Origin of the sequence: Specibacter cremeus, assembly GCF_003946885.1 — a bacterium.
Classification (GTDB): domain Bacteria; phylum Actinomycetota; class Actinomycetes; order Actinomycetales; family Micrococcaceae; genus Specibacter; species Specibacter cremeus.
Genome location: NZ_RWKQ01000012.1, coordinates 1 through 95,212 on the forward strand (window position 1 = coordinate 1; position 95,212 = coordinate 95,212).

Below are 95,212 nucleotides of genomic sequence, written 5' to 3' on the forward strand. Positions count from 1 at the left end.
CAGGCGGTGGCCGCCGCCTGTGCAAGCACGCCGGCACCGACACCCGGCAAGCACCAGCAACACAGGTTAAATCTCAAGCTCAGCTGGCCTCTAAATTTTGTTGTGGGGTCTTTTGATGGCCGGATAGCAGGTTCCCGCCCCCCCGTCCATCGTGTGGACATGGACGGGGGCGAGCCGTGCGGCACCGTTGGGATGCCCAGGCACCGGCATGGGCCGCTGTTTGGGCATCCCAGGGGCCTGGGGTCAGTCGTCGCCGTCGTTGTCGTTGTCACCGCTGGTGTTGATAGTCCCATTCACGCCGGCGGGGAAGAAGCCGCCGGAGCGGACCTGCTCGGCGTTGAGGTAGGCGATGTTGAGCACTTGGGCGGCGCTGCGGCTGAAGGCGATGCCGTTGGCGTCCGCCGGCACGATGTTGGCCGTCGTGCTGTTGCCGATGCCCTGGTCGTCGTCGGTGGGCCCATCCAGGCTGTCGCGCGCGTCCGAGATCTTCTGCACGGTGGGGTAGATGAGCTTCGGGACCGCGACGCCAAAGGTGTAGAGGGTGCTGCGGATGGTGGCCGCGTGGTAGGCCTCGACGGCCAGGATGCCCGCCGCCGCCTCCAGGTAGGTCTTGTTGCTGATCAGCGGTGCGGCCCCCTTGTAGGCGGTGACGCCGACGTCCTCGAAGATGAAGGCGGCGAACAGGAAGTTCAGCTCGTTCGCGTAGGGGTCGAACGTCTGGTGCTTGCCGATGATGCCGGCAGCCCGGGCGGCGGCGGTGAAGCTCGCGTCCAGGCTGATGGCCGGGCGGGACACGGCCGCCGATCCCAGGGCGCCGCGCAGGAACGCCACGTGGGCCTTCTCGTCGGCGGCGATCTCCTCGGCGAACCTGCGGACGTAGGGCGTTTCGAACCGGGCGGCCCGGCCACCGGAGACAGGCCCGCGCGTGCCGGTGCCGGTGGTCAGGCTGTCCGGCAACCCCATGCCCGTGACCGCGCGCAGGTAGAACTCGGCCTCCAAGTACTCGAGGTTGAGGGCGAAGTTCAGGATCGCGCCATCGCTGGGGGCGCCGGCGGCGGCCGGCGTCGTGCTGGCCGCGGCGGCTGCGGCGGAGACGAGCATCGCTGCGCCGGCACCGGCGCCCACCATGCCCGCGGCCCGGAAAAAGCGGCGACGGTCCACCGGGTTTTCCGCGCTTCTGTCGATTGCGTGGGTAATGAAGGATTGGTCGAACATCGAAGGTTCTCCTGCCAAGTTTTCACTATGGCGGGGGCAGGACTCCTCTTCTCACACCCAGCCCTGTGACTGCCCTCGTCGCCACCGTCCTGTTGACGCTGACGAGTCATAGGGTAATTGGTGGCGGCCAGGGTTGGGAAGGGAAATGAACCAGAAACCCGCACCGTGCCCTCAAACTCGCCGGTATCACCAGCGGCCAACGACTTGGCAGAAGCCCTGGGCAGGGATCACGGAGCGCCCACAGGCCACCTTCCCCGCTCGAGCCCTTGTGCGGGATTCGTGTCCTTTGTAGGCTTATTTTGTCGAGCAGTCGGCCATGAAACGCCCCATACGGAGTTCTCATGAAATTGGAATCTGCGTCCGCGTTGCCTGCGCCTCCATCGGAAGCGAATGCCACCGCTTGCTCTTGGGCAAGACCCCCGATCGCATTTGCGCATAATCAATTGCTGTCCCAATTTGAGATCTATCATTCCGGTCTACTGGCCGGATACGTCAGGTACAGAATGTGGGGCCCGGATATGTGGCTTCTCTACACGCAGATGACCAGATCGACCGGTATTCGACTAACCGATGCGCTCATTCGCGACGTCCTCGAGGATGCGAGCAGGCGGCGGGTAGCCGTCCACCCGTATTGCACCCTCGTTCGGAAGTTCATTTGTGAACATCCTGTCTATATCGAGTTGGTCCCCAGGGAAGTTCGCGGCCGGTTCAGGCTGCCCGACTCATCTGCAGTGGCCCAACGCCGGCAGAAGGCGGCTTTGTCGACATACGCTGACGGCAACGAAAACACTCCCATCGTGGAGCACTCGTAAGACGGCGCGCAAAGGGGCGTCCAAGGGAAGGAACTGCATCACCATGCAATGGATCTGGATTGTCATTGGCATCATCGTCGTGCTGATCATCATCGGCATTCTGGTCACGGTTGCGCGCCGGCAGGGCCGGGCCCGCGTGGAACGACGGGACGAAGAAGATCGACGACGGGCAGCCACGATGCGTGACGCCGCAAAATCGGTGGAACTTGACGGACTCGAATCCAAGGCGGACGCCGCCGAGACCGATGCAGCGGCAGATCGTGCCGCCATCGACGCCGAGCGACTTCGGTTGAAGGCCGAGGAACAGCGCCAGGCCGCCACCGAGCAGGGTGCGGACTCCGCCGAACGCCGGCGCCAGGCTGACGCCCTCGACCCGGACGTCAGCGGGCGAGACGAACACCGAGGAAGCATGGACGGGGCGGCCGCAGGTGGGCTGGACGTGGAAGGCAGCGAAACCGACCGGCGAGGCACCCACCGGCGGGACCCGGACGACACATAGTTGCCGCCATGGTCACCGAGGCGCCGAACACGGGCGGATTGCCGCCTCTTGCGGAAAACAGCCCCGGCCCCTCGTGGACATTGATTCTCCGACGGGCCGTGCGGGAATTCGGTCGGGACGGGTGCACGGATCTGGCCGCGGCACTGACCTACTTCGGCGTCTTGTCGTTGTTCCCGGCAATTCTTGCCTTGGTCTCGATCCTGGGCCTCATCGGAAACGCCAAGCAAACGACCGAGGCACTGATGGGCGTCCTTGGCGCCGTGATGCAGGGCCCGGCCCTGGACGTGGTCAGGGGCGCCGTGTCCAATGTGACAACGTCACCGGCCGCCGGATGGACGTTCTTCCTGGGTATTGTGGCCGCATTGTGGTCTGCTGGCGGGTACGTTGGGGCTTTCGGCCGCGCGATGAACAAGGTCTACGGTGTCGAGGAGGGCCGGTCCGGATGGAAACTTCGGCTATCCACATTGGCACTCACGGTGCTTGTCGTGGTCCTGGTCGCCATGATGGCCGTCCTGCTGGTCGTCTCAGGACCTGTGGCCCGTGCACTGGGCGATGCGATCGGGGCCGGGAGCGCCGTCGTCGTGCTGTGGCAGGCGGGCAAATGGCCCGTTTTGGGGATTGCCGCCGTCGTGCTTGTCGCGATTCTCTACCAGGCGACGCCGAACTTCCACCCGCCGCGCTGGCGCTGGTTGGGTTGGGGCGCGGCATGCGCGCTGCTGCTGCTTATTGCCACGTCCATCGGCTTCGGATTCTACGTGGTGAACTTCAGCAGTTACGAGAAGACCTTCGGGACCATTGCCGGGGCGATCATCCTGCTCCTGTGGTTGTGGATTTGCAACTTGGCCCTGCTATTCGGCGCCGAACTCGACGCGGAGATTGAGCGCGGCCGTGAGCTACGCGCCGGGCTCGACGCACATGAGTCCCTGGTTCTCGAGCCGCGGTCCACGACGACAATTGCCACAAGCCGCCGGCGGCAGCGCGATGAGGTGGCTGCCGGAGAACCTGGCGCGCGGCGCTGGGGCAACGGCCAGACCGTGGGCGTTGTGCTCGGCGCATCATCCATGGTGGCTCTTTGGGGTTACCTGCAGCACCGGTGGGAGAAACAGGAGAATCGCTGACGAACGGGTCAAGGGTGGCACCGAGACTCGCCAGTACCGGCGGGACCATCAACCAATCAAGGAACGAGGACAGACAATGCCCCGCAAGGCGAACTCACGATTGAAGGATCCGGAGCTTTACGAAGAGCTGCGCGATGACGGTGCCTCCAAGCAAAAGGCCGCACGAATCTCCAACGCCGCTGCCAAGGAAGGACGAAGTGCCATTGGTCGAAGGGGAGGCAAGGCGGCCAACTATGAAGAATGGACCGTGGCCAAGCTGCGGGCACGGGCCAAGGAGATCGGTCTCACCGGGTACTCCCACCAGCGCAAGAGCGAGCTCATCGACTCGTTGCGCAACTCGTAGTTGTGAACTAGACGATATGAAGGTGCGTGAGCCATGACCACAGGGGGCGGCGAGACTGAACCGCCGGCGACCGACGGCGACCGACGGAACGAGACCCGCGCCGAGCAACTGGACCGCAACTGGCTCGAACTGCTCCAGGAGTTGAGGGTTATGCAGACGGGAGTCCAGGTCATGGCCGGGTTCCTGCTCACCCTTCCGTTCCAGCAGCGCTTCAGCAAGCTCGATGCCGGTCAGGTGGCCCTTTATCTGGCGTTGGTCATCGTCGCCGCGGCGGCCACCGGGCTCATGATGGTCCCGGTGGCCCTGCACCGGCGCCTGTTCCGGCACAAGGTCAAGGCGAAGCTGGTCGAAGCCGGCAACCGCATCCTCAAGGTCGCCGTGGGCCTGGTGGCCGCGCTCGTGACGGGCGCGACAGCCCTGACCTTCTATGTTGTGACAAATGGTGTCATCAGCGCCATCGCGGCCGTAGCAGTCGGCCTCGCCCTCGCGGCCGGGCTGCTGCTCTACCCCATGCTCGTCTGGCATCCGTCCCACCACGAGCTACGCTCGACCGAGCCACGCGATGCCACCCACGAAGACTGACAACCCGTTGACCCCGGGTTGGACGGCCAAGAAATCGCAGACCACGTCCAATCCATGGGCCGGATCGCTCCGAACCACAGTACAGGCCCGCCCTTTCGCGGACGGGCCACTGTTACCAGGAGGATCCTTCCGATGAACAAGAAATCTGCATTCCTGATGGTGCCGGCGCTGGCGGCGGGGGCACTGATGCTCTCCGTCAGTCCCGCTTCGGCTGCCGGCGACGCTTCGTACCAGGCCACCTTGGGGCCCATCAACGGCACTGGCGCCAGCGGCACCGTGATGATCAGCCTCAACGGCTCGCAGGCGACCGTGACCGAGGATGTCACGGGACTGGCCGCAACGTTTGGCGGCAAGCCCTACCCGCATGTCCAGCACATCCACATCGGCGCGAAGGGCATGTGCCCGACTACCGCCGCCGACACGAACAAGGATGGGGTCATCAGCACCACGGAGGGCGCACCCGCTTACGGTGCCATCGGCACGACGCTGTCCACCTCCGGGGACACGAGCCCGGCGGCCGGCACCGATCTGGCCGTGGCGGGGATGGGGCCCACCTACCACTACGAGCGCACGTTCACGATGAACGCGAAGACCATAGCCGCGCTGCAGGCCGGCACCGCCGTGGTCGTGGTTCACGGTTTGGATCCGGCGACGCTGTCCGCCACGGCGCAGAAGGAGAAGAGCGATCTGGTGCCATCCCTGCCGCTGGCGGCCACGTCGCCTGCCCTGTGCGGACCGGTGGTTGCCTCCCAGATGGCTGAAATGCCGGGCGGCGCACCCGGGACGGGCATCACCCACACCGCGGCCACCGGCACCGCGAACGGCTCCGAAGCCGGCCTGATCGCCGGGGGCGGCGCACTTCTCCTGGCCGCCGGGGGAGCGCTGGCCTGGCGTCGCCGGCTCGCGGCCAAGGACTAGAAACGCGTCTGAATCCATGGGCACCCGTGATCGCAGTCGCCGCGGACGCCGCATCGCGTCCGCGGCGGCCGCCCTGCTGTTCGCCGGGGGCGCCACCGTCATCGGCATCGGCGTCGCGGACGGTTCCGGCTTGGCCGCCTCATCGGGAGCCGCCGGCCGGACCGCGTCGCCGACGACGGCGGCCCCCACACACCCGGCCACCGGTGGTGGCACTCCGACCGCCGCCACCGGTGCCCCGTACATTCCGGTCCTCCCGAAACCGGCCACCCCGACGGGACCGATCCTGCCCGCGGCCATACCGGTGACACTGGATGTGCCCGACATCGGCGTGCATGCCGATCTGATGCAACTGGGCCGGGCCACGAACGGCGCTGCCGAAACTCCGCCGGGACAGTCGGGCACGTTGGCCGGGTGGTACAAGTTCTCTCCGGCGCCAGGCCAACTGGGACCCGCGGTCATCCTGGGTCACATCAATACCGACTACAGCAATATCGGCGTCTTCTACCGGCTGCACGAACTTCGATCCGGCGATGAATTCACCGTGCACCGGTCCGACGGGTTGGCCGCCGTGTTCCGGGTCTACAAGTTGGCCGAGTTCCCCAAGAGCGGGTTCCCGACGTTCGGCGTGTATGGAAACACGGATCGCGCTGAAATCAGGCTCATCACCTGCGGCGGCTTCAATGCCGCATCCGGGCAATACACGGAGAACACGGTGGCCTATGCCTACCTTGTCGGAAGCCGCCGGGAGTGACGTGTGGCGCCGAACGCCGCACCTGAAAGGAAGTTCAAAATGCCTACACGCATAATGAAGATGGTGGCCGGGTGCGCCGCGGTGTCTGCCCTGGTGCTGACCGGCTGTGCGCCGGTCGCCGTCACCCGCGCTCCCTCCACAAGCCCTCGGAGTTTGACCCCTCCGAGCTCGATGGGAATGTCCATGGCACCCGGCCAGACCATGGCCCCCGGTGACACCATGCCGGGGATGGGCGCCGCCACGCCGTCGCCCGCCCAGCCGTCGGATGCGGCCAGGATGATTTGTGCCAACGAGACGATCCTGAACATCAAGAAAATCCTGGGTCTGGCCGCCACACCGGTGCCCGACAGCGCATGGAATGACCAGCTGTACACCTGCACGTACCGGCTGCCTTACGGCTCCCTGGTCTTGTCCGTCAAGCAATCCGCCGGCGACGCCTTGGCAAGGTCGTATTTCGAACGTTTGCGAGCCGCTGCGACAACCGGGCAAGCGATCGAAGGCATGGCCAACCTCGGCTTGCCGGCCTTCAAGACAGGTACAAGCGTGTCCTTCGTGAAGGACAACATGACACTGCTGGTCGACGCCGGACACCTCCCCGCATCGGTGGGGCCACATGAGGTGTCCCGCAGCGCGCTGGCGTATGAAGTCGCCACCGCTGTGCTGGCCTGCTGGCAGGGTGGCTGACCGGCTTTGGCGGCACCAACGGCCGACGGCGGCACTCACCCGCGTGCGCCGCCGTCGGCCACGCCCAATGGAGCCCCGGGTTCACTTGAGCCCACGGGCGGCCAGCCGTGGTTGGGTCCACTCGTCCTCCCGAGCATCGTCAGGGGCCCCGTGGGTGTCGACCACCGCGGCCGCAACGACGTCGGAAAATCGCTGGCGAACGGCATAGGCCTGGCGCTGCCGGTGCGCGCAGCTCCCGTGGCTGAGACGACGTTTGATCAGGTAGCGGATCCGTTCGCTGTCACCGAACCCGGCAAGGGCCGTGCGCACATGATCCACCAGAGCGGCGACGGCCTGGTACGCCGGCGCCGGCCGCGACGTCCGTGGATCCAGCAGATCGCCCTCGAGTCCGCCGCGTGCGGCTTGCCACATGCCGGCCCTCAGGAGACTGGACGGGACCGGCGCGGGCGGTATGCCCAGACGCCACTGGCGCGCAGCCGTTTCGACCAGTGCGCGCGACAAGCCGGCAACCAGTTCCGCGGCCCCGAGGTCAAGGCAGACGTCGGGCACGCGGATTTCAACCGTCGGGAACGTCCTGGACAGACGGGCATCAAAATAGACCATCCCTTTGTCCAGGAGGACACCCGTGGCCAGGAGGTCCCCGACCAACCGGTCATATGCGGCGACCGACCCGAAGATCGGGGTCGGGCCCGAGGTCGGCCAGCGGTTCCACACCCGCGACCGGAAGCTGGCGTAACTGGTATCGTGCCCGTTCCAGAACGGGGAATTGGCACTCAACGCCAATAGCACCGGCAGCCAGCTCCGGATCCCGTCCAGGACGCCCACCCCCTCCTCAGCAGAGGAGACCTCGACGTGCACGTGCATGCCGCAGGTCAATTGCTCAGCGGCGACAATGCCGTGCATCCGCGCCATCTCCGCGTACCGTCGGTTGGGACGCAAATGCGGAGTGGCGGGCATCGGGGACGTGGCCAGGGCGACTATCCGTGCGCCGCTCGCCTGTGCCGCCGTGTCAGCGGCAACCCTACCGGCGGCGATTTGGCCGGCGAGTGTGGCGAGAGTTTCACACGGTTTCGTGGAAACCTCGAGCTGTTCCAGCTGAAATTCCCCCGATAACCGGGATCCTGCGTCGCCCGGGAGACGTTTCGGATCGTCGGCAGCGGCGTCGAGTGCGCGTGAGGCAACCGGCAACGGACAGCCAGTCCGGGGATCTACGAGAAGGAATTCCTCCTCGACGCCCAAAGTGCGCATTTGGATGCACCCTCCTTTGCGACGCTGGCCGACCTTCACGGTGGCGGGGCCGGTGGATCCGGGGATTGCGACCGCCGGCAGCTCAGTGGGCGGGCTGTGGGGGATCGGAGGCGCCGTCGTCGGGCGGAACCGCGCAGACAATCCTGTCGGGGTCCCGGGTCCGGGCCACGGCGTTGAAGTGGGCACGGCGGCCTTGGACGGCGAGCCGGATCAAGGTGGCGAGTTCGCGACGTTGGGCCGGTGTCATTGGGGTCGGGGCTTCCATGAGAATTCCTTGAAAATGCTCATACTGTTGAAGGATCTCGGCCCTGCTTGCCGTTGCCAATCGTGACCTCCGGCCGTGTCGCGTGGCCCGAGGGACGTCCTGGTCGATGAACCGATGGATCGTCGTCCTTTGACATTAGGCCCCCAGCCGCCGGATGTCCACAACGCGCGCGGCGCCGGATCAGGCTCCCGGCCGGGTGGGCCATTGCCGGGCTCACCGCTGGCGGGCACAATGAAATCATGTCGGCCGGGGTCCAGGTCCGGCTTCGCCGACATTCACTCAGTAGCCGTCCGGGCCTGGAAACCGGTACGGCCATGACCACACACGCGCACGGTGGAGCATTCCCCAACGACGATCCCGTTCCACACGATCCCACACCGCACGGCACCGCGGCCCGGTCAGCGCACCGCAGGGTTTACGCCGCCACGACGGCTGCCGCCCTGGGCGGTCTGCTGTTCGGGTTCGACACCTCCGTCATCAACGGGGCCGTGAATTCGATCCAGTCCACGTTCACGCTGGACCCGGCAGTGCTCGGGTTCACGGTCGCCATCACGCTCCTTGGCTGTGCAGTGGGCGCCTGGTTCGCCGGCCAGCTGGCGGACGTGTGGGGCCGCCGGCCGGTCATGGTGTTGGGCGCCTGCCTGTTCGTGGCCAGCTCCATCGGCTCCGGCGTCGCGTTCGCAGTATGGGACCTCATGGCGTGGCGGGTCATTGGCGGGTTGGCCATCGGCATCGCGTCGGTCATCGCCCCGGCGTATATCGGCGAGATTGCCCCGGCCCGGCTGCGCGGCGGGCTGAGCTCGCTGCAGCAGCTGGCCATCACGCTGGGCATCTTCCTGGCCCTGTTGTCCGATGCGGCCCTGGCCAGGACGGCGGGCGGTGCCGGCAACGAGCTGTGGTGGGGGTTGCCGGCCTGGCGGTGGATGCTGCTGGTCGGCGTCATCCCCGCCGTCGTCTACGGGGTCCTGTCCCTGCGCATCCCCGAATCCCCGCAATTCCTGATCCGCGCCGGCCGGAACGAGGAAGCCTTGGCCGTGATCCGCAACGTCACCGGCGCTGCGGACCCGGACCAACGGTTCAAGGACATCGAGGAGAGTATTGAGCATGAGCGCAGATCCACGTACCGTGACCTGCGCGGCCACGCCCTCGGGCTGGCGCCCATCCTGTGGATTGGCATCGGCATGGCCGCCTTCCAGCAACTGGTCGGCATCAACGCGATCTTCTACTACTCAACGACGCTGTGGCAGTCCGTCGGCTTCAGCCAGCAGGATTCGTTCACGACGTCGGTCATCACGGCCAGCATCAACGTGGCCCTGACGTTCGTGGCCATCTTCTTCGTCGACCGGGTCGGGCGGAAAAAGCTGCTGCTGGCCGGGTCGATCGGCATGTTCGCCGGCTTGGTGGCGGCGGCCGTGTCGTTCGCGCAGGCCAGCGGCTCCGGCAATTCCATCACCCTGCCGGCGCCCTGGGGCGCCATCGCCCTGGTGGGCGCGAACCTGTTCGTGGTCTCCTTCGCCGCCACCTGGGGCCCGGTCATGTGGGTGGTCCTCGGCGAGGTGTTCCCGAACAAGATGCGCGGGCTCGCCCTCGGCGTGGCCACCGCCTTCAACTGGATCTTCAACTTCCTGGTCACCCTGCTGTTCCCCGTCATGAGCGCCGCCGTCGGGCTGGGCTTCGTCTACGCCGGGTTCGCGTTCTTCGCCGCCCTGTCCTTCTGGTTCGTCAAGGCACTGCTGCCGGAGGTGAGCCGGCTCGAACTGGAAGACAAAACCAAACTGTCCCGCCGTTAATCTGTGGGACGTGCGGCGTTGCACGCCCATTGCATCCTTCGCCAAACGGGCCTAGCGTAGGAAAAGAAGCGCATAATTCGCCAATCGTCCGTTGAGGCGGTTCGTCCGTTGAGCCAGCGGCCCCCGGAATCGGATGGGGAATTGTGAAAGCCCGGGAAAGCAGGTCCCGGCGGATGGTTACCAACCTGTACACAGCGATGCGCCGCCGCTGCGCACGTGGCTACCGGGATTTCCAATGTAGGGATTCTTCAGGCGGCGGACAAAATGCCTATTGGAAATGAAAGTGAGGGATCGTCATGGGATTGGGTGACAAGATCAAGAATGAGGCCCGGAAGGTGACGGGCAGGGCCAAGGAGAAGACCGGGGAGGCCACAGGCGACAAGGGCCTGGAAGCCGAAGGCAAGGCCGAGCACGCCAAGGGCCTGGAAGCCGAAGGCAAGGCCGAGCATGCCAAGGGCTCCCTGAAGCACGCCGGCGAAAACATCAAGAATGTCTTCAAGAAGCACTAGCAACAACGTCTTCGCACGGAAACCGCAAACCGAGTCGAGGTGGGAATCCTGATCGGACTTATAGTCATTTTGCTCGTCGTCTGGGCCATCCTGGCCATTTTGGGCTTCACGCTCAAGGGCCTGTTCTGGCTCGCCGTCATCGGCATTGTCCTGTTCGCCGCAACGGGCGCCATCGGGTGGACCCGCAGGAATGCGATCCACCGTTAGGAAACACGGTCGGAGGAGGTCCGGGAGAGGCCGGCGTGAAAGACGAGTTGCGCGATGCGGCGAATACCGCCCAGCAGGTCAAACGGTCAGCGCCTTTCACGGTCGCGGCCCGTAGCGGCTTCGTGGTCAGCGGGCTGCTGCATATCCTGATCGGTATCATTGCCATCAGGCTCGCCTTCGGAAAATCCGGGAGCGCCGACCTCAGTGGCGCGGTGGCCCAGGTCGCCTCCGACCCGGGTGGCCTGGTGCTACTGTGGATCGGCGGCGCCAGTTGCTCGATCCTGTGCCTGTGGCATATTGGCAACGCCGTCCTTGACCATGGCCACGGACAGGGTTCCGGTGTGGGCCGGACCATGTCGTCAGCGGCCCAGGGCATCGCGTTCGGCATCCTCGCGGTGACGTTCGTGTCATTTGCGCTCGGACGCGCAACCAACAGCGGGAAGTCGACCAGCGACTGGACGGCAAGGGTGCTCACGCTGCCGCTGGGGCGGGTGGCATTGATAGCCCTCGGGGCCGTCGTCGCAGCAGTCGGCGTCGGCTTCGCCATCCGGGGCCTGGGCCGGATGTTCCGCAAGAAGTTGAACCTTCCCCCGGCCGGACCAACCCGAACGGCCGTCACCGTCCTGGGCGTGGTCGGATATATCGCCAAGGGCGTCATCCTGGTGCTGGTGGGCGTGTTGTTCATCATGGCCACGTTGCAGGCGCGACCCCAGCAATCGACGGGGCTGGACGGGGCGTTGAAAGGCCTTCGAGCCCAGCCTTACGGGGCGTATGTCCTGACGCTCGTGGGGGCCGGGCTGATTTGCTATGGCCTGTACTTGATCGTGAAGGCTCGTTTCGCATCCATGGAGGGCTGACCCGGCGGGTCAGATCACCGGCGGGACGGGTGGCATGAACGGATCAGGTGGATAGGGGGTCGGACGGTGCGGGTCCGGCGGACGGCTGGGGTCTGGTGGCTCGGTCGGATCCGGCGGACGGCTGGGGTCTGGTGGCTCGGTCGGGTCCGGCGGACGATGGGGGCCGGGTGGGAACGGGTCGGGTGCCGGAGGCTGCGTGGGGTCCGGCGGCAGCGGCGGCTGGCCCGGGAGGGTTGGTTGGTCGTTCATGGCGTCGGCGCCTTTCTCGTGGGGCGACGGTTGGCGGGCGGCTAGTTTGGCACGGCGAGCCGGAAGCCGCAGCGGCAGCGCAGGATGCGTGTAGGCACGGTGACGTCCGGCAGGCCGCGGTAGATGTCCCGGCCGGCATCCTGCATGGGTTCCCCGCAGTGGATGTAGTCGTGGCCGAAGCGCAGCACGGATGGTGCCGTGCCGTCGTCACCGAGGATCTTGGCCACTTGGCAGACGGCGGCGGGGTGGGCATAGTAGCCGTCGCATTCCGAGCAGGTGTATTCAACGTCTACGAGATCACGTTGCGACGGTGACAAGGGCCCGATGGATTCGACGACCAGATGCTCGTCCGTGTGACAGTACTCGCACCAAGGCCGTCGCCCTGAAGGTGCGGAAACCGAAGTGGGCGCTATTGCTAGGGGTGTGGTCGACATGACAATCCTTTCGACGGCGAACGGTAAGTGCCGCTGCGCTCCCTTGCGCAAATTCTGTCGTGGATGAGGACCCGGGCGAATTCGCCGTCAACGCGGACTGCCCAGGACAGTCATGGCGTCTTGCCAAGCGATTGAAGGGGAACCCGGGGGTCCTGATCCCTGCCATTTGCTTAGGCAGTCAGCACCGGTGCTGATAGTCATATGTTACCCACGTCACCAAATGGAGTCCATGCGGGGCTGCTCCCTGGACCGTGCAGCAAGCATTGGCAGGCGCACTCGGACCGTGGATATCGTGGGGCCACACGGTCCGAGATGAACGGAGCGAGGGCCATGGCAGCTGTGGTCGAAGTCGCTTGTGGTGGGCCGTTGGTGTCATTTTCTGGGTCCTGACGGTGTCGACCGTGGGTCCCGCCGAATTGTCCTCGCGCTCTCGGTTGCCATGGTCGTCTCTGCCACGCCGTGAACGTGTGGATGGTCGGCGTCGTGGTGTTGCTTGTCGCCGGCCTGGGGCCGGCGCTGTACCTTGTCTCGCGCGGCAGCAGCGTGAACCGCCTGGTCGGGCTGCAACTCGCGGGCGTGGTCGGGGTGCTCGTGCTGATCGCACTACCCGAGGCCGTCGGGCAGCCGATCTATCTCATGGTGCCGCTGGTGCTGGCGGTCTTGACGGCCACCGGGACGCTCGTGTTCACGCGGATGCTGCGGCGGGATCGCGATGTCGGCGGCCCGACCGGGGGCGAACATGACTGATGCCGTCATCGTCGTCGTCCTCGCCCTGGCCGGCGTCCTGTTCCTGGTCGCGGTCGGTGCCTGGTCGTGGCGACGGGCCTGATCGTCACCGCGTCCGGACCGGTGCTATCCATGGCCGTCGGCCGGGTCATCGAGCAGGAACTGCGCGCCGATGCGGGGGAGGGTCCCGAATGAGCATCCTGATAGCGGTGGCGCTCACGCTCGTGCTGGCGGGCGCCGTCGTCGTCGTCTTCACCCCCACCCCTCACGGCAAGCCGTCGTCCCGCTGATCGTGATGCTCACGGTCAGGAAGATTGACAGCCATCGTGAGGCGAAGCGGAGGCGGCGTTGACCCGGCGGGCCCGGTATGTGGTGCTCGCCCTGGGCATCGTCTTCGTGGGCGCGGCCATGGGATGGGCGTCCGTACTCATGCCGGGCTTCGGCGGCTCGCGGCATCCATACCGCGACTTGGCGGCCGCCGCCGCACTGAAGCACGGCGGCCATGCTCGACACCACCCGGATGCTGGTGGTCGTCGCGGTTCCGCTCACCCTGGTGCTCGGCGTCGATGTGGTGGCGCACGGGGCCATCACCCCCGGCGGCGGATTCCAAGGCGGCGTCGTCTTGGCCACGGCGTTGCACCTGCTGTACGTCGGCGGCCACTACCAGGATTTTTCGCGGCTGCGACCGTTGGGCCTCTTCGAGCAGGCGGAGGCCATCGGGGTGTTCTCCTACGCGGTCGTCGGCGCGGTCGGGCTTGCGCTCGGCGGCGCCTGGCTGGCGAACGTGGTGCCGCAGGGGACGCTCACCCAGCTCGTGTCCGCCGGCACGGTCGTGCTGCTCAACGGGGCCGTCGGGCTGGCCGTGGCCGGCAGCGTGGTGGTCCTGCTCTCCCATTTCCTGGAGCAACGATTCCTCAGCCTGCCCGCTCCACTGCAAAAGCACGACGACGGGGAGTCGCCATGACGCTCTACCCTTACCTGGTCGCCGGTGCGGTCTTGCTGCTGGGGATCATCGGAATCGCCCGCAGCCGCAACCTGGTGCACGCGGTCGTCTGCCTGGCCGTCGCGCAATCGGCCACGTACGTGCTGCTCCTGGCCGTCGGCTACCAGCGCGGCGCCACCGCGCCGATCTTCCAGTCGCCAACGGCGCGGGCGGCAACGATGGTCGACCCCGTCGTCCAGGCCCTGACGTTGACGGACATCGTGGTGTCGGCGACCGTGACGTCGATGCTGCTGGCACTGGCGATCCAGATCGCCAAGCGGCACGCCTCGGTGGATCCGGACGAGTTGCGTTCCTTGCGGGGTTGAGGTGACCACCGCCGGTCTCGCCGCCGTGCTGCTGCCGGCCGTCGTCGTCGTACCCATCATGGCGGCCTGCCTGCTCCTGAGCCTGGGTCGCTGGCTGGACCGCCCGACGGTGGACGTCATCGCCGTGGCCACCGCCGTTGCGGTGAGCGCCGCCGACGGCGTGCTGCTGGCCGCCTCCGCGAACCAGCGCCTGGTCGCGTGGCTGGGCGGTTGGACACCGCACCGGGGGACCGGCGTCGGCATCGTGCTGGTGGGCGACCAGGTCGGCATCGGCGCTGCCCTGGTGGCCGGGGTGCTGATGAGTTGCGCACTGACGTTCTCATGGCGCTACTTCGAGGACATCCACACACATTTCCATGCGCTCATGATGCTGTTTCTGGCCGGTATGACCGGATTCGCGCTCAGCGGCGACGTGTTCAACATGTTCGTCTTCTTCGAACTCATGGGTGTCGCGGCCTACGCGCTCACGGCCACGAAGATCGAGGACCCGACCGCCGTCCACGGCGCACTGACCTTCGGCGTCATCAACTCCCTGGGCGCCTACGTCTCCCTCATGGGCATCGGGATGCTGTACGCCGCCACCGGGCAGCTGAACCTGGCGATGCTCTCGCAGGCGCTCACCGCGCACGGACAGGACCCCCTGGCGGTGATCGGGTTCGCCCTGACCGCCACCGGATTCCTCGTCAAGGGTGCCGTGGCACCGTTCCACTTTTGGCTCGACGATGCACACGCCGTCGCACCGACCCCCGTCTGCGTCTTGTTCTCCGGCATCATGGTCGAATTGGGCATCTACGGCGTGGCCCGGCTGTATTGGGTCGGATTCAGCGGCACACTCGAGGCAGGGAGCATACAACGGCTGTTCCTGGTCCTGGGCGTCGGCACCGCTGCCGTCGGCGGGGTCATGTGCCTGCTGCAACGCCATCTCAAGCGCCTGCTGGCGTACTCGACGATCGCGCACACGGGACTGTTCCTTGTGGCGCTCGGATCCCTGGACCCGGTCGCCACCGGCGGGATCGTCGTCTACGTTCTCGGGCACGCGGCGGTGAAGTCCACGCTGTTCCTCTCCGCCGGGATCATCCTCAACAGATACGGCAGCGTCGACGAATTCTCACTGCGCGGCAAGGGACGGGACGCCCGACTGGTCGGCGCGGTCTTCCTGCTGGCCGGACTCGCCCTCGCGGGGCTTCCCCCCTTCGCCGTGGGACTGGGCAAGGTGGTCGGGGAGGAAGGGCTGGTCCAGTCAGGCATCGGCTGGGGGCCGATCCTGTTCTTGGTGGTCTCGGCCGTCACGGGCGGGGCGGTGCTGCGGGCAGGGGCCCGGATCTTCCTTGGATTAGGCGGGGGGCCGGGTACGGAAGAATCGGAGGCCATGAGCGGGGACAAGGAAATGCGGGAGTTGGCCACCGGGACGACGCGTCTGCCGGCCATGATGGGGGTCCCGTTGGTCGGGCTCCTCGCGGCCGGTGCGGCCGTTGGCCTGATGCCGGGAATTGGGTCGCAGGCCGTTTTCGCCGCAGAGCGGTTCGTCGACCGCGGCGGTTATGTGGCCGCGGTCCTGGGCGACTCCACTGGGTATGCGTCCGTTTCGATGCGGAATGCAGGGTGGAGTACCGAGGGCGTGGTGCTGTGTCTCGCGTCGGTGGCCGGCGCACTGGTGGTGGCCGGGATCGGGCTCTACGCAACCGCTCTTGCGCAGCCTGTGAAAACCGTGGTGCGCCCGCTGCGACCCGTGCTGCATGGCTTGCGCGGCCTCCATTCGGGTCACATCGGCGACTATGCCGCCTGGCTGTTGCTCGGCGTCGGCGGTGTGATCGCTCTGGTGATTATTCCGGTCTGATGGCGGGGTGTGGCTTGTGGTTTGGTCGGCGCGTAGTCTGGCCTCAGCGCGGTGTGGGGGTGGCGGAGGAAATCTCGGTGGAGGTTGCGGCTGTGGAGTTGGAAGACTTGTATGAGGCGGTGCTTCAGGGGTCGGACATTCGCGCCTTCCTTGATGAGTTGGTGGCGCGGACGGCCACGGATCTGACCGGGGAGGCGGTGCTGTGCGGGATCACGTTGTTGAGGCCCAAGCGGGCCGTGACCGTGGCGTGCAGTGAGGCCCGGGTCCGGGATCTGGATGAGCGCCAGTATGGCGCCGGGGAGGGTCCGTGCCTGACCTCGGCCGAGTCGGGGCAGGTGGAGTATATTCGCGATGTGCGCTCCGAGCGGCGCTGGCCGGCGTACATTGGCGCCATTTCCTCCACGGCGACCCGCTCCGTTCTGGCCGTGCCGTTCCCGTTGGAGGGGGAGTCGTCGGCGGCATTGAACCTGTATGCCGATGTGCCCGAGGCGTTCGATGACGCAGCGGTCGAATCGGCCCGCTTTCATGCGGTGAGCACGTCGCGGGCGCTGCGGTTGGCGTTGCGGATCGCCTCGCTCACCGATGCCCGGGATGACCTGGCCGCGGCCCTGATGGGGCGGACGTCGATCGACATCGCGGTGGGGATCATCATGGGGGAGAACAGGTGCGATCAGGATGCGGCGGTGGAGATCATGCGGCGGGCGTCCAATGCCCGGCAAATGAAGTTGCGCGACGTTGCCGCGGCGGTCATCGCTACGGTGTCCACCGCCGGGACCCGGACCCACTTCGAGCCCTGAGTCGGTGACACGGGGCCCGTCGGATCCCACCGCACGAGGCACCCGAGGCCGCATCCGACCGGGCACCGGCCCCACGGGTGGGGTCTAGGCGGCGATTTTCAGGTCGCGGCGCAGCTTCGCCACGTGGCCGGTGGCGCGCACGTTGTACTGGGCGGCCTCGATCCGCCCGTCCGCGCCGACGACGATCGTGGACCGGATGAGCCCCTCATAGGTGCGGCCGTAGTTCTTCTTCTCGCCCCACGCCGCGTACGCCGCCGCGACCGCGTGGTCCGCGTCGGAGAGCAGCGGGTAGGTCAGACCCTGGTCGGCGGCGAACTTCTCGAGCTTGGCGACGGGGTCGGGGGAGAGCCCCACCACGGCGTAGCCGGCAGCTTGCAGCGGGGACAGGCTGTCGCGGAAGTCGCAGGCCTCCTTCGTGCAGCCCGGCGTGGCCGCGGCCGGGTAGAAGAACAGGATGACCTTGCGCCCGGCGTAGTCGGACAACGACGTCGTGCCGCCGGCCGCGTCCGGCAGGGTGAAGGCGGGCGCTGCGTCTCCAGCGGCCAGGGGTGATGACATGGTGGATGCTCCTTTGATGAATTTTCACTCTACCGTCAGGCCCGGGGCCGGCTGAAAACCCGCGTCGTTTTCCTGTGACGCTCCCTCGGGGGTCGCATGTGGTTGGATGCGCATACAAAAGAAGCCGATTCCGGTCAGCGCGTTGACGCGCTGACCGGAATCGGCTTCCGTGGTGCACCCCCCGGGACTTGAACCCGGAACCCATTGATTAAGAGTCAATTGCTCTGCCAATTGAGCTAGAGGTGCATTCGCACTGCTTCGAACCCCGTGGACCGTGCCCCGGCGTTCTCCGCAACGACATGAAACACTACATGATTTTCCCGCCGGTGTGAAATCGGAGTGGGCCGTCGCGGCGCCGATCACTACTCCGGCGTGCCACTGTCCGCATAGTGACCCGTCGGGGCGCGTGCTGGCAGGTCTGGCGACGCTGGACTTAGACTTAGCGACCATGAGCGTGGAGACCAATTCAGAAAGCACCGTCCCCAGGACTGCCGACGGCCAACCAGACATCAAGCCCCGCAGCCGCGTCGTCACGGACGGCATCCATGCCGCCCCGGCCCGCGGCATGTTCCGTGCCGTCGGCATGGGCGACGACGACTTCGCCAAACCGCAGATCGGCGTGGCGAGCTCGTGGAACGAGATCACCCCCTGCAACCTGTCCCTGAACCGGCTGGCCCAGGGCGCCAAGGAAGGCGTCTTCGCCGGCGGCGGCTTCCCCATGCAGTTCGGCACGATCTCCGTCTCCGACGGCATCTCCATGGGCCACGAGGGCATGCACTTCTCCCTGGTCTCCCGCGAGGTCATCGCCGACTCGGTCGAGACCGTCATGATGGCCGAACGCCTGGACGGCTCCGTGCTGCTGGCCGGCTGTGACAAGTCGCTGCCCGGCATGCTGATGGCCGCCGCCCGGCTCAACCTCGCCAGCGTGTTCCTGTACGCCGGCTCGATCATGCCCGGCTTCGCGAAGCTGGAGGACGGCTCCGAGAAGGAGGTCACGCTGATCGACGCCTTCGAGGCCGTCGGCGCGTGCGCGGCCGGCAAGATGAGCATGAAGGACCTGGACGCCATCGAACGGGCCATCTGCCCCGGCGAGGGCGCCTGCGGCGGCATGTACACCGCCAACACCATGGCGTGCATCGGGGAGGCCCTGGGCATGTCCCTGCCCGGCTCCGCCGCCCCGCCCAGCGCCGACCGCCGCCGCGACATGTTCGCCCGCCAGTCCGGCGAGGCGGTCGTGAACCTGCTGCGCAAGGGCATCCGCGCCCGCGACATCATGACGAAGAAGGCGTTCGAGAACGCCATCGCCGTCACCATGGCGTTCGGCGGTTCCACGAACGCCGTCCTGCACCTGCTCGCGATCGCCCGCGAGGCCGGTGTGGACCTGACCCTGGCCGACTTCAACCGCATCGGCGACAAGATCCCGCACCTGGGCGACCTGAAGCCGTTCGGCCGCTACGTCATGTTCGACGTCGACAAGATCGGCGGCGTGCCGGTCATCATGAAGGCACTGCTCGACGCCGGCCTCATCCACGGCGACTGCCTCACCGTCACCGGCAAGACCGTCGCGGAGAACCTGGCCGCCATCAACCCGCCGGACCCGGACGGCAAGGTGCTGCGGGCCCTTGACAACCCGATCCACAAGACCGGCGGCATCACCGTGCTGCACGGCTCGCTCGCCCCGGAAGGCGCCGTCGTCAAGAGCGCCGGCTTCGACCTGGACGTCTTCGAGGGCACGGCCCGCGTGTTCGAGCGCGAGCAGGGCGCCCTGGACGCGCTCGACAACGGGCGGATCCACGCCGGCGACGTCGTCGTCATCCGCTACGAGGGCCCGAAGGGTGGTCCCGGCATGCGCGAGATGCTCGCCATCACCGGCGCCATCAAGGGCGCCGGGCTCGGGAAGGACGTGCTGCTGCTCACCGACGGCCGCTTCTCCGGCGGCACCACGGGCCTGTGCATCGGCCACGTGGCGCCGGAAGCGGTCGACGGCGGCCCCATCGCCTTCGTGCGCGACGGCGACACCATCCGCGTGGACATCGCGGCCCGCACGTTCGACCTGCTGGTCGACCCGGCCGAGCTCGAGGCCCGCAAGGTCGGCTGGGAGCCGCTCCCCGGCAAGTTCACCTCCGGCGTCCTGTCCAAGTACGCCAAGCTCGTCAACAGCGCCAGCACCGGCGCCTACTGCGGGTAGGGACGAATCTTCGGTGGTCGAGCTTGTCGAGACTTCGGTGGTCGAGCTTGTCGAGACCTTTGGTCTTGTCGAGACCCAGGTCTCGACAAGCTCGACCACCGGGTCGGCTCGACCGGCGTGACCACAGAGTGGACACCCATGTCCGGGATGTGAGACGGGATGGTGGCCGTTTGACACGCGGGAGAGGCGACGGCAAAACTACAGGTATGCAACCGAAACTCGTAGTCGTCATTAGCTAGCGCGTGACGAGGTGGCCCCAGAACGGGTCACGGTCCTTTTGACACAACAGAAGCGAACTGCGAGTCACGCGCAACCCCCTCTCAGGAGCCATACCGGCTGAGGGGTTTTTTTGTTTCCACCACCAGCGGCAACTCAGAACCGGCGTGAAGTTCAAGCCAGGCACGGCGCGGGCCAGTCCAGGCACGTACCCGAGACGGCAAGTAAATATTGAGAGCATGAGTTCCCCTAAGGATGAACCGATGAGTAAAGGATCGCCCGCCAGTCCGGCATTGCTGGCTGCCAAGTCCCCGGGCCCTGCCGGCCACGCTGGAACCGGTGCCGCACCCGCCCACCCGGCCACCGCCGTCGTGGGTCCCAACCGCGTTGTCGAGCCGATCGAGATGACCGGCTCGGAGGCCATCGTCCGGTCGCTGGAGGAGCTGGGTGTCACTGACGTCTTCGGCCTTCCCGGTGGCGCGATCCTTCCCACCTACGATCCGCTGATGGCCTCAAGCCTGAACCACATCCTGGTCCGGCACGAGCAGGGCGCCGGCCACGCCGCGCAGGGCTACGCCATGGTCACCGGGCAGGTCGGCGTGTGCATCGCCACCTCCGGTCCGGGCGCGACCAACCTGGTCACCCCGATCATGGACGCGCACATGGACTCGGTGCCGCTCGTGGCGATCACCGGCCAGGTGTCCAGCGGCGTCATCGGCACGGACGCGTTCCAGGAGGCCGACATCGTGGGCATCACCATGCCCGTGACGAAGCACTCCTACCTCGTAACCCACGCGCAGGACATCCCGCGCGTCCTGGCCGAGGCCTTCCACCTGGCCTCCACCGGCCGGCCCGGCCCCGTGCTGGTGGACGTGTCCAAGGACGCCCAGCAGGGAACCATGACGTTCTCCTGGCCGCCGGCGATAGAACTGCCCGGCTACCGCCCGGTGTTCCGTGGCCACAACAAGCAGTTGCGTGAGGCGGCCCGGCTGATCCGCGAGGCCGCCAAGCCCGTGCTGTACGTGGGCGGCGGAGTCGTGAAGGCGCACGCCTCGGCCGAACTGCTGGAGCTGGCCGAGCTGACCGGCGCCCCCGTGGTCACCACGCTGATGGCGCGCGGCGCGTTCCCGGACTCGCACAAGCAGCACGTGGGCATGCCCGGCATGCACGGTTCGGTGTCCGCCGTGACCGCGCTGCAGCAGGCCGACCTGCTCATCACCCTCGGCGCCCGCTTCGACGACCGTGTGACGGGTATTCTGAGCACGTTCGCCCCGCATGCAAAGGTGATCCACGCCGACATCGACCCAGCGGAAATCTCCAAGAACCGCACGGCGGACGTGCCGATCGTGGGCTCGGTCAAGGAGATCATCCCGGACCTGACCGCCGCCGTGCGCGCCGAGTTCGACGCCGAGGGCACCCCGGACCTGGGCGACTGGTGGTCGTTCCTGGACAACCTGCGCCAGACCTACCCGCTGGGATGGACCGAACCCGAGGACGGGCTCATGTCCCCGCAACGGGTCATCTCGCGCATCGGGGAGCTCACCGGCCCCGAGGGCGTGTACGTGGCCGGTGTGGGCCAGCACCAGATGTGGGCCGCGCAGTTCATCAAGTACGAACGCCCGCAGGCCTGGCTGAACTCCGGCGGAGCCGGCACCATGGGGTATTCGGTCCCCGCGGCCATGGGGGCCAAGGTCGGCAACCCCGACCGCGTGGTGTGGGCGATCGACGGCGACGGCTGCTTCCAGATGACCAACCAGGAACTGGCCACCTGCGTGATCAACCAGATCCCGATCAAGGTCGCCATCATCAACAACTCCTCGCTGGGCATGGTCCGCCAGTGGCAGACGCTGTTCTACGACAGCCGCTACTCCAACACGGACCTGAACACCGGCCACAACACGGCCCGGGTGCCGGACTTCGTGAAGCTGGCCGACGCGTACGGTTGTGCCGGGCTCCGCTGCGAACGGGCCGAGGACATCGACTCGACCATCCAGGCGGCGCTGGCCATCAACGACCGCCCGGTCGTCATCGACTTCGTGGTCAGCCCCGACTCCATGGTGTGGCCGATGGTCCCGTCCGGAGTGAGCAACGACCAGATCCAGGTTGCCCGCAACCTGACCCCGGCATGGGAAGAGGAGGACTAGGGATGACACGGCACACACTGTCCGTTTTAGTTGAAGACAAGCCCGGCGTGCTGACCCGTGTGGCCAGCCTTTTTGCCCGCCGCGCCTTCAACATCAACTCGCTGGCCGTCGGGCCGACCGAAATCGCCGGGATCTCCCGGATGACGGTCGTGGTCGACGCCCAGGGCGATCTGATTGAACAGGTCACCAAGCAACTCAATAAACTGGTCAACGTCATCAAGATCGTTGAACTGGTGAGTGAGAATTCCGTGCAACGGGACCACATCCTGGTCAAGGTACGTGCGGACGCCGCGACAAGGCTGCAGGTCACCCAAGCCGCAGACCTCTTCCGCGCCTCGGTGGTTGACGTGTCCACAGACTCGTTGACCATAGAGGCCACCGGCCACCCGGACAAGCTTTCGGCACTGTTGAATGTGCTGGAGCCGTTCGGCGTCCGTGAAATCGTGCAATCCGGCACCTTGGCCATTGGACGGGGAACCCGTTCCATGAGCGACCGGGCACTTCGCGCCTCCTAGGCGCACCACTTTTCGCATCTTTGCAGCACCCCAACAAATATTTAGGAGTTACACAGTGACCGACATGTTCTATGACGACGACGCCGACCTGTCCATCATCCAGGGACGCAAGGTCGCCGTCATCGGCTACGGCAGCCAGGGCCACGCGCACGCGCTCAGCCTGCGCGATTCCGGCGTCGATGTCCGCGTCGGACTGAAGGAAGGCTCCAAGTCCCGCGCCAAGGCCGAGGCGGAGGGCCTGCGCGTCCTCAGCGTCGCCGACGCCGTGAAGGAAGCGGACCTGATCATGGTCCTGACCCCGGACCAGGTCCAGCGCTTCGTCTACGCCGAGGACATCGCCCCGAACCTGCAGGCCGGTGACGCCCTGTTCTTCGGCCACGGCTTCAACATCCGCTACGGCTACATCCAGCCGCCGGCCGACGTCGACGTCGCCCTGGTCGCCCCGAAGGGCCCGGGCCACATCGTGCGCCGCGAGTTCGAGGCCGGCCGCGGCGTGCCGGACCTGATCGCCGTCGAGCAGAACGCGTCCGGCAAGGCCAAGGAACTCGCCCTGTCCTACGCGAAGGGCATCGGCGGCACGCGCGCCGGCGTCATCGAGACCACGTTCACCGAGGAGACCGAAACGGACCTGTTCGGCGAGCAGGCCGTCCTGTGCGGCGGCGCGTCGCAGCTGATCCAGTACGGCTTCGAGACGCTGACCGAGGCCGGCTACAAGCCGGAGGTCGCGTACTTCGAGGTGCTGCACGAGCTGAAGCTGATCGTCGACCTGATGGTCGAAGGTGGCATCGCCAAGCAGCGCTGGAGCGTGTCCGACACGGCCGAGTACGGCGACTACGTCTCGGGCCCGCGGGTCATCGACGCCCACGTGAAGGAAAACATGAAGGCCGTGCTGGCCGACATCCAGAACGGCGCGTTCGCCAAGCGGTTCATCGACGACCAGGATGCCGGCGCCCCCGAGTTCGCCGCGCTGCGCAAGAAGGGTGAGGACCACCCGATCGAGGCCACCGGCCGCGAACTGCGCAAGCTGTTCTCCTGGATCAAGACCAGCGACGACTACACCGAAGGTTCCGTCGCCCGCTGATCCCCGGTGGTCGAGCCTGTCGAGACCGGGATCTCGACAGGCTCGATCACCGCAACCGGTGGTCGAGCTCGTCGAGACCAGGGCGCTCGTCGAGACCCGGGGATCTCGACAGGCTCGATCACCGCAACGGCGCCCGTCCGGCCATCTGGCCGGGCGGGCGCCGTCGTCGTTAACGACAAGGCGCGACGGCGGGTGCCCACCAGACGTCCGATCTCTCGGCCCGATTTGGGCCGGCATTGGCGGTTGCGGTCAGTGGCCGGCGGGACGCGACTGGCCGAGAATCTGGTCCAGCACGAGCCGCGCGGCGCCGTGCAACCCGGCGTCGGGTCCGGTCCGGGCCGCCTCGATGCGCAGGTTCTGGGTCACCAGAGGATGGCACCCCTCATAGACCCGGCTGCGCACGGCGGCGATGAACAATTCGCTGGACGCCATGCCGCCGGTCAGGAACAGGCAATCCGGGTTGAAGAAGTTGACCACGCTGGAGAGCACCTCGCCCAGATAGGTTCCGGCCGTGCGAAGCATCGTGGTGGCAATCGGGTCGGCCTTGTGCACCAGATCCAGCACGTCCGCGGTCGACTCTACCGCGACGCCCTGGCGGGCTAGCTGGCGGACCAGGCCGGCGCCGCTGGCGATCGTTTCCAGGCACCCGGTGTTCCCGCAGCTGCACGGTTCGTCCCCCGCCGCGGCCACGCGCGTGTGCGTGACGTCCCCGGCGGCCCCCGTGGCCCCGCGATACAGTTCGCCGCGAACGATGATGCCGCTGCCGATGGCCGTGCCGGCCTTGACGGTGATGCTGTGCTGGTCCGGACCCAGCTGGGCGTGGTGCTCACCGAGGGCGCTGAGATTCGCGTCGTTGTCCACGACGGCCACCGCGCCGAACTCGCGTTCCAGCCAGGCACGCACCCCGAAACCGGGCCAGTCGGGCATCCGGGATGGCAGCTTCACATCGCCGGTGGCGACGTCCACCGGCCCCGGCAGCGCCAGCCCGACGCCCTTGATCCCCGCCGGTCCTCCGGACGCGGCGGCCATCGCCTTCATGGCGTCCGCGATGGTGCGCAGGGTGGGCTCGGGTCCCTCCTCGACCCGCACGGGCAGGCTGCGCGTCTCGACCAGGCTGCCGGTCAGGGTGAATCGCCCGATGCGCGCGTGGTGCCCGCCCAGGTCGGCCACCATGATGTGCCCGCCGTCCTCGCGCAACCGCAGCACGCGCGGCTTGCGCCCGCCCCGCGACACGCCCGTCCCGTCCTCGACGACGACGCCGAGTTCGGTGAGCTCGTTGATCCGCAGCGCGACGGTCGACGGCGCCACGCCCAGGACGCGTGCCAACTCGCTGCGGGAGGTGGCGGTGCCATGGGCGATGTGCTCGATGATCGCCTGGGTCTGCCGACCCGGCGGTGGGGTTGGTAGTGGCATGGGCATGAACTTTTCCTTGCTGTCGAAGTAAGTCGATTCTAGGCTCTGGCGACTGGATCGGCGGCCGACATGTCCCCAGGCTGGCAAGATTCGCGCGGTGTTCACTAAACATCGGATGAAAGTCTTGGTATTGGAGCGATGATCTGCCATGATTACTTTACGCAGTCGGCATCAGAAGTTAGTTCGAGAATCGAAATAACTTGGGAATCTTCACCTCTGCACGAGCCACTGCACCCGATCCATCGAACCTATTCGTGGGGACACCCGGTCCCGAAGCGTGAGGAGAAACCATTCCATGAAGAAGAAACTTGCGGGCGCGGTCGCGGTGGCCGCGACGGCGGCGCTGCTGCTGACCGGTTGCGGCGCCGGCAACGAAGCCAAGGCCTCGTCCAACAGCGTTGTCATTGACATGTGGGCCGGGAGCGCGGACGACACCGCCGCCCTGAACGCCCAGCTGAAGATCGCCAAGGAGGCGAACCCCGGCCTGGACATCTCGCTGCGCTCCGCCCCGTGGGGCGACTACTTCACCAAGATGACCACGAACATGGCCTCCGGCAACATGGCCTGCATCTCCGGCATGAACAGCGGCATGCTCTCCAGCTACACCGCCGGCTTCGACGAACTCACCCCGGCCGATTTGAAGACGGCCGGGCTGTCCGAATCCGACTTCGCGCCCGGATCGCTGGACATCCTCAAGAACAAGGGGAAGTTGTACGGTGTTCCGTTCGACATCGCCACCATGCTGGTCTACTACAACGCCGACCTACTCAAGAAGGCCGGGGCGCCCACACCGAAGGACGGGTGGTCGTTCGACGACTTCGAGAATACGGCCAAGGCCGCCACCAAGAACGGGAAGTTCGGCTTCGCCATGGGCATGGGGGACTTCCAGTGGCAGGCACTGCCGATCGCCAAGTCCGGCACGCAGCCGGCAAAGGCGGACGGCACCCTCGACCTGACCAACCCGGCCTTCGCGGACGCCGCAAGCTGGTACGCGTCCCTGGTGACGGAGAAGAAGGTCGCCGCCCCCGTGGCCAGCGCCTCCGACACCGGCTGGGGAGAGACCCAGTACTCGGGCGGCAACGCGGCCATGGCCGTGGACGGCACGTGGAACGCCGTCAGCTACCTGAAGAACGACGCCGGATTCACCGCCGGCATGGCCGCGCTGCCCACCGGCGCCAAGGGGTCCCTGGGCCTGATCCTGGGCTCGGGCTTCGGCATTGCCAAGGGCTGTGCCAACAAGGAGGCCGCGCTGAAGGTGCTCGGATCCCTGCTGGGCAAGAAGGCGCAGGACTACATCGCCTCCTCCGGCCGCAGCTATCCGGCACGTGTGGAGTCGCAGCCTCTGTACTTCGAGTCGATCGACGCCAAGTACCGGGCCCAGGTCAAGTCCGTCTTCACCGACGCGTTCAAGCAGGTTGAGGGCCAGCACGTCAGCGACAACTGGTCCAAGGTCGGCACGTACATCCAGCCGAACCTGGTGAGCGTCTACAACGGGCAGGACTCCATGTCCAAGGTGCTTCAGAGCGCCCAGCAGCAGTTCGGCAAGTAAACGACCAGGAGCACACCCCATGACCACCACCGTGCACGACCGTCGTCGTGGTGCGCTGGCCAGGGCCGAATCCCGCCACGCGCTGGGCTTTGTCAGCCCAGCGCTGGCCGGATTGGCCTTGTTCACCATAGTTCCCGTCGTCCTGTCCATCGTGATGGCGTTCTTCGACTGGCCCACCTTTGGCGACAGGAAGTTCGTCGGCTTCGACAACTACATCAAGCTTTTCACCGGCAGCCCCGACTTTTGGCCCGCGTTGCGCAACACCGCGGTCTTCACCGTGCTCTACGTGCCGCTGAGCGTCATCCTGTCGCTGCTGCTGGCATTGAGCCTGCATTCGCGCATCCGCGGCCGTGCCGTCCTGCGCATCCTGTTCTTCATTCCCGTGGTCACGCCGATGGTCGCCAACGTGCTGGTCTGGAAGATGATGCTGCAGCCGCAGGGGCTGTTCAACGGACTGTCCACGTCCTGGTTCGGCGTCGAGCTGCCGAACTTCCTGGCCGACCCGCAGTGGGCCATGATGATGGTGGTCATCATGTCCGTGTGGCAGGGCCTTGGCTACAACATGCTCATCTTCTCCGCCGCGCTCGAGCAGCTGCCGGAGTCGGTCCTCGAGGCCGCCAAGATCGACGGCGCCCGCGGGTTGCGCATGTTGTGGAGCGTGACGCTGCCGCTGGCGTCGCCGTCGATCTTCTTCGCCAGCATCATGACCATGATCAGCTCGCTGCAGGTGTTCGCCCAGCCCCAGCTGCTCACCGGCGGCGGTCCCGGCAATGCCACCCAGCCGCTGGTGCAGTTCATCTACAACCAGGGCTTCAAGTTCCAGGATATGGGCCTTGCCGCGGCCGCCGCCTGGATCCTGTTCGCCATCATCATCATCCTGACGGCACTCCAGTTCGGCGTGCAGAAGAAGTGGGTGCACTATGAGCACTGAGCTCCTCGATTCCCCCGCCAGGCCGCGCCCGGCGGGTGGCGCCACGCCGCGCAAGGCCAAGGCGCCCAGATCCGTCCGCACACCCCGCGAACGTCTCCGGCTGGTGGTCGCGCACGTGTTCATCTACCTGGCGGCCGCGATCTTCATGGCACCGCTGGTCTATGCGTTCTTCTCCGCGCTCAAGCCCAATTCGGAGATGTTCTCGATGCCGCCCCGGCTCATCGGCTCCGAAATCCGGTGGAGCAACTTCGCCGACGTCTTCGCCTACGGGCCGTTCCTGCGTTACATCCTGAACTCGTTCTTCGTCGCCATCGCCGGGACCCTGGTGGTGCTGGTCGTCTCGACCACGGCCGGCTATGCGTTCGGCCGGCTGCGCTGGAAGGGTCGTGACGCCGTGTTCGTGCTGTTCCTGGCAACACTGATGGTGCCGCAGGAGGTCACCGTCATCCCGATGTTCATCGTCATGCAGTGGCTTGGCTGGGTGGACACCTACCAGGCGCTGATCCTGCCGTTCGCGTTCACCGCATTCGGCACGTTCCTGATGCGCCAGTTCTTCCGCGGCATCCCGTTCGAGCTGGAGGAGGCCGCCCGCGTCGACGGGGCCGGGCCGCTGCGCTCCTTCTTGCAGATCATCCTGCCGCTGGCGAAGCCGGCCGTCGCCGTGCTCGCCGTGTTCACGTTCATGTCGTTCTGGAACAGCTACCTGTGGCCGTTGATCGTGACGGTCGACTACGACAAGCTGGGCACGCTGCCCGTGGGCCTGGCGACCTTCTCGGGCCTGACCGGGACCCGGTGGGACCTGCAGATGGCGGCGGCCATCATCTCGATGATTCCCACCACCGTGCTGGTCATCGCGCTGCAAAAACATCTGGTCAAGGGCATTTCGATGGCCGGTCTGGGCGGTCGCTAGCGTGTCATCGAATCCCACCCCACCCCCCATTGCGGCCGGCATCGACATCGGCGGCACCAAGACCTCGGCGATCCTGTCCACCCGCGGCGGGTCCATCCTGGCCCACGCGGCGGTGCCAACCCCGGCCGGTGAGGGCGGCCCCGCCATGAGCGCGGCCGCGGCCGGCCTGATCCGGCGCCTCGAGGAGACCAGCGGGTTCCGGGCCGTGGCCGCCGGGGTCGGCGCTGCCGGCGTCATCGACCAGCTGGCCGGCGTCGTCACCGCAGCCTCGGCCTCGTTCGCCGGCTGGGCGGGCTTTCCGCTGGCGGCCGATCTCGGCGAGCGCACCGGCCTGCCCGTCGTCATCGACAACGACGTGAACGCGTTCCTGCGCGGCGAAATGTCCTATGGGTCGCTGCAGGGCGTCACCGACGCCCTGGGCATCATGCTCGGCACCGGCGTTGGCGGGGCCATCGCCTGGGACGGCATGGTCTTTTCCGGACCGCGCGGCGCGGCCGGGGAGATCGGCCACACGCCCGGCTACGGGGACATCAGGTGCACGTGCGGGCAGTACGGGCACCTGGAGACCCTGGCCTCGGGCCGGTCCATCAGCGAACGCTTCGCCGAGGCCGTCGGCAGTGCCGAGCGTCTGGGCGCCGCCCACATCGCCGGGCTGGCCCGCGAGGGGGATCGCCGTGCCGTGGCCACCTTTGACGCCGCCGGCCGGGCCCTGGCGCTGGCCATGTCCACCGCCGCGAACCTGCTCGATGTGCGGGACGTGGTGGTCGGTGGTGGTGTGCGCGGCGCCTGGGACCTGCTGGAGCCGGCCCTGCACGCCACGCTGGCGGACAACATGCCCGTTTCCGGCTATCCGCTGCTGGTGCACGCCGGCGTCCTGGGCAGCCACTCCGCCGCGCTCGGCGCCGCCGCCGCCGCCTGGCAGCTGATTGATACGGCCACACTCGAGAACAACAAGAAAGCAGGTGTCACGTCGTGAACCACCCCGAACCGGTTGACGCGTCAAACGTTTGGTCGGGTCCGCTTCCGCCGGTGGCCGACGGCGGGCTCGCCAGCCCGCGCATCGGCGTCGGCGGCATATCCATCGAATCCAGCACGTTCAGTCCGCACATCAGCGGCGACGACGCCTTCACCGAACGCCGCGGCGAGGACCTGCTGGGCTACTACGGCTTCCTGGACACCGGCGCCGAACTCCGCGAAGCGGCTGACTGGGTTCCCCTGGTCCAGGCCCGCTCGCTGCCCGGCGGAGCCGTCGCCGCGGCCACCTATGAACGCCTCAAGACGGAGATTCTCGACGGCATCCGTGCCCAGGGCCCGTTCGACGGTTTCTACTTCGACATCCACGGCGCCATGAGTGTTGTCGGGATGGTCGACGCCGAGGGAGACCTGGCGGGTGCCGTGCGCGACGCCCTGGGCCCGGACACGCTGGTGTCCACCTCGATGGACCTGCACGGGAACGTCTCCCGGAACCTGCTGGACGCCACGGACCTGATCACGTGCTACCGGATGGCCCCGCACGAGGACGCCTGGAACACGAAGGAACGCGCCGTGCACAACCTGTTGCGGCGGTTGCGTGCGGCCACCGGGGCCGACGTCGACGCCCGGCGCCCCCACAAGGCGTGGCTGCAGGTGCCGGTGTTGTTGCCGGGGGAGAAGACGAGCACGCGGATTGAACCGGCGCGCAGCCTCTACGCCGAGGTCCCCGCGGTCGCGGCGGAAGCCGGCGTCCTCGACGCGGCAATCTGGGTGGGATACGCGTGGGCCGACGAACCGCGCTGCCAGGCCGCCGTCGTCGTCACCGGCGACGACGCGCGGGCGGTGCGCGCCGGCGCGGAACGGCTGGGCCGCGCCTACTGGGCGGCCCGCCGCGATTTCGAGTTCGTCGCCGACGCCCTGCCGCTGGACCAGAGCCTCGATGCCGCCCTGGCCGCCGGGGCGCCGCGTCCGTACGTCGTCTCCGACTCGGGCGACAACCCGACCGCCGGTGGTGCCGGGGACGTGTCCTGGACGCTGGGACGGCTGCTGGCCCGGGAAGAGTTCGCCGACGGTTCCACCACCGTGGTGCACGCGTCCATCTTCGACGCCGAGGCCGTTGCCGCCTGCGTGCGGGCCGGGGTGGGCGCGCGGGTCGACCTGCGCGTCGGCGCCATCGTGGACGCGGGCCCGAGCGGACCCGTCGCGCTGTCCGGCACCGTGTACTCGATCACCGACGGCGACAAGGATGCGGGCACCCAGGTCGTGGTGCGCAGCGGCGGCGTGCACGCCATCGTCACCGAACGGCGCAAGCCGTTCCACCACCTGGCCGACTTCACCATGCTGGGCATCGACCCGCACGCCATGGACGTGGTGGTCGTGAAGATCGGCTACTTGGAGCCGGAGTTGTACGAGCTGGCGGCCGGCTGGAAACTGGGCCTGACCCCGGGCGGCGTCGACCAGGACCTGCTGCGCCTGGGCCACCACCGGCTGGCGCCGGGGGTGTTCCCGTTCGAGGACACCAGCCTCGAGCCGGACCTGGCCGCCGTCGTCACGAGAGTCCAGGGTGGAACCGTTGTGGAGGAACCCGCATGCTGAACTTCGAGACCCGCGTCGGCCCCGACCTCGGCGCCGACGCCCCCACCTACCCGGCCCGGGACGTACCCCAGTGGTACCGGGACGCGAAACTCGGCTTCTTCATCCACTGGGGCCTGTACTCGGTGCCGGCCTGGGCCACGGCGCACGGGGCGGGCGGCGTCCCGGCCGAGGACGCCTACGCCCACCACCAGTACGCCGAGTGGTACGGCAACACGGTGCGCATCCCCGGCAGCCCGACGTGGCGGCGCCACCAGGACCTATACGGCACGGGGACCGGTTACGAGGACCTGGCCGACCTGTGGGACGCGGATGCCTTCAATGCGTCGGCGTTCGTCGGCAAGCTTGTCGGCGCCGGCGCGCGCTACATCATCCCGACCACCAAGCACCATGAGGGCTTCTGCCTGTGGGACACGGACACCACGGCCTTCAACGCCGCCCGCCGCGGCCCCCGGCGCGACCTGATCGGCGAGATCGGTGCGGCGACCCGGGAGCACGGGGCCCGCTTTGGCGTGTACTTCTCCGGCGCCCTGGACTGGCACGTGAGCGATTTCCCGCCCATCGAATCCGACACCGACCTGTTCCGCTTCCGCCGCAACGATGAACGGTTCGCCCGCTACAGCGCCGCACAGCTGGAAGAACTCGTCCACCGGTTTGCCCCGGACATCCTGTGGAATGACATCGACTGGCCGGACGGTGGCAAGGGCCGCGACGACTTCGCCGTGGCCGCCCTGCTGCGCCGCTACTTCGAGGCCGTGCCCGACGGCGTGGTCAACGACCGCTGGGGCGTGCCGTACCACGGCTTCCTCACCCGCGAGTACCGGCACGTCGAAGACATCGTCGACCAACCGTGGGAGTCCACCCGGGGCCTGGGCTATTCGTTCGGCTACAACCAGGCCGAGGGGCCGGAACATTCCCTCTCCGGGGAGGCCCTCATCCGGCTCCTTGTGGACGTGGTGTCCAAGAACGGCAACCTGCTGATCAACGTGGGCCCGCGGGCCGACGGCAGCATCCCGGACCTGCAGGAGGCGGCCATGGCCGCCATGGGGGTCTGGCTGGGCGCCCACGGCGAGGCGATCTACGGCACCCGGCCGTGGCGGCGTGCCACGGACCGCAACGGCGGCTCCCCGGTGGCTTACACGCGCAAGGGCGGCTCCGTGTTCGTCCACGCCCTGGATCCGGCCGCGGGCCGGTTTGTGCTGCCGCCGGAGTTGGCGTCGGCGCCGGCCGTGCACTGGCTGGCGGACGACGGCGGTGCGCCGGGTGCCGCCGTCGGCCGCGGTGGCGAGGTGGTCATCCCGGCCGCGCTGCGCGCCGACGCCGTGGCCGTGGCGCGCGTGCAGGCGGGGGAGTAACCGATGGTGGCGCTCGCACCGTCCCGGTGGCGCACCCTGGAGATCGCCGTCCAGGACCCGGCAGGGGCGCACCTCGCCCTGGCCGCGGGGGCGGACCGCGTCGAGCTGTGCTGTGCGTTGTCCGTCGGCGGGTTGAGCCCGTCGATCGGGCTCGTGGCGGCGGTCGTGGACGCCGTCGACGCGGCGCCCGGGTTCGTGCACGTGCTGGTGCGGCCACGCCAGGGTGGGTTCGTCTATGACGCCGGCGAGGTCGAGACCACCGTGCGGGACATTGCGGCCCTGCGTGGTACGGGGGTGGGCGGGGTGGTGGTCGGAGCGCTGACCCCGGCCGGCGCCGTCGACCGGGGCGCCATGGAACGCTTTGTGGAGGCCGCCGGCGGCCTGGAGGTGACATTCCACCGGGCCATCGACGTGTGCCCGGACCCGGTGGCGGCCGTTGGCGTGCTGGCGGAGATGGGCGCCACACGCGTGCTGACCTCCGGCGGCGCCCTGCGGAGCATCGACGGGGTGGACACCATCGCGGCGCTGGCGGTGCGCGCCGCCGGCCGGCTGCAGGTCATGGCCGGTGGTGGTGTGGGCGTCGCGGACATCGGCCGGTTGCTGGCCGCCGGCGCCGACTCCGTGCACCTGTCCGCCCGCATGGCGGCACCGTTCGCCGGACCGTGCGGTCCCGGCGGCGGGGACGACGGGCACGATGCGACGGACGCGGCCGTGGTGGCCCGGGCCGTCGCCGCGATTCGACGGTTCACGGCAGAAAATCCGGCACACGGCGATTCCGCCGATGGCCCCCTTCCTTGTGAGATGCTTCACAACCGGACCGCGATGGGCGTAATATCCGGCCCACGCGGCGGGATCGGCGCGCCGGGACGATATTCTGGGCAGGACCGGGCGCAGCGCGCCGGTCACGCATCCACCGCCGGTCCAAAGTAAGGTGCCAATCCGTGTCAGCCACGAAGCCCGTCGTTCTCCTCGCCGAGGAACTTTCGCCCGCCACGATCGAGGCGCTGGGCCCCGATTTCGAAATCCGCCAGATCGACGGGTCCGACAGGTCAGCACTGCTCCCGGCCATCGCCGACGTCGACGCCATCCTGATCCGCTCCGCCACCCAGGTCGACGCCGAGGCCATCGCCGCCGCGAAGAACTTGAAGGTCATCGCCCGTGCCGGCGTCGGGCTGGACAACGTGGATATCAAGGCCGCCACCCGGGCCGGCGTCATGGTCGTGAACGCGCCGACGTCGAACATCGTCTCCGCCGCGGAGCTGACCATCGGGCACATCCTGTCCCTGGCGCGGCACATCCCGGCCGCCAGTACGGCGCTCAAGGGCGGGGAATGGAAGCGCTCGAAGTACTCGGGCACCGAGTTGCTCGAGAAGAAGCTGGGCATCATAGGCCTGGGCCGCATCGGCGCACTCATCACCGAGCGTGCCAAGGCGTTCGGCATGGAGGTCCTCGCGTACGACCCGTATGTCACCTCGGCCCGCGCCGCCCAGCTCGGCGTCCAGCTGCTGAGCCTGGACGAGCTGCTGGCGCAGAGCGACTTCATCACCATCCACATGCCCAAGACGCCGGAAACCGTCGGCATGATCGGCGCCGACGCGTTCGCCAAGATGAAGGAAACGGCCTACATCATCAACGTGGCTCGTGGCGGCCTGATCGACGAGGATGCGCTCCACACCGCGCTCGTCGAGGGACAGATCGCCGGCGCCGGCATCGACGTGTACGTCAAGGAACCGGCCACCGACGTCGACTTCCTCAAGCTCGACAACGTGATCGGCACCCCGCACCTGGGCGCCTCCACGGCCGAGGCGCAGGAGAAGGCCGGCGTGTCCGTGGCCAAGTCCGTGCGCCTGGCGCTGGCCGGAGAGCTGGTCCCGGACGCCGTCAACGTCGCCGGCGGCATCATCGCCCCGGACGTGCGTCCCGGCATCCCGCTGATCGAGAAGCTCGGCCGCATCTTCACCGCCCTCACGCACGACTCGGTCACCCAGATCGACGTCGAGGTGGCCGGCGAGATCGCGTCGCTGGATGTCAAGGCGCTGGAACTGGCCGCGCTCAAGGGCGTGTTCAAGGACGTCGTCTCCGAGCAGGTCTCCTACGTCAACGCCCCGGTCCTGGCCGAACAGCGCGGCATCAACACCCGCCTGATCACCACCTCCGAGTCCGCCGACTACCGCAACGTGCTGACCATCCGCGGCGCCCTCTCCGACGGCGCGCAGATCTCCGTCGCCGGCACGCTGACGGGGCCGAAGCAGATCCAGAAGATCGTCGCCGTCAACGGCTACGACCTGGAGATCCCGATGAGCGACCACCTGCTGGTCATCACGTATGCCGATCGCCCGGGCGTCATCGGCACGCTGGGCCGCCTGCTTGGCGAGAACGGCGTTAATATCGCCGGCATGCAGGTCGCCCGCCACAGCGAGGGCGGCCAGGCGCTGGCGCTGCTCACCGTCGACAGCTCCGTCCCGCAGTCGGTGCTCGATGCGATCCGCACCGAGATCGGCGCCGCCATGACCCGCGAGGTCGACCTGGAGGACTGACCTTGCCGCGGTGGTCGGGCCTGTCGGTGGTCGAGCTTGTCGGTGGTCGAGCCTGTCGAGACCCGGTGATTTCGGCAGGCTCGATCACCGCAATCCGGCGACGACGATCTCGTCATCGCCGCCGTGGTTCGTCAGTATCCACAGGTCCCGGCCGTGACCGGTTGCCTGCGGCGCGGCGACCACGTCCCGCAGCCTGCCGAACTGGCCGCGGAAGAACTCCCGGGGCTGCGCCGGTTTGGTCCCGTCCAGCGCCACCGCCCACAGCCGCTCGCCGCGCAGCGCGGCCAGGTACGCCACGCCGTCGACGATGACCAGCCCGCTCGGTGAGGCATCGGCCGTCGACGGCCAGACCACCAACGCGTCGATCAAGCCCGGGCGCCCCGGTGCTCCCGTGACGATCGGCCAGCCGTAGTTGCCGCCGGGTTGGATCAGGTTCAGTTCGTCATTGACGTCCGGACCGAACTCACTGGCCCAGAGCCGGCCGGCCGCATCCCAGGCCAGACCCTGGACGTTGCGGTGGCCGTAGCTGTAGACGGCGGTGCCGAACGGGTTGCCCGGCGCCGGTTTTCCCTCGGCGGTGATGCGCAGGATCTTGCCGTTGAGGGACCGCCGGTCCTGGGCGCTTTCCGGGTGCAGGGCATCGCCGGTGCCCACGTACAGGTACCCGTCCGGACCGAACTTGATCCGGCCGCCGTCGTGGTTGCCGGCCTTTGCAATGCCTGTCAGCAGGACCTGTTGCGGACCCAGGCGGCCGTCCCGGTAGGTCATCCGGACCACCCGGTTGTCGTTGGCGCCGGTGTAATACGCGTACAGGTAGTGGTCCCTGGCGAAGGTGGGCGCCACGGCCAGGCCGAGCAGTCCGCCCTCGCCGCCGGGCACGACGCCGGACACCTTGCCCACGGCGGTCGCCTGCCCGTCCCGGATCAGCTGCACCGTGGCCGTTGCCCGTTCGGAGACCAGGGCCGTACCGTCCGGCAGCGTTGCGATGGACCAGGGCTGTTGCAGGCCGGGGGCGAGTGTGGCCGTCACCGTCAACCGGACCGCCGTCGTCGGGGCCGGCGGGGCCGGCGCCGGCTCCGAGGGCGTGCACCCGCCGGCCAGCACGCCGCCGGCCAGGACCGCGGCCAGCACGCCGCCGGCTACCCGGGTCGTCAGGATTCCGTGGCCCCAGCGTTTGGTTCCCATCGCGCCCACCTAGGTTTCGCCGTCGTCCGCCATTCGTTCACGGTGCGGCGTTTTGACGTGGTTCAGGGTAATTTCTTAGTGTGACATCATCTGCTGGCAAGACGCCTTACTACATCACCACCGCCATCACTTACCCCAACGGTGTGCCGCACATCGGGCATGCCTACGAGTACGTCGCCACCGACGCCATGGCGCGGTTCAAGCGGCTCGACGGCTTTGACGTGATGTTCCTGACCGGCACCGATGAGCATGGCATGAAGATCGCGCACACTGCCGCGAAGGAGGGCATCACGCCCAAGGAGCTGGTGGATCGCAACACGGCCGCCTACAAGTCCGCGCACGCCGTCCTGGACATTTCCTACGACCGCTTCATCCGGACGACCGACGCCGACCACTACGCGGCGTCGCAGGCCATCTGGAAGAAGATGGAGGAGGCCGGCGACATCTACCTCGGCAAATACGAGGGCTGGTACTCGGTGCGCGACGAGGCGTTTTACGGCGAGGATGAGATCGAACTGCGCGCCGACGGCATCCGCTACTCCAAGGCCACCGACACGGAGCTGACCTGGACGGAGGAGGAGAGCTACTTTTTCCGGCTCTCCAGCTACCAGGACAAGCTGCTGGCCCTGTACGCCGACCGGCCGGATTTCGGCGCGCCGCGCACGCGCTTCAACGAGGTCATCAGCTTCGTCAAGGGCGGCCTGGAGGATCTCTCCATCAGCCGCACCACGTTCGACTGGGGCGTCCCGGTGCCCGGCAACGACAAGCACGTCATGTACGTCTGGGTGGACGCGCTGACCAACTACCTCACCGGCGTCGGCTACCCGGACACCCAGTCGGAGAGCTTCAGGAAGTTCTGGCCGGCCGATGTGCACGTGATCGGCAAGGACATCTCCCGCTTCCACGCCGTGTACTGGCCCGCGTTCCTGATGTCCGCCGGGCTGGAACTGCCCAAACGCGTCATGATCCACGGCTTCCTGAACAACAACGGCGTGAAGATGTCCAAGTCGCTGGGCAACGTGGTGGCCCCGGCCGACTGGGTGGCGCAGTACGGGCTGGACCAGGTGCGTTTCTTCCTGCTCCGCGAGGTGCCGTTCGGCGCCGACGGCTCGTACAGCCATGACGCCGTGGTGGGCCGCATGAACGCGGACCTGGCCAACAACCTGGGCAACCTGGCGCAGCGGTCGCTGTCCATGGTGGCGAAGAACTGTTCCGCGGCGGTGCCCGCACCGGGGGACTTCACGGTGGAGGACAAGACGATCCTGGAGGCGGCCGGCGCGCTGCTGCCCTCCACGCGGGACGCGTTCGAGGTGCAGGACTTCCACCGGGCGCTGGAGCACATCTGGACCGTGCTGGGCGACACGAACGCGTACTTCGCCGAGCAGGCGCCGTGGGTGCTGCGCAAGACGGACCCGGCCCGGATGGAAACCGTGCTGTACGTGACGCTGGAGGTGTTGCGGATCGTGGCCATCCTCATCCAGCCGGTGGTGCCCGGGTCGGCCGCGAAACTGCTGACCGTGCTGGGCCAGGGCGCCTCCGACGACGACGCGTCCCGGCGGTTCAGCGCCATCGGGACGCCGCTGCGTCCCGGGACCGTGCTCCCGGCCCCGACGCCCATCTTCCCGCGCTACGAGGAGCCCGCCGAGGCGTAGCCCCGCTCGGTGGCCGAGCTTGTCGAGACCTGCGCCCGTTTCCGCTTTCTGCCACCGCTCTGCCGGGCGCGGAAAGCGGGAGCGGGCGCATTTTTCGCCGCCCGGCCTATTTCTGGGGGAGCCCAGCCTGGCGCAGCAGTTGCTCGAACCGGTTGCGGTTCATCATTTCCTGCCACGTCCATCGCACGAATCCGACCCCTTGGGCGCGGATCTGGTCCTCGCGGTCCTTTTCTGCCAGCACCCGCTGTTGCGTGTCCACCCCGCCCGCCCAGTCAGCTCGCAGGTATTTGTCCCGGCCGTCGAATTCCCCCACGGTTTTCTGTTCCCGAAAGTAGAAGTCCACGAAGGCAAAGCTGCCGTCACGCAACACGAATGGCCGCTGGAGCTGCGGGGCCGGGAAACCGAGCACATGCAATTGGGAACGACTCAGCGATTCCCCGGCGGATCCGGACAACGGCGAACTGAAATTGATGACAGTGAGTGCCCGGGCGCGGGCGGCCCTGGTCGGCAGCGCCTCGGCTGCGGCCACCAGATCCCCTACAGTCAGCGCCGGTCCCTGTGGAGAGACGTTGTTCCAGACGGGTTCCTCGAAAGGCGTGGCTTCCAGGCCCACGGCGTCGAACCGGTTGCCGCCGGCCGTCCGTTTGGGATTGCGCAGGCTGGAATCGCAGATGGCCACCGCATACGGGAAGGGCAAGGTGTTGATGAGCTGGACGGTGGTGGTCAACTTGTCGGTCAGCAAGAACGGACCGCATCCGACCAGTCCCTCCGTCAGGGAGCCGATATGCCGCGTCACGCCATTTCGACTGCGGCCGCCCGTGGTCACGTTCGTGATGACGTGCAGGTTCTTGGGCGTGCCCACCACCCACAGCCCCCACAAGAGAGCCGCGCTGGCGTGGCAGAAAACCGGTCGGGCGGGTGCCAACTGCGCAAACGCCGCCGCCCGCAAGCCGTATTGGGCCCGGGGAGCCAGTGCCTGCCACTCCGCGGCCTTGACGTAGACCCCTCGACGCACCCGCGCCAGGGCTCCGTTGTTGCTGAGTTTGGCGAGCTGGCGCGGGTCGTTGCCGACCCTGAGGAGATCGGCGGGCCGGATCAGGCGCGGAGTGTTCATGACGGAAGCGTTCCAGCATCCCCACGGTCGTGAAAGTGGGACCCCCAAGGCTGTGGATAACCCGCGTGGCGGATCGGCGCGGACATCTGCCACCGCTTCCGCTTTCCGCGCCCGGCAGACCGGTGGCAGAAAGCGGAAACGGTGGCAGAAGCCCACACGAAGGGCTATTCCATCGCCAGGCCGGCCACGGGGGACAGCCGCGCCGCGCGCCGGGCCGGGATCACGGAGGCCAGCAGGCCCGCGGCGGCCGCCACCAGGATGACCAGCACCACCTGGCCCCACGGGATCACGGCCGTCACGGCCGTGAACGACCCCAGCGCCGACTGTGCACCCAGCCATCCGTAGACCACGCCGAGCACCGAGCCGATGATCGCGGAGACGCCCGCGATCAGCACGGCCTCCAGGGCCAGCATGCCGCGCAGCTGTCCGCGGGTCAGGCCGAGCGCCCGCAGCAGCGAGTTCTCCCGGGTCCGCTCGAGCACGGACAGCGACAACGTGTTCGCCACGCCGATCAGCGCGATCAGCACGGCCACCGCCAGCATGCCCGTGACGACCAGCAGCAGCATGTCGACGACCTGCCCGAACTGGGCCTTCTCAATGGCCGTCCCCGCCACCTGGAAGTCCTGCACGCCGAGGTCCTTCGCAAGCGGGGCCCGCAACGCCATGAGCGCCGAGGCGTCCAGCGACGGGTCCACGGAGATCCAAACCTGCTGTCCGGCACCCGCGCCGGACGCCGCGATGGTGGACGCCGAGACCAGCGGGGGCAGGCCGGACCCGGTCCCCACATGCACGGGCAGTACGGTGTTGGCGCCGCCGTGGTTGACTGTCACGGAGGCCGCCGTCGTGCCCTTGGGCATGACCACGGTTCCGCGGGCCGGCCGGTTGGCCGGGTTCTTCAGCACGGCGGCCGCGCCGGCGTCGGAAATGGAGTAGACCGGGAGGTCGCCCGCGGCGGTCGTGGCCGAGCCCACCGGGGAGAGGACGGCCAGCGCCTTCACGCCCCGCTGCTTCGCGGCGGCGGCCAGTTGGGCGTCCGTGAATGACGCGCCATGGACGCTCACATCCACCGGGAAGTGGTTGTCCAGCGAGCTGTTCAGCGCGGTGCGGGCGGTGGCGGCGCCGGCCATCATCATGGTGACCAGCGTGACGCCGATGATCAGCGCCGACGCCGTGGCCGTGGTCCGGCGCGGGTTGCGCACGGCGTTCACGGCGGCCATCTTGCCCGGCACGCCGGCGGGCGCGGCCAGGCGCCCGGCCGCGCCGACCAGCCGCGGCACGAACAGTGTCGCGGCCAGGATGAGGCCGACGAAGGACATGGCCCCGGACGGCACGGCCACCACCAGGTTGGCGGCCAGCCCGGCGTACACCAGGCCGGCGCCGCCCAGCAGGAGCAGGGCGATGCCCAGCGCGAGCCGGGCCCGTCCGCGCTTGCTGCGCACGGACAGTTCGTCGGCCGGACGCAGCGCCGCCAACGGGGCGACGGCGGTCGCGGCCCGGGCCGGCACCAGCGCGGCGACGAGCGTCAGCAGGGTGCCGACCACCAGCCCGCCGATGACGGACGACGGCGGCACCGCCAAGGTGGCGAAGCGGAAGTCGGGATTCTGGCCCAGTGCCCCGAGCACCACGGCCATGACACCGATCGCGAACGCCACCCCCAGCACGGAGGCGAGGAACCCGGTGATGAGGGCCTCCAGCAGCACGGAATTGCGGATCTGTCGCCGGCTGGCGCCCACGCACCGCAGCAGCGCCAGTTCGCGCGTGCGCTGGGCCACCAGGACGGAGAACGTGTTGGACACGACCAGGGCCGAGACGAGCAGGGCCACGGCCGCGAAGGCGAGCAGCACGATCGTGAGCCGGTCGGACCCGCCGGTGAACGACTGGACCGTCTCGGTCGTCTTCTGCTCCGGGGTGAGCACGCTGGACACCGGCTGCTTCACGGCGGCGGCGAGCGCCGCCGTCGTGCTTGCCACATCGGCGCCGGGTTTCAGGGCAACGGTGATCGTGCCGTAGGTCGGCGCCGGGCCCTCGAAGGCGGCCACCGTGGTGTTGGTGGCGGCGAACTGGGCCAGGCCGGATTCGTGCGGGTCGGCGGACGCCGCCATGATGCCGGTGACGGTGGCCGTGATGGCCGGCGTGGCCGCACGCGGCGCGTCGGCGGCCCCCGATGCCGGGCCGTACGTGCTCAGTGCCAGGGTGCTGCCGATCACCAGGTGCTGGGCCTCGGCGGTCTTGACGTCGACGGCCACCTGGCCGATGGCGGCGGGCCAGGCGCCGGAGGTCAGCGCCACAGGTTCCAGCGTCGCCGATGCCGGCAGGTTGCGCAGCGACGCAGCGATGGACGAACCCCCGGCCGTCGCCTGCAGGCCGAGTTGCCGGAGCGGGTACGACGCCGCGACGCCCGGCGTGGCCGCCACGGCGGCGGCCGACGCCGCGGTCAACGAAGATCCTGCCGTGGGGGAGATGACCAGGTCGGCCTTGACGTAGCTTTGCCCGAGGCTGGCGTTCAGTGACGCCTTCGTCGAGGCGTTGACCATGAGTGTGGCGGACAGGAACGCGACGGCCAGCAGCACGGCGATGGCGATGGCGATGAACCGCCGCGAGTGGGTCCTCAGTTGGCTGAGCGCAACGTTGAGCATCGGTCAGGCCCCCAGCTTGGCGAGCGCGGCGAGCACGGAGTCAACCGTCGGCGCCTCCAGGGAGCCGACCAGTTCGCCGTCGGCAATCAGCACGACGCGGTCGGCGTAGGAGGCGGCCACGGGATCGTGGGTGACCATGATGATGCTCTGGCCCATCTCTCGGCTGCTGCGCCGCAGCATGCCGAGCACCTCGGCGCCGGAGCGGGAGTCCAGGTTGCCGGTCGGTTCGTCGGCGAACACGACGTCGGGCCGGGTGAGCAGGGCCCGGGCGACGGCGACGCGCTGCTGCTGCCCGCCGGAGAGCTCGTGCGGCTTGTGCCCGAGCCGGCCGGTGAGCCCGAGCGTGGTGGTGATGAACTCGTACCATTCGGGGTCGAGCGTGCCGCCGGAGAGGGCCACGGGCAGCTTGATATTGGCCTCGGCGCTCAGCGTGGGTACCAGGTTGAACGCCTGGAACACGAAGCCGATCCGGTCGCGGCGCAGTTTCGTGAGCAGTTTGTCGTTCAGCCCGGTCAGTTCGGTGTCGCCGATGTGGATGGTGCCGGCGTCGGTCGTGTCCAGGCCGGCCAGGCAGTGCATGAGCGTGGACTTGCCGGAGCCCGACGGGCCCATGATGGCCGTGAACTGCCCGGCCGGGAAGTCCAGGTCGATGCCCTGCAGGGCCGGCACGGACGCCTCGCCGCTGCCGTACGTCTTGCGCAGCCCCCGCGCCCGGACGGCGTGCGTCGTGGTGGTTGATGGGTCGGTGATGATCGTCATGCCTCCACGCTATGGGTGGCTTGGCCGGCTGTGGATCGGAGCCAAGGTGGAAAAGCGGTGACGGGCGACGCCGGTCCCTCCTACCGCGGGATGACCCGCCGTCCGCCGGTGGCCGCCGGCTTGGACGGGCACGATGTTGACACGCAGCGTTCGGTCTGCTTCGAACGGTGGCCAGGTGTGTTGCCGGCCATCTGCCGTAAGGTCGGGGTACAGGTTTCACTGATGACACGATTGGGAGGGCCAGCCATGACCGGCACCACGCCAGACGGCTACACGACCGCGGCTCCGTGGATCGTCACCGACGACACGGGCGCCCTGCTCGATTTCATCACGGCCGCGTTCGAGGGCATCGAACTCGCCCGGGTCGCCGTCGAGGACGGCAGCATCGGGCACGCCGAAATCCGGGTGGGCGACACCGTATTGCTGGCGTTCGACCGACGCGCGGACTGGCCCGTGATGCCGTCCCTGTTACGGATCTTCGTCCCCGACGCCGACGCCGCCTTCGCGAGGGCGACGGCCTCGGGCGCGCGCATCGTCACGGAACTGTCGAACAGCGCCTGGGGCGACCGCGGCGGACGCGTGCGCGACCCGTTCGGCAATATCTGGTGGGTCATGTCCCACGTCGAGGATGTCCCGCAGGCCCAAATTTGGGCGTGAATGAACGAACCCGCCTACGCCGCGTCGATGCGGGACGCGCAGCAGAGCCTGGACGCCGAGCTCAGCGGCCGGGAGACGGGCATTGCCAGCACCCCGATGGCGCCGGGCTGAAGGGTGGGGGCGTTGCTACGGCGAGACGACGCCCGTCTCGTAGGCGATCACGACGACCTGGACGCGGTCCCGGGCGCCCAGCTTCGCCAGGATGTGGCCCACATGCGTCTTGACCGTGGCCTCGGACACGAACAGCGTGGACGCGATCTCCGGGTTCGAGAGCCCCTGGGCGATCAGCGTGAACACCTCGTGCTCCCGTGCGGTGAGCGTCGCCACGGCCGCCGCATTCGCGTCGTTGGAGGCGCTCGGCGCGGACAGCAGCGGCGCCACATGGTCCAGCAGCCGCCGGGTCGTGGACGGGGCGATCACGGCGTCGCCCTGGTACACGGTCCGGATGGCGCCGAGCAGTTCCTCGGGCGGCGCGTCCTTGAGCAGGAACCCGCTGGCGCCGGCCTGGATGGCGGCCAGCGCGTACTCGTCCAGGTCGAACGTCGTCAAGACCATGATCTTCAGGCTCGACAACCATGACCCGGCCGGCGCGGACCGGATCCGCTCCATGAGCCGGCGCGTCGTCTCGATGCCGTCCATGGCGGGCATGCGCACGTCCATGAGTACCACGTCGGTGGCGGTGGCCTGCAGGGCGGCGAGCGCCTCGACGCCGTTGCCGGCCTGGACCACCACCTCCAGGTCGGGCTGGGAATTGATGAGCATGCCGAACCCGGAACGGACCAGCTGCTGGTCGTCGACCAGGGCGACGCGGATGGGATGGGTGGTCATTTACGTCTCCGTGTAGGGGATGAAGGCCAAGACGACGAACCCGCCGCCTGCCCGCGGCTTGGCGTCCAGCGTTCCATCATAGAGTTTCACGCGCTCGGCCATGCCGCGCAGCCCGTTGCCGCCGCCGCTGGGCAGGGTGCCGCGGGTGATGGTCGACGCCGCCGCGCCCCTGCCGTCGTCGGTGACGGTGATTTGCAGGCCGCGGCCCGTCCAGTCGAGGACCACGGACGCGACGACCTTCGGTCCGCCGTGTTTGATGACGTTGGTCAGCGATTCCTGGACGACGCGGTAGGCGGTCAGTTCGGCGCCGGCGGGCAGTGTGCGGCGTGGTTCGCCGGTGACCGCGTAGGACACCGTGAGGCCGGCGGCGCGCGTGCCCAGCAGCAATTCGTCGAGGTCGCCGAGGCCGGGCAGCGGGCGGGTCGAGGCCGCTTCGTCGCCACGCAGCACGCCCAGCAGCCGGCGCATTTCGCGCAGGGATGTCCGGCCGGTGTCGGCGATCGTGGCCAGCGCGGCGGGGGCGACGGCCGGGTCCGCGGCGGCGGCGTAACGGGCCCCGTCGGCCTGGGTGATGATGACCGACAGTGAATGGGCGACGATGTCGTGCATCTCCCGGGCGATGTGCGCCCGTTCATCGCCCGCCGCCAGCTCGCGCTCCTGCTGCTGTTCGATCTCGAGCCGGTGTGCCCGGTCCTCGAGCGCCTGTTCGCGCAGGCGCTTGGTCCGGGTGAGGTCGCCGGCGGTCCAGCTGAACAACACCAGCACCCACACCAGCACCAGCAGCACGAACGAGATGGGCAGCGAGGCCACCGGTTCGCCCGTCACGGTGGTGAAGTAGCGGGTGACCAGCATGACGCCGCCCCCCAGAGCCAGGACCAGGCCGCCGAGGCTCGCCCAGCGGGGGGCGTACGCCGCCAGCGCGTAGACGGTCAACGGGACGGCGACGTTCGCCGGCGACGGCGGAACGGACAGCGACCATTGCACGATGCACGCCGCGGCAATGACGACCCCGGACGGGACCGTCCGGGTGCGCCGCCACGCGAGGGGGGCCAGCAGCACCGTGTCGAAGGCAACGCCGCGCAGGCCGGCACCGCCGGCCGTGCCGAGCCCCACGAAGAGCAACCACAGCACGGCCATGGCCGTGAAGTCGACGGCAAAGCGGTGCCGCCGGAACCAGTCGTAGATGGAATGCATGACCACACGGTCAACAGTAGGCGGGCGGGGCCGGTGCCGGCATCCTGCCCCGGGTGGAGGCTCCGCCCGCCCGACCGTCCACATGATGGTACCGAATGCCCATCATGTGGATGGTCTGGATACGCTGGCGGCATGAGCGCATCGATTGATATTGCCGTCATCCCGGGCGACGGCATCGGCCCGGAAGTCATTGCGGAGGCCGTCAAGGTCCTGTCCAAGGTCGCCGCGGCGGACGGCGTTGCGTTGTCCCTCACGGAGTACAAGCTTGGTGCCGAGCACTGGCTGGCCACCGGCGAGACGCTCCCGGAGAGCACCATCGACGCCCTGCGCGGCCACGACGCCATCCTGTTCGGCGCGGTCGGCGCGGCGCCCGGCGACACGCGCATCCCGTCGGGGCTTATCGAGCGCGAGATGCTGCTGAAGCTGCGCTTCAGCCTGGACCACTTTGTGAACCTGCGTCCGTCCCGCCTGTACGACGGCGTGGCCTCGCCGTTGGCTGACCCCGGCACGATCGACTTCGTCGTGGTGCGTGAAGGCACCGAGGGTCCCTATGTGGGCAACGGCGGCGTGTTGCGCAAGGGCACGCCGCACGAGGTCGCCACCGAGGTGTCCGTGAACACCGCGTACGGGGTGGAGCGCGTGGTCCGGGACGGGTTCCGCCGGGCCGCCGCGCGCCCGCGCAAGAAGCTGACCTACGTGCACAAGCACAATGTGCTGGTCCATGCCGGGCACCTGTGGAAGCGCACCGTGGAGGCCGTCGCGGCCGAGTTCCCGGACGTCGCCGTCGACTACCTGCACGTGGACGCGGCCATGATCTTCCTCGTCACCGACCCGTCCCGGTTCGACGTGATCGTCACCGACAACCTGTTCGGCGACATCATCACCGACCTGGCCGCGGCCGTCAGCGGTGGCATCGGCCTGGCCGCCTCCGGCAACATCAACATGGACCGCACGGCGCCGTCCATGTTCGAGCCGGTGCACGGCTCCGCCCCGGACATCGCCGGGCGGCAGTTGGCCGACCCGACGGCCGCCATCCTGTCCGCGGCGTTGCTGCTGGACCATGTGGGCCACCCGGCCGCGGCGGCCCGGATCGAGACGGCCGTGGCCGCCGACGTCGCCGCCCGCGGCGAGGCCGGCCCGCGGTCCACGAGCGGCATCGGCGACGCCATCGCCGCGCGGCTCTGACGGCGCGGGGGTAGGCTTGGTCACTAGAGTGAGTGCACCGTAACCGAAAGTTGGCGGGTGCTTACGCTGCACAGACCCAACCGCCCGGCCCCCTGGCACCACCCGTGACGGGCACATTTCATGTGGAGGAAGCATGACCCTTTCAACGAGCGAGCTCACGTTCTCGCAGCAGCGAAACACCGCCCCGAAGAGCGAGGCCGAGCGGGCGGCCATCCTGGCCGACCCGGGCTTTGGCGACTACTTCACGGACCACACCGCGGTCATCGACTACAAGGTCGACGCGGAGGGCCAGGGTGGCTGGTCGAATGCGCGCATCGAACCCTACGGCCCCATTGCCATGGACCCGGCCGCCGCGGTGCTGCACTACGGGCAGGAGATCTTCGAGGGCCTGAAGGCCTACCGGCACGCCGATGGCTCCGTTTGGACGTTCCGGCCCGAGGCCAACGCGGCCAGGCTGAACGCCTCGGCCCGCCGGCTGGCCCTGCCGGAGCTGGCGCCGGAGTTGTTCATCGAGTCGCTGCGCCAGCTCGTCGCCATCGACCGGGACTGGGTGCCGTCCGGCGACGGCGAGGCCCTGTACCTGCGCCCGTTCATGATCGCCACGGAGGCGTTCCTGGGCGTGCGCCCGGCCCGGGAGGTGTCCTTCCGGGTCATCGCGTCCCCGGCCGGGAACTACTTCGGCGGCGAGCTGAAGCCCGTGTCGATCTGGCTGTCCACCGGCTACGCCCGGGCCGGCGAGGGCGGCACCGGCGAGGCCAAGTGCGGCGGCAACTACGCGGCGTCGCTGGCGGCACAGCTGGAGGCCGAGGCGCACGGCTGCAAGCAGGTGCTGTTCCTGGACCCGTTCAACGACAACGCCATCGAGGAACTCGGCGGCATGAACATCTTCTTCGTGTTCAAGGACGGCCGGCTCGTCACGCCGGCGCTGAACGGGCACATCCTGCACGGCGTCACGCGGGCCTCGGTGTTGCAGCTGGCGGCCGACCGCGGAATGAAGGTGGAGGAACGCAAGATCACCATCGACGAATGGCGTGACGGGGTGGCCTCCGGCGACATCACGGAAGCGTTCGCCTGCGGCACGGCCGCCGTGCTCACCCCGATCGGCGAACTGAAGACGGCCGACGGCGTCATCGCCTCCCCGGGCTCCGGTGCCGGCGAGGTCACCATGTCGATCCGCGAACAGCTGCTGGGCATCCAGACCGGCGCCATCGAGGACCTGCACGGTTGGCTGACGCGCCTGGCCTAGCTCCCCACCAAACTGGTGGTCACTTGTTGCACGAAATCCTCGGATTCCATGCAACAAGTGACCACCAGTTTGCGTCAGTGGGGCATGTCGGCGATTTTGCCGGGCCGGCATCCGGCAAACATTCGTGGACCCGCGCCATGAACCGTGTTGAAGCTATTGCGTGCACTTCAGGGTGCTGGTCCTGGCTCGGGTCTGCCTCGAATCGCTGATCGCCACGATTCGCACGGCGGACAACACCCGTGAGCTGGTCCGGCTGCAGGGTGGCGCGGCGGGACCGTACCTGTCCGACGGCGCGGCGAGCGTGCCGCCGTCGAACCCGTACCAGCCGTCGCAACCCTAGCCACCGGGCGCGGTTTCGTTTTGCGCCGACCGCCGCGCCAACTCAGCCGATAGACTCGGCCCCATGCGTATCGCCCGATTTGTTGTAGACGATGACCCGAAGTACGGCGTGGTGGAGGGGGATCCCGGCAGTGAAGTCGTCACTGTCATCAAGGGCGACCCGTTCTTCAATGGCATCGAGCCGACCACCATCCGGTATCCGCTGGAGGACGTGCGCCTTGTCGCGCCGATCATCCCGCGCAGCAAGGTGGTCGGCGTGGGCCGCAACTTCGTCGAGCACGCCCACGAGCTCGGCAACGAGGTGCCGACCCACCCGTTGCTGTTCCTGAAGCCCAATACGTCCGTGATCGGCCCGGGGGAGCGCATCGTGCTTCCCGAGTTCTCCGAGGAGGTCTCCTACGAGGCCGAACTGTGCGTGGTCATCGGCCGGATCTGCAAGGACGTGCCGGAGGAGCGGGTCGACGAGGTGATCTTCGGGTACACGTGCGGCAACGACCTGACGGCCCGGGACGCGCAGAAAACCGACCTGCAGTGGGCGCGCGCCAAGGGCTTCGACACGTCCGCGCCCTTGGGCCCGTGGATTGAAACCGAGCTGGACCCGGAGGACCTTGACATCAAGGCCTGGCTGAACGGCGAGCTGCGCCAGGACGGCAACACCTCGCAGATGATCCGCGGCGTGCGCGAACTCGTCTCGATCGTCTCCCGCGCGTTCACGCTGCTGCCGGGCGACGTGATCATGACGGGCACGCCCGCCGGCGTCGGGCTGGTCACGGCCGGTGACCGGTGCGACATCGAGATCGAGGGCATCGGCCGGCTGTCCAACCCGGTGACGCGGTAGCACGGACGTGCATTTCCCGGATGGGGGCCGGGAACCGGTGGAGACTGCCCACCGTCGGCAGGCGGCCACGGCAACCTACCGCAGCGCGTTGTCCAGCCGCCGGGCCCGGGCCGCGAACGACGCCACGCGCGGATCACCCGGGCCCGCCAGCCGTTCCAGCGCGGCCACCGCGGAAGTGTCCCCGGCACCCATGTCCGTGCCCAGCCATCGGGTGAGGACGGCCAGGGACCCGTCGGCCAGCGTGGCGGTCCGCACGGCCGCGGAAAGCTCCTCGCGCAGCAGTTCCACCGCCACGGCGGACGACCGGCTCAGCAGCGGCGCCCGGTACAACCCCAGCGCCCCGGCCACGTCACCGTCGCGCAGCGCCGCGATCACGCGGTTCACGTCCACCCGCGCCGCCACCGCCGAGGCCAGCCGGTACGGATTGGAGTCGATCACATCCCCGAGCACGCCCCGGATCCTGTGCATCTCGATGCGCACCGTGGCCGCCGTCCCGTCCTCGCCGTACAGCTCGTAGGCCAACTCGTCGGCGCTCCATCCCTGCTGCCGCGAGCACAGCAGCGCGAGGATCTCGGCCCGGCGCGCGGTCAGCGGCACCCGGGTCCCGTCCGCGCGCACGACGGCCGGCCGCTCACCCAGCAGCTCGATGGAAGCGATGCCGACGGGCGGGTGATGGTCGACGCCGGCACTCGCCGGCGCGGTCGTCGCGCCGATGATCTGCTCGGCCACCCGCACGGCGCACCGGACCAGGCGCAGGGAATCCGGCGTGAGCGTGTCGAACGGGCCGGACACGTCCAGCACACCCAGCAAGGCGCCCGTGACCGGGTGGTGGATGGGGGCGGCCGTGCATGCCCAGTCGTGGTGGGTGCGCACCAGGTGCTCGGCCGAGAACAGCTGCTCGGGAGCCCCCGTCCGCAGTGCCTCGCTGATCGCGTTCGTGCCGATCCCCGACTCGGACCAGTCGGCACCCTCGACGAATTCCAGCGAGTCGGCCAGGCGCAGCGCCGGGCGGCTGCCGAACCGCCACAGCACCTCGCCGGAGGCGTCCGTGACGATCAGCAGCTGGCGGCCGGATTCGTCGCCGAGCAGTTCCGCCAACGCCGGGACGGCCGCGGTCAGCGGGTGGTCGTGCCGCAGCCGGTGCACGTCCGCGGGTTCGTGCACGTGCCGGGGACTGTGCTGGTCGGGGCTGATGCCCAGGGTCATGGCACGCCGCCAGGAATCCTGGAGGCCCGGTGCGATCTCCAGGCGGGACGTGCCGGAGATGACGTCCTCGTGCGCGCTCCGCAACAACCGCGCGTAGCGCAACGGGTCCGAGTACCGCAAGGCGGCGCCAACCGGCCTGGCCGTGGTCCGCGGTGTGGGCATTCGGTTCTCCTGCCGGGCAATGTAACGCGCTTGCAACCCCCGAGGGACTGTACTTGTGAGATCAATCACGTGCATACCAGCGTACGCGCCGAGCAGGGCGGGGGCGAGCGGTGGGAGCGGGAACCAAGGACGCAGAACCAAGGACACAAGGGAGTGGACATGACACGGACGCCAAACGAGATCGTCGCCAACTGGCTTGCCGGTTTGGATGCGGCGCTGCAAGACAAGGACGTCGGGGCGGCGCGGGACCTGTTCGCCGAGGACTGCTACTGGCGGGACTTCGTGACGTTCACGTGGAACCTGAAGACGTTCGAGGGCAAGGCCCAGATCGGCCAGATGCTCACGGACCGGCTCGACCATGTGGCGCCGTCCGGGTGGGCGCTCGCCGAGGACGCCACCGGGGACGAACACAACACGGAGGCGTGGATCGGCTTCGAGACCGGCGCCGCCCGCGGCTATGGTCATCTTCGCCTGAGGAACGGCCAGTGCTGGACCCTGCTGACCACCATGCAGGAGCTCAAGGGCCACGAGGAGAGGAGGGGCCCCAACCGGGAGCAGGGCGTGGCCCACCAGATCACCCGCGGCCGCAAGTCCTGGCTGGAGGCCAAGCAGGACAATGAAACGAGATTGGGCTACGACGAGCAGCCGTACTGCCTGGTCATCGGCGGCGGCCAGGGCGGCATCGGGCTGGCGTCCCGGCTGCGCCGGCAGGGCGTGCCGACCATCGTGGTGGAGAAGAACGCCCGGGCCGGGGATTCGTGGCGCAACCGGTACAAGTCGCTGCACCTGCACGACCCCGTCTGGTACGACCACCTGCCGTACCTGAAATTCCCGGACGACTGGCCCGTCTTCGCGGCGAAGGACAAGATCGGCGACTGGCTGGAGCACTACACGGCCATCATGGAGCTGAACTACTGGTCGAGCACGGAAGCGACCAAGGCAAGTTTCGACGAGGCCGCCGGTGAATGGGTGGTTGAGGTGACGCGCGACGGCGTGCCGGTCACCTTGCGCCCGAAGCAGCTCGTCTTCGCCCTGGGCGTCTCCGGCTACCCGAACGTCCCCGAGTTCGACGGCGCGGACAGTTTCCTGGGGGATCAGTACCACTCGTCGAAGCATCCGGGCGGCGGCGACTGGACGGGCAAGAGGGCCGTGGTCATCGGTTCGAACAACTCGGCGCACGACATTTGCGCCGACCTGTGGGAGCACGGCGCGGACGTCACCATGGTCCAGCGCTCCTCCACGCACATCTCGCGCAGCGAGTCGCTGATGGATCTGGGCCTGGGCGAGCTGTACTCGGAGAAGGCGTTGGCCAACGGGGTGACCACCGAGAAGGCCGACCTGCTGTTCGCGTCGCTGCCGTACCGGATCCTGCCGGACGCGCAGAAGCCCGTCTATGCGGAGATGGCCCGCCGGGACGCGAAGTTCTACCAGGACCTGGCCGCCGCCGGGTTCGACCTTGACTTCGGCGAGGACGGCTCCGGCCTGTTCGTGAAGTACCTGCGGCGCGGCTCCGGCTACTACATCGACGTGGGCGCCTCGCAGCTGATCATCGACGGCAGGGTCCGGCTCGCCACCGGCCAGGTCGCGAAGATCACCGGCAACGCCGTGGTCATGGCGGACGGCACGGAACTGGAGGCGGACCTGATCGTGTACGCAACCGGGTACGGGTCGATGAACGGCTGGCTGGCCGACCTCATCTCGCCCGAGGTCGCGGACCAGGTCGGCAAGTGCTGGGGCTACGGGTCGGACACCACGCGCGACCCCGGACCGTGGGAGGGGGAGCTGCGCAACATGTGGAAGCCCACGAACGTCGCGAACCTGTGGATCCACGGCGGCAACCTGCACCAGAGCCGGCACTATTCGAACTACCTGGCCCTGCAGCTCAAGGCCCGCATGGAGGGGCTGGACACCCCCGTCTACCAGCTGCAGCAGTCCCACCACGCCCGGTGATCGAGCCACACCCGGTGATCGAGCCACACCCGGTGATCGAGCCACACCCGGTGATCGAGCCTGTCGAGATCAGGTGACGGACGACGCCGGTGCGTTGCCTACCCAAGGCGGCGCACCGGCGTCGCCCGTCACCAGCAGGAGCCGCGGGGGGCGGGTGGGCCCACGGCGGCGAGGGGCCCGCTGCGAGCGCGCGAGCGGGGGGAGCCGCCGGGGATAAACTGGGACCACCATGACTACTGCAGCCATCATCCCCGCAGCTCCCATCCCCTCCGTCACCGACGAAACCCCCGTCCGGGTCCGGTTTTGCCCGTCACCCACCGGAACCCCGCACGTGGGGCTGATCCGCACGGCCCTGTTCAACTGGGCGTACGCCCGGCACACCCAGGGCACGCTCGTGTTCCGCATCGAGGACACCGACGCCAAGCGCGACAGCGAGGAGAGCTACCTGCAGCTGCTGGACGCGCTCAAGTGGCTGGGCATCACCTGGGATGAGGGCGTTGAGGTCGGCGGGCCGCATGCGCCGTACCGGCAGTCGCAGCGCGGGGACATCTACCAGGACGTGATCGCCAAGCTCGTGGCCGGCGGGCACGTGTACGAGTCGTATTCCACGCCCGAGGAGGTCGAGGCCCGGCACAAGGCGGCCGGCCGGGACGTGAAGCTGGGGTACGACAACTTCGACCGTGACCTGAGCGCGGCTCGGATTGCCGCGTTCAAGGCGGAGGGCCGCCGGCCCGCCCTGCGCCTGCGCATGCCCGACACGGACATCACCTTCACCGACCTGGTCCGGGGCGAGATCACCTTCAAGGCCGGTTCCGTGCCGGATTACGCGATCGTGCGCCCCAACGGCGCGCCGCTGTACACGCTCGTGAACCCGGTGGACGACGCGCTCATGGGCATCACCCACGTGCTGCGCGGCGAGGACCTGCTGTCCTCCACGCCCCGCCAGATCGCGCTGTACCAGGCGCTGTACGAGGTGGGCGTGGCCGACTACATGCCGCTGTTCGGGCACCTGCCGTACGTGATGGGCGCCGGCAACAAGAAACTGTCCAAGCGCGACCCCGAGTCGAGCCTGTTCCTGCACCGTGAGCACGGCTTCATTCCCGAGGGCCTGCTGAACTACCTGTCGCTGCTGGGGTGGTCGCTGTCCGCCGACGAGGACATCTTCACCGTGGAGACGCTGGTGGCGAACTTCGACATCCACGACGTGCTCGGCAACCCGGCCCGCTTCGACGTGAAGAAGGCCGAGGCCATCAACGGCACGCACGTGCGCATGCTGGCGGCCGCCGACTTCCGTGACCGGCTGGTCCCGTACCTGCAGGCCGGCGGCGTGCTCGGTTCGTCCCTGAGCGCCCGGGACGAGGAGATCCTCACCGAGGCCGCACCGCTGATCCAGGAGCGTATCACGCTGCTCGGCGAGGCGCCGGAGATGCTCGGGTTCCTGTTCAAGGACGACGACGCCGTCGACGTCGCCGACGATGCGCGCAAGGGCCTGCCGGAGAACGTGTCGGAGGTGCTGGACGCCGCCCTGGGCGCCCTCGAGCCGGTGACCGACTGGGCGGCGGAGGCCATCCAGGCGGCGTTGAAGGCCGCGCTGGTGGAGGGCCTGGGCATCAAGCCGCGCCTGGCGTTCGGGCCGGTGCGCACGGCCATTTCGGGCCGTCGCATCTCGCCGCCCCTGTTCGAATCCATGGTGATCCTGGGCAAGGAGTCCTCGCTGGCCCGTATCAAGGCGTTCCGCCGGTGATGCCGGCCGTGGCCGGGCGGGACGCCCCCGGCCCGGTGGTCGCCGGCGTCCTGTTCGACATCGACGACACGCTCATCGACCTGCGCCAGGCCATGCGGGACACCATCGCCGCGGTCAGCGCGGACCTGCTGGACCTGTCCCCGGCCGGGTGGGACGCGTTCACCGGGCTGTACCTCGACGACGCCGAACGCTACTACGACAGGTACGTGGCCGGGGAATTCGGCTTCGCCGAGCAGCGTGGCCTGCGGGCCCGGGCGGCGCTGGCCGCATTCGGCGTCACGAACTTTTCCCCGGCGCGCGAGGCGTCCTGGGTGGCCGCCTACGAGGAGGCGCAGCCCGGGTTCATCCGCCCGTTCGCCGATGTCCTCCCGGTGCTGGACCGCCTTGATTCCGCGGGCATCCCGTACGGCGCCGTGAGCAACAACGTGCACGACTACCAGCGCGCCAAGCTGGACCGGGCCGGGCTGTCCCGGGTCACGGCCCTGGTCGGCATCGACACCGTGGGCGTGGCGAAGCCGGCACCCGCCGTGTTCCATGAGGGGTGCCGGCTGCTGGGCACCCTGCCGGAAGAAACGCTGTACGTGGGGGACAACCTGACGCTGGACGCCGTCGGCGCCACGGACGCCGGGCTGTGGGGCGTGTGGCTGGACCGGAGCGGATCCGCCGCGGCCGAGTCCTGGGCCGGCCCGCGCCTGGCGGGGCTGGATGAGCTGGCGGGGTTGCTCGGTTAGACATCCCGCTGGTCGAGCCTGTCGAGACCCCGTCGAGACCCCCGCGATTTCGACAAGCTCAAGCACCGCGAGACCGCGCTGGTCGAGCCCCGTCGAGACCCTGTGACCGACGACTCCCGCCCTGGCCGGGCTCCCGTTTTGTCCTTGGGTGAACTTTCGGGTAGAGTTTTATCCCGGCGCGAGGGCCGCCGAGCGAACGGGAAACCGGGGACTTCGGAGCCCCGAAAGTGCCATTGGGATATGGTGTAATTGGCAACACTACGGTTTCTGGTACCGTCATTCTAGGTTCGAGTCCTGGTATCCCAGCGCTTCAAAAGAGCAACGCAAGCCGATTGGCGTGCACGGCAGGAATCGGATAGTATTTCTGAGGCTTGCCGGGCAAAAGAACGGCAGGAAAGTATTAGGGCCCCATCGTATAGCGGCCTAGTACGTCGCCCTCTCACGGCGGTAACGCGGGTTCGAATCCCGCTGGGGTCACTGGCAAGACCGGAAACCTTCGGGTTTCCGGTCTTTCTTTTTTGCCCGGATGGCGAATGGCGCTTGTCATTGCAAACAAACTGGCATGATGAACCTGTGAGCGGAACATCGCGCCTATCTGGACGCCAGGCCAAGGCCGTGGCGTTGCTCGAGGACGCCCGCAGCCAATTGGGCAAACTCGACTTTCCGCTGCAATTGCCGGGGGCCGTGGAGACCCGCGCCCAGGCCATCGCCGCGCTGGGCCAGCTGGACGACTACATCATTCCCCGCTACCGCAGCCTGGACGCCCCGCTGCTCGCCGTCGTCGGAGGTTCCACCGGGGCCGGCAAGTCAACGCTCGTCAACGCACTCGTCGGCCGCCCCGTGACCCGCTCGGGCGCCATCCGGCCCACCACCCGCCAGCCCATCCTGCTGCACCACCCGGACGACGCCGCCTGGTTCACCTCCACCCGCGTCCTGCCGACCCTGGCCCGGGTCCGGGGTGAACCGGTGGCCGCCAACACGCCCGCGTCCAGGGCCGGCGCCGCGCCGGACCCGAACGCCATGGGGTCCCTGGTGCTGGTCGCCGATCCGGCCGTCCCCGCCGGCATCGCCCTGCTGGACGCCCCCGATGTGGACTCCGTCGCGGCGGCGAACCGGGCCCTGGCCGCGCAACTGCTTGCCGCCGCCGACCTGTGGCTGTTCGTCACGACGGCGAACCGGTACGCGGACGCCGTGCCGTGGAGGCTGCTCGTGGACGCCGCCGGCCGGGACATCCTCGTCGGCGTCGTCCTGGACCGGGTGCCGGCGGGCGCCGAGGCGGAGGTGGGCGACGACCTGCGCGGCATGCTCGAACGGGAGGGGCTGGCCGGGGCCGAACTGTTCGTCGTCCCCGAATCGGACCTGGACGCCCTCGGCATGCTCCCGTCCGCCACGGTCGAACCGGTCAGGGACTGGCTCGCCGCGATCTCCGCCCACGCGACCGACCGGGCCGCGATCGCACGGCGCACCCTGGACGGCACCATAAGGTCGCTGGCCGGCACCGTGCGCGAACTGTCCCGGGCCTCGCTGGAACAGCACGAGGCGAGCCTGCAACTGGCCGACGACGTGCAGGCCGCGTATGCCGACGCGGCCGACCACATCGCCCGCGCGACCAGCGACGGCACGCTGCTGCGCGGCGAGGTGCTGTCCCGGTGGCAGGACTTCGTCGGCACGGGCGAGTTCTTCCGGGCGCTCGAGAGCGGCATCGGCCGCGTCCGGGACAGGATCGGGGCGTTCTTCAAGGGCCAGCCGGCCCCGGCCGTCAAGGTCGAGACGGCCATCGAGACCGGATTGCAGGCCGTGATCGTCGCCCAGGCGGCCCGCGCCGCCGAGGACGCCGACCAGCGGTGGCGTGCCGACCCGGCCGGCCGGCAGCTGCTGGGCGCCGACGACCTCTCCGGACTGCCCGCGACGTTCCCGGCCGAGGCCGCCGCCGAAATCCGGGGCTGGCAGCAGGACGTGCTGGCCCTGATCCGCAGCGAGGGCGCGGCCAAGCGGTCAAGGGCCCGCTTGCTGTCCTTCGGCGTCAACGGACTGGGCGTCATCTTGATGATCGTCGTTTTCTCCTTCACCGGGGGACTGACGGGAATCGAGGTCGGCATCGCCGGCGGCACCGCCGTCGTCGGCCAAAAACTGCTCGAGGCGATCTTCGGCGAGGACGCCGTCCGCCGCCTGGCGCAACAGGCGCGCCACTCCCTGCAGGAGAGGTGCCAGAGCCTGCTGGCGGCGCAGCAGCAACGTTTCCTGGGCCGGATCGGCTCCCTGAACCGCGGCGCCGCACCGTTCGTGGAACGGCTCGACAGGCTGGCCGACTCGCTCGCGACCCTCGGGAGCCGCCCATGAGCCGGCACCGCGAGGCCCGCGCGGAATCGGCGCTGGCTGGCCGGTTGGCGGCGCTGAACGAGGCACGTGAACTGGGGGAGGGGCGGTTGGACGACGCCGCGCTGCAACGCACCTACGATGTGCTGGACCGGGCGGCGTCGCGGCGTTCGCTGAGTGCCGAGCACACCGTGGTGGGCTTCTTCGGGGCGACCGGCAGCGGCAAGTCGTCGCTGTTCAACGCCGTGGCCCGGGCCGACATCGCCCGCGTGGCGGTGCGCCGCCCCACCACGAGCGAGCCGCTCGCGCTCACGTGGGGGCGGGCCGGCAGCGCGCCGCTGCTCGATTGGCTGGGGGTCGCGGACCGGCGCGAGGGCGCGCCGGTGCCGGGGCTGACGGACGACGGCGGCGGCCTGGTTTTGCTCGACCTGCCCGACTTTGATTCCACCCACCACGAGCACCGTGCCACGGTCGAGCGGCTCGCCGGGCAGGTGGACGTCCTGGTGTGGGTGGTCGACCCGCAGAAGTATGCCGATGCGCTCATCCATGACGACTTCATCCGGCGGTTCTCCGCCCACGGCGCCGTGACCTGCGTGGTGCTCAACCAGGTGGACCGGCTGGGACCCGACGAGGTCGGGCCCGTGCACGAGTCGCTGCGCGGGTTGTTGGACCGGGACGGGCTGCACGGCGCGACGGTGCTGCCGGTCTCCGCCGTCACCGGGGAGGGGATCGACGCGCTCCGCTCGCGGTTCGCCGTCGTCGTCCGGGAACGCGCCGCGCAGTCGCGCCGGCTGGCCGCCGACGTCCAGGTCGCCGCCCGCGAATTGGCCGCGGCGTCCGGCGTTTCGGGGCCCGGTCCGGTTCACGGTGTGCACCAGCAGGACCGGCGCATCCTGGCCGCCGGGTTGGCCGGGGCCGCGCACGTGGACACCGTGGTGGCGGCCGTGCGGGCGTCGTACCGGTTGGAGGCGACACGGCGGACGGGCTGGCCGGTGACCCGGTGGATGGCCCGGTTCCGCCAGGACCCGCTGCGGCGGTTGAGCCTGCGCCGCGACGATGCGCCGCAGGTCAACCGGACGTCACTGCCGGGGCCCGGGACAACGGAAGAGGCGCAACTGGACTCGGCCGTGCGCACGTTCGCCGACGCGGGCGCCGACGGCGTCCCGGGCCCGTGGCGGGCGTCCATCCGGGCGGCGGCGCGCGCGCACCGCGATGCCCTGCCCGAGGCACTGGACCAGTCCGTGGCGACGACGGACCTGCGGGCGAACGCGATCTCCTGGTGGTGGCCGGTGTTCTCCGTGCTGCAGTGGCTGGCCGTGGCCGTGGCCGTGGCCGGGCTTGGCTGGCTGGGCGTCGTCGCCGGGCTCGGCTACTTCCAGCTTGCCGTGCCCCGGGCACCGAGGGTCGAGGGGTGGCCGGTGCCGACGCTCATGGTCGCCGCCGGGGTGGTCGTGGGCGTCTTCCTGGCCGTGGCGGGCAAGCTCATTGCGGCCGTCGGGTCGGCTGGTCGCGCCCGGCTGGCACGGAAGCGGCTGAACCACGGCATCGCGTCGATCGGCCAGACGCTCGTGGTGGACCCGGTCGAGGCCGAGGTGGCCCGTTATGCTGCGTTCCGGGACGCCCTCGCCGCCGCCCAGTCCAAGTAGGGCGCACTTGCGCACCAAAACCCCGTCATTTCGGGGCTTAACCGCGCCCTACTTTCCCTGTCCCGGCCAGCCGCGGCTGATCAGTGCCTGGCGGATCTTGGCCACGGCGGCGCGTGCCCCGTTGGCCATGTGCCGCTTGGAGAGGCGCACCTCAACCCAGCCTGCGGCGGCGTAGTCCTCCTGGCGGGCGATGTCCCGGTCGACCTGGTCCGGCGCGGCGTGGGTGCCGCCCTCGTATTCAACGGCGATGCGGTACTTCCGGAACGACTGGTCGGGGGCACGGACCGTCCCCGAGCCCAGAATGATCGCGGTGTTCAGCTCCGGTTCGGGCAGTCCGTGCCGGATCACGGCAAGCCGGAGCCGGGTTTCCGGGGCGGAGTCCGAGCCGACGCGGGCCAATTCCAGGGCTGCGCGTGCCTTCCTGATGCCGGGGGTTCCCTTGTGGCGGTCCAGCAAGCGCTCAACTTGTTATTTAACCCTTGAGGGTGGGGCCGCGGAGGATGGGGGTGGCCGTTCGGCGTGCCGCTTGCCTTGAGGGCCGTCGTTTCCGATGCTTTGTGGTATCAGACACCGAAGCACCACCAAGAAACGACGGCCGTGGTCATGATTATCCCTGACAGTGCTCCGGCAGCGGCGGCGGATCGAGAGCGAGTCGATGCGTTCCGTGAGGGCTACCATGCCTGCCTGACGCGGCGGGCGGACACGTTGTTCGAACTGACCGACGCGCTGCTGTGCGCCCAGGGGAAGGTCACCGACCTGGCCCACCTGTCCCTGGAGCCCGAGCATCACCGCAGCTATGGGGCACTCTATGACGCGATGAACTGTGGCCGGATCGACCTCGACGCGCTCAAGGCCTGCATTGCTGAGGTGCCCGTGGCCAAACTGCCCAATCCTGCCGGCCGGGAGAGGATCGTGCTGGCGGTGGACGTGTCGAACTGGCTGCGCCCGGATGCCGCCTGCAGTCCGGACCGCGCCTTCTGCCACACGTACGCCCGCAACGGGCAGGCACAGATGATCCCGGGCTGGCCGCCTTCGTGGCGGCACTGGAGCCGGGGGCCACCTCCTGGACGGCGCTGCTTGACGTGGTGCGGTTGCGTCCCGGGAACGACGCCACGGGTGTCACGGCCGCCCAATTGCGCTCGGTGCTCGGCCGGCTGATCCGTACCGGTCAGCAGCGGGCCCGGGACCCGGAGGTCCTGGTGGTCATGGATGCCGGCTACGAGGTGGCCCGCCTGGCCTGGCTGCTGGCCGACCTGCCGGTGGTCCTGGTCGGGCGGCTCCGGTCGGACAGGGTTTTTTACGCCCCGGCCGGGACACGCCGCGGACCAAGCAAGGGCCGCCAACCACGGCACGGGGCCAAGCTGGTGCTGGCCGACCGGTCCACCCACCCGGTCCCGGTGTGTTCCACGGAGCATGTCCTGGACCGTTACGGCACGGTCCATGCGGTCGCGTTCGCCCGGATGCACCCCAAGCTCGATTCCCGCGGGCGCTTCAAAGACCACCCAGGGCCCCTGCCCCTGATCGAGGGAACCGTGATCGGGGTGGACGTCGAGCGCCTGCCGGGAAACCAGAACCCCAAACCGTTATGGCTCTGGGTCTCGAAACCGGTGCCCGATCATGCCGTGGAGGCAGATCACTGGTGGTCGATGTATTTGCGCCGTTTCGACATCGAACACACCTTCCGTTTCCTGAAACAAGACCTGGGATGGACCCGGCCCCGGCTGCGTGATCCCGAAGCGGCCGACCGGTGGACCTGGATCGTCCTCAGTGCGCACACGCTTCTGCGATTGGCCAGGCCCCTGGCCACCGAATGCCGGCTGCCGTGGCAGGCGCCGACTCCGCAGCCCCGGCTGTCTCCGGCACGGGTCCGGGCGACCTATCGGCGGACCTGCCAGAACACGGTCCACCCGGCAAAACCGCCGGTAGCCTCCACGCCCGGGCCCGGACGCCCCAAAGGCCACCCCAACCGGGTCAAACCCGGGATTCAGCCCGTCGGATTGGCCCACTACAAGGGTTAAATAGCAAGCTCAAGGTCCGCGCGCGTGGCGTAGGGGGCGGTGCGGGCTTCGAAGACGGGGCGGGGGATGCGCAGCAGGTGGTCGGCGCCGACCACCAATTCCTCGATGGACATTTTCCTGGCGCAGTCAAGCCAGGTCCTGGCCCGAGTCGTGATCCACAGCCCGTCCAGGAATACGACCTCGTCGTTGCGGAACTGGGTCTTGTGGGCGATGACTCCGCGGCGGCGCATCATGGTGTGGGGCGCCTGGCGGGCGATGTGGATGCCGGGGCCACCACGGTCGGGATGGAAGCCGGGCATGCCCCAGATCTCGAGGGCGGTTGCGTGCGACGCGGCCGCGTGACCGGTGACAATGCAGTACGGGCGGGTGAGCAGCGCCAGCGACGAGTCGGCGCCCTCGACGGTGCGGATGCCGCGGCTCAAGCGCACCAGCTTCCGGTGCCGGAGCCAGCCGCGTCCGATGCCGAGGTCGTGGGCCTCGCCGGTGGTGAAGGGACCGGTCAACAGTTCTGGTGGGAGTTTGTCTGGGTGCAACATCCCCACATCATGACGCGTTCGCGGGAGGGACGCAGAAGTTATCCACAGGCCCCCGGTTCCACGGCATCCAGGGCGCGGTTAAGCACCCAATGGCCCCGAAATGCGTGCTTAAGCGCGCCCTAGTTGGGCCGGAGGAGGGCGTCGCGGACCTTCATGAGGGTGCGCAGGTTGCGGGTGGTGGTCGCCGCCTTGTATTTGGTCTTGGCGGTGAGCTTGCTGAACGGGCTGTCGATCGTGCCACCAACGGCCGCCAGCCACGCCAGCGCCGCCGGGTCGAGCCGCAGCACGCCGGCATCGTCGAATTCCCGGCCAAGACCCTCGAGCTCGTCGAGCACGGCCGGATCGGAGGACAACGTGACGTAGCTGTGCCGCTCGGCGGAATCCGGCGGGTACGGGCAGGCGTCGATGATCGCGGAAAGCCGCGCCTGATCCAGCAGCACCACCCACGCGTCATAGCCGAAATTCAAACGCAGGCAGTCCTCCACCAGCGCCTTCAGCTCCGCGGGGCCCATGTCGGCGCCGCACACGACGTTCCCGGACGCCAGCAACGTCGCCACGTTGCGCAGGGGCAACGCCGCCAGCGCGGTGCGCAGCCCGGCCATCTTGATGTTGATGCCACCCACGTTGACCCCGCGCAGGAAGACGGCGTAATTCGTCATGCGCCGATCGTACCGGGTGGCCGGTTGAAGCACGACGGCGGCACCCGCCGCACGCATGGAGCGAACGGTGGGTGCCGCCGTCGGACCCGGCTGCCGGATCTACTCGAGCTCGCGGGCCTTCAGGAGGGCGAATTCCTCGTCCGTGATGGCGCCCGACTGGTGCAGCGCCGCCAGCCGTTCGATCTTGGAGATCAGGTCCTCGGCCGGCGCCGCGGGGGCGGCGGCCGGGGCGGCGTCGGGCACCGGGAGGGGCGGGGCGGCGGCCTGCTTGCGGGCGGCGCTGTTGCCCACGGCGTTGATCGTCTTGGCGGCCACGGCCGTGTGGGCCGCCGTCCGGGCGAGGTTGCGGCTGCGGCGAAGGACCATCGTGGACTCCTTGACTCGGGCGGGGCTCTATCTGCCACCATTGTGCCCCGAAGTGGGCCCGCATGCAGCCGATGATGCGCAAAATTCGCGGATCCACTGATCGATAGATCGGGGTGCGCACGCCGCGCACCCCGATCTATCGATCAGTGGATGCTTCGGGAATCCGGACACGGCGGAGCCGGCCCTTGCGGAGCCGGTCAGTCGCCGCTCTTGCGCAGTGCCTCCGTCAGGATGCGGGACGCGTTGCAGACGATCTCGGCGTGCAGCCGTCCGGGCTGGCGCGTGAGGCGCTCGATCGGCCCGGAGATCGACACGGCGGCGATCACGCGACCGGACGGCCCCCTCACCGGAGCCGACACGGAGGCGACCCCCGGCTCGCGTTCGCCCAGGCTCTGGCCCCAGCCGCGGCGCCGGACCCCGGCCAGCACCGTCGGGGTGAACCGGGCATTCTGCAGCCCCTCGAGCAGGCGCTCGTGATCCTCCCAGGCCAGCAGCACCTGGGCGGCCGAGCCGGCCTTCATGGTCAGCTGCGTGCCGACCGGGATGGTGTCGCGCAGGCCGATCGGGCGTTCGGCGGAGGCGACACACACACGCCAGTCGCCTTGCCGGCGGAAGATCTGGGCGCTCTCGCCGGTCGAGTCGCGCAGCTGGAGCAGGACGGGGCCGGCGGCGGCGATCAGCCGGTCCTCGCCGGCGGCCGAGGCCAGCTCGACCAGGCGCGAACCGAGCACGAACCGGCCCTGCATGTCGCGGCTGACGAGCCGGTGGTGCACCAGGGCCAGGGCCAGCCGGTGCACGGTGGGCCGGGCCAGGCCCGTCGCGGCGACGAGCTGCGCCAGGGTGGTGGGGCCCGCCTCGAGTGCGTCGAGGACCAGGGCCGCTTTGTCGATGACGCCAACGCCACTAGAATTGTCCATGTAATGATATTGCCGTCTCATTATTTGAGATGCAAATCGACGGGCTGGCCCCGTGGCGGACGGGCTGGTTCAGTGGACACATACAGAACACGGTGCCGGGCGACCACGCCACCAACACGGCACACCAGATGAAGGGAGCTGGCCGTGACCGAGGCAACCACACCCGGAACGCACGACTCAGCACAGGTGCAGAACGCCCCGCGGAAAGCCAAGACGCTGGCCGAGAAGGTGTGGCGCGACCACGTCGTCCGCCAGGGCGAGGGTGCGGGCGACGCCGCCCAGCCGGACCTGCTCTACATCGACCTGCACCTCATCCACGAGGTCACCTCGCCGCAGGCCTTCGAGGGCCTGCGGCTGGCCGGCCGGCCGTTGCGCCGCCCCGACCTGACCATCGCCACCGAGGACCACAACACACCCACGCTGGCCATCGACCGGCCCATCGCGGACCCGACCAGCCGCACGCAGATCGAGACGCTGCGGGCGAACTGCAAGGAGTTCGGTGTCCGCCTGCACTCGCTGGGCGACAAGGAGCAGGGCATCGTGCACGTCGTCGGCCCGCAGCTGGGCCTGACCCAGCCGGGCATGACCGTGGTCTGCGGCGACTCGCACACGTCCACGCACGGTGCCGTCGGCGCGCTGGCGTTCGGCATCGGCACCTCCGAGGTGGAGCACGTCATGGCCACCCAGACGCTGCCGCTGAAGCCGTTCAAGACCATGGCCATCACGGTCGAGGGCACGCTGCGTCCGGGCGTGAGCTCCAAGGACATCATCCTGGCCGTCATCGCCAAGATCGGCACCGGCGGCGGGCAGGGCTACGTGCTCGAATACCGGGGCTCCGCCATCCGGGCCCTGTCCATGGACGCCCGCATGACCATCTGCAACATGTCGATCGAGGCGGGCGCCCGGGCCGGCATGATCGCCCCGGACGAGACCACGTTCGACTTCCTCAGGGGCCGCCCGCACGCACCGGTCGGCGCGGACTGGGACGCCGCGCTCGAGTACTGGAGGACGCTGCCCACCGACGCGGATGCCGACTTCGACGCGGAGGTTTTCCTGGACGCCGACACGCTGGAACCGTTCGTCACCTGGGGCACCAACCCGGGCCAGGGCGTGTCCCTGAACAGCAACGTCCCGAACCCGGAGGACTTCGGCGACGAGAACGCCAAGGCCGCCGCCGAGCGCGCCCTGGCCTACATGGACCTGGCCGCCGGCACGCCCATGAAGGACATCCGCGTCGACACGGTGTTCCTGGGCTCCTGCACGAACTCGCGCATCGAGGACCTGCGCGCCGCCGCCGACGTCATCCGCGGCCGGGAGAAGGACCCGAACATCCGCATGCTGGTGGTCCCCGGCTCGGCCCGCGTGCGGCTGGAGGCGGAGGCCGAGGGGCTGGACCAGGTGTTCAAGGACTTCGGCGCCGAATGGCGGTTCGCCGGCTGCTCGATGTGCCTGGGCATGAACCCGGACCAGCTGGAGCCGGGGGAGCGCTGCGCCTCCACGTCGAACCGCAACTTCGAGGGCCGCCAGGGCAAGGGCGGGCGCACCCACCTGGTCTCGCCCGTCGTCGCCGCCGCCACCGCGGTCCGCGGCACGCTCAGCTCGCCGTCGGACCTGGCCCCGGTGGTCGAGCCCGTCGAGACCGAGACCCAGCCCGTGAACGTAGCGTAGGAGAAACCCATGGAACAGTTCACCACCCACACCGGCATCGGGGTCCCGCTGCGTCAGAGCAACGTGGACACGGACCAGATCATCCCGGCCGTGTACCTCAAGCGCATCACGCGCACCGGATTCGAGGACGCGCTGTTCGCCAGCTGGCGCAAGAACCCGGAGTTCATCCTGAACCAGGAGCCGTTCAACGCCGGCTCGGTGCTGGTGGCCGGCGCCGACTTCGGCACGGGTTCCTCGCGCGAGCACGCCGTCTGGGCGCTGAAGGACTACGGCTTCAAGGCCGTGCTCTCCTCCCGCTTCGCCGACATTTTCCGCGGCAACTCCGGCAAGCAGGGCCTGCTCGCCGCCCAGGTCGCCCAGGACGACATCGAGTTGATCTGGAAGGTCCTCGAGCACGCCCCGGGCACCGAGGTCACGGTCGACCTGGTCAGCAAGACCGTGCACGCCGGTGCCGTCGTCGCGCCCTTCGACATCGACGACTACACCCGCTGGCGCCTGCTCGAGGGCCTGGACGACATCGGCCTGACGCTGCGCCACGAGGCGGACATCACCGCGTTCGAGGCCACCCGCCCGTCCTTCAAGCCGACCACGCTGCCGGCGAAAAGCTGACGGACGACGGCGGGCCGTCGCCTGCCGCTGCCCGGTCCCCTTCGCGGGGGTGTCCGGTCCGCCCGCGATTCTGGGCAAACCCACAGCCCGGAACTAGTTCGATCATCGAACAATGGGTCTAGTCTTGGCGCATGAGCACCGACGTCGACGCTGATCCGGATGCCATAACCGACATCGAGACGGCCGGACTTGCCGGGGCCGTGCACGGGCTGGTGCGTGCCGCGCGCGTGCTCGAACGGGCCGCCGACGAGCTGAATCTGGCGCATTTCCGCGTGCTCTCGGCCATTGCGGATGGCGAGGCGCGGGCGTCGAAGGTGGCGGCACGGTTGGCGCTCGGGCGGCCGGCCATCAGCTCGGCGGTGGCCGCCCTGACGGACCGCGGACTACTGTCGCAGGGGACGTCGGCCACCGACCAGCGCGCCGTCGAGCTGCGGCTCACCCCGGCGGGGCGCGCGGTGCTGGCAGCGTGTGAACGGACGCTGGACGACCGCCTGCTCGACCTTGCACGCCTGACCCCCAACCCCACCGCCCTCCTGGCCGCGCTCGACTCACTCAATGCCGCCGTCGACCGTTTCCATGCCGGCCAGTCCCATGCCGGCCAGCCGGCGGGCCCCGCCGAAGCCGCCGCCCCATGAGCCAGCTGAGGGAGCGCACGAAACGCGACGCCGAAGGCGAGGACGGCCAGCGGCACGCGCCGACGACGGGGGCCACAACGCCCGGCTGGCTGCGCCGGCTGTGGGGCTACCTGGCCCGGCACCGGTCCGACCTGGCCATCGCCCTGGCCGCGGCCGTGCTGGGCAGCGCCTGCCAGACGGTCGTCCCGCTCGTGTCCCGGCAGATCGTCGACAACGTGATCCTCACCCGCAGCGCACCGCTGTTGCCGTGGCTCGCCCTGTTGCTGGGCCTGGCCCTGGCCACCTTCGGGTTCGCCTACCTGCGCCGGTACCGGGGCGGGCGCGTCGCGCTGGCCGTCCAATTCGACCTGCGCAATGACATGCACGGCCACCTGCAGTCCATGGACGCCGCCAACCTGGACCGCATGCCCACCGGCCAACTCGTGGCCCGCGCCAATTCGGACACCGCCCTGGTGCAGGGGCTGCTGTCGTTCCTCCCGATGATCAGCGGCAACCTGCTCATGCTGGTCCTGTCCATCGGCGTGATGCTGTACCTGTCCCCGCTGCTGGCCCTGGTCAGCCTCGTCATCGCCCCGGCCCTGATGGTCGTCTCCTACCGGATGCGGTGGCGGATCTTTCCGGCCACGTGGGATGCGCAGCAGCGCGAGGGGGACGTCGCCCAGCTCGTCGACGAGGCCGTCAACGGCGTTCGCGTGGTCAAGGCGTTCGGCCAGGAGGGGCGTGAAATCCGGCGCATGGCCGGCGCCGCCGGAAGCCTGTACGGGTCGCAGCTGCGCGCCACCCGGCTGCAGGCCCGCTACCAACCGTTGTTGCAGGCCATCCCGTCGCTCGGCCAGGTCGCCGTGCTGGCCCTCGGCGGGTGGCTGGTCCTGCAGCATGACATCACGCTCGGCACGTTCCTGGCGTTCTCCACGTACACGGCCCAGCTCATGGCCCCGGTCCGCATGCTGGCCGGCCTGCTGACCATCGGGCAACAGGCGCGCGCCGGGCTGGAACGCATCTTCCAACTGCTGGACCTCAAACCCGCCATCGCCGACGCCCCGGACGCCCGGGCGCTCGCGGACATGCGCGGCGCGATTGAATTCCGTGACGTCACGTTCGGCTACGGTGCGCCCGGCCAGCCGGCGCCCGGCCGACCCGTGCTGGCCGGCGTCAACCTGCGCCTCGAGCCGGGCGAGACGGTCGCCGTCGTCGGCCCCAGCGGCAGCGGCAAGTCAACGCTGGGCCTGCTCGTGGCCCGTTTCCACGACCCGCAGCAGGGCCAGGTCCTCGTCGACGGCCACGACGTGCGCACGCTCACGCTGGCGTCGCTGCGCCGCCCGATCGGCTGCGTGTTCGAGGAGAGCTTCCTGTTTTCCGACACCGTCCGGGCCAACATCGCCTACGGCTTCCCGGACGCCACCGACGCCCAGATCGAGCAGGCCGCGCGGGTGTGCCGGGCGGACGAGTTCATCCGTGCCCTGCCCGCCGGCTACGACACGGTCGTCGGCGAGCGCGGACTGAGCCTGTCCGGCGGGCAGCGCCAACGCATCGCCCTGGCCCGCGCCCTCGTGGCCGGCCCGCGCATCCTCCTCCTGGACGACGCGACCAGTGCCATCGACGCCCGCACGGAGGAGGCGATCCATGCGGGCCTGCGCACCGTCATGGGCCGCCGCACGACGCTGCTCATCGCGCACCGCCGCTCGACGCTGAACCTGGCGGATCGGATCGTCGTCCTCGACGCCGGCCGCATCGTCGACTCCGGCAGCCATGACGAACTCATGGCCCGCAGCGCCGTCTACCGGACCCTGTTGACCGGGCTCGGCGAGGACGACGACGGCACTCGCCTGCCGCCGTCGTCGGCCACGATCGAGCGGCTCGCCGCCGCCACCGACGGGCACCGCGCGCCGCCCCCATCCATGCGGCCGAGCCTGGGCGCACCAAGTCTGGGCGCACCGAGCCTGGGCGCGGGCCTCGGACGCGGCGGTGGCGGGTGGCGGCGCAACCTGGCGCCCACGCCCGAGCTGCTGGCGCGGGTGGCGGCGCTGCGCCCGGTCCGCGACACGGCGGAGATCGACCTGGCCGCCGAGACCCGCCCCGACCCGGCCTTCACCCTGTGGCGGCTGCTCAAGGAATTCCGCCGGCCGCTGCTGCTGGGCCTGCTGCTGGTGGTCCTCGACGCCGGGGCGTCGCTGATCGGGCCGGTGCTGGTGCGGGTGGGGATCGACGACGGCGTCACCCGGGGCCTGTGGGGCGTGCTGGCCGCGGCGTCCACGGTGTACCTGGTCGCCACGCTGGCCGACCTGGTGATCGGGATGGCCGAGACGTTCGTCACCGGCCGCACCGCGCAGCGCGTCATGCTGTCACTGCGGCTGCGGATCTGGGCGCAGCTGCAGCGCCTGTCCCTGGACTACTACGAACGCGAGATGGCCGGGCGGATCATGACCCGGATGACCACCGACGTGGACCAGTTCGAGTCGCTGATCCAGAACGGCCTGTTGTCGGCGCTCGTGGCGTTCGTGACGTTCGCCGGGGTGGGCGGGGCGTTGGTCGTGTTCAACGCGGAACTGGCACTGGCCGTGTTCGCCGTCGTCGTGCCACTGACCCTGGCCACCCTGCTGTTCCGGCGGCGCGCCGGCAGGCTGTACGATGCGGCGCGGGAGCGGATCGCCGTGGTCAACGCCGATTTCCAGGAGAGCCTGGCCGGGGTGCGCGAGTCGCAGGCGTTCGTGCACGAGGCCGCGACGCGCGCCAGGTTCCACCTGCTTGGGCAACGGTACCTGGAATCCCGGGTCGCGGCGCAGCGGCTCGTTGCCACCTACTTCCCGTTCGTGGCGTTCCTGTCCTCTGTGGCGACGGCCATTGTGCTCGGCGTCGGCTCGGCCATGATGGCCGATGGTGCGCTCACGGCCGGGGCGTTGATCGCATTCATCCTGTACATCGACATGTTCTTCTCGCCGATCCAGCAACTGTCCCAGGTCTTCGACGCCTGGCAGCAGACCCGGGTCTCGGTGCTGCGGATTTCCGACCTGATGAAACTGGAGACGGGAACCCCGCCCGCGCCCGACGCCCTCGTACCGGGCGCGCTGGACGGGCAGTTGGCCCTGGCCGGCGTGCACTTCCGGTATCCGCAGCCGCCGGTTCGGGTGCAGCCGCGGGGCCCGGCCGATCCGCGGCCGCCGCGCATGGAAGCGCCGCGATTGCCGCCGGAGGCCCTCCGTGGCGTCACCCTGCACGTGCCGCCGGGGCAGACCGTGGCCCTGGTGGGGGAGACCGGCGCCGGCAAATCGACCGTGATGAAGCTGCTGGCCCGGTTCTATGACCCGGATGTCGGGACGGTCCGGGTGGATGGGCTGGACCTGCGCGGGCTGGATCTGCCGGCTTACCGGCGTCGGCTCGGTTACGTGCCGCAGGAGGCGTTCCTGTTCACCGGCACTATCCGGGACAACATCGCCTACGGCCGGCCCGACGCCCGCTTGGAGACGGTGGTCGGCGCGGCCCGCGCCGTCGGCGCCCATGACTTCATTGCCGGACTTGACGGCGGTTACGACCACGAACTGGCCGAGCGCGGCCGCTCCCTGTCCGCCGGGCAGCGCCAGCTCATCGCCCTGGCCCGGGCGGAGCTGGTGGACCCGGCCATCCTGCTGCTCGACGAGGCCACCTCCAACCTGGACCTGGCCACCGAGGCGCGGGTCACGGCGGCCATGCACACCGTGGCCCGTGGCCGCACCACGGTGGTGATCGCCCACCGGCTGCCCACGGCCCGGGCCGCCGACCGGATCGTTGTCGTCGCCGGCGGGCGCGTCGCCGAGGCGGGCACGCACGACGAACTGCTGGCCGCCGGCGGCCCGTATGCGGCCATGTGGGAGGCGTTCGAACCGGCCTGAATCCTGCAACAGCCGTGCGGCGCCTACCGACCGGCGTCGGGCGTGTGGAACCGGTCGGCGGTGTAGGCCAGGGCACACACCATGAGCAGGGCCGAACCGGAGAGTGCAATGCCCAGGGGCAGCGCCGAATGCTCCCCGGCCAGCCCGACCAGCGGGCTGACGAGTGCACCCATGGCGAACTGCGCACCGCCGAGCCAGGCCGAGCCGCTGCCCGCGACGTGCCGGACCTCGGCCAGCGCCAGCGCCGTCGTGTTGCCCATCAGGAACCCGATCGAGGACACCAACAAGAAGACGGGGACGGCCAGCCAGCCGGCCGGCACACCGACGAGCACCAGCACCAGGAACAACACGGCCAGGCCCAGCGCCGTGCAGCCGGCCACGGACACCGTCCGGCGGATCGGCACGCGCCCGACAAGCCGGGCGGCGATCGTGCCGGAAATCATCATGCCCAGGGCATTGGCGCCGAAGGCCAGGCCGTAGTGCACCGGACTCAACCCGATGACCGACTGGTACAGGAACGGCGAGGCCGAGATGTAGCCCATGAGGATCCCGAACGTGGCACCGAACATCACGATGTAGCCGACGAAGCGCCGGTTGCGCAACGCCACGCCCAGCCCGCCGAACGTCCGGCCCGGGCGCCGGCGCACCGGCGGGAGGCTTTCGCGCACCACCAGCAGCACGCACGTGAGCATCAGCAGTGCCGCGCCGGCCAGCACCCACAGGATGCCGCGCCAGTCGATGAGCCCGAGCAGGCCGCTGCCCAGCAGCGGCGCCACGGCCGGGGCGATGCCGGTGATCGTCATCATGATCGTGAAGACCCTGGCGGCGCCGGCACCCGCCACCCGGTCCGGGATGATGGCGCGGCCGATCACGACGCCGGCGCCCGCGCTGAGTCCCTGCAGGAGGCGGGCGATGACCAGCACCTCCCACGACGGCGCCATGGCCACCAGCACGGAGGCGAGGGCGAACACGCTCGAGCCGACGAACAGAGGACGCATCCGCCCGTACTTGTCCGACACCGGGCCGAAAACCAGCTGTCCGGCGCCCATGCCGAGCAGGAACGCCGTCAGCGTCAACTGGACCTGGGAGGCGCTCACGCCCAGGTCGGTCGCCATGACCGGGAAACCGGACAGGTACAGGTCCGAGGCCAGCGGCCCGGTCATCGCCAGCAGAGCCAGGACCAGCAGCAGGCGCAGCGGCAGTCCCGCGCGGGAGCGGGCGGACGGATCGGGGGTTGGTGATGCCACGACGTCAACCCTAGACGGTCGTCGCGCCGCCACAGGCGGCGGACATCCTCAGCGGCGCCGTCGCTGGTCCAATCCGGCCCGACGCAACGTGGCTACCAACCGTTCCGGGTGCACCAGGTCTTCCCATTCCCACCGGACAACGACCAGGCCCAGCGCCCGCAGCCTGTCCTCGCGCCGCTTCTCCCGGACCACCACCTCGCCGGGTGTCCTGCTGTTCAGGAACTGGTCTTCCTTGTACTTGCCGTGTCCGTCGAATTCCCCGACGGTTTGCTGTTCCTTCCAGTCGAAGTCCGAGTAGCCGATCAGGCCCTTGGAGTCGAAGAAAGCGTTCTGCAGTCGCGGGAGCGGGAATCCGTTCAGGATCATGATGGCCCGGCTCAGCGATTCGCCGGCGGATTCGGACGCGCCGTTGGCCAGGTCGAGCACGCGCGTGGCGCGCGCTCGATGTGTTGCGTGCTTGAGTCGTTCGATTGACGGCACCACATCGGGCGGTGACATGAGGCGCGCATTCGGAACGCCCGCCAGTAATTGCGGCCGAATGAGACGGTCCATGACGGGCAGGGCGATCCCGAGTCGGCGGTGTGCGGCGATGTCGCGGGCCGTCTCGATAGGCGGCGTCACCAGCAGCCCGTCCATGATCCATGGGTCAGGGTCGCCTTTGACGCCTACCACCCGGCAGATCCCGTTCCGGCTCCGGCCACCGGTGGCGCTGCCCCGGATGAGCGTCTGTACCTGTGCCGGTATGAACGGCGGATTCATGCCCAGGATGTGCGCCGCGGTTTCCAGGGCGAACACCGGCGGCTCGCCCACCGCCGAATCGTTCACGGCCTGGACCTGTTGCCGGAATCGTTCCCAGGGTTTCAGGCCGGCCCAATACGCCGCCGGAAGGTACAGCCCGCGGCGGACGCGGACCAGATCCCGCGCCGCCGTCTGGCGGGAGCGTTGTCTGGCGTCGGCTGGGCACTCGGCGGGCGGCAGCCAGGGGGCGGGTATGAAGGGTGCCATGCCCCGATGCTCGGGCACGCGCACAGACCGCGCCACGCGGGGAGCCAGGGCTGTGGATACCGCGCGGCATGGCCAGTTCGGGGGAGGACTGGATTCTGTGGACTCTCCCGGACGGCTTCCGCGCCTCCATGGAGTTCCGCGCCAGTCGTGGTCTTGCGCGCCCGATATTTGGGGCGCGCAAGACCACGACTGGCGCGTGATCCCGGCACCGAGGAATTCGCGCCCGATCCGGACGGGCCGCGACGGGATGCACGGGCCCCAGCAACACCAACGGCCGCGTCATTTCGGCATCCCGGGGCTAGAAACTATGCTTAGTTGAGGCCGCCACCACCCACGGCGGCCGTGTAGGCATGAGGATTGGTTGTAGATGAGCGGTGTGCTGACAGTCCGTGGCGGGGTTCCGCTCAAGGGTCGCGTGCAGGTGCGCGGGGCGAAGAACCTGGTTCCGAAAGCCATGGTCGCGGCATTGCTGGGCAACGAGCCGTCGGTGCTCCGCAACGTCCCGGAGATCAAGGACGTCGAGGTCGTCACGTCGCTGCTGCAGCTGCACGGCGTCACGGTCGTCAAGGACCCGCAGACCGGGGACCTGACCATGGACCCGGCCAACGCGAAGACGGCCTCCAGCGCCGAGATCAACACGCACGCCGGCGACTCGCGCATCCCCATCCTGTTGTGCGGGCCGCTGATCCACTCGATCGGGCACGCGTTCATCCCGGACCTGGGCGGCTGCAAGATCGGCGACCGGCCCATCGACTACCACCTGGACGTGCTGCGCAAGTTCGGCGCCGTCGTCGACAAGGAGGCCGGCGGCATCCGCATCTCCGCCCCGGGCGGCCTGAAGGGGACGAAGATCCACCTGCCGTACCCGAGCGTCGGCGCCACCGAGCAGGTGCTGCTCTCCGCCACGCGGGCCGACGGCATCACGGAACTGACCGGCGCCGCCACCGAGCCGGAGATCGTCGACCTGATCGCCGTGCTGCAGAAGATGGGCGCCATCATCTCCGTCCAGACGGACCGGACCATCCGCATCGAGGGCGTCCGCGAGCTGGGCGGCTATGTGCACACCGCGCTGCCGGACCGCAACGAGGCCGCGTCGTGGGCGTGCGCGGCGTTGGTCACCCGTGGGGACATCTACGTCCAGGGCGCCTGCCAGCGCGACATGATGACGTTCGTGAACACGTTCCGCAAGATCGGCGGCGGCATGGACATCAACGACGACGGCATCCGCTTCTACCACCCGGGCGGGGACTTGAAGCCGCTCGTCCTGGAGACCGACGTCCACCCCGGTTTCATGACCGACTGGCAGCAGCCGCTCGTCGTCGCGCTCACCCAGGCCGGCGGCGTGTCGATCGTGCACGAGACCGTGTACGAGAACCGGTTCGGCTTCACCGACGCCCTGGTCCGCATGGGCGCCGGCATCCAGTTGCACCGCGAGTGCCTGGGCAGCGTCCCGTGCCGGTTCGGCCAGCGCAACTTCACCCACTCGGCCGTCATCTCCGGCCCCACCCCGTTGAAAGGCACGCACATCGACGTCCCGGACCTGCGCGGCGGCTTCAGCCACATGATCGCCGCCCTGGCGGCGGAGGGCACGTCCACGGTCACCGGCATCGACGTGATCAGCCGCGGGTACGAGCGGTTCACGAGCAAGCTGGACGGCCTGGGCGCCGACTTCGACATCGCCAAGCACAAGGTGATGGTGTAGCCACCGGTGGCCGGCCCAGCGAACAGCACAAGCGAACACCGACGCGGCACCCGCCTCTTCTTCGGCGTCCTGGCGTGGACGGCCCGCCCGCTGATCAACCTCCTGACCGCGAAGAAATGGGAGGGGCTCCACAACCTCCCGACGGGCCGGGGCTTCATCGCCGCACCGAACCACTGCACCGAGATCGACCCGGTCATTGTCGGCCATATGCTGTACAACCAGAACGTCATGCCGCACTTCCTGGCCAAGGAAGGGCTGTTCCGTGTGCCGGGGCTCGGTGCGCTGCTGCGCGGTTCCCGCCAGATCCCGGTTGAGCGCAGCGGGGCCGGCGCCGGCAGGTCACTGGAGGTCGCCCGGGGTGTGCTCGACGACGGCGACGCGGTCATCATCTACCCGGAGGGGACGCTGACCCGTGATCCGGACCTGTGGCCCATGAAGGGGCGCACCGGGGCCGCCCGGCTGGCGCTGAACACGGGCGCCCTCGTCGTGCCCATCGCGCATTGGGGGGCCCAGGAGGTGTTCCCGCGGTACGCCAAGCGCTTGCACGTCTTCCCGCGCAAGACCACCCGCGTGCTCGTGGGCAAGCCGGTCGACCTGGACCGCTTCATGGACGGCCCGGATGACAAGGCCACGCTGGAGGCCATGACGGAGGTCATCATGGACGCCATCACCGAGCTGTTGGAGCAGTTGCGCGGCGAGAAGGCCCCGGCGCAGCGTTGGGACCCGACCGCGCACCACCAGACATTGCACGGCCGGTTCATGGAGCGCGGCGAGGAGCCGACGGACGGCGGCGGCACACCGGAAACGGGGGATGGCCAGTGAGTTTTGGCGAGAGGGCCGCGCCGGCCAAGATCGCGGTATTGGGGGCGGGCAGCTGGGGGACCACGTTCGCGAAGATCCTCGGCGACGCGGCCACGGGCACGGACCGGCGCATCGTGGTGTGGGGTCGGCGTGCCGAGGTCGTGGACCAGATCAACAACGCGCACCGCAACGCCCGCTACCTGTCGCAGGTGGCGCTGCCGGCGAACATCACCGCCTCGACGGACGCCGGGGAGGTCATCGCCGGTGCCCAGATCGTCGTGCTGGCCGTGCCCGCACAAACCCTGCGCGGCCAGTTGCGGGGGTGGGCCGGGCACCTGGCCGCGGACGCCGTCGTCGTCAGTCTCATGAAGGGACTGGAACTGGGCACCGACGCGCGCATGTCGCAGGTGATCGCCGAGGAGCTGGCGCTGCCCCCGGAGCGGATCGTCGTCGTGTCGGGGCCGAACCTGGCCATGGAGATCGCCCGGCAGGAACCCACTGCCTCGGTGGTGGCGTGCGCCGACGAGGGCACCGCGCGGTGGGTGGCCGGCGCGTGCACGTCCAGCTACTTCCGCCCGTACACGAACTCCGACGTGGTGGGCGTGGAGATCGGCGGCATCGTGAAGAACGTGATCGCCCTGTGCGTGGGCATCTGCGAGGGGCAGAAGGTCGGCGACAACACGAAGGCGTCCGTCATCACGCGCGGGCTGGCCGAGACCACCCGGCTGGCGTTGGCGCTGGGCGGAAGGACCGAGACCCTGGCGGGGCTGGCGGGGCTGGGCGACCTGGTCGCCACGTGCTCGTCGTCGCTGAGCCGCAACCACACGGCCGGGCGCATGCTGGGCGAGGGCCTGACGCTGGACGAGGTCAACAACCGCATGACGCAGACGGCCGAGGGCATCAAGTCCGGCCGCGCCGTCGCGGACCTGGCCCGTCGCGTGGGCGTGGACATGCCGATCACCAACGCCGTGGTCGCCGTGCTGGACGGCGACCTGCATGTTGAGAACCTGGGCAAGTTGCTGCTGGCCCGCGAACTGAAATCCGAAGGCGAATAGCGTTGAGCACTGAACATTCCTCCCCTGGTCCTGCCGCCGGCCGCGTGCGCGTGGCCATCCTGTTCGGCGGGCGCTCGAGCGAGCACGCGGTCAGTTGCGTGACCGCCGCCGGCGTGATGGGCGCGATTGACACGGAGAAGTACGACGTCGTTCCCATCGGTATCGCGAAGAATGGCCAGTGGGTGCTGGCGAACGGGGACGTCTCGGCGTGGTCGCTGAGCGAAGGGTCGCTGCCGGAGGTGACGGCGGGGTCCGCGACCGTGTCGCTGGCGCACCGGGACGGTGCTCCGGCGTTGGTGGTCAGCGAACCGTCCTCGGTGCCGCGCGAGCTGGGCGGCGTGGACGTCGTGTTCCCGTTGCTGCACGGGCCGTTCGGCGAGGACGGCACCATCCAGGGGTTGCTGGAGCTCTCCGACACCCGGTACGTGGGGGCCGGCGTGCTGGCCTCGGCCCTGGGCATGGACAAGCACTACATGAAGGTGGTGTTCGAGGCGGCCGGGTTGACCGTGGGCCCGTACGTGGCCGTGACGGACCGGCAGTGGACCATGGACCCCGCCGCGGTGCGGGCGCGCGTGGCGGCACTGGGGTTCCCGGTGTTCGTCAAGCCGGCCCGGGCGGGGTCGTCGATGGGCATCACGAAGGTTTCCGCGCCGGAGGAGTTGGATGCCGCGATTCTGGCCGCCCGGGAGCATGACCTGAAACTCGTGATCGAGGCCGGCATCGTGGGCCGTGAGATCGAGTGCGCCGTGCTGGAGGGGCGGGGCGGCGACGCGCCCCGGACGTCCCTGCCGGGCGAGATCGCGCTGGCGGACCATGCCCACGCGTTCTACGATTTCGAGGCCAAGTACGTCCAGGGCGACGCCGTGAACCTGAGCTGCCCGGCCGACATCCCGGCTCCCGCGATTGCCCGCATTCGCGAGCAGGCGGCCCTGGCCTTCGACGCCGTGGGCGCCGAGGGCTTGTCCCGGGTCGACTTCTTCTACACGCCCGCCGGGGACGTGATCATCAACGAGGTCAACACGATGCCGGGCTTCACGCCGTCGTCCATGTACCCGCAGATGTGGGCCGCGTCCGGGCTCGCCTACCCGGACCTGATCGACGAACTGCTGCAGCTGGCCCTGCACCGGAAGACCGGCCTGCGCTGACCCGTCGGTGGTCGAGCTTGCCGGTGGTCGAGCTTGTCGAGACCCCGGTGGTCGAGCCTGTCGAGACCCAGGGCATGATGATTTCGACGGGCTCAATCACCGGGCGGGTACGTGATCGTGGTCCCCTCGACGTGCGCGAAGGAGGTCAGCGTGTGTGGTGTCGCCGATTTCGCCGTCATGATGTCCAGCACGGTGACGCCGCGCACCAGCAGGGCATCGCCGATCAGGGAGCGGTGGCAACGCCACGGCACGGCCTCGGCGCACATGATGGCCGCGTCGCTGTGCCGGCCCCAGTGGATGAGCTTATCCACGGCTTCGGCGAAGTCCGGGGTTTGCATGTAATCGGCGTAGCCCTGGAAGGATGCGTTGTGCCAGGCCCCGTTCGGGCTGTCCTTCCGCACGTGGCGCAGGCCGCCGAGCGCCTCCATCCGGCGGTAGGTGATGCCGCGGGCGCGGACGCTGGTCGCCACCGCCTCCTCCATGAATTGCGGGTTGTGGCGTGACTTGGGGATGGTCCGGATGTCGATCAGCTTCTTGATCCCGTGTGCCTTGAGCAGCTCGATGAAATCGTCAATTGGATGGGTCGAGTGTCCCACGGTGTATATGGTGATGTCCGCCATTGTCTCTCCAAGGACCAGGCTCGGATGGATGGTGCCCGGGGCCAATACGCAGTCTATGATGCGAGCATTCCGTGGGCCCTTTCGCCGAGGTAGCGTCATCACGTCGAAGTAGCGGAACATATGCGGTCCCCGTCGGCGCTTTGGCGCTACCTCGGCGCATCTGCGGGATCTTCAAGGCCGCGTTTGACAGCTCGGAGAGCACCGTGCTGGAGGGGATCTTGCGCGCGTCGATGACCACCTCCGTGGCCGGCACTCGCCCGTAGGTGGTCAGCGTCCACGTCGGGTCGCCTTGCTTGATCATCCAGTCGACGTCGTTCACGCCCACGCAGCGGTCCAATTCCTGCGGTCCGATCCACGGAAATCACGCCGCCCTGGTTGCTTGCGACTGATTGAACCGTCGCCGTTTGACCTTTTTGAAGCCAAGTGCGGGTCAGGCTGCCAGCAGGGGATTACCAAGCCGTTCGCTGGTCAGTTTTGTCGGCGGGTCGGCAGGCCTGGCAGTTTCCCGAGGCCATCGGCCACCGGGATTGCGGCCAACAGGCGTCTCGCGTAGGCGCTCGTAGGATGCCTCCACACCGTGTCCACGGGTCCTTCCTCCTCGATGATGCCCCGGTTCATGACCGCCACCCTGTCGGCGATGGTCCGCACGATGGCCAAGTCGTGGCTGATGAAGAGCAGCCCGGAACCAGCCTGGATGGCCAGATCACGCATCAGGGCGGCAACACGTTGCTGCAATGACGCATCGAGCGACGCAATCGGTTCATCCCCAATGAGCAGGTCCGGCCCTGTCCCAATGGCCCGGGCAATGGCAATCCGCTGGCGTTGACCACCCGAGAACTGGTGCGGGTACTTGTCCCGGTCTGATGGGTGTAGTCCCACCTTTTCAAGCAACTCGTTCACGTTCCACGCATCGCGTTGCCGGTTCAGGCCAAGTCCGTCCTCGATCTGCGAACCAATCCGGCGCCGCGGGTTAAGCGACGCATAGGGATTTTGAAAGACCATTTGGATACCCAAAAGGTGCTTCGGGCGGCGTTTCATGCTCAACGGTGAAACTGGTTCGCCGTTGAATAGGACGGAGCCGGAGGTGAGCGGCTCAAGCCCGCAGACGGCACGTGCCGTCGTCGATTTCCCGCACCCGGACTCGCCCACTAGGCCCAGCACTTCACTCCGGCGCAAACTCAGGCTGACACCGTCGACGGCCGTGAGCAGGCTCCGGCCGGGACGCCGGTACGTGACGGTTATGTCGTTGACGGCCAGGATTTCCTCGGCCCCATCGCCGGCTGGCGTCTCATTCGTCATCGTCGTCCACCATTATCGCTTCGTGGGTCGGCAGCGCATCGATCAGCGCCTTCGTATACGGATGCTTGGGCGATGTGATCACCTGGAACCGATTTCCGGTCTCAACGACCTCTCCATTGCGCATGACGGCGATCGTGTCCGCCAGCGCCGACATGACGCCGAGGTCGTGGGTGACCAACAGGATGGCGATGCCCAGGTCATCGCACAGCCGCCGGAGGAGCCGCAGCACACCGGCTTGAACCGTGACGTCGAGCGCCGTCGTTGGTTCATCGGCAAGCAGCACGGACGGGTTGCACGCCAACGCAATGGCAATCGCAATACGTTGCAACTGTCCGCCGGAGAACTGGTGCGGAAACTTCCGCAGTGCCTCCTCGGGCCGTGGCACCTCAACCATTGTCAGCAACTCGACGGCACGATGGTGCGCTTCCGCCTTGCCGTACTTCATGTGGTGCCGCATGTGATCCGTAAGTTGGCCGCCGATGCTGATCATCGGGTGCAGGCTCGCCGTCGGGTCCTGGAAGATCATGCTGATCTTTCGCCCCCGTAACGCGTTCATCCGCCGCGGCGAAAGGTCCAGGAGGTTTTGTCCTTCAAAGATGGCGTCGCCGCTGGTAACGGACCCATCCGGCAACAGCCCGCATACTGCCATGGCGGTCATCGTCTTCCCGGAACCGGATTCGCCCGCCAGGCCCGTGATCCTGCCGGCGGGAACCTCGACGTCGATTCCCTTCAGGATTGTCTTTATGGACTTCCCATTTCGGATCTCTAGCCGAAGGCCCCGGATGCTTAACCCCGGGCTCACGGTGGCCGGAGCGGCGGAGGCGTTGATTCCAGCCATCAGATTGCCCTTCCCTGCACGGCGTCGGCCGTGCGTGGATCGAGAGAGTCGCGCCAGGCGTCGCCCAGGAAGTTGAAGGCCAGCACAACCGACAGGATGGCCAACCCGGGGAAGACGGCGATCCACCAGGAGGAGAACTGTTGAACGCCGTCGGACACCATGGCGCCCCAGTCCGGCGTCGGAGGAACAGCACCCAGGCCGAGGAACGACAACCCGGACAACAGGAGGATGGCCGTGCCCACATCGAGGGTGGCCAGCACCAACAGGGGCGCGAGCACGTTGGGCAAGATGTCACGCCACAGCGACGTGAACGCTCCCGATCCCATGAGTCGACCGGCGATCACGTACTCGCTTCCGCGAGCACCGATCACCAGGGACCGCATCACGCGGGCATAGGACGGCCAGGAGACAATCAGCATTGCGATGACCGCGTTTGTCAGGCTTGGGCCCAAGGCGGCCGCGATCACCATGGCCAAAATGATGGTCGGGAAGGCGAACACCAGGTCGGCAATGCGCATGATGGTTTCATCGATGGCTTTGCCGAAATAGCCGGCGATTGCCCCCAGGGACCCGCCAAGAATCATGGCGCACACCACGAGCAGCAAGGACAGGGGGAGGGATGTTTGGGACCCCGCCAATGTTCTGGATAGGACATCCCTGCCCAATTGGTCCGTGCCGAACCAGTGGGCCGCGCCGGGGGGCAGCAGCCTGTCAAAGTTCTGCGCCAGCGGGTCTACGGGCCAAATGTGCGAGATCACGGCGGCCACCAGAATCCACAAGAGGATGATGCTGGCACCTACCACGGCCATGGGATTTCTGAGGGTCGCGGGGAGCCGGAATCGCGGCCGTGTCAGGCCTTGTTCAAGGCTCATTGGATTCTCACTCTCGGATCGATGACGCCATAGAGAACGTCCACCAGGAAGTTGATCCCGATGTAGACAATTCCGACCACCAGTCCGACGCCCATGACGGCCGGCAGATCAAGTTTTGTTGCGGCCGTAAAGGCGTATTCACCGATCCCGTGCCAGGCGAAGACCTTCTCGACCAGAACCGTGCCGGAGAGGAGTGAGCCGAAGGCGAGGCCGACGATGGTGATGATGGGGACGAGGGCGCCGCGCAGCACGTAGCGCGTCACGACAACCCGTGCAGGAAGGCCCTTGGCCTTGGCTGCTTTCACAAAATCTTGGTTCAGCACGTCAAGAACGGAACTTCGGGAGAAGCGGGTGAGTAGTCCCACGGTGTAGAGGGCCAACACGAGCGCTGGCAGAATCAGGTGGCTAAGGGCGTCTGCGAAATTGTCGAGCTGGCCGGCCAGCAGTGAATCGACCGTGTACAGCCCGGTGACATGGGGCGGCGCGATGGCCGTGGGGGACAAACGGCCGGATCCTGGAAAGATCCGCAGCTTGAAGAAGAAGATGTAATACATCAGCAGGGCCAGCCAGAATGTCGGGATGGACAGGCCCACCAGGCTGACGGCGCGGATGACGTGGTCGGCGGCACGACGACGACGAAGTGCGGCCCACAGTCCGAGTGCGACGCCAATCACGATGGAGATCAAGATCGCGACGAGTGCGAGTTCCGCCGTGGCTGGGAACGCCTTGGCGATCTCTTGGGAGACGGGGAGCCTGGTTTGATTCGAGGTCCCCAGATTCCCGGTCAGCAACCGGCCCAGATAGTTCACGTACTGCACCGGCAGAGGCTGGTCCAGTCCTGCCTGCTTGCGGAACTGGGCCACGATTTGCGGATCCGCGGCTGCCTGCTCACCCAGTGCCGCCTGCACGGGATCTGCCGGCACCAGGTTGGTGAGCACGAACGTCACCAACGTGACGCCGAAGACCAACAGGACGCTGAGGCCCAGGCGTGTGGCAAGGTAGCGGGCCAGGGGATGATGCCCCCTGGCGGTGGCCTTGGCCGGGCGCGCCTGGCCCCCGGAATTACTTGATTCCGGCAAGATCAATCGTCCAGACAGGATTGAGGCTGACCGACGAAATGGTCCCGGCCGTCACCACATTCTTGGCGGGCTGCAGCAACGGGATGAACGGTCCGGTCTTGTTCATAGCCCTTTGCAGGTCCTCGTAGGCCGCCTGGCGGGCGTCGTTCCCGGTGGCAGCCTGTGCCTTGTTGGCAAGTGCCGTGATGGACGGGCTGGCATTGGCTGCCCAGCCGGCACGCAGGCCCACGAGCTGTCCCGGGGTGAACACCAGGTAGTCGGCGGGGTCCGGATAGTCCGGGCCCCAATACCATAGGCCGATGCTCTCCTTGCCGCCACGGTAGGCATCAAGTTCAGTGGCCACCGGCTGGGGAGCCAGCTTCACGTTGATTCCGATGGTCTTGAGCTGTGCCTGGACGGATGCGGCGATGCTTTGGAGTTCCAAACCCTGGACCGTGATGTCGTTCGGGAAGTTCAGCGGAATTTCCTCGCCGCTGTAGCCGGACTTTGCCAGGCTCGCCTTGGCCGCGGTTGCGTCAAACGAGTTGCTGGGATCGGACTTGAGGGCGCCGACGAATAGCGACGGGATGACGCCACCGGGCTGGACTGCGCCTGTTCCTGCCAGGCTGACAATCTTGCCGTAGTCGATACCGCGTCGTACGGCGGTCATGAAATCCTGATTCGACGTGAACTTGTTCACGGCCTGGTTCTGGTTCATCAGCAGGAAGATCATGTACGGGGAGGCGCCGCTGATCGTCTTCAGATCCCCGCCCTGGACTTCCTTCGCCTGGTCCGGGTTCAGATCCAATGCAACCTGGGAGTCCCCGGCCTGGATGTTGAGCTTTTGGGTGGGTCCGGCAACGTTGCGCAGAACCACCCGGCCATGACCGGGTTTCTCACTTCCCGTGTACTTGGTGTTGGCCGTGAAGACCACCTGGCTGGCGACATCGTAGGACTCGAGCTGGTACGGTCCGGATCCGGCGGACGTCTTGTTGAGAAACGCCTCGGCCTTGTCATTGGCGTCCGTGGTGCCGCCGTTTGCCTTGACCACCTTGGAGTTTACGATGCCCAGGGCACCGTTGGGCAGGATGAACGGGAGTGCCGGGTTCGCGTGGGCGGACGTCAGCGTCAGGGTGTGGTCGTCGACCTTGGCGACTTTGACGCCGTCGAGCAGGAAGGACGGGTTGCCCTTGATGCCTTGGACGCGTTCCAGCGAGAACACTGCGTCGTCCACGGTGACGGGTGTGCCGTCGGAGAACGTGTGTCCGGCCTTCATGGTCAAGGTGACCACCTTGGCGTCATCGGAGATCTTGTAGCTGGCCAAGCCATCGACGGGCTTGGTCACGTCGTCACCGTTGAACGTGAGGAGTGACTCGTACAGGGCATGCGCCACAATGGCCCCGGTCGTTTCGAATTCACGGGCGGGGTCGGCGGTCTTGAGGTCGAAGGAGCTGTCCACAACGACGGATGAGCTGCTTCCGGTGTTGGTATTCGAGCTGCTCCCCGAGGAACAGCCGCTTACCGCCAGCATTGAGAGTGCGGCGACGGCGCTCATAATGGCCGCCCCGCGTCGTTTGATTGTCATCCGTTCTCCAAAGGTAGGGCAGGACGGTGGTACCCGCTGCCGGTGGAAATTGCGTGGAAATATTCGTGGCGTGTAGCGCAGGAATGCTCAGGCTTCGAGGCAGATGCTGGTTTGATCCGTTCCGTCGGGTCCCTTGAAAAACTCCGTCAGCTTGAGCTTGCCGTCCCGTTCCCGGGAAATCTCCGATGTGGCCGAGCCAAACACAACGGCGTCGCTTGTCGTGGAATGCACAAACGCAAGCTCGATGCGGGACCCGACTCTCTTGCCGGCGAACCTGCCAAGCTTCACCGTGTCGCCCGCATAGTCGCCCCACAGGACGCCGCCCTCCTCGAAATAGTGAAATCGTGTGGCGTGCCCGGTGGCCACCACGCTGGCCGATGACGATTGCAAGTCGAAGGTGCGACCGTTGAGGTGGAGGGCATCCACTGTCGTCCCGGAAGGATCAGGAGTGTCTTGCGTTGCCGTCATATGATGCCTCGGGTTCCGTCGTGGTCGTACGGGGTGACCTCAGTCACTTTAGTATGTGACGTGGTACAGGCTGAAATGCCCACATTGTCAAGGTCGCTCACGGACTCGTTACCCACTTGCAACTTTGCCGCCCGGGTGACATCGATGCATCATATTTTGCATAGCCGTCAATTGATTTGATGGTGAAATAAGCTCGTGGGTGAAATGACCCACGAGCGACTCAATGCGAGGTTCTCAGCGCTGGCCGCGCCGATGGGTCTCAGCCGGCCCGGATTCCCCAACCATCTGAAAATACTTGAACGGTCCAGGCTGGATCGCGTTCGGCGCCCATGCACCCACAGCCTACAAGGCGAGCATCCGGGCGCCGAGAACACCGGTGGGCCCTTTCGTCGAGGTAGCGTCATCACGTCGAAGTAGCGGAACATATGCGGTCCCCGTCGGCGCTTTGGCGCTACCTCGACGCGTCATTGGTCTCGACAGGCTCGACCACCGAAGGCTCGACCACCGGAACGACTACTTGTTCGGCAGGTTCAGCGACTCATCCGGGCTGACGCAGTGCCGGGCCTGTGGGATCTTCGAGGCCGCGTTGGACAGCTGCGAGAGCACCGTGCTGGACGGGATCTTGTTCGGGTCGATGACCACCTCGGTCGCCGGGACGCGCCCGTAGGTGGTCAGGGTCCAGGTGGTGGCGTTGTCCTCCTTGATGACCCAGTCCACGTCGTTGACGCCCACGCAGCGGTCCGTTGTCGGCCCGGGCGGGTTCACGCCGCAGCGCAGGATCACCAGTGACGGGTCGCCCCAGGCTGCCGTGCCCTGGCTCGTCGTCGGGCGCTTGTTCGCGTCCCCGAGCTGGTCGGGCAGGGCCACCATCATGGGGGCGCAGGCCGGATCGGCCGAATCCTTCGCCGCCGCCACCTCGACCGCCGGGGCGCACCCCGAGGCCAGCAGCGCCGCCGCCGCCAGTACCGGCAACAGTCGGAACGGAACGGATTTCAGGCTCAAACGCATGGTTCAAGCCTATCGCGCGGGGACAGAAGCCAACGCCAAAAGCCAACGCCACCGCATAGCCGGAACCGTGGACCGCATGGAACGCCCGGCGCATACTGGAACGATGAGCGGAACCCGAGCGGACGGGTCCGGTGCGGCGCGACCCGCCCGCGGCAGAGACCACAACAGAGACCACAGCAACGGCCAGGGCAACGGCCTGCGCAGGGGCCAGTTCGCCCTCGCCATGATCCTGCTGGCGCAGTACCTCCTCGGCCTGGCCGTGAACCTGTTCGTCACCATCCCGGACAGCCACCCGGGCGCCAGGCCGGACGAGTACTTCAGCGGCGTCACCCGCAGCGTCGGGTGGGCCATCACCGGGGGCGGCATGTGGCTGGCGCTGCACGCCATAGTGGGCCTGCTCGTGACCGTCATCGCCATCTGGCTCGCCGTCCTGGCCGTCAAAGAACACCGAACGAGAACGCTGACCATTCTCGGCGCCGTGTTCGTGCTGGCGGCCGGCTTCAACGGCGGCAGCTTCCTGAATTACAACCAGGACTTCAGTTCCCTGCTCATGGGCGGGCTCTGGGCGCTCGCGCTGGCCTGCTACCTGATCACCGTCTTCGCGGGGAGGGAGGCGGTGAAACACCCGAAGAGTCGCCAATACGTGATGTGACCCGACAAGCCAATGGGCGTCCGGCATGGCATCATGACGCCATGAGCAACGAGCAGCCCCCGGAACGGGAACTGGAAGCCATCCGCGAAAAACGGAAGCGCAGGACGACCGCCCGCACCGTGCTGCTCGGGTTCCTCGCGCTGGTCGTCGCGGGCGCCGTCGTCGGCGGCCTGTTCATCGTGAACCTGGCCCACAGCTTCGACACCAAGGCCCAGCACATCGCCAGCGCCTTCCCGCAGGAATCCACAAGGCCCACGAAGCCCACCGAGGGCCCGGCCGCGCAGGCCATGAACATCCTCCTGCTGGGCAGTGACAGCCGCGGCGACTCGGTGAACATGGCGGAGCAGGGCGCGGCGTCGAACCAGCGCTCGGACACCATGATGTGGGTGCACGTCCCGGCGGACCGGAAGAACGTCTACCTGATGTCGATCATGCGCGACACGTGGGTGGACATCCCCGGCGTGGGGGAGGCGAAGATCAACGCGGCCCTCGCCTACGGGGGCGTGCCGCTGGTGGTGCAAACGCTCGAGGGCATGTTCAAGACCCGGCTGGACCATGTGGCCGTGGTCGACTTCGAGGGCTTCAAGGCCATCACCGACGCGCTCGGCGGCGTGAAGGTCGACGTGCCCATCGGCTTCAAGGCGTATACCAGCGACGACACGTTCGCCAAGGGCCCGCAAGTGCTCAATGGGGATAAGGCGCTCGCGTTCGTGCGCGAACGGTACGCGTTCGCGGACGGCGACTACCAGCGCGTGCGCGACCAGCAGATCTTCCTCAAGGCCGTCATGGACACGGTCCTCACCCCGGCGACCATGCTCAACCCGGTCAAGGTCACCGGCCTGGTGGACCAGGTCTCGCCGTACGTCAGCGTGGACAAGGGCCTGGACGCGGCCACGCTCGGGGCGCTCGCGGTGAGCCTGCGCGACGTGCGCGGCGGCGACGTCAAGTCGTTCACGCTGCCCACGCGGGGGACCGGCACCAGCGCGGACGGCCAGTCGATCGTGGTGAGGGACGACGCCGCCATCGCCTCGATCGCGAAGGCCCTGGGTGACGATTCGCTCGGCACATACCTGGCGGGTGCCGGGCTGGGGTAGCGCCGGGTGCGGCTCAGGCCATGGTCAGGCCGCCCCTGACGGACAGCGTTTGGCCGGTGATGTAGGCGGCCTCCTCGGAGGCGAAGAAGGCGACGGCGTTGGCCAGGTCTGCCGGCTGGGCCAGCCGGTGCAGTGGGACGGCCCCGTGTCCCTGTTCCGCATGACAGCCATGGTCACCTGGCTGCGGTACAGCGTGCCGTACAGGTTGATGCCGATGACCCGGACCCAGTCCGCCACCTTAGCTCTGCAGGAACGGCTCCACCTTGTCCCATCCGGCGTCGTTGACCAGCACGTCGATCCGGCCAAACGCCGCCCGGGCGCCGCGGCCGAGTGCGTCCACGGAGTCGCGCCCGGTCACGTCCACCAGCGTGCCGACGGACCCGTTCCCCAGCGCGGCCGCGGCCTCCTTGGCCGCGGTCTCATTGATGTCGCCGGCGACGACGGTGGCACCCTCGGCGGCCAATTTCTCGGCAGCCGCTCCCGGCTGATCCCGCCGAGCATGACGATCGCGTCCGTGCGCTGAGCCACCGGCTGCGGGACGTTGAAGAATAGCTGGAACGCGGCCACCAGCCACAGTGCCAACGTCAGCAGGATCGCCATCAGCACCCGGAACGCGGTGCTGCGGGGCGGTTTCCTGGCGGGCATTGCTTTAGTCTATGCGGGTCTGCGGGTCCTTCCGCACCCACGCGGTGGTCGTCCGCCTCCCCCTATCGAACGTGGGTTGAGCCGCCGCCAAGCTGCGCGTTGGCAGCCTTGCGTTCAGCGCCGAGCGCGGGACTTTGGCCAAGGCTCCGGGCGCGTACTAAGAGCACCGCCGAGGGAACAACCTTGCCGTTGAGGTATGTGGACAGTCGGGACTGTGACGTCCCCAGGCGGGCGGCGAACTCAGCCCGTGAGAGCTGGCTGGCTTCGAGCGCGGCCCGCAACTCGGACGTCACCTGCCGGCGTTCCTCGGCTTCCCGGGCAGCCGTGGCACGGTTCATCAGATCGGAGAACAGGTTCACCATGGCGGGATTTTCGACGAGGCCCAGCACTTCCTCCAAGTCTGCTGCCACCTCGCCGCGCGGGTCTTGGCGCAGGGCGGCAGCGATGCGCCGCCAATCATGGAGGTCGCCACGTTCGACGGCGGCGAGCAAGCCCTCCACGCCCCACATCTCCACCGGGTCGGTCGGAGCCACTGAGAGGTTCCGGAACTTAAGCATCACGCGCTTCCTTCCGTGATGATGGACGCAAGCTCCCGGCAGACTCGGACGGTCTCGGACCACTCCTGCCAGCGGTCCACCAGCCCTTTGTACTTCTCCAGCCGTGTAGTGGTGCGCGAGTCCTTGGGGGAAGGATTGGCCAGCTGCCGCACGAGCTGGCTGGCCACGGCAGTGCCATCCCGGTTCTGGTCGGCATAGTACTCGTCCATATGTCCCAAGACATCGGCAGCATGCTCCCGGCCCATCGAATCGGACAGAGCCGCTACATCGAGGTAGTCTCGGGTCTGGTTTCGCTTGACGATCAGGAACGCCTTGATGCGAAGTGTTTCGTCCCGGGTAGGGACGTGGACGTGAGCGCCCGAGGCCAACTCCACATCGGCGACCTCAAGTGGGCGCCGGCGGATGAGCTGGCGCAGTCCCGTCTCGATTTCCCCCAATTCGCCCAAGATGATCTTCCCCGGGGTAACGCGATTCGTAGCCCACCCCGCGTCGGCTTCGAGAGCTTCGAGCACCACGTTGAAGTTCTCACGCAGCGTCGTCAGCACATGGTCGTGGTCATGGGAACTCCTGTGACCGGCATAGAGAGCCGCTGCGCTTCCCCCGACGAGCACTGCATCGGGAACGAGGCCCTGCAGGCGGGATGCTGATTCGAGGACGTCGGTCAAGTCCTGGGGCAAGTCGGTCCTGGCTGGTGCTGCGGGGCGAGGGTGACCCCCGGTTCCTGGGTCTTTCACTTTGAAATTGTATCAAATGTGATACGTGGCATCTCGCGAGAACGCTATCCCTTGATTGTCAGTCATCTCCGATACGGATAATCCATGGCCCTCACCAGCGGCTCGGTGCTGCTGGGCCCCGGCGACGACGCCGCCGTCATCGCCGCCCCGGACGGGCGCACGGTCGTCTCCATCGACACGCAGGTCCAGGACCGCGACTTCCGCCTCACCTGGCCCAACGGCGCCCACTCGACCGGCTACGACGTCGGCTGGAAGGCCGCCGCACAGAACCTCAGCGACATCAACGCCATGGGTGCCGTTGCCACCGCACTGGACGACTGATGGTCAGTTGTCGTGGGTTGAGCCTGATTCTGCGCGCGAAACCGCAGGAGATGATCAAGCGGTGGTCACCGGCGTGTCTGCGCCCGAAGGACATGCCGATGAACGACGACGCTTCAGGTGCCAACCTTGCTCATGACCGTGCTCTGGACGAGACCGCCGCCTTCCTCGCCGATACTGCCATCCTGGAAGTCGCGCTTCGAAACGCGCTGGTCACGCGGCTTGAGGTGCTCTATGGCCACCGCTGGTTCGAAGTCGATGCCGGCTTCCATGGACCGGCCAGGGACAAACTACAGACAGCTTGGGGTGCTCTGCCAAGTCGGCAGAAAACGCCCGGGCATCTGGTAGTCAGACTCATGTTTGGTTTTTGGAAGGGGCTACTTGAACCCGGCGGCTATGCCGGGCGGGCGCGCCATAGCCAAGTCGGAGGACGCCCATTACACGCGTGGCTGGACCCTTGAATACGTCACAGTGGTCCATGCCGTCCGGAACGGTGCGGCGCGCCAAGAGCCGATGGTCAGATGAAATGCAACACCATGCTGCCATCGTTGATCGCAGATCGGCCCGCCGGCGGTACCGAACCGGGACCGGTCCAAGCGCAGCCGCCGCGGTTTCCTGGCGGCATCACACCAGCTACGGGGACTTGCCCGGCACAAATGTCAGCACAGACGGCTACGGTTAAACCATGACCCTCACCGTCGACGAACTCTCCGAAGCCCAGCTGCTGGCGCGCATCTTCCCCCGCCTGGGCACCAGCGACTCGGTGCTCCTGGGCCCCGGCGACGACGCCGCCGTCATCGCCGCCCCGGACGGGCGCACGGTCGTCTCCATCGACACGCAGGTTCAGGACCGCGACTTCCGCCTCACCTGGCCCAACGGCTCGCACTCGACCGGCTACGACGTCGGCTGGAAGGCCGCCGCGCAGAACCTCAGCGACATCAACGCCATGGGTGCCGTTGCCACGGCCATGGTCGTCAGCCTCACCCTCCCGCGCACGACGCCGGTCCGCTGGGTTGAGGAGCTGGCCGCCGGGTTGGGCGCGGCCATCAGTGCACTGGGTGCGGGGGACTGCTCGGTGGCCGGCGGCGACCTCTCCGGCGGGTCGGAAATCGTCGTCACCGTGGCCGTCATGGGATCGCTCGAGTGCCGCGACCCCGTGCTGCGCTCCGGCGCCCGCGCCGGCGACCAACTGGCCGTGTGCGGCACCCTGGGCCTGGCCGCCGCCGGCTGGGCGCTGCTCGAAAGCGGCATCGACGCGGCCGACTTCACCCCGGACATGGAGCACGCCGCCGCCACGTTCGCCCGGCCCGTGCCGCCGCTGGCCGCAGGCCCCGCCGCTGCCGTCGCCGGGGCCACCGCGCTCATGGACATCTCCGACGGCCTGCTGCGCGACGCCGGGCGCCTGGCCGCGGCCAGCGGCACCCGGCTGGACCTTGACGCCGTCGTGCTTGACAAACTGGCCGGCGAGCTGGAACCCGTGGCCCGCGCGCTCGGCGCCAACCCGCTGCACTGGGTGCTCACCGGCGGCGAGGACCACGGCTTGTTATCCACATTCCCGCGCGGCACCGCCCTGCCGGACGGGTTTCTTGGGATAGGCTCGGTACTGCCCGGCGCCACCAACCAACCGGCGGTGACGATTGCCGGTGCGGACTCGAGAAGCGTCGTCCAAGACGCCGTGGGATGGGATCACTTTGCAGTCTAAGATTGCCGCCAACGCGCCGGTGATTCGCCGGTGGATGGCGAAGGCCGAAGAGACGCTGGCCAACCACAGCGACCGGCTCAACGCCATCAACATCTTCCCCGTCGCCGACGCCGACACCGGGACCAACCTGTACCAGACCGTCCGGTCCGCCTCGCAGGGTGTGCAGGAAATGGAACCGACCGCCGACGTCGGGGCCGTGGTGGCCGTGGCCGGGCGCGCCGCCATGGAACAGGCCCGTGGCAACTCCGGCACCCTGTTCGCCGTCTTCCTGGCCGCCATGGCCGAACCCCTGGCCGGCCAGAACCGGTTCAGCGGCCCGCTGCTGGCCGCGGCCCTGCACCGGGCGCAGCTGCGCTCGTGGAGCGCGCTGAGCGATCCGCAGCCGGGCACGTTCCTTTCTGTTCTGGAGGCCGCCGCCCGGGGCGCGTCCGTCGTGGAGTCCGCCATGAACGGCGACGACTCCAACCACGCCCTCGCCCTCACCCTGGACGGCGTCGTGGAGGCCGCGCTCGAGGCCGTCGTGGCCACCGAGAACCAGCTCGTCGCACTGGCCGCCGCGCACGTGGTCGACGCCGGCGGCGTGGGGCTGCTGCTCATCCTCGACTGCCTGCGCGCCGTCGTCCTCGGCGACGAACTGCAGGAGGACCTGCTCGACGGGTTGCACGGCTACCGGGTCCAGGACCGCAACATCGCCCTCGACATGCCCGAGGACCACGGGGTGGAGGTCATGTGCACCATCAGCCTGACTCCGCTGGCCGCCGCCGGGCTGCGCATGCAGCTCGATGAGCTCGGTGAATCCGTCATCATCAGCGCCGTCTCCGAGGAGATGGAACCCACCGGCGGCTATCCGTGGCGGGTGCACGTGCACGTGCCCGAACCGGCCATGGCGCTGGATTTGATCCACGCGGCCGGGGACCCCAGCAACGTCAGCATCACCCAGCTCAGCGCCACCGCGGACGACGCCCATGAGCTCCTCTGACCCTTTCGACACAGGCCCGTCCCTCGACGAACTGAACATTCCGCTGGTGCGCCTGGTCGGCAAGACCAGCGCCGACGTGATCGAACGTGAACTCGGGCTCACCACGGCCGGCGAGCTGCTGCACCACTTCCCACGCCGCTACCTGAAGCTGGGGGAGCTGACCGATCTTGAGGCGTTGGAGAACCCGTGGCGGTCATCTCCGTCCGACTCCGAGCCTGGCGGCGACGCCGGTGATCCGGGGCCCGACGACGAGGTCACCATCGTGGCGCGCGTGGTCCGGGCCACGACCCGGCGCATGAACAACAGGCCCGGGAACATCACCGAGGTGACGATCACCGACGGAACCGGGCGCCCGTCCAAGGTGCGCATCGCCCTGTTCAACGCCTATCAGGCCATGCGCGAGCTGCAGCCCGGCGTGCTGGCGATGTTCTCCGGCAAGATCAAAAACTACCGGGGCACCGTTTCCCTGGCCGGGCCGAAGTACGCGCTGCTGCCCGACGACGAACTGGCCGAACACGAGGCCGAGCTCCACGTGGCCAAGCCCATCCCGGTGTACCCGGCGGCCGGGAAACTGCCCAGCTGGCGCATCCAGAACGTGATCGAGACGCTGCTCGGCGTCATGGACCTGACCAAGATCCCCGACCCGATCCCCGCCGGCATCGTGTCGCGGGAAGGATTCAGCCCGCTGCCGGAGGCGTACCTGGCGCTGCACGAGCCGTCACTGGAGGCGGATTGGCAGCGTGCGATCAAACGGTTCCGCTACCAGGAGGCGCTCGCGCTGCAGACGGCGCTGGCGCAGCGCCGGGACCAGACCCGGAACTCGCCGGCCACGGCCCGGCCCGGGCTGCCCGCGGGGCTCCTGTCCGCGTTCGACGCCGGGCTCCCCTACACGCTGACGGACGGGCAGCGCACGCTGGGGTCGCTGTTTTCCGCCGAGCTGTCCGCCCCGCACCCCATGAACCGGCTGCTGCAGGGTGAGGTGGGCTCCGGCAAGACGCTCGTCGCCCTGCGCGCCATGCTCCAGGTCATCGACTCCGGCGGGCAGGCCGCCTTCCTGGCCCCCACCGAGGTGCTGGCCGGCCAGCACTACACGTCCATCAGCACCCTGCTCGGCACGCTGGGCTCCGGCACGCTGCTCGGCGGACCGCACGCCACCACCGTCACCCTGTTGACCGGGTCCATGCCGGCCGCAGCGCGGAAGAAGGCGATGCTGGCCGCCGCGTCCGGGGAGGCCGGCATCGTGATCGGCACGCATGCGCTGCTCTCCGACACGGTGACCTTTGCCGACCTGGGCATGATCGTCGTCGACGAACAGCACCGTTTCGGCGTGGAGCAACGCGACGCGCTGCGCGCCAAGGCCGCCAAGCCGCCGCACCTGCTCGTCATGACGGCCACCCCCATTCCCCGCACCGTGGCCATGACGGTCTTCGGCGACCTCGAGGTGTCCGAGCTGAAGGAACTGCCCGCCGGGCGCGCGCCGATCAACACGCACGTGGTCGCCCTGGCCGAGCACCCCGGCTGGGAGGCGCGGCTGTGGACCCGGTCCCGGGAAGAGGTCGACGCCGGCCGGCAGGTGTACGTGGTGTGCCCGAAGATCGGCGACGAGGATCAGGTTTCGACAGGCTCAACCACCGGTGATCGAGCTCGTCGAGATCAGGTTTCGACAGGCTCAACCACCGGGGTTTCGACAGGCTCAACCAGCGGTGATCGAGCTCGTCGAGATCAGGTTTCGACAGGCTCAACCACCGGGGTTTCGACAGGCTCAACCACCGGCGACGGCGACCAGCGCGCCATGGCCGGGGTACTCGCCGTCGTCCAATACCTGCGCACGGTCCCGGCCCTCGCCGGGCTGCGGATCGAGCCGCTGCACGGGCGGCTCGACCCCGCGGACAAGACCGCGACCATGGCCGACTTCGCCGCCGGCGGCATCGATGTGCTCGTCGCCACGACCGTGATCGAGGTGGGCGTGGACGTGCACAACGCGACGCTCATGATCGTGCTGGACGCGGACCGCTTCGGCATGTCCCAGCTGCACCAGTTGCGCGGGCGCGTGGGCCGCGGCGGGCATGCCGGCACCTGCCTGCTGGAGACCGGGCTGCCGGCCGGGCACCCCAGCCGCAGGCGCCTGGCCGCCGTGGCCGCCACGACCGACGGGTTCGAACTGGCGCAGGAGGATGTGCGGATGCGCCGCGAGGGCGACATCCTGGGCGCGTCGCAGTCGGGCGGGCGGCGGAGCATGCGGTTCCTGCAGGTCCTCTCGAACGCCGACGTGATCGAGCAGGCGCGCGCCGACGCGTGCCTCATCGTCGAGGAGGACCCGCAGCTGGCGCGGCACCCGGCGCTGGCCTACGAGATCGCCACGTACCTGACCGATGAGACGGAGGCGTTCCTTGAACGCGGGTAAGGGGGTTTCTTGAGCCGGATCGTGGCGGGCGCGGCCGGCGGCACGCCGCTGGTGTCGGTGCCCGGGGACGGGACGCGGCCCACCACCGACCGGGTCAAGGAGGCGCTGTTCTCCCGGCTCGAGTCCCTGGACATGCTCGCCGACGCGCGCGTGCTGGACCTGTACGCGGGGTCGGGTTCGCTGGGGGTGGAGGCCGCCAGCCGCGGCGCGAAGTCCGTGGAGCTCGTGGAGTTCGACGCCCGCGCCGCCGCGGTGTGCCAGCGCAACGCGTCCCTGGTGAACAGGGCCGTGGGGTCAAAGGTCGTCTCGGTGCAGCGGTCCCGCGTGGAGACGTTCCTGGGCCGCGTGCTGGACGCCGGGGTGGACCGGTGGGACCTGGTATTCATGGACCCGCCGTACCCGCTGGGGGAGGACGGGCTGGCGTCCGTGCTGTCCCTGCTGGCGTCGAACCTGAGCCCGTACGCCGTCGTGGTGGTGGAACGGTCCACGCGCTCGCCGGAGCCTGCGTGGCCCTCCGGCCTGGAGCGCTTCGCCGAGAAGAAGTATGGGGAAACCCGGCTCTGGTTCGCCGAACCGTCCGGGTCCGCCGACCCCGCTGGATAGGCGACGGCTCCGTGTTCTCAGCTAGAACGGCTTGGCCAGCAGCAGTTCGAGGTTCTGGTCCTTCGCGGTGCCCGTCCGGCCGGAGGTGCCGGCTCCGGGACTGTTCATCGCCAGCTCCGCGCTGAAGGCGGCCAACTGGGCGGCCGTGAACGATTTGTCGTAGTCGAGGTGGACCGCCTCCGAGTGGTCTACCATCACGCCGATCATGGACAACGTGCCGTCATTGTTGTCCGCGATCTCCACGGTTCGTGACTGCTGCGGGAAGTCGATGTGCGAGGCGGTGTTCACTTCCCAGAAACCGTGGTCCCCGAAGGTGCTGCGGCGTGCCCAGACCTTGTTGCGGTGCAGGTGCCCACTGACCCACAGGACGACGTTCGGGTAGCGGCCCAGCAGCTCGTGGACGGCCGCGGGCGTCCGGAGGGCGTACGGGTCCGACGTCGGCGTACGGGGTTGCCCGAAGACCGACGAGGGATGGTGGCTGAACAGCACCACGAGCTGATCCGTGTTTCCCGTCGTGACCGGTTCTCCCTTGCTGTTGAACTTGCGTCCCGACACGCTGTTGAGCTGCGCCTCGAGCCATTTTACCTGGGCGGCGTCGATGGACCCGTAACCACCCCCGGTGGGGTCGGTGGTGTCCAGCATGATGCCGACGATCCCCTCGACCAATTGGAAGCGGTAATACGTGGTGCCTTGGCGAAGATTCTCCTCTGTGAAGCCGTGGCCGGCCGGCCCATGCGGACCGGTCCCGATCATGTGGGCGCTGACGAATTCGGTCTTGCTCGCCGGCCGGCGTGTCACGGATGCCTTGACGGTCCGCCCGGGCATGGCGTCGAGGATCTTCTTGATCTGGGCTTGCGTGGCCTTGTTCAGCTGTTTGGTGAATTCGTTGTAGTCGATCCCCTTGGGAAGGCCCAGCGGGATCTTGTCCGAGACGGCGACGGCCGCGTAGAAGTCTGCCAGGGGCGTGTCTAGGTGCGTGTGCCAGTAGTGGTTTGAGGTGCGGCGTCGTGTTGTGACGGAATTCGCCCGTTCCAAGCCGGGCCGGTAC

87 protein-coding genes, 3 tRNA genes and 3 pseudogenes are annotated in these 95,212 nt (G+C 68.4%); 58 read left to right on the plus strand and 35 right to left on the minus strand.

Annotated elements, in window-relative coordinates:
- Positions 1-243: 243 nt before the first annotated feature.
- Positions 244-1,215 (minus strand): ferritin-like domain-containing protein, encoded by a 972-nt coding sequence (locus tag EJC77_RS06140; protein WP_125610701.1) that lies wholly within the window; start codon positions 1,213-1,215, stop codon positions 244-246.
- Between the two features lie 855 nt (positions 1,216-2,070).
- Between EJC77_RS06140 and EJC77_RS06145 the strand changes: the two genes are divergently transcribed.
- From EJC77_RS06145 to EJC77_RS06175, 7 genes are all read left to right on the plus strand, one after another.
- Positions 2,071-2,526 (plus strand): hypothetical protein, encoded by a 456-nt coding sequence (locus EJC77_RS06145; protein WP_125610703.1) that lies wholly within the window; start codon positions 2,071-2,073, stop codon positions 2,524-2,526.
- Between the two features lie 8 nt (positions 2,527-2,534).
- On the plus strand, positions 2,535-3,644 hold the full coding sequence (locus EJC77_RS06150) for a YihY/virulence factor BrkB family protein (protein WP_125610705.1): 1,110 nt from the start codon (positions 2,535-2,537) through the stop codon (positions 3,642-3,644).
- A 76-nt stretch (positions 3,645-3,720) separates the two neighbouring features.
- Positions 3,721-3,987: a DUF7218 family protein gene (locus EJC77_RS06155; protein ID WP_125610707.1), complete on the plus strand. Its 267-nt coding sequence runs from the start codon at positions 3,721-3,723 to the stop codon at positions 3,985-3,987.
- Positions 3,988-4,020: 33 nt separating this feature from the next.
- Positions 4,021-4,569 (plus strand): DUF6328 family protein, encoded by a 549-nt coding sequence (locus EJC77_RS06160; protein WP_125610709.1) that lies wholly within the window; start codon positions 4,021-4,023, stop codon positions 4,567-4,569.
- Between the two features lie 132 nt (positions 4,570-4,701).
- Positions 4,702-5,487: a hypothetical protein gene (locus EJC77_RS06165; RefSeq protein ID WP_125610711.1), complete on the plus strand. Its 786-nt coding sequence runs from the start codon at positions 4,702-4,704 to the stop codon at positions 5,485-5,487.
- 16 nt (positions 5,488-5,503) lie between these two features.
- The gene (locus EJC77_RS06170; protein WP_125610713.1) at positions 5,504-6,238 is read left to right on the plus strand and encodes a class F sortase; all 735 of its coding nucleotides are present in this window, start codon (positions 5,504-5,506) and stop codon (positions 6,236-6,238) included.
- Between the two features lie 183 nt (positions 6,239-6,421).
- Positions 6,422-6,922: a hypothetical protein gene (locus tag EJC77_RS06175; RefSeq protein ID WP_125610715.1), complete on the plus strand. Its 501-nt coding sequence runs from the start codon at positions 6,422-6,424 to the stop codon at positions 6,920-6,922.
- An 81-nt stretch (positions 6,923-7,003) separates the two neighbouring features.
- Here EJC77_RS06175 and EJC77_RS06180 read toward each other — a convergent pair whose 3' ends face one another.
- On the minus strand, positions 7,004-8,170 hold the full coding sequence (locus EJC77_RS06180) for a carboxylate-amine ligase (RefSeq protein WP_125610716.1): 1,167 nt from the start codon (positions 8,168-8,170) through the stop codon (positions 7,004-7,006).
- An 82-nt stretch (positions 8,171-8,252) separates the two neighbouring features.
- A complete protein-coding gene (locus EJC77_RS06185; RefSeq protein WP_125610718.1) occupies positions 8,253-8,435 on the minus strand; it encodes a hypothetical protein in 183 nt (60 codons plus the stop codon).
- A gap of 314 nt (positions 8,436-8,749) precedes the next feature.
- Between EJC77_RS06185 and EJC77_RS06190 the strand changes: the two genes are divergently transcribed.
- The 4 genes from EJC77_RS06190 (at position 8,750) to EJC77_RS06200 (ending at position 11,798) form a co-directional block, all read left to right on the plus strand.
- A complete protein-coding gene (locus EJC77_RS06190) occupies positions 8,750-10,225 on the plus strand; it encodes a sugar porter family MFS transporter (protein WP_125610720.1) in 1,476 nt (491 codons plus the stop codon).
- Positions 10,226-10,521: 296 nt separating this feature from the next.
- Complete coding sequence (locus EJC77_RS06195) at positions 10,522-10,734, plus strand: CsbD family protein (RefSeq protein ID WP_125610722.1); 213 nt, start codon at positions 10,522-10,524, stop codon at positions 10,732-10,734.
- Between the two features lie 39 nt (positions 10,735-10,773).
- The gene (locus tag EJC77_RS20300) at positions 10,774-10,941 is read left to right on the plus strand and encodes a hypothetical protein (protein ID WP_164520331.1); all 168 of its coding nucleotides are present in this window, start codon (positions 10,774-10,776) and stop codon (positions 10,939-10,941) included.
- A 35-nt stretch (positions 10,942-10,976) separates the two neighbouring features.
- The gene (locus EJC77_RS06200; RefSeq protein ID WP_125610724.1) at positions 10,977-11,798 is read left to right on the plus strand and encodes a DUF1206 domain-containing protein; all 822 of its coding nucleotides are present in this window, start codon (positions 10,977-10,979) and stop codon (positions 11,796-11,798) included.
- Positions 11,799-12,088: 290 nt separating this feature from the next.
- Here EJC77_RS06200 and EJC77_RS06205 read toward each other — a convergent pair whose 3' ends face one another.
- Positions 12,089-12,274 (minus strand): hypothetical protein, encoded by a 186-nt coding sequence (locus EJC77_RS06205; protein WP_125610726.1) that lies wholly within the window; start codon positions 12,272-12,274, stop codon positions 12,089-12,091.
- Between the two features lie 666 nt (positions 12,275-12,940).
- On the opposite strand from EJC77_RS06205, the gene EJC77_RS06210 reads away from it, so the two are divergent.
- The 5 genes from EJC77_RS06210 (at position 12,941) to EJC77_RS06230 (ending at position 17,149) form a co-directional block, all read left to right on the plus strand.
- Complete coding sequence (locus EJC77_RS06210) at positions 12,941-13,228, plus strand: MrpF/PhaF family protein (RefSeq protein WP_205786927.1); 288 nt, start codon at positions 12,941-12,943, stop codon at positions 13,226-13,228.
- 481 nt (positions 13,229-13,709) lie between these two features.
- The gene (locus EJC77_RS06215) at positions 13,710-14,171 is read left to right on the plus strand and encodes an MnhB domain-containing protein (RefSeq protein ID WP_125610730.1); all 462 of its coding nucleotides are present in this window, start codon (positions 13,710-13,712) and stop codon (positions 14,169-14,171) included.
- Entirely contained in the window at positions 14,168-14,515 is a 348-nt protein-coding gene (locus EJC77_RS06220) for a sodium:proton antiporter (protein WP_125610732.1), read from the plus strand. The genes EJC77_RS06215 and EJC77_RS06220 overlap by 4 nt, the downstream gene beginning before the upstream one ends.
- A 1-nt stretch (position 14,516) precedes the next feature.
- Positions 14,517-16,352 carry a complex I subunit 5 family protein gene (locus tag EJC77_RS06225; protein WP_205786929.1) on the plus strand — a complete coding sequence of 612 codons (1,836 nt, stop codon included), beginning with the start codon at positions 14,517-14,519 and terminating at the stop codon, positions 16,350-16,352.
- Between the two features lie 53 nt (positions 16,353-16,405).
- The gene (locus EJC77_RS06230) at positions 16,406-17,149 is read left to right on the plus strand and encodes a GAF and ANTAR domain-containing protein (RefSeq protein WP_240629848.1); all 744 of its coding nucleotides are present in this window, start codon (positions 16,406-16,408) and stop codon (positions 17,147-17,149) included.
- Between the two features lie 84 nt (positions 17,150-17,233).
- Here the strand turns inward: EJC77_RS06230 and bcp are convergent, their stop codons facing one another.
- Together bcp and EJC77_RS06240 are read right to left on the minus strand one after the other, a co-directional pair.
- Complete coding sequence (gene bcp / locus EJC77_RS06235) at positions 17,234-17,707, minus strand: thioredoxin-dependent thiol peroxidase (RefSeq protein WP_125610737.1); 474 nt, start codon at positions 17,705-17,707, stop codon at positions 17,234-17,236.
- Positions 17,708-17,877: 170 nt separating this feature from the next.
- A tRNA-Lys gene (locus EJC77_RS06240) sits at positions 17,878-17,953 on the minus strand.
- A gap of 202 nt (positions 17,954-18,155) precedes the next feature.
- Between EJC77_RS06240 and ilvD the strand changes: the two genes are divergently transcribed.
- The 4 genes from ilvD (at position 18,156) to ilvC (ending at position 23,851) form a co-directional block, all read left to right on the plus strand.
- Positions 18,156-19,895, plus strand: a complete 1,740-nt coding sequence (gene ilvD / locus EJC77_RS06245; protein ID WP_125610739.1) for a dihydroxy-acid dehydratase — start codon at positions 18,156-18,158, stop codon at positions 19,893-19,895.
- A 479-nt stretch (positions 19,896-20,374) separates the two neighbouring features.
- A complete protein-coding gene (locus EJC77_RS06250; protein WP_125610741.1) occupies positions 20,375-22,255 on the plus strand; it encodes an acetolactate synthase large subunit in 1,881 nt (626 codons plus the stop codon).
- A 2-nt stretch (positions 22,256-22,257) separates the two neighbouring features.
- A complete protein-coding gene (ilvN, locus tag EJC77_RS06255) occupies positions 22,258-22,770 on the plus strand; it encodes an acetolactate synthase small subunit (RefSeq protein WP_125610743.1) in 513 nt (170 codons plus the stop codon).
- A 55-nt stretch (positions 22,771-22,825) separates the two neighbouring features.
- The gene (gene ilvC / locus EJC77_RS06260) at positions 22,826-23,851 is read left to right on the plus strand and encodes a ketol-acid reductoisomerase (protein ID WP_125610745.1); all 1,026 of its coding nucleotides are present in this window, start codon (positions 22,826-22,828) and stop codon (positions 23,849-23,851) included.
- A gap of 249 nt (positions 23,852-24,100) precedes the next feature.
- Here the strand turns inward: ilvC and EJC77_RS06265 are convergent, their stop codons facing one another.
- Positions 24,101-25,270: an ROK family transcriptional regulator gene (locus EJC77_RS06265; RefSeq protein ID WP_125610747.1), complete on the minus strand. Its 1,170-nt coding sequence runs from the start codon at positions 25,268-25,270 to the stop codon at positions 24,101-24,103.
- A gap of 289 nt (positions 25,271-25,559) precedes the next feature.
- On the opposite strand from EJC77_RS06265, the gene EJC77_RS06270 reads away from it, so the two are divergent.
- Genes EJC77_RS06270 through serA form a run of 8 tightly spaced genes read left to right on the plus strand, consistent with a single transcriptional unit; the run spans position 25,560 to position 35,111 of the window.
- Positions 25,560-26,813 (plus strand): ABC transporter substrate-binding protein, encoded by a 1,254-nt coding sequence (locus EJC77_RS06270; protein WP_125610749.1) that lies wholly within the window; start codon positions 25,560-25,562, stop codon positions 26,811-26,813.
- Positions 26,814-26,832: 19 nt separating this feature from the next.
- Positions 26,833-27,744: a carbohydrate ABC transporter permease gene (locus EJC77_RS06275; protein ID WP_125610751.1), complete on the plus strand. Its 912-nt coding sequence runs from the start codon at positions 26,833-26,835 to the stop codon at positions 27,742-27,744.
- Positions 27,734-28,654: a carbohydrate ABC transporter permease gene (locus EJC77_RS06280; RefSeq protein WP_125610753.1), complete on the plus strand. Its 921-nt coding sequence runs from the start codon at positions 27,734-27,736 to the stop codon at positions 28,652-28,654. Before EJC77_RS06275 ends, EJC77_RS06280 begins: the two co-directional genes overlap by 11 nt.
- A gap of 1 nt (position 28,655) precedes the next feature.
- Positions 28,656-29,630: an ROK family protein gene (locus EJC77_RS06285; protein ID WP_240629850.1), complete on the plus strand. Its 975-nt coding sequence runs from the start codon at positions 28,656-28,658 to the stop codon at positions 29,628-29,630.
- A gap of 53 nt (positions 29,631-29,683) precedes the next feature.
- Complete coding sequence (locus tag EJC77_RS06290; RefSeq protein WP_420820301.1) at positions 29,684-31,222, plus strand: M81 family metallopeptidase; 1,539 nt, start codon at positions 29,684-29,686, stop codon at positions 31,220-31,222.
- A complete protein-coding gene (locus tag EJC77_RS06295) occupies positions 31,216-32,574 on the plus strand; it encodes an alpha-L-fucosidase (protein ID WP_125610757.1) in 1,359 nt (452 codons plus the stop codon). Before EJC77_RS06290 ends, EJC77_RS06295 begins: the two co-directional genes overlap by 7 nt.
- Before the next feature lie 3 nt (positions 32,575-32,577).
- Entirely contained in the window at positions 32,578-33,504 is a 927-nt protein-coding gene (locus EJC77_RS06300) for a copper homeostasis protein CutC (protein WP_125610759.1), read from the plus strand.
- Between the two features lie 11 nt (positions 33,505-33,515).
- Positions 33,516-35,111, plus strand: a complete 1,596-nt coding sequence (serA, locus tag EJC77_RS06305; protein WP_125610761.1) for a phosphoglycerate dehydrogenase — start codon at positions 33,516-33,518, stop codon at positions 35,109-35,111.
- An 84-nt stretch (positions 35,112-35,195) separates the two neighbouring features.
- Here serA and EJC77_RS06310 read toward each other — a convergent pair whose 3' ends face one another.
- Positions 35,196-36,296: a PQQ-dependent sugar dehydrogenase gene (locus tag EJC77_RS06310; protein WP_125610763.1), complete on the minus strand. Its 1,101-nt coding sequence runs from the start codon at positions 36,294-36,296 to the stop codon at positions 35,196-35,198.
- 80 nt (positions 36,297-36,376) lie between these two features.
- Between EJC77_RS06310 and metG the strand changes: the two genes are divergently transcribed.
- Positions 36,377-37,948 (plus strand): methionine--tRNA ligase, encoded by a 1,572-nt coding sequence (gene metG / locus EJC77_RS06315; RefSeq protein WP_125610765.1) that lies wholly within the window; start codon positions 36,377-36,379, stop codon positions 37,946-37,948.
- A 106-nt stretch (positions 37,949-38,054) separates the two neighbouring features.
- Here the strand turns inward: metG and EJC77_RS06320 are convergent, their stop codons facing one another.
- The 3 genes from EJC77_RS06320 to EJC77_RS06330 all read right to left on the minus strand — a co-directional run bounded on the left by EJC77_RS06320 (position 38,055) and on the right by EJC77_RS06330 (position 42,457).
- Positions 38,055-39,062 (minus strand): type IV toxin-antitoxin system AbiEi family antitoxin domain-containing protein, encoded by a 1,008-nt coding sequence (locus EJC77_RS06320; RefSeq protein WP_125610767.1) that lies wholly within the window; start codon positions 39,060-39,062, stop codon positions 38,055-38,057.
- A 164-nt stretch (positions 39,063-39,226) separates the two neighbouring features.
- Positions 39,227-41,698: an FtsX-like permease family protein gene (locus EJC77_RS06325; protein ID WP_125610769.1), complete on the minus strand. Its 2,472-nt coding sequence runs from the start codon at positions 41,696-41,698 to the stop codon at positions 39,227-39,229.
- A 3-nt stretch (positions 41,699-41,701) separates the two neighbouring features.
- A complete protein-coding gene (locus EJC77_RS06330) occupies positions 41,702-42,457 on the minus strand; it encodes an ABC transporter ATP-binding protein (protein WP_125610771.1) in 756 nt (251 codons plus the stop codon).
- 246 nt (positions 42,458-42,703) lie between these two features.
- On the opposite strand from EJC77_RS06330, the gene EJC77_RS06335 reads away from it, so the two are divergent.
- Entirely contained in the window at positions 42,704-43,114 is a 411-nt protein-coding gene (locus tag EJC77_RS06335) for a VOC family protein (protein WP_240629852.1), read from the plus strand.
- A gap of 126 nt (positions 43,115-43,240) precedes the next feature.
- On the opposite strand, the gene EJC77_RS06340 is transcribed toward EJC77_RS06335, so the two are convergent.
- Together EJC77_RS06340 and EJC77_RS06345 are read right to left on the minus strand one after the other, a co-directional pair.
- Positions 43,241-43,942, minus strand: a complete 702-nt coding sequence (locus tag EJC77_RS06340) for a response regulator (RefSeq protein ID WP_125610773.1) — start codon at positions 43,940-43,942, stop codon at positions 43,241-43,243.
- Positions 43,943-45,136: a sensor histidine kinase gene (locus EJC77_RS06345; protein WP_125610775.1), complete on the minus strand. Its 1,194-nt coding sequence runs from the start codon at positions 45,134-45,136 to the stop codon at positions 43,943-43,945. It lies immediately after the preceding gene.
- Between the two features lie 132 nt (positions 45,137-45,268).
- Between EJC77_RS06345 and EJC77_RS06350 the strand changes: the two genes are divergently transcribed.
- The 4 genes from EJC77_RS06350 (at position 45,269) to EJC77_RS06365 (ending at position 48,744) form a co-directional block, all read left to right on the plus strand.
- On the plus strand, positions 45,269-46,321 hold the full coding sequence (locus tag EJC77_RS06350) for a 3-isopropylmalate dehydrogenase (protein ID WP_125610777.1): 1,053 nt from the start codon (positions 45,269-45,271) through the stop codon (positions 46,319-46,321).
- Between the two features lie 133 nt (positions 46,322-46,454).
- The gene (locus EJC77_RS06355; protein ID WP_125610779.1) at positions 46,455-47,567 is read left to right on the plus strand and encodes a branched-chain amino acid aminotransferase; all 1,113 of its coding nucleotides are present in this window, start codon (positions 46,455-46,457) and stop codon (positions 47,565-47,567) included.
- Between the two features lie 160 nt (positions 47,568-47,727).
- Positions 47,728-47,907 (plus strand): hypothetical protein, encoded by a 180-nt coding sequence (locus tag EJC77_RS06360; protein ID WP_125610781.1) that lies wholly within the window; start codon positions 47,728-47,730, stop codon positions 47,905-47,907.
- Positions 47,908-47,970: 63 nt separating this feature from the next.
- Positions 47,971-48,744: a fumarylacetoacetate hydrolase family protein gene (locus tag EJC77_RS06365; protein ID WP_125610782.1), complete on the plus strand. Its 774-nt coding sequence runs from the start codon at positions 47,971-47,973 to the stop codon at positions 48,742-48,744.
- Positions 48,745-48,819: 75 nt separating this feature from the next.
- Here the strand turns inward: EJC77_RS06365 and EJC77_RS06370 are convergent, their stop codons facing one another.
- Positions 48,820-50,112: a helix-turn-helix domain-containing protein gene (locus EJC77_RS06370; RefSeq protein ID WP_125610783.1), complete on the minus strand. Its 1,293-nt coding sequence runs from the start codon at positions 50,110-50,112 to the stop codon at positions 48,820-48,822.
- A gap of 159 nt (positions 50,113-50,271) precedes the next feature.
- Between EJC77_RS06370 and EJC77_RS06375 the strand changes: the two genes are divergently transcribed.
- The 7 genes from EJC77_RS06375 (at position 50,272) to EJC77_RS06405 (ending at position 58,499) form a co-directional block, all read left to right on the plus strand.
- Positions 50,272-52,062 carry a flavin-containing monooxygenase gene (locus EJC77_RS06375; protein ID WP_125610784.1) on the plus strand — a complete coding sequence of 597 codons (1,791 nt, stop codon included), beginning with the start codon at positions 50,272-50,274 and terminating at the stop codon, positions 52,060-52,062.
- A 229-nt stretch (positions 52,063-52,291) separates the two neighbouring features.
- Complete coding sequence (gltX, locus tag EJC77_RS06380; RefSeq protein ID WP_125610785.1) at positions 52,292-53,806, plus strand: glutamate--tRNA ligase; 1,515 nt, start codon at positions 52,292-52,294, stop codon at positions 53,804-53,806.
- Positions 53,806-54,537 (plus strand): HAD family hydrolase, encoded by a 732-nt coding sequence (locus tag EJC77_RS06385; RefSeq protein WP_125610787.1) that lies wholly within the window; start codon positions 53,806-53,808, stop codon positions 54,535-54,537. The genes gltX and EJC77_RS06385 overlap by 1 nt, the downstream gene beginning before the upstream one ends.
- Before the next feature lie 234 nt (positions 54,538-54,771).
- Positions 54,772-54,843: transfer RNA gene (locus EJC77_RS06390), tRNA-Gln, on the plus strand.
- Between the two features lie 98 nt (positions 54,844-54,941).
- Positions 54,942-55,014 (plus strand) — tRNA-Glu (locus tag EJC77_RS06395).
- A gap of 96 nt (positions 55,015-55,110) precedes the next feature.
- Positions 55,111-56,877 carry a dynamin family protein gene (locus EJC77_RS06400; RefSeq protein ID WP_240629854.1) on the plus strand — a complete coding sequence of 589 codons (1,767 nt, stop codon included), beginning with the start codon at positions 55,111-55,113 and terminating at the stop codon, positions 56,875-56,877.
- The gene (locus EJC77_RS06405) at positions 56,874-58,499 is read left to right on the plus strand and encodes a GTPase (RefSeq protein WP_125610789.1); all 1,626 of its coding nucleotides are present in this window, start codon (positions 56,874-56,876) and stop codon (positions 58,497-58,499) included. Before EJC77_RS06400 ends, EJC77_RS06405 begins: the two co-directional genes overlap by 4 nt.
- Positions 58,500-58,547: 48 nt before the next feature.
- Here EJC77_RS06405 and EJC77_RS06410 read toward each other — a convergent pair whose 3' ends face one another.
- Positions 58,548-58,955, minus strand: coding sequence for a hypothetical protein (locus tag EJC77_RS06410; RefSeq protein WP_125610792.1), 408 nt, complete (start codon positions 58,953-58,955; stop codon positions 58,548-58,550).
- A 147-nt stretch (positions 58,956-59,102) separates the two neighbouring features.
- Between EJC77_RS06410 and EJC77_RS06415 the strand changes: the two are divergent.
- Positions 59,103-60,517, plus strand: a pseudogene (locus tag EJC77_RS06415) (NF041680 family putative transposase).
- Here the strand turns inward: EJC77_RS06415 and EJC77_RS06420 are convergent.
- The 4 genes from EJC77_RS06420 to EJC77_RS06435 form a co-directional block, all read right to left on the minus strand.
- Complete coding sequence (locus EJC77_RS06420) at positions 60,514-61,053, minus strand: hypothetical protein (protein WP_125610794.1); 540 nt, start codon at positions 61,051-61,053, stop codon at positions 60,514-60,516. The pseudogene EJC77_RS06415 and the gene EJC77_RS06420 overlap by 4 nt on opposite strands.
- A 119-nt stretch (positions 61,054-61,172) precedes the next feature.
- Positions 61,173-61,712 (minus strand): DUF1697 domain-containing protein, encoded by a 540-nt coding sequence (locus EJC77_RS06425; RefSeq protein ID WP_125610796.1) that lies wholly within the window; start codon positions 61,710-61,712, stop codon positions 61,173-61,175.
- Between the two features lie 99 nt (positions 61,713-61,811).
- Entirely contained in the window at positions 61,812-62,078 is a 267-nt protein-coding gene (locus EJC77_RS06430) for an SHOCT domain-containing protein (RefSeq protein ID WP_125610798.1), read from the minus strand.
- Between the two features lie 197 nt (positions 62,079-62,275).
- A complete protein-coding gene (locus EJC77_RS06435; RefSeq protein ID WP_125610800.1) occupies positions 62,276-62,995 on the minus strand; it encodes an IclR family transcriptional regulator in 720 nt (239 codons plus the stop codon).
- 186 nt (positions 62,996-63,181) lie between these two features.
- On the opposite strand from EJC77_RS06435, the gene leuC reads away from it, so the two are divergent.
- The 4 genes from leuC to EJC77_RS06455 all read left to right on the plus strand — a co-directional run bounded on the left by leuC (position 63,182) and on the right by EJC77_RS06455 (position 69,773).
- Positions 63,182-64,663, plus strand: coding sequence for a 3-isopropylmalate dehydratase large subunit (leuC, locus tag EJC77_RS06440; protein WP_125610853.1), 1,482 nt, complete (start codon positions 63,182-63,184; stop codon positions 64,661-64,663).
- A 9-nt stretch (positions 64,664-64,672) separates the two neighbouring features.
- Entirely contained in the window at positions 64,673-65,272 is a 600-nt protein-coding gene (gene leuD / locus EJC77_RS06445) for a 3-isopropylmalate dehydratase small subunit (protein ID WP_125610802.1), read from the plus strand.
- Positions 65,273-65,403: 131 nt separating this feature from the next.
- Positions 65,404-65,907, plus strand: coding sequence for a MarR family winged helix-turn-helix transcriptional regulator (locus EJC77_RS06450; RefSeq protein WP_125610804.1), 504 nt, complete (start codon positions 65,404-65,406; stop codon positions 65,905-65,907).
- Positions 65,904-69,773 (plus strand): ABC transporter ATP-binding protein, encoded by a 3,870-nt coding sequence (locus tag EJC77_RS06455; protein ID WP_125610806.1) that lies wholly within the window; start codon positions 65,904-65,906, stop codon positions 69,771-69,773. Before EJC77_RS06450 ends, EJC77_RS06455 begins: the two co-directional genes overlap by 4 nt.
- 23 nt (positions 69,774-69,796) lie before the next feature.
- Here EJC77_RS06455 and EJC77_RS06460 read toward each other — a convergent pair whose 3' ends face one another.
- On the minus strand, positions 69,797-71,020 hold the full coding sequence (locus EJC77_RS06460) for a multidrug effflux MFS transporter (protein WP_240629856.1): 1,224 nt from the start codon (positions 71,018-71,020) through the stop codon (positions 69,797-69,799).
- A gap of 48 nt (positions 71,021-71,068) precedes the next feature.
- Positions 71,069-72,025, minus strand: a complete 957-nt coding sequence (locus EJC77_RS06465) for a hypothetical protein (protein WP_125610808.1) — start codon at positions 72,023-72,025, stop codon at positions 71,069-71,071.
- 367 nt (positions 72,026-72,392) lie between these two features.
- On the opposite strand from EJC77_RS06465, the gene murA reads away from it, so the two are divergent.
- From murA to EJC77_RS06485, 4 genes are all read left to right on the plus strand, one after another.
- Positions 72,393-73,727, plus strand: coding sequence for a UDP-N-acetylglucosamine 1-carboxyvinyltransferase (murA, locus tag EJC77_RS06470; protein ID WP_125610810.1), 1,335 nt, complete (start codon positions 72,393-72,395; stop codon positions 73,725-73,727).
- Positions 73,728-73,796: 69 nt separating this feature from the next.
- Positions 73,797-74,549, plus strand: coding sequence for a lysophospholipid acyltransferase family protein (locus EJC77_RS06475; protein WP_240629863.1), 753 nt, complete (start codon positions 73,797-73,799; stop codon positions 74,547-74,549).
- Positions 74,546-75,583, plus strand: a complete 1,038-nt coding sequence (locus EJC77_RS06480) for an NAD(P)H-dependent glycerol-3-phosphate dehydrogenase (protein WP_125610814.1) — start codon at positions 74,546-74,548, stop codon at positions 75,581-75,583. The genes EJC77_RS06475 and EJC77_RS06480 overlap by 4 nt, the downstream gene beginning before the upstream one ends.
- 2 nt (positions 75,584-75,585) lie before the next feature.
- Complete coding sequence (locus EJC77_RS06485; protein WP_240629858.1) at positions 75,586-76,728, plus strand: D-alanine--D-alanine ligase family protein; 1,143 nt, start codon at positions 75,586-75,588, stop codon at positions 76,726-76,728.
- Positions 76,729-76,820: 92 nt separating this feature from the next.
- On the opposite strand, the gene EJC77_RS06490 is transcribed toward EJC77_RS06485, so the two are convergent.
- The 9 genes and pseudogenes from EJC77_RS06490 to EJC77_RS06530 all read right to left on the minus strand — a co-directional run bounded on the left by EJC77_RS06490 (position 76,821) and on the right by EJC77_RS06530 (position 84,476).
- Positions 76,821-77,348, minus strand: a complete 528-nt coding sequence (locus tag EJC77_RS06490; protein ID WP_125610816.1) for a DUF488 domain-containing protein — start codon at positions 77,346-77,348, stop codon at positions 76,821-76,823.
- A gap of 468 nt (positions 77,349-77,816) precedes the next feature.
- Positions 77,817-78,647 (minus strand): ABC transporter ATP-binding protein, encoded by an 831-nt coding sequence (locus EJC77_RS06500; protein ID WP_125610818.1) that lies wholly within the window; start codon positions 78,645-78,647, stop codon positions 77,817-77,819.
- On the minus strand, positions 78,637-79,485 hold the full coding sequence (locus EJC77_RS06505) for an ABC transporter ATP-binding protein (protein ID WP_125610820.1): 849 nt from the start codon (positions 79,483-79,485) through the stop codon (positions 78,637-78,639). Before EJC77_RS06505 ends, EJC77_RS06500 begins: the two co-directional genes overlap by 11 nt.
- Positions 79,485-80,081 (minus strand): ABC transporter permease, encoded by a 597-nt coding sequence (locus EJC77_RS06510; protein WP_240629865.1) that lies wholly within the window; start codon positions 80,079-80,081, stop codon positions 79,485-79,487. The genes EJC77_RS06505 and EJC77_RS06510 overlap by 1 nt, the downstream gene beginning before the upstream one ends.
- A 111-nt stretch (positions 80,082-80,192) precedes the next feature.
- Positions 80,193-80,357 (minus strand): annotated as a pseudogene (locus EJC77_RS21430) (D,D-dipeptide ABC transporter permease); the annotation flags it as partial.
- Positions 80,354-81,442, minus strand: a complete 1,089-nt coding sequence (locus EJC77_RS06515) for an ABC transporter permease (RefSeq protein WP_240629859.1) — start codon at positions 81,440-81,442, stop codon at positions 80,354-80,356. The gene EJC77_RS06515 and the pseudogene EJC77_RS21430, both read right to left, overlap by 4 nt.
- Positions 81,420-82,874, minus strand: coding sequence for an ABC transporter substrate-binding protein (locus tag EJC77_RS06520; protein WP_205786933.1), 1,455 nt, complete (start codon positions 82,872-82,874; stop codon positions 81,420-81,422). Before EJC77_RS06520 ends, EJC77_RS06515 begins: the two co-directional genes overlap by 23 nt.
- A 213-nt stretch (positions 82,875-83,087) precedes the next feature.
- Positions 83,088-83,468 carry an avidin-fold protein gene (locus tag EJC77_RS06525; RefSeq protein WP_125610826.1) on the minus strand — a complete coding sequence of 127 codons (381 nt, stop codon included), beginning with the start codon at positions 83,466-83,468 and terminating at the stop codon, positions 83,088-83,090.
- Between the two features lie 513 nt (positions 83,469-83,981).
- Positions 83,982-84,476 carry a DUF3515 domain-containing protein gene (locus tag EJC77_RS06530; RefSeq protein ID WP_125610828.1) on the minus strand — a complete coding sequence of 165 codons (495 nt, stop codon included), beginning with the start codon at positions 84,474-84,476 and terminating at the stop codon, positions 83,982-83,984.
- A 103-nt stretch (positions 84,477-84,579) separates the two neighbouring features.
- On the opposite strand from EJC77_RS06530, the gene EJC77_RS06535 reads away from it, so the two are divergent.
- Both EJC77_RS06535 and EJC77_RS06540 read left to right on the plus strand, forming a co-directional pair.
- The gene (locus tag EJC77_RS06535) at positions 84,580-85,128 is read left to right on the plus strand and encodes a hypothetical protein (RefSeq protein ID WP_125610830.1); all 549 of its coding nucleotides are present in this window, start codon (positions 84,580-84,582) and stop codon (positions 85,126-85,128) included.
- A 41-nt stretch (positions 85,129-85,169) separates the two neighbouring features.
- Positions 85,170-86,222, plus strand: a complete 1,053-nt coding sequence (locus EJC77_RS06540) for an LCP family protein (RefSeq protein WP_125610832.1) — start codon at positions 85,170-85,172, stop codon at positions 86,220-86,222.
- Positions 86,223-86,235: 13 nt separating this feature from the next.
- On the opposite strand, the gene EJC77_RS21310 is transcribed toward EJC77_RS06540, so the two are convergent.
- From EJC77_RS21310 to EJC77_RS06555, 4 genes are all read right to left on the minus strand, one after another.
- A complete protein-coding gene (locus tag EJC77_RS21310) occupies positions 86,236-86,451 on the minus strand; it encodes an SDR family oxidoreductase (RefSeq protein WP_205786947.1) in 216 nt (71 codons plus the stop codon).
- A gap of 9 nt (positions 86,452-86,460) precedes the next feature.
- On the minus strand, positions 86,461-86,685 hold the full coding sequence (locus tag EJC77_RS20640; RefSeq protein ID WP_205786941.1) for an SDR family NAD(P)-dependent oxidoreductase: 225 nt from the start codon (positions 86,683-86,685) through the stop codon (positions 86,461-86,463).
- 244 nt (positions 86,686-86,929) lie between these two features.
- On the minus strand, positions 86,930-87,424 hold the full coding sequence (locus tag EJC77_RS06550; RefSeq protein WP_240629867.1) for a helix-turn-helix domain-containing protein: 495 nt from the start codon (positions 87,422-87,424) through the stop codon (positions 86,930-86,932).
- Positions 87,424-88,089 (minus strand): hypothetical protein, encoded by a 666-nt coding sequence (locus tag EJC77_RS06555; protein ID WP_240629861.1) that lies wholly within the window; start codon positions 88,087-88,089, stop codon positions 87,424-87,426. Before EJC77_RS06555 ends, EJC77_RS06550 begins: the two co-directional genes overlap by 1 nt.
- A gap of 165 nt (positions 88,090-88,254) precedes the next feature.
- On the opposite strand from EJC77_RS06555, the pseudogene EJC77_RS06560 reads away from it, so the two are divergent.
- From EJC77_RS06560 to rsmD, 6 genes and pseudogenes are all read left to right on the plus strand, one after another.
- Positions 88,255-88,470 (plus strand): annotated as a pseudogene (locus tag EJC77_RS06560) (AIR synthase related protein); the annotation flags it as partial.
- A 26-nt stretch (positions 88,471-88,496) separates the two neighbouring features.
- Entirely contained in the window at positions 88,497-88,937 is a 441-nt protein-coding gene (locus tag EJC77_RS06565) for a hypothetical protein (protein ID WP_125610837.1), read from the plus strand.
- Between the two features lie 224 nt (positions 88,938-89,161).
- The gene (thiL, locus tag EJC77_RS06570) at positions 89,162-90,178 is read left to right on the plus strand and encodes a thiamine-phosphate kinase (protein ID WP_125610840.1); all 1,017 of its coding nucleotides are present in this window, start codon (positions 89,162-89,164) and stop codon (positions 90,176-90,178) included.
- A 34-nt stretch (positions 90,179-90,212) separates the two neighbouring features.
- Positions 90,213-91,157: a DAK2 domain-containing protein gene (locus EJC77_RS06575; protein ID WP_205786949.1), complete on the plus strand. Its 945-nt coding sequence runs from the start codon at positions 90,213-90,215 to the stop codon at positions 91,155-91,157.
- Positions 91,144-93,561 (plus strand): ATP-dependent DNA helicase RecG, encoded by a 2,418-nt coding sequence (locus EJC77_RS06580; RefSeq protein WP_125610842.1) that lies wholly within the window; start codon positions 91,144-91,146, stop codon positions 93,559-93,561. The genes EJC77_RS06575 and EJC77_RS06580 overlap by 14 nt, the downstream gene beginning before the upstream one ends.
- 9 nt (positions 93,562-93,570) lie before the next feature.
- Positions 93,571-94,164, plus strand: coding sequence for a 16S rRNA (guanine(966)-N(2))-methyltransferase RsmD (rsmD, locus tag EJC77_RS06585; protein ID WP_125610844.1), 594 nt, complete (start codon positions 93,571-93,573; stop codon positions 94,162-94,164).
- Positions 94,165-94,185: 21 nt separating this feature from the next.
- Here rsmD and EJC77_RS20305 read toward each other — a convergent pair.
- On the minus strand, positions 94,186-95,212 hold a 1,027-nt coding region (locus EJC77_RS20305), incomplete at its 5' end, for a metallophosphoesterase family protein (RefSeq protein WP_476712879.1).

Excerpts from the sequence above, each read along its gene's own strand:
- EJC77_RS06425 (WP_125610796.1), bottom strand. The coding sequence starts at position 61,712 with ATGACGAATTACGCCGTCTTCCTGCGCGGGGTCAACGTGGGTGGCATC.
- EJC77_RS06450 (WP_125610804.1), top strand. The coding sequence starts at position 65,404 with ATGAGCACCGACGTCGACGCTGATCCGGATGCCATAACCGACATCGAG.
- EJC77_RS06145 (WP_125610703.1), top strand. The coding sequence starts at position 2,071 with ATGCAATGGATCTGGATTGTCATTGGCATCATCGTCGTGCTGATCATC.
- EJC77_RS06190 (WP_125610720.1), top strand. The coding sequence starts at position 8,750 with ATGACCACACACGCGCACGGTGGAGCATTCCCCAACGACGATCCCGTT.
- EJC77_RS06275 (WP_125610751.1), top strand. The coding sequence starts at position 26,833 with ATGACCACCACCGTGCACGACCGTCGTCGTGGTGCGCTGGCCAGGGCC.
- EJC77_RS06270 (WP_125610749.1), top strand. The coding sequence starts at position 25,560 with ATGAAGAAGAAACTTGCGGGCGCGGTCGCGGTGGCCGCGACGGCGGCG.
- EJC77_RS06155 (WP_125610707.1), top strand. The coding sequence starts at position 3,721 with ATGCCCCGCAAGGCGAACTCACGATTGAAGGATCCGGAGCTTTACGAA.
- EJC77_RS06330 (WP_125610771.1), bottom strand. The coding sequence starts at position 42,457 with ATGACGATCATCACCGACCCATCAACCACCACGACGCACGCCGTCCGG.
- EJC77_RS06550 (WP_240629867.1), bottom strand. The coding sequence starts at position 87,424 with ATGCTTAAGTTCCGGAACCTCTCAGTGGCTCCGACCGACCCGGTGGAG.
- EJC77_RS06185 (WP_125610718.1), bottom strand. The coding sequence starts at position 8,435 with ATGGAAGCCCCGACCCCAATGACACCGGCCCAACGTCGCGAACTCGCC.
- EJC77_RS06500 (WP_125610818.1), bottom strand. The coding sequence starts at position 78,647 with ATGACGAATGAGACGCCAGCCGGCGATGGGGCCGAGGAAATCCTGGCC.
- EJC77_RS06465 (WP_125610808.1), bottom strand. The coding sequence starts at position 72,025 with ATGGCACCCTTCATACCCGCCCCCTGGCTGCCGCCCGCCGAGTGCCCA.
- ilvN (WP_125610743.1), top strand. The coding sequence starts at position 22,258 with ATGACACGGCACACACTGTCCGTTTTAGTTGAAGACAAGCCCGGCGTG.
- EJC77_RS06340 (WP_125610773.1), bottom strand. The coding sequence starts at position 43,942 with ATGACCACCCATCCCATCCGCGTCGCCCTGGTCGACGACCAGCAGCTG.
- EJC77_RS06300 (WP_125610759.1), top strand. The coding sequence starts at position 32,578 with ATGGTGGCGCTCGCACCGTCCCGGTGGCGCACCCTGGAGATCGCCGTC.
- leuD (WP_125610802.1), top strand. The coding sequence starts at position 64,673 with ATGGAACAGTTCACCACCCACACCGGCATCGGGGTCCCGCTGCGTCAG.
- EJC77_RS06350 (WP_125610777.1), top strand. The coding sequence starts at position 45,269 with ATGAGCGCATCGATTGATATTGCCGTCATCCCGGGCGACGGCATCGGC.
- EJC77_RS06435 (WP_125610800.1), bottom strand. The coding sequence starts at position 62,995 with ATGGACAATTCTAGTGGCGTTGGCGTCATCGACAAAGCGGCCCTGGTC.
- EJC77_RS06165 (WP_125610711.1), top strand. The coding sequence starts at position 4,702 with ATGAACAAGAAATCTGCATTCCTGATGGTGCCGGCGCTGGCGGCGGGG.
- EJC77_RS06540 (WP_125610832.1), top strand. The coding sequence starts at position 85,170 with ATGAGCAACGAGCAGCCCCCGGAACGGGAACTGGAAGCCATCCGCGAA.
- EJC77_RS06215 (WP_125610730.1), top strand. The coding sequence starts at position 13,710 with ATGCTCGACACCACCCGGATGCTGGTGGTCGTCGCGGTTCCGCTCACC.
- EJC77_RS06310 (WP_125610763.1), bottom strand. The coding sequence starts at position 36,296 with ATGGGAACCAAACGCTGGGGCCACGGAATCCTGACGACCCGGGTAGCC.
- EJC77_RS06170 (WP_125610713.1), top strand. The coding sequence starts at position 5,504 with ATGGGCACCCGTGATCGCAGTCGCCGCGGACGCCGCATCGCGTCCGCG.
- EJC77_RS06195 (WP_125610722.1), top strand. The coding sequence starts at position 10,522 with ATGGGATTGGGTGACAAGATCAAGAATGAGGCCCGGAAGGTGACGGGC.
- EJC77_RS06175 (WP_125610715.1), top strand. The coding sequence starts at position 6,422 with ATGGCACCCGGCCAGACCATGGCCCCCGGTGACACCATGCCGGGGATG.
- EJC77_RS06385 (WP_125610787.1), top strand. The coding sequence starts at position 53,806 with ATGCCGGCCGTGGCCGGGCGGGACGCCCCCGGCCCGGTGGTCGCCGGC.
- EJC77_RS06160 (WP_125610709.1), top strand. The coding sequence starts at position 4,021 with ATGACCACAGGGGGCGGCGAGACTGAACCGCCGGCGACCGACGGCGAC.
- EJC77_RS06455 (WP_125610806.1), top strand. The coding sequence starts at position 65,904 with ATGAGCCAGCTGAGGGAGCGCACGAAACGCGACGCCGAAGGCGAGGAC.
- EJC77_RS06370 (WP_125610783.1), bottom strand. The coding sequence starts at position 50,112 with ATGCCCACACCGCGGACCACGGCCAGGCCGGTTGGCGCCGCCTTGCGG.
- EJC77_RS06525 (WP_125610826.1), bottom strand. The coding sequence starts at position 83,468 with ATGACGGCAACGCAAGACACTCCTGATCCTTCCGGGACGACAGTGGAT.
- EJC77_RS06140 (WP_125610701.1), bottom strand. The coding sequence starts at position 1,215 with ATGTTCGACCAATCCTTCATTACCCACGCAATCGACAGAAGCGCGGAA.
- EJC77_RS06325 (WP_125610769.1), bottom strand. The coding sequence starts at position 41,698 with ATGCTCAACGTTGCGCTCAGCCAACTGAGGACCCACTCGCGGCGGTTC.
- ilvD (WP_125610739.1), top strand. The coding sequence starts at position 18,156 with ATGAGCGTGGAGACCAATTCAGAAAGCACCGTCCCCAGGACTGCCGAC.
- EJC77_RS06180 (WP_125610716.1), bottom strand. The coding sequence starts at position 8,170 with ATGCGCACTTTGGGCGTCGAGGAGGAATTCCTTCTCGTAGATCCCCGG.
- EJC77_RS06535 (WP_125610830.1), top strand. The coding sequence starts at position 84,580 with ATGAGCGGAACCCGAGCGGACGGGTCCGGTGCGGCGCGACCCGCCCGC.
- gltX (WP_125610785.1), top strand. The coding sequence starts at position 52,292 with ATGACTACTGCAGCCATCATCCCCGCAGCTCCCATCCCCTCCGTCACC.
- EJC77_RS06530 (WP_125610828.1), bottom strand. The coding sequence starts at position 84,476 with ATGCGTTTGAGCCTGAAATCCGTTCCGTTCCGACTGTTGCCGGTACTG.
- EJC77_RS06280 (WP_125610753.1), top strand. The coding sequence starts at position 27,734 with ATGAGCACTGAGCTCCTCGATTCCCCCGCCAGGCCGCGCCCGGCGGGT.
- EJC77_RS06335 (WP_240629852.1), top strand. The coding sequence starts at position 42,704 with ATGACCGGCACCACGCCAGACGGCTACACGACCGCGGCTCCGTGGATC.
- EJC77_RS06505 (WP_125610820.1), bottom strand. The coding sequence starts at position 79,485 with ATGGCTGGAATCAACGCCTCCGCCGCTCCGGCCACCGTGAGCCCGGGG.
- bcp (WP_125610737.1), bottom strand. The coding sequence starts at position 17,707 with ATGTCATCACCCCTGGCCGCTGGAGACGCAGCGCCCGCCTTCACCCTG.
- EJC77_RS06580 (WP_125610842.1), top strand. The coding sequence starts at position 91,144 with ATGAGCTCCTCTGACCCTTTCGACACAGGCCCGTCCCTCGACGAACTG.
- EJC77_RS06375 (WP_125610784.1), top strand. The coding sequence starts at position 50,272 with ATGACACGGACGCCAAACGAGATCGTCGCCAACTGGCTTGCCGGTTTG.
- EJC77_RS06420 (WP_125610794.1), bottom strand. The coding sequence starts at position 61,053 with ATGTTGCACCCAGACAAACTCCCACCAGAACTGTTGACCGGTCCCTTC.
- EJC77_RS06250 (WP_125610741.1), top strand. The coding sequence starts at position 20,375 with ATGAGTAAAGGATCGCCCGCCAGTCCGGCATTGCTGGCTGCCAAGTCC.
- thiL (WP_125610840.1), top strand. The coding sequence starts at position 89,162 with ATGACCCTCACCGTCGACGAACTCTCCGAAGCCCAGCTGCTGGCGCGC.
- EJC77_RS06575 (WP_205786949.1), top strand. The coding sequence starts at position 90,213 with ATGGCGAAGGCCGAAGAGACGCTGGCCAACCACAGCGACCGGCTCAAC.
- murA (WP_125610810.1), top strand. The coding sequence starts at position 72,393 with ATGAGCGGTGTGCTGACAGTCCGTGGCGGGGTTCCGCTCAAGGGTCGC.
- EJC77_RS06365 (WP_125610782.1), top strand. The coding sequence starts at position 47,971 with ATGCGTATCGCCCGATTTGTTGTAGACGATGACCCGAAGTACGGCGTG.
- EJC77_RS06345 (WP_125610775.1), bottom strand. The coding sequence starts at position 45,136 with ATGCATTCCATCTACGACTGGTTCCGGCGGCACCGCTTTGCCGTCGAC.
- EJC77_RS06490 (WP_125610816.1), bottom strand. The coding sequence starts at position 77,348 with ATGGCGGACATCACCATATACACCGTGGGACACTCGACCCATCCAATT.
- EJC77_RS06150 (WP_125610705.1), top strand. The coding sequence starts at position 2,535 with ATGGTCACCGAGGCGCCGAACACGGGCGGATTGCCGCCTCTTGCGGAA.
- EJC77_RS06220 (WP_125610732.1), top strand. The coding sequence starts at position 14,168 with ATGACGCTCTACCCTTACCTGGTCGCCGGTGCGGTCTTGCTGCTGGGG.
- EJC77_RS06320 (WP_125610767.1), bottom strand. The coding sequence starts at position 39,062 with ATGAACACTCCGCGCCTGATCCGGCCCGCCGATCTCCTCAGGGTCGGC.
- EJC77_RS06265 (WP_125610747.1), bottom strand. The coding sequence starts at position 25,270 with ATGCCCATGCCACTACCAACCCCACCGCCGGGTCGGCAGACCCAGGCG.
- EJC77_RS06355 (WP_125610779.1), top strand. The coding sequence starts at position 46,455 with ATGACCCTTTCAACGAGCGAGCTCACGTTCTCGCAGCAGCGAAACACC.
- EJC77_RS06430 (WP_125610798.1), bottom strand. The coding sequence starts at position 62,078 with ATGGTCCTTCGCCGCAGCCGCAACCTCGCCCGGACGGCGGCCCACACG.
- EJC77_RS06295 (WP_125610757.1), top strand. The coding sequence starts at position 31,216 with ATGCTGAACTTCGAGACCCGCGTCGGCCCCGACCTCGGCGCCGACGCC.
- EJC77_RS06405 (WP_125610789.1), top strand. The coding sequence starts at position 56,874 with ATGAGCCGGCACCGCGAGGCCCGCGCGGAATCGGCGCTGGCTGGCCGG.